This is a genomic window from Frigoribacterium sp. Leaf263 (assembly GCF_001422285.1).
Taxonomy (GTDB): domain Bacteria; phylum Actinomycetota; class Actinomycetes; order Actinomycetales; family Microbacteriaceae; genus Frigoribacterium.
On sequence record NZ_LMMO01000003.1, the window covers coordinates 170,658 to 285,742 of the forward strand.

100 protein-coding genes and 1 pseudogene (1 of these 101 only partly in view) are annotated in these 115,085 nt (G+C 72.0%); 56 read left to right on the forward strand and 45 right to left on the reverse strand.

The genetic code is table 11. From position 1 onward, the window contains the following. Positions 1-14 precede the first annotated feature (14 nt). The 3 genes from dacB to ASF17_RS04865 are packed head-to-tail and all read left to right on the forward strand — an operon-like array spanning position 15 to position 3,203. A complete protein-coding gene (gene dacB, locus ASF17_RS04855; RefSeq protein ID WP_235476383.1) occupies positions 15-1,526 on the forward strand; it encodes a D-alanyl-D-alanine carboxypeptidase/D-alanyl-D-alanine endopeptidase in 1,512 nt (503 codons plus the stop codon). Positions 1,527-1,530: 4 nt separating this feature from the next. Then, a complete protein-coding gene (locus ASF17_RS04860; RefSeq protein ID WP_082475079.1) occupies positions 1,531-2,178 on the forward strand; it encodes an isochorismatase family protein in 648 nt (215 codons plus the stop codon). Continuing rightward, complete coding sequence (locus tag ASF17_RS04865) at positions 2,175-3,203, forward strand: Gfo/Idh/MocA family protein (protein ID WP_055795965.1); 1,029 nt, start codon at positions 2,175-2,177, stop codon at positions 3,201-3,203. Before ASF17_RS04860 ends, ASF17_RS04865 begins: the two co-directional genes overlap by 4 nt. A gap of 30 nt (positions 3,204-3,233) precedes the next feature. Here the strand turns inward: ASF17_RS04865 and ASF17_RS04870 are convergent, their stop codons facing one another. The 9 genes and pseudogenes from ASF17_RS04870 to ASF17_RS04910 all read right to left on the reverse strand — a co-directional run bounded on the left by ASF17_RS04870 (position 3,234) and on the right by ASF17_RS04910 (position 13,189). Beyond that, a complete protein-coding gene (locus tag ASF17_RS04870; RefSeq protein WP_055795967.1) occupies positions 3,234-4,274 on the reverse strand; it encodes an enoyl-CoA hydratase/isomerase family protein in 1,041 nt (346 codons plus the stop codon). Between the two features lie 32 nt (positions 4,275-4,306). Further along, complete coding sequence (locus tag ASF17_RS04875; RefSeq protein WP_055795970.1) at positions 4,307-6,208, reverse strand: ABC transporter ATP-binding protein; 1,902 nt, start codon at positions 6,206-6,208, stop codon at positions 4,307-4,309. A 101-nt stretch (positions 6,209-6,309) separates the two neighbouring features. After that, complete coding sequence (locus tag ASF17_RS04880) at positions 6,310-7,656, reverse strand: MFS transporter (RefSeq protein WP_055795973.1); 1,347 nt, start codon at positions 7,654-7,656, stop codon at positions 6,310-6,312. Positions 7,657-7,834: 178 nt separating this feature from the next. Beyond that, positions 7,835-8,449, reverse strand: a pseudogene (gene ribA, locus ASF17_RS04885) (GTP cyclohydrolase II); the annotation flags it as partial. 23 nt (positions 8,450-8,472) lie between these two features. Then, entirely contained in the window at positions 8,473-9,507 is a 1,035-nt protein-coding gene (gene ribD, locus ASF17_RS04890; RefSeq protein ID WP_055795980.1) for a bifunctional diaminohydroxyphosphoribosylaminopyrimidine deaminase/5-amino-6-(5-phosphoribosylamino)uracil reductase RibD, read from the reverse strand. Next, on the reverse strand, positions 9,504-10,148 hold the full coding sequence (locus ASF17_RS15745) for a GNAT family N-acetyltransferase (RefSeq protein ID WP_055795983.1): 645 nt from the start codon (positions 10,146-10,148) through the stop codon (positions 9,504-9,506). The genes ribD and ASF17_RS15745 overlap by 4 nt, the downstream gene beginning before the upstream one ends. Positions 10,149-10,150: 2 nt before the next feature. Beyond that, on the reverse strand, positions 10,151-11,206 hold the full coding sequence (gene trpS, locus ASF17_RS04900; protein WP_082475080.1) for a tryptophan--tRNA ligase: 1,056 nt from the start codon (positions 11,204-11,206) through the stop codon (positions 10,151-10,153). 23 nt (positions 11,207-11,229) lie between these two features. Continuing rightward, entirely contained in the window at positions 11,230-12,075 is an 846-nt protein-coding gene (locus tag ASF17_RS04905) for an exodeoxyribonuclease III (protein ID WP_055798228.1), read from the reverse strand. A 10-nt stretch (positions 12,076-12,085) separates the two neighbouring features. Next, the gene (locus tag ASF17_RS04910; protein ID WP_055795986.1) at positions 12,086-13,189 is read right to left on the reverse strand and encodes a YihY/virulence factor BrkB family protein; all 1,104 of its coding nucleotides are present in this window, start codon (positions 13,187-13,189) and stop codon (positions 12,086-12,088) included. Positions 13,190-13,341: 152 nt separating this feature from the next. Here ASF17_RS04910 and ptsP point away from each other — a divergent pair, with 152 nt between their 5' ends. Then, on the forward strand, positions 13,342-14,997 hold the full coding sequence (gene ptsP, locus ASF17_RS04915; protein WP_082475082.1) for a phosphoenolpyruvate--protein phosphotransferase: 1,656 nt from the start codon (positions 13,342-13,344) through the stop codon (positions 14,995-14,997). 4 nt (positions 14,998-15,001) lie between these two features. Here ptsP and ASF17_RS04920 read toward each other — a convergent pair whose 3' ends face one another. Beyond that, on the reverse strand, positions 15,002-15,454 hold the full coding sequence (locus tag ASF17_RS04920) for a hypothetical protein (protein WP_055795989.1): 453 nt from the start codon (positions 15,452-15,454) through the stop codon (positions 15,002-15,004). A 209-nt stretch (positions 15,455-15,663) separates the two neighbouring features. On the opposite strand from ASF17_RS04920, the gene ASF17_RS04925 reads away from it, so the two are divergent. Then, positions 15,664-16,854, forward strand: coding sequence for a DUF6177 family protein (locus ASF17_RS04925; protein ID WP_156357311.1), 1,191 nt, complete (start codon positions 15,664-15,666; stop codon positions 16,852-16,854). Beyond that, positions 16,844-17,191, forward strand: a complete 348-nt coding sequence (locus ASF17_RS04930; protein ID WP_055795995.1) for a hypothetical protein — start codon at positions 16,844-16,846, stop codon at positions 17,189-17,191. Before ASF17_RS04925 ends, ASF17_RS04930 begins: the two co-directional genes overlap by 11 nt. 94 nt (positions 17,192-17,285) lie before the next feature. On the opposite strand, the gene ASF17_RS04935 is transcribed toward ASF17_RS04930, so the two are convergent. The 5 genes from ASF17_RS04935 to ASF17_RS04955 form a co-directional block, all read right to left on the reverse strand. After that, the gene (locus tag ASF17_RS04935; RefSeq protein WP_055795997.1) at positions 17,286-18,041 is read right to left on the reverse strand and encodes a succinate dehydrogenase iron-sulfur subunit; all 756 of its coding nucleotides are present in this window, start codon (positions 18,039-18,041) and stop codon (positions 17,286-17,288) included. A gap of 1 nt (position 18,042) precedes the next feature. Then, complete coding sequence (gene sdhA / locus ASF17_RS04940) at positions 18,043-19,851, reverse strand: succinate dehydrogenase flavoprotein subunit (protein ID WP_055795999.1); 1,809 nt, start codon at positions 19,849-19,851, stop codon at positions 18,043-18,045. Positions 19,852-19,916: 65 nt separating this feature from the next. Then, the gene (sdhD, locus tag ASF17_RS04945; protein ID WP_055796004.1) at positions 19,917-20,360 is read right to left on the reverse strand and encodes a succinate dehydrogenase, hydrophobic membrane anchor protein; all 444 of its coding nucleotides are present in this window, start codon (positions 20,358-20,360) and stop codon (positions 19,917-19,919) included. A 4-nt stretch (positions 20,361-20,364) separates the two neighbouring features. Beyond that, positions 20,365-20,817, reverse strand: coding sequence for a succinate dehydrogenase, cytochrome b556 subunit (gene sdhC, locus ASF17_RS04950; protein ID WP_082475083.1), 453 nt, complete (start codon positions 20,815-20,817; stop codon positions 20,365-20,367). A 132-nt stretch (positions 20,818-20,949) separates the two neighbouring features. Then, complete coding sequence (locus ASF17_RS04955; RefSeq protein ID WP_055798236.1) at positions 20,950-22,134, reverse strand: glycosyltransferase family 4 protein; 1,185 nt, start codon at positions 22,132-22,134, stop codon at positions 20,950-20,952. Positions 22,135-22,313: 179 nt separating this feature from the next. Between ASF17_RS04955 and ASF17_RS04960 the strand changes: the two genes are divergently transcribed. The 10 genes from ASF17_RS04960 (at position 22,314) to ASF17_RS05005 (ending at position 32,595) form a co-directional block, all read left to right on the forward strand. Beyond that, positions 22,314-23,432, forward strand: a complete 1,119-nt coding sequence (locus ASF17_RS04960) for a mannose-1-phosphate guanylyltransferase (protein ID WP_055796006.1) — start codon at positions 22,314-22,316, stop codon at positions 23,430-23,432. Positions 23,433-23,594: 162 nt separating this feature from the next. Further along, positions 23,595-24,683, forward strand: a complete 1,089-nt coding sequence (locus tag ASF17_RS04965; RefSeq protein WP_055796009.1) for a BMP family lipoprotein — start codon at positions 23,595-23,597, stop codon at positions 24,681-24,683. 155 nt (positions 24,684-24,838) lie between these two features. Next, positions 24,839-26,359, forward strand: coding sequence for an ABC transporter ATP-binding protein (locus ASF17_RS04970; RefSeq protein WP_055796012.1), 1,521 nt, complete (start codon positions 24,839-24,841; stop codon positions 26,357-26,359). Beyond that, positions 26,356-27,639 (forward strand): ABC transporter permease, encoded by a 1,284-nt coding sequence (locus ASF17_RS04975; protein ID WP_055796014.1) that lies wholly within the window; start codon positions 26,356-26,358, stop codon positions 27,637-27,639. Before ASF17_RS04970 ends, ASF17_RS04975 begins: the two co-directional genes overlap by 4 nt. Continuing rightward, positions 27,636-28,925: an ABC transporter permease gene (locus tag ASF17_RS04980; protein WP_055796018.1), complete on the forward strand. Its 1,290-nt coding sequence runs from the start codon at positions 27,636-27,638 to the stop codon at positions 28,923-28,925. The genes ASF17_RS04975 and ASF17_RS04980 overlap by 4 nt, the downstream gene beginning before the upstream one ends. After that, the gene (locus ASF17_RS15500) at positions 28,922-29,341 is read left to right on the forward strand and encodes a cytidine deaminase (RefSeq protein ID WP_055796021.1); all 420 of its coding nucleotides are present in this window, start codon (positions 28,922-28,924) and stop codon (positions 29,339-29,341) included. Before ASF17_RS04980 ends, ASF17_RS15500 begins: the two co-directional genes overlap by 4 nt. Positions 29,342-29,381: 40 nt before the next feature. Beyond that, positions 29,382-30,674 (forward strand): thymidine phosphorylase, encoded by a 1,293-nt coding sequence (locus ASF17_RS04990; protein WP_055796024.1) that lies wholly within the window; start codon positions 29,382-29,384, stop codon positions 30,672-30,674. A gap of 48 nt (positions 30,675-30,722) precedes the next feature. Continuing rightward, positions 30,723-31,847, forward strand: coding sequence for an adenosine deaminase (locus ASF17_RS04995; protein WP_055796029.1), 1,125 nt, complete (start codon positions 30,723-30,725; stop codon positions 31,845-31,847). 1 nt (position 31,848) lies between these two features. After that, the gene (locus ASF17_RS05000) at positions 31,849-32,295 is read left to right on the forward strand and encodes a PTS sugar transporter subunit IIA (RefSeq protein WP_055796032.1); all 447 of its coding nucleotides are present in this window, start codon (positions 31,849-31,851) and stop codon (positions 32,293-32,295) included. Between the two features lie 27 nt (positions 32,296-32,322). Then, positions 32,323-32,595: a PTS sugar transporter subunit IIB gene (locus tag ASF17_RS05005; protein ID WP_055796035.1), complete on the forward strand. Its 273-nt coding sequence runs from the start codon at positions 32,323-32,325 to the stop codon at positions 32,593-32,595. A 67-nt stretch (positions 32,596-32,662) separates the two neighbouring features. Here the strand turns inward: ASF17_RS05005 and ASF17_RS05010 are convergent, their stop codons facing one another. The 4 genes from ASF17_RS05010 to ASF17_RS05025 all read right to left on the reverse strand — a co-directional run bounded on the left by ASF17_RS05010 (position 32,663) and on the right by ASF17_RS05025 (position 37,770). Continuing rightward, positions 32,663-34,345, reverse strand: coding sequence for a phospho-sugar mutase (locus tag ASF17_RS05010; protein ID WP_055796037.1), 1,683 nt, complete (start codon positions 34,343-34,345; stop codon positions 32,663-32,665). Next, complete coding sequence (locus ASF17_RS05015; RefSeq protein WP_055796042.1) at positions 34,342-35,175, reverse strand: purine-nucleoside phosphorylase; 834 nt, start codon at positions 35,173-35,175, stop codon at positions 34,342-34,344. Before ASF17_RS05015 ends, ASF17_RS05010 begins: the two co-directional genes overlap by 4 nt. Before the next feature lie 68 nt (positions 35,176-35,243). Next, a complete protein-coding gene (locus tag ASF17_RS05020; protein WP_055796045.1) occupies positions 35,244-37,001 on the reverse strand; it encodes an acetyl/propionyl/methylcrotonyl-CoA carboxylase subunit alpha in 1,758 nt (585 codons plus the stop codon). A gap of 91 nt (positions 37,002-37,092) precedes the next feature. Next, entirely contained in the window at positions 37,093-37,770 is a 678-nt protein-coding gene (locus tag ASF17_RS05025) for a Maf family protein (RefSeq protein ID WP_055796048.1), read from the reverse strand. 26 nt (positions 37,771-37,796) lie between these two features. On the opposite strand from ASF17_RS05025, the gene ASF17_RS05030 reads away from it, so the two are divergent. From ASF17_RS05030 to ASF17_RS05045, 4 genes are all read left to right on the forward strand, one after another. After that, on the forward strand, positions 37,797-39,038 hold the full coding sequence (locus ASF17_RS05030; RefSeq protein ID WP_055796053.1) for a class I SAM-dependent RNA methyltransferase: 1,242 nt from the start codon (positions 37,797-37,799) through the stop codon (positions 39,036-39,038). Positions 39,039-39,157: 119 nt separating this feature from the next. Continuing rightward, on the forward strand, positions 39,158-39,862 hold the full coding sequence (locus tag ASF17_RS05035; protein WP_235476384.1) for a response regulator transcription factor: 705 nt from the start codon (positions 39,158-39,160) through the stop codon (positions 39,860-39,862). Further along, complete coding sequence (locus ASF17_RS05040; protein ID WP_055796062.1) at positions 39,852-41,108, forward strand: ATP-binding protein; 1,257 nt, start codon at positions 39,852-39,854, stop codon at positions 41,106-41,108. The genes ASF17_RS05035 and ASF17_RS05040 overlap by 11 nt, the downstream gene beginning before the upstream one ends. Further along, on the forward strand, positions 41,105-42,154 hold the full coding sequence (locus tag ASF17_RS05045; protein ID WP_055796064.1) for a hypothetical protein: 1,050 nt from the start codon (positions 41,105-41,107) through the stop codon (positions 42,152-42,154). The genes ASF17_RS05040 and ASF17_RS05045 overlap by 4 nt, the downstream gene beginning before the upstream one ends. A gap of 356 nt (positions 42,155-42,510) precedes the next feature. Here ASF17_RS05045 and ASF17_RS05050 read toward each other — a convergent pair whose 3' ends face one another. Together ASF17_RS05050 and ASF17_RS05055 are read right to left on the reverse strand one after the other, a co-directional pair. Beyond that, positions 42,511-42,780, reverse strand: coding sequence for an acyl-CoA carboxylase epsilon subunit (locus tag ASF17_RS05050; RefSeq protein WP_082475084.1), 270 nt, complete (start codon positions 42,778-42,780; stop codon positions 42,511-42,513). After that, the gene (locus tag ASF17_RS05055; protein ID WP_055798243.1) at positions 42,777-44,402 is read right to left on the reverse strand and encodes an acyl-CoA carboxylase subunit beta; all 1,626 of its coding nucleotides are present in this window, start codon (positions 44,400-44,402) and stop codon (positions 42,777-42,779) included. Before ASF17_RS05055 ends, ASF17_RS05050 begins: the two co-directional genes overlap by 4 nt. A gap of 115 nt (positions 44,403-44,517) precedes the next feature. On the opposite strand from ASF17_RS05055, the gene ASF17_RS05060 reads away from it, so the two are divergent. Genes ASF17_RS05060 through ASF17_RS05070 form a run of 3 tightly spaced genes read left to right on the forward strand, consistent with a single transcriptional unit; the run spans position 44,518 to position 47,183 of the window. Continuing rightward, positions 44,518-45,297 (forward strand): biotin--[acetyl-CoA-carboxylase] ligase, encoded by a 780-nt coding sequence (locus ASF17_RS05060; protein ID WP_055796066.1) that lies wholly within the window; start codon positions 44,518-44,520, stop codon positions 45,295-45,297. Between the two features lie 4 nt (positions 45,298-45,301). Beyond that, positions 45,302-45,841 (forward strand): PH domain-containing protein, encoded by a 540-nt coding sequence (locus ASF17_RS05065; protein WP_235476385.1) that lies wholly within the window; start codon positions 45,302-45,304, stop codon positions 45,839-45,841. Between the two features lie 37 nt (positions 45,842-45,878). Next, a complete protein-coding gene (locus ASF17_RS05070) occupies positions 45,879-47,183 on the forward strand; it encodes a UDP-glucose dehydrogenase family protein (RefSeq protein ID WP_055796068.1) in 1,305 nt (434 codons plus the stop codon). On the opposite strand, the gene ASF17_RS05075 is transcribed toward ASF17_RS05070, so the two are convergent. Then, positions 47,159-47,620 carry a GtrA family protein gene (locus ASF17_RS05075; protein WP_055796072.1) on the reverse strand — a complete coding sequence of 154 codons (462 nt, stop codon included), beginning with the start codon at positions 47,618-47,620 and terminating at the stop codon, positions 47,159-47,161. The genes ASF17_RS05070 and ASF17_RS05075 overlap by 25 nt on opposite strands. A 119-nt stretch (positions 47,621-47,739) precedes the next feature. Between ASF17_RS05075 and ASF17_RS05080 the strand changes: the two genes are divergently transcribed. From ASF17_RS05080 to ASF17_RS05090, 3 genes are read left to right on the forward strand one after another with little or no spacing between them, the layout of a single operon-like run. Further along, the gene (locus ASF17_RS05080) at positions 47,740-48,867 is read left to right on the forward strand and encodes a 5-(carboxyamino)imidazole ribonucleotide synthase (RefSeq protein WP_055796074.1); all 1,128 of its coding nucleotides are present in this window, start codon (positions 47,740-47,742) and stop codon (positions 48,865-48,867) included. 16 nt (positions 48,868-48,883) lie between these two features. Then, a complete protein-coding gene (purE, locus tag ASF17_RS05085) occupies positions 48,884-49,429 on the forward strand; it encodes a 5-(carboxyamino)imidazole ribonucleotide mutase (protein WP_255354985.1) in 546 nt (181 codons plus the stop codon). A 47-nt stretch (positions 49,430-49,476) separates the two neighbouring features. Beyond that, the gene (locus ASF17_RS05090; RefSeq protein ID WP_200913437.1) at positions 49,477-50,769 is read left to right on the forward strand and encodes an LCP family protein; all 1,293 of its coding nucleotides are present in this window, start codon (positions 49,477-49,479) and stop codon (positions 50,767-50,769) included. Positions 50,770-50,843: 74 nt separating this feature from the next. On the opposite strand, the gene ASF17_RS05095 is transcribed toward ASF17_RS05090, so the two are convergent. From ASF17_RS05095 to rfbB, 3 genes are read right to left on the reverse strand one after another with little or no spacing between them, the layout of a single operon-like run. After that, positions 50,844-51,968: a glycosyltransferase family 4 protein gene (locus ASF17_RS05095; protein ID WP_326934170.1), complete on the reverse strand. Its 1,125-nt coding sequence runs from the start codon at positions 51,966-51,968 to the stop codon at positions 50,844-50,846. After that, complete coding sequence (gene rfbD / locus ASF17_RS05100) at positions 51,958-52,848, reverse strand: dTDP-4-dehydrorhamnose reductase (protein WP_268761059.1); 891 nt, start codon at positions 52,846-52,848, stop codon at positions 51,958-51,960. Before rfbD ends, ASF17_RS05095 begins: the two co-directional genes overlap by 11 nt. Next, the gene (gene rfbB, locus ASF17_RS05105; RefSeq protein WP_055796084.1) at positions 52,845-53,831 is read right to left on the reverse strand and encodes a dTDP-glucose 4,6-dehydratase; all 987 of its coding nucleotides are present in this window, start codon (positions 53,829-53,831) and stop codon (positions 52,845-52,847) included. Before rfbB ends, rfbD begins: the two co-directional genes overlap by 4 nt. 158 nt (positions 53,832-53,989) lie before the next feature. Between rfbB and ASF17_RS05110 the strand changes: the two genes are divergently transcribed. Together ASF17_RS05110 and ASF17_RS05115 are read left to right on the forward strand one after the other, a co-directional pair. Continuing rightward, positions 53,990-54,892: a M15 family metallopeptidase gene (locus tag ASF17_RS05110; RefSeq protein WP_055796086.1), complete on the forward strand. Its 903-nt coding sequence runs from the start codon at positions 53,990-53,992 to the stop codon at positions 54,890-54,892. Between the two features lie 42 nt (positions 54,893-54,934). Next, positions 54,935-55,165 (forward strand): hypothetical protein, encoded by a 231-nt coding sequence (locus ASF17_RS05115; protein WP_055796088.1) that lies wholly within the window; start codon positions 54,935-54,937, stop codon positions 55,163-55,165. Here ASF17_RS05115 and ASF17_RS16115 read toward each other — a convergent pair. Continuing rightward, positions 55,150-55,746, reverse strand: a complete 597-nt coding sequence (locus ASF17_RS16115) for an acyltransferase (protein ID WP_055796090.1) — start codon at positions 55,744-55,746, stop codon at positions 55,150-55,152. The genes ASF17_RS05115 and ASF17_RS16115 overlap by 16 nt on opposite strands. 86 nt (positions 55,747-55,832) lie before the next feature. Between ASF17_RS16115 and ASF17_RS05125 the strand changes: the two genes are divergently transcribed. The 3 genes from ASF17_RS05125 (at position 55,833) to ASF17_RS05135 (ending at position 59,916) form a co-directional block, all read left to right on the forward strand. Continuing rightward, entirely contained in the window at positions 55,833-56,621 is a 789-nt protein-coding gene (locus tag ASF17_RS05125; RefSeq protein ID WP_055796093.1) for an SGNH/GDSL hydrolase family protein, read from the forward strand. Between the two features lie 62 nt (positions 56,622-56,683). Then, positions 56,684-58,786, forward strand: a complete 2,103-nt coding sequence (locus ASF17_RS05130) for an acyltransferase family protein (RefSeq protein ID WP_055796096.1) — start codon at positions 56,684-56,686, stop codon at positions 58,784-58,786. 29 nt (positions 58,787-58,815) lie between these two features. Continuing rightward, complete coding sequence (locus ASF17_RS05135) at positions 58,816-59,916, forward strand: glycosyltransferase (RefSeq protein ID WP_162236414.1); 1,101 nt, start codon at positions 58,816-58,818, stop codon at positions 59,914-59,916. On the opposite strand, the gene ASF17_RS05140 is transcribed toward ASF17_RS05135, so the two are convergent. Both ASF17_RS05140 and ASF17_RS05145 read right to left on the reverse strand, forming a co-directional pair. Next, positions 59,900-60,880 carry a polysaccharide pyruvyl transferase family protein gene (locus ASF17_RS05140; protein ID WP_055796102.1) on the reverse strand — a complete coding sequence of 327 codons (981 nt, stop codon included), beginning with the start codon at positions 60,878-60,880 and terminating at the stop codon, positions 59,900-59,902. The genes ASF17_RS05135 and ASF17_RS05140 overlap by 17 nt on opposite strands. 6 nt (positions 60,881-60,886) lie before the next feature. Further along, the gene (locus ASF17_RS05145; RefSeq protein WP_055796105.1) at positions 60,887-62,809 is read right to left on the reverse strand and encodes a glycosyltransferase family 2 protein; all 1,923 of its coding nucleotides are present in this window, start codon (positions 62,807-62,809) and stop codon (positions 60,887-60,889) included. 127 nt (positions 62,810-62,936) lie between these two features. Between ASF17_RS05145 and ASF17_RS05150 the strand changes: the two genes are divergently transcribed. Beyond that, positions 62,937-63,992, forward strand: coding sequence for a glycosyltransferase (locus ASF17_RS05150; RefSeq protein ID WP_055796108.1), 1,056 nt, complete (start codon positions 62,937-62,939; stop codon positions 63,990-63,992). Here ASF17_RS05150 and ASF17_RS05155 read toward each other — a convergent pair. Continuing rightward, positions 63,982-65,712, reverse strand: a complete 1,731-nt coding sequence (locus tag ASF17_RS05155; protein WP_055796111.1) for a glycosyltransferase family 2 protein — start codon at positions 65,710-65,712, stop codon at positions 63,982-63,984. The two genes, ASF17_RS05150 and ASF17_RS05155, sit on opposite strands and share 11 nt — an antisense overlap. Positions 65,713-65,846: 134 nt before the next feature. Between ASF17_RS05155 and ASF17_RS05160 the strand changes: the two genes are divergently transcribed. From ASF17_RS05160 to ASF17_RS05170, 3 genes are all read left to right on the forward strand, one after another. After that, the gene (locus ASF17_RS05160; protein WP_055796114.1) at positions 65,847-66,461 is read left to right on the forward strand and encodes a dTDP-4-dehydrorhamnose 3,5-epimerase family protein; all 615 of its coding nucleotides are present in this window, start codon (positions 65,847-65,849) and stop codon (positions 66,459-66,461) included. Then, positions 66,458-67,318: a glucose-1-phosphate thymidylyltransferase RfbA gene (rfbA, locus tag ASF17_RS05165; protein WP_055796118.1), complete on the forward strand. Its 861-nt coding sequence runs from the start codon at positions 66,458-66,460 to the stop codon at positions 67,316-67,318. Before ASF17_RS05160 ends, rfbA begins: the two co-directional genes overlap by 4 nt. 83 nt (positions 67,319-67,401) lie before the next feature. After that, entirely contained in the window at positions 67,402-69,288 is a 1,887-nt protein-coding gene (locus ASF17_RS05170; protein WP_055796121.1) for a glycosyltransferase family protein, read from the forward strand. Positions 69,289-69,303: 15 nt separating this feature from the next. Here the strand turns inward: ASF17_RS05170 and ASF17_RS05175 are convergent, their stop codons facing one another. From ASF17_RS05175 to ASF17_RS05195, 4 genes are all read right to left on the reverse strand, one after another. Continuing rightward, a complete protein-coding gene (locus ASF17_RS05175; RefSeq protein ID WP_055796124.1) occupies positions 69,304-70,407 on the reverse strand; it encodes a glycosyltransferase family 2 protein in 1,104 nt (367 codons plus the stop codon). Then, the gene (locus ASF17_RS05180) at positions 70,404-72,422 is read right to left on the reverse strand and encodes a glycosyltransferase family 2 protein (RefSeq protein ID WP_055796127.1); all 2,019 of its coding nucleotides are present in this window, start codon (positions 72,420-72,422) and stop codon (positions 70,404-70,406) included. The genes ASF17_RS05175 and ASF17_RS05180 overlap by 4 nt, the downstream gene beginning before the upstream one ends. Before the next feature lie 590 nt (positions 72,423-73,012). Then, a complete protein-coding gene (locus tag ASF17_RS05190; protein WP_055796134.1) occupies positions 73,013-73,867 on the reverse strand; it encodes a glycosyltransferase family 2 protein in 855 nt (284 codons plus the stop codon). Next, entirely contained in the window at positions 73,864-75,018 is a 1,155-nt protein-coding gene (locus tag ASF17_RS05195; RefSeq protein WP_235476386.1) for a glycosyltransferase family 4 protein, read from the reverse strand. The genes ASF17_RS05190 and ASF17_RS05195 overlap by 4 nt, the downstream gene beginning before the upstream one ends. Positions 75,019-75,121: 103 nt before the next feature. Between ASF17_RS05195 and ASF17_RS05200 the strand changes: the two genes are divergently transcribed. Together ASF17_RS05200 and ASF17_RS05205 are read left to right on the forward strand one after the other, a co-directional pair. After that, positions 75,122-75,958: an ABC transporter permease gene (locus tag ASF17_RS05200; protein ID WP_055796138.1), complete on the forward strand. Its 837-nt coding sequence runs from the start codon at positions 75,122-75,124 to the stop codon at positions 75,956-75,958. Next, the gene (locus ASF17_RS05205; RefSeq protein WP_055796141.1) at positions 75,955-76,692 is read left to right on the forward strand and encodes an ABC transporter ATP-binding protein; all 738 of its coding nucleotides are present in this window, start codon (positions 75,955-75,957) and stop codon (positions 76,690-76,692) included. The genes ASF17_RS05200 and ASF17_RS05205 overlap by 4 nt, the downstream gene beginning before the upstream one ends. A gap of 68 nt (positions 76,693-76,760) precedes the next feature. Here ASF17_RS05205 and ASF17_RS05210 read toward each other — a convergent pair whose 3' ends face one another. Then, positions 76,761-77,726 (reverse strand): glycosyltransferase family 2 protein, encoded by a 966-nt coding sequence (locus tag ASF17_RS05210; RefSeq protein ID WP_055796144.1) that lies wholly within the window; start codon positions 77,724-77,726, stop codon positions 76,761-76,763. A gap of 205 nt (positions 77,727-77,931) precedes the next feature. Here ASF17_RS05210 and ASF17_RS05215 point away from each other — a divergent pair, with 205 nt between their 5' ends. The 3 genes from ASF17_RS05215 to ASF17_RS05225 all read left to right on the forward strand — a co-directional run bounded on the left by ASF17_RS05215 (position 77,932) and on the right by ASF17_RS05225 (position 82,622). Next, on the forward strand, positions 77,932-79,644 hold the full coding sequence (locus ASF17_RS05215; RefSeq protein ID WP_162236415.1) for a glycosyltransferase family 61 protein: 1,713 nt from the start codon (positions 77,932-77,934) through the stop codon (positions 79,642-79,644). 156 nt (positions 79,645-79,800) lie between these two features. Then, positions 79,801-81,978, forward strand: a complete 2,178-nt coding sequence (locus tag ASF17_RS05220; protein ID WP_156357314.1) for a hypothetical protein — start codon at positions 79,801-79,803, stop codon at positions 81,976-81,978. Beyond that, a complete protein-coding gene (locus tag ASF17_RS05225) occupies positions 81,975-82,622 on the forward strand; it encodes a hypothetical protein (RefSeq protein WP_055796153.1) in 648 nt (215 codons plus the stop codon). The genes ASF17_RS05220 and ASF17_RS05225 overlap by 4 nt, the downstream gene beginning before the upstream one ends. A 100-nt stretch (positions 82,623-82,722) precedes the next feature. Here the strand turns inward: ASF17_RS05225 and ASF17_RS05230 are convergent, their stop codons facing one another. Continuing rightward, complete coding sequence (locus ASF17_RS05230) at positions 82,723-85,266, reverse strand: glycosyltransferase (RefSeq protein WP_055796156.1); 2,544 nt, start codon at positions 85,264-85,266, stop codon at positions 82,723-82,725. A gap of 172 nt (positions 85,267-85,438) precedes the next feature. On the opposite strand from ASF17_RS05230, the gene ASF17_RS05235 reads away from it, so the two are divergent. Continuing rightward, positions 85,439-86,203, forward strand: coding sequence for a polyprenol monophosphomannose synthase (locus ASF17_RS05235; protein ID WP_326934171.1), 765 nt, complete (start codon positions 85,439-85,441; stop codon positions 86,201-86,203). Positions 86,204-86,243: 40 nt separating this feature from the next. On the opposite strand, the gene ASF17_RS05240 is transcribed toward ASF17_RS05235, so the two are convergent. From ASF17_RS05240 to ASF17_RS05250, 3 genes are all read right to left on the reverse strand, one after another. Further along, the gene (locus ASF17_RS05240; protein ID WP_055796159.1) at positions 86,244-87,536 is read right to left on the reverse strand and encodes a hypothetical protein; all 1,293 of its coding nucleotides are present in this window, start codon (positions 87,534-87,536) and stop codon (positions 86,244-86,246) included. A gap of 37 nt (positions 87,537-87,573) precedes the next feature. Beyond that, positions 87,574-88,926, reverse strand: coding sequence for an O-antigen ligase family protein (locus ASF17_RS05245; RefSeq protein WP_055796162.1), 1,353 nt, complete (start codon positions 88,924-88,926; stop codon positions 87,574-87,576). 67 nt (positions 88,927-88,993) lie between these two features. Continuing rightward, complete coding sequence (locus tag ASF17_RS05250) at positions 88,994-90,190, reverse strand: acyl-CoA dehydrogenase family protein (RefSeq protein ID WP_055796166.1); 1,197 nt, start codon at positions 90,188-90,190, stop codon at positions 88,994-88,996. Between the two features lie 178 nt (positions 90,191-90,368). On the opposite strand from ASF17_RS05250, the gene manA reads away from it, so the two are divergent. The 5 genes from manA to ASF17_RS05275 all read left to right on the forward strand — a co-directional run bounded on the left by manA (position 90,369) and on the right by ASF17_RS05275 (position 97,421). Then, positions 90,369-91,535: a mannose-6-phosphate isomerase, class I gene (gene manA / locus ASF17_RS05255; RefSeq protein ID WP_055796169.1), complete on the forward strand. Its 1,167-nt coding sequence runs from the start codon at positions 90,369-90,371 to the stop codon at positions 91,533-91,535. A gap of 40 nt (positions 91,536-91,575) precedes the next feature. Next, positions 91,576-92,535: a UDP-glucose 4-epimerase GalE gene (gene galE, locus ASF17_RS05260; RefSeq protein ID WP_055796172.1), complete on the forward strand. Its 960-nt coding sequence runs from the start codon at positions 91,576-91,578 to the stop codon at positions 92,533-92,535. A gap of 182 nt (positions 92,536-92,717) precedes the next feature. Then, positions 92,718-93,032: a WhiB family transcriptional regulator gene (locus ASF17_RS05265; RefSeq protein WP_055798263.1), complete on the forward strand. Its 315-nt coding sequence runs from the start codon at positions 92,718-92,720 to the stop codon at positions 93,030-93,032. Positions 93,033-93,175: 143 nt separating this feature from the next. Beyond that, the gene (locus ASF17_RS05270) at positions 93,176-96,016 is read left to right on the forward strand and encodes a glycosyltransferase (protein ID WP_055796174.1); all 2,841 of its coding nucleotides are present in this window, start codon (positions 93,176-93,178) and stop codon (positions 96,014-96,016) included. Then, a complete protein-coding gene (locus tag ASF17_RS05275; RefSeq protein WP_055796177.1) occupies positions 96,009-97,421 on the forward strand; it encodes a DUF5719 family protein in 1,413 nt (470 codons plus the stop codon). Before ASF17_RS05270 ends, ASF17_RS05275 begins: the two co-directional genes overlap by 8 nt. Before the next feature lie 56 nt (positions 97,422-97,477). Here the strand turns inward: ASF17_RS05275 and ASF17_RS05280 are convergent, their stop codons facing one another. Further along, on the reverse strand, positions 97,478-97,927 hold the full coding sequence (locus tag ASF17_RS05280; RefSeq protein ID WP_055796182.1) for a metallopeptidase family protein: 450 nt from the start codon (positions 97,925-97,927) through the stop codon (positions 97,478-97,480). 60 nt (positions 97,928-97,987) lie between these two features. Between ASF17_RS05280 and ASF17_RS05285 the strand changes: the two genes are divergently transcribed. From ASF17_RS05285 to ASF17_RS05295, 3 genes are all read left to right on the forward strand, one after another. After that, positions 97,988-98,200, forward strand: a complete 213-nt coding sequence (locus tag ASF17_RS05285) for a DUF3499 family protein (protein ID WP_055798266.1) — start codon at positions 97,988-97,990, stop codon at positions 98,198-98,200. Then, positions 98,190-99,608, forward strand: coding sequence for a phosphomannomutase/phosphoglucomutase (locus ASF17_RS05290; protein ID WP_055796186.1), 1,419 nt, complete (start codon positions 98,190-98,192; stop codon positions 99,606-99,608). The genes ASF17_RS05285 and ASF17_RS05290 overlap by 11 nt, the downstream gene beginning before the upstream one ends. Positions 99,609-99,750: 142 nt before the next feature. Further along, positions 99,751-100,002, forward strand: a complete 252-nt coding sequence (locus tag ASF17_RS05295; protein WP_369814557.1) for a metal-sensitive transcriptional regulator — start codon at positions 99,751-99,753, stop codon at positions 100,000-100,002. Positions 100,003-100,022: 20 nt separating this feature from the next. Here ASF17_RS05295 and ASF17_RS05300 read toward each other — a convergent pair whose 3' ends face one another. Beyond that, positions 100,023-100,907: an RDD family protein gene (locus ASF17_RS05300; protein WP_082475089.1), complete on the reverse strand. Its 885-nt coding sequence runs from the start codon at positions 100,905-100,907 to the stop codon at positions 100,023-100,025. Positions 100,908-100,925: 18 nt separating this feature from the next. Here ASF17_RS05300 and ASF17_RS05305 point away from each other — a divergent pair, with 18 nt between their 5' ends. After that, positions 100,926-101,921 (forward strand): stage II sporulation protein M, encoded by a 996-nt coding sequence (locus tag ASF17_RS05305; RefSeq protein WP_055796193.1) that lies wholly within the window; start codon positions 100,926-100,928, stop codon positions 101,919-101,921. Between the two features lie 12 nt (positions 101,922-101,933). On the opposite strand, the gene ASF17_RS05310 is transcribed toward ASF17_RS05305, so the two are convergent. The 5 genes from ASF17_RS05310 to ASF17_RS05330 all read right to left on the reverse strand — a co-directional run bounded on the left by ASF17_RS05310 (position 101,934) and on the right by ASF17_RS05330 (position 107,337). After that, positions 101,934-103,226: a DUF58 domain-containing protein gene (locus tag ASF17_RS05310; protein WP_055796196.1), complete on the reverse strand. Its 1,293-nt coding sequence runs from the start codon at positions 103,224-103,226 to the stop codon at positions 101,934-101,936. A 2-nt stretch (positions 103,227-103,228) separates the two neighbouring features. Then, positions 103,229-104,182: an AAA family ATPase gene (locus ASF17_RS05315; protein ID WP_055796200.1), complete on the reverse strand. Its 954-nt coding sequence runs from the start codon at positions 104,180-104,182 to the stop codon at positions 103,229-103,231. 88 nt (positions 104,183-104,270) lie between these two features. Further along, complete coding sequence (locus ASF17_RS05320; protein WP_055796203.1) at positions 104,271-105,449, reverse strand: DUF4350 domain-containing protein; 1,179 nt, start codon at positions 105,447-105,449, stop codon at positions 104,271-104,273. Continuing rightward, positions 105,446-106,120, reverse strand: a complete 675-nt coding sequence (locus ASF17_RS05325; protein WP_055796206.1) for a DUF4129 domain-containing protein — start codon at positions 106,118-106,120, stop codon at positions 105,446-105,448. The genes ASF17_RS05320 and ASF17_RS05325 overlap by 4 nt, the downstream gene beginning before the upstream one ends. Beyond that, complete coding sequence (locus ASF17_RS05330) at positions 106,117-107,337, reverse strand: hypothetical protein (RefSeq protein ID WP_055796210.1); 1,221 nt, start codon at positions 107,335-107,337, stop codon at positions 106,117-106,119. Before ASF17_RS05330 ends, ASF17_RS05325 begins: the two co-directional genes overlap by 4 nt. A 150-nt stretch (positions 107,338-107,487) precedes the next feature. On the opposite strand from ASF17_RS05330, the gene mtrA reads away from it, so the two are divergent. The 6 genes from mtrA to secA all read left to right on the forward strand — a co-directional run. Beyond that, a complete protein-coding gene (gene mtrA / locus ASF17_RS05335) occupies positions 107,488-108,168 on the forward strand; it encodes an MtrAB system response regulator MtrA (protein ID WP_055796213.1) in 681 nt (226 codons plus the stop codon). A 45-nt stretch (positions 108,169-108,213) separates the two neighbouring features. Next, positions 108,214-109,833, forward strand: coding sequence for an MtrAB system histidine kinase MtrB (mtrB, locus tag ASF17_RS05340; RefSeq protein ID WP_055796216.1), 1,620 nt, complete (start codon positions 108,214-108,216; stop codon positions 109,831-109,833). Then, a complete protein-coding gene (locus ASF17_RS05345; protein ID WP_055796218.1) occupies positions 109,830-111,512 on the forward strand; it encodes an LpqB family beta-propeller domain-containing protein in 1,683 nt (560 codons plus the stop codon). The genes mtrB and ASF17_RS05345 overlap by 4 nt, the downstream gene beginning before the upstream one ends. A 104-nt stretch (positions 111,513-111,616) precedes the next feature. Next, positions 111,617-112,276, forward strand: a complete 660-nt coding sequence (locus tag ASF17_RS05350; protein ID WP_055796221.1) for a ComF family protein — start codon at positions 111,617-111,619, stop codon at positions 112,274-112,276. 124 nt (positions 112,277-112,400) lie between these two features. After that, complete coding sequence (gene hpf / locus ASF17_RS05355; RefSeq protein WP_055796222.1) at positions 112,401-113,111, forward strand: ribosome hibernation-promoting factor, HPF/YfiA family; 711 nt, start codon at positions 112,401-112,403, stop codon at positions 113,109-113,111. Positions 113,112-113,351: 240 nt separating this feature from the next. Continuing rightward, a protein-coding gene (gene secA, locus ASF17_RS05360) for a preprotein translocase subunit SecA (RefSeq protein WP_055796225.1) crosses the window boundary here: on the forward strand, positions 113,352-115,085 show its 5' portion. Its footprint extends 1,092 nt past the window's final position; only the first 1,734 of its 2,826 coding nucleotides appear in the window; it begins with the start codon at positions 113,352-113,354; its stop codon lies off the right edge, out of view.

The window sequence follows — 115,085 nt, forward strand, 5'->3', positions numbered from 1 at the left end:
GTAGACTGCCTCGGATGGACGAGCAGTCGGGTGTCAGGCGAGAGCGTCGGCGGAGGCGAGGCGCGCGATCGACCGTCGCGCGCCTCCTCCATGACCACCCCCGAGGGGCTCGGGCCACGGCGGCCGTCACGGTGCTCGTGCTGCTCGGCGGCGGGGCCTTCGCCGCGGGCGCCGTGACCGGCCCGTCGGCGCCGTCGACCGGGGTCGCCGCGACGGCGTCGGTCTCGCCGACGCCTCCGACCCCGAGCCGTTCGGCGACGCCGATCTCGTCCCCGACGCCGACGCCCGCCCCGACCGAGACGCCGACGACAGCCGCGCCGACGGCGACGCCCGTCCGGACGTGCTCGGTCGCGGCGGCCGCCGCCGATCCCCGTCTCGCCCGGTTCGAGGGCGCCGTCCTCGACGCCGCGTCCGGTGACGTGCTGTTCGACCGCGACGGCTCCACGCCCGCTCGCACCGGCAGCGTCCTCAAGACCCTCACGAGCGCGGTCGCGCTGTCGGTGCTCGGGCCGGACCACCGGCTGTCGACCCGGGTCACGGGCGATGCCGGCGGCGGCGCGATCGCCCTCGTCGGCGGCGGCGACGCGACCCTCAGCGCTGCGGCCGGCCCGAGCGTCTACGCCGGCGCCCCGAAGCTGAGCGACCTCGCCGCGCAGGTGAGGAGCGGGTTGGGCGACGCGTCCGTCACGCGCATCACCCTCGACGCGACCTACTGGGATCAGGCGGACGAGTGGGACCCGTCGTGGAAGCGGACCGAGCAGACCATCGGCTACCACTCCGAGGTGACGGCGCTCATGGTCGACGGCGACCGGGCCGACCCGACCGCTCAGACGAGCCCGCGCAGCACCGACCCGGTCGCGCGGGCGGGCGAGGCGTTCCGGGCGGCTCTCGTCGACGCCGGTGTCGTCGGGGCGGAGACGGCCGTCATGGCGCAGGGGACGGCGACCGGCACGGTCGTCCTCGGCGAGGTCCGCTCGCAGCCCGTCTCGACCCTGATCTCGCAGCTGCTGCCGACGTCCGACAACACCCTCGCCGAGATGCTCGCCCGGGTCTCGTCCCGGGTGTCCGGCGCCGACGGCTCGTCGGCCTCGTTGACCCCGCTCTACCGGTCCGTCCTCGCGTCGGCGTACGGGCTCGACACGTCGTCGACGACCATCGTCGACGGATCGGGGCTCAGCGAGAACGACGCGGTGCCGGCGACGGTCGTCGCGGATCTGATGATCGCCGTCGCCGACCGACGCGGCGGACTCGGCGTCGTCTACGACGCCCTGCCGATCTCGGGGCGGACCGGCACGCTCGCCGCCCGCTTCACCGGTGAGAACGCGGTCGCCGCCGGGGCCGTGCACGCGAAGACCGGCTGGATCGACACGGCCTACACGCTGGCCGGCAGCATCGACGCGGCCGACGGCACCCGTCTCGCCTTCGCGTTCTACGCCATCGGCGACGTCCGCGACGACGCCCGCGCCGCGCTCGACACGCTGACCGCCGCGGTGTATCGCTGCGGCGGCGATCTGTCAGGAGAATGAGGTCATGGTCAGAGCACTCCTCGTCATCGACGTCCAGAACGACTTCACCGAAGGAGGCGCGCTCGGCGTCGCCGGCGGCGCCCGGGTGGCCGAGGGGGTCGCCGAGCTCCTCGCCCACCGACGCGACGCGTACGACCTCGTGCTCGCCAGCCGCGACTGGCACGAGGCGGACTCCGACAACGGCGGCCACTTCTCGCTCGTCCCCGACTTCGTCGACTCGTGGCCGGTCCACTGCGTGCAGGGGACGGCGGGCGCCGAGTACCACCCGGCCCTCGACGCGACGACGATCGACGTGCATCTCACGAAGGGGACGGGCAGCCCCTCGTACTCCGCCTTCGAGGGCGTGACCGACGACGGCGGGGCTGTGGCCGACGTGCTCCGCGGGCGTCGGGTCGACGCCGTCGACGTCGTCGGGCTCGCGACCGACCACTGCGTGCGGGCCTCGGTGCTCGACGCTCTCGCCGCGGGGTTCGCCGTGCGCGTCGTCACGGATCTCGTCGCAGGCGTCGCCCCGGTCTCGAGCGAGGCCGCGCTCGCGGAGATGACCGGGGCGGGCGCCGTCCTCATCGACCGGGCCGGGCTCGACGCCGAGCGCGACGTCGACGTCGACGCCGACGCCGGGTCCACCGTCGACCCGGGAGCCGACGCGTGACCGGCGAGCCGATCCGCGTCGGAATCGTCGGCTTCGGCCTCGCGGGTCGCGTGTTCCATGGCGCTCTGCTCGCCGACGACCCCGAGTACCGGGTCGAGGCCGTGGTCACGCGCGACGACGATCGGGCCGCCGATGCGAGGCGCCGCCACCCCGGTGCCGCCGTCGTGCCGAGCAGCGCCGACCTCGCGAGCATGGGGCTCGACCTCGTCGTCGTCGCCACGCCCAACGCCACGCACGCGGACGTCGCGGTCGAGGCGCTCCGCGCGGGATCCGCCGTCGTCGTCGACAAGCCGGTCGCCACGACCGCCCGCGAGGCCCGTGAGCTGATCGCCGAGGCCGAGAGCGCCGACCGGCTGCTGACCGTCTATCAGAACCGCCGCTACGACGGCGACTACCTGACCGCCTCGCGCCTCGTCGCCGACGGCTCGCTCGGCGAGGTCCACACCTTCGAGTCGCGCTTCGAACCCTGGAAGACCGCCAACCGGGCGGGCTGGAAGTCCTCGGCCACCGCCTCCGACGGCGGCGGCATCCTCTTCGACCTCGGTCCGCACCTCGTCGACCAGGCCCTCCGGCTGTTCGGCCCGGTCGACGACGTCCGGGCCGAGATCGCCACGCGCCGCCCCTCGGCGGTGGCCGACGACGACGTCATGGTGTCCCTGCGTCACGCGGGCGGCGTCCGGTCGCGTCTCTGGATGAGTCACGTCGCCGCGCAGCCCGGCCCGCGCCTCCGCGTACTCGGCTCAGAGGGGGCCTACGTCGTCTCGGGCCTCGACCCGCAGGAGGCGCAGCTCGCGTCGGGTCTCTCGCCCTCCGATCCGGAGTACGGTCTCGTGGGCGCCGACGGGCACGGCACCGTGGGCGTCGGCGACGATCGGCGGGTCGTGCCCACCGAGCGAGGACGCTACCCCCTGTTCTACCGCCGTCTCGCCGCCGCCCTGCGCGGCGAAGCCGAGGTGCCGGTCGATCCGCGCGACGCGCTCGCAGCCCTCGAGGTCATCGAGGAGGCGCGGCGCACGGCACGCTGACCGTCCGCGTCGAGCAGGTCGTCCCGTCGCTCACAGCCGGGTCGCCCAGTCCACCCGGTCGATCACGGCGGGCGCATCGACGTCGGCCAGTCGCGCCGGCGTCCACCGGGGGCGGCGGTCCTTGTCGACGACCCGGGCGCGGATGCCCTCGACGAGATCCGCGGAGTCGGCCAGGGCGCTGACGAGTCCGAGCTCCTGACCGAGCACGGCCTCGAGGTCGGGGAGGCGGCGGGCGCGACGCAGCGCCTCGAGGGTCAGGACCACCGAGGTGGGCGACGCGGCCTCGATGTCGTCCGCCGCGCCTCCGGCGTCCTGGACGCCCCCGGCCGCCGCTGCGCGGAGCCGGCGGACGATCGCGACGGCGTCGTCGCCCTCGTACGCGGCGTCGATCCACGAGGCCGCCTCGGCGAGGGGAGCGGGGGACGGCGGGGTGGCCAGAGCCCGGACCGCCTCGAGGCCGCCGCGTCCGAGGGCGGGGACGATCTCGTCGAGCCGATCGGACGGCACGAGGACGTCGGCGAAGCCGGTCAGGATCGCGTCGGCTCCGGTCATGGCGCGGCCGGTCAGCGCCAGGTGGGTGCCCAGCTCGCCCGGGGCGCGCGCGAGGAGGTGGCTGCCGCCGGCGTCGGGGGTCAGCCCGATCAGCGTCTCGGGCATCCCCACGGCGCTGCGCTCGGTGACCACCCGCAGCGAGACGTGCCCGCCGAGCCCGATGCCCGCGCCCATGGCGACCCCGTCGAGCAGCGACACGATGGGTTTCGCGAATCGTGACAGCCGCAGCACCCCGAGGTACTCCCGCCGCCACATGGCGATGCTGCGGGAGGGGTCGGTCGTGCCGTTGCGGTGGATCTGCGTGATGTCGCCGCCCGCGCAGAAGCCCCGCGGACCCGCGCCGCGGATGACCACGGCCCCGACGGCGGGATCGTGCTCGAACGCCGTCAACGCCAGGTCGATCAGCTCGAGCATCCGCTCGGACACGGCGTTGATCTTCCCGGGTCGATCGAGGGTCAGGACCCCGACGCCCCCGATCGTCTCGGTCGCGATCGGGAGGTCGTCGGCGTCGTCGCTCATGGGGTCACGGTAGCGCGCACCCGCGTCGGACGTCAGACGAGCAGCTGGTGCTTCGCCAGGTCGCGGTAGAGCGGCGTGCTGACGACCAGCTCGGAGTGGGTTCCGACGCCGACGACCCGTCCGCCGTCGACGACGACGATCTGGTCGCTGTCGACGACCGTCGACAGGCGGTGGGCGATCACGATGAGCGTGCGGTCCTGAGCGACGGCGTCGATGGCCCCGCGGAGGCGCTGCTCGTTCACCCCGTCGAGACTGGACGTCGACTCGTCGAGCAGCAGGATGGGCGGCGCCGAGAGCAGCGTGCGGGCGATGGCCAGACGCTGGCGCTCGCCGCCCGAGAGCATGACGCCGTCCTCGCCGACCTGAGCGTCGAGACCCTCGTCCCCGCGTTCGAGCACGGCCGTGAGGTTCACGGCCTCGAGCACGCGGCGGCAGTCGTCGTCGGTGGCCTCGGGGGAGCCGAGGGTGAGGTTGTCGCGGATCGTGCCGGCGAGAACCGGGGCGTCCTGTTCGACGTAGCCGATGCGCGAGCGCAGGTCGACGCGGTCGAGGCTGCGCACGTCGACGCCGTCGACCCGGACGGTCCCGGAGGTCGGGTCGTAGAAGCGCTCGATCAGGGCGAGCATGGTGCTCTTCCCGGCTCCCGAGGGTCCGACCAGGGCCGTCCGGCGCCCGGCGGGCGCGGAGAAGCTGATGCCGCGCAGGACGGTGAGATCGTCGTCGGCCGGGGCTCCGTCGCCCGACCCGTCGTCGGCGGCGGGCGCGGCATCGGGCGAGGCGGGGTACCGGAAGTGGACGTCGTCGAAGGTCACGGCGTCGGCCGTGCCGGCGGGGCCGCCCGCAGGGATCCCGGCGGCCGTGCGGACGTCGTCGTGGTCCTCCGACGGCAGGTCGAGGATCTCCTGGATCCGACCGAGCGCCCCGAGCGCCTGGTTGACGCTCAGCACGGCGCCCAGCGCCTGCCCGAGCGGCATGATCATCAGGAACAGGAACAGCACGAACGAGACCAGGGACGCGATGGTGATGTCGCCGCTGGCGACGCGGAAGCCGCCCACCCCGAGCACGACCAGGAACGACGCCTGCAGAGCGATCGACGAGATCGGCACGACGAGGGCCGAGATCCGGGCGACCTGGAGTCCGCGCTGATAGGCCCCCACCGCGTCGAGCTCGACCGCTGCGATCTCGCGCTCCGTGGCACCGGAGGCGCGGATCGTGCGCACCGAGCTGATGGCCCGCTCGACGGCGGCCGTGAGATCGCCCACCTTCTCCTGCGCCTGTCGGCTCGCGACCCGGATGCGTCCCGAGAGCAGCACCACGACGACCACCGAGACGGCGACGACGAGGACCGTCAACCCCAGCAGGACCGGATCGATCAGGAACATGCCGACCAGCGCGCCGATGAAGGTGAGGCTGCCCCCGATGGCCTCGACGAGACCCTGGGTCAGGACGGCCCGCAGCAGCGTCGTGTCCGAGCCGACCCGCGACACGAGATCGCCCGTCCGGCGCGTGTCGAACTCGCTGATGGGGAGGCGGAGCATCCGGCCCACGAGGCGTCGACGGCTCGAGAGGACGACCCCCTCGCCGGTCCGCTGCAGCAGATAGTGCTGGAACCCGCTCAGCAGGCCGGCGGCCACCACGAGCGCGACGAGCGCCCAGACCAGACGGCCGAGGGGATCGCCCTGCTCGACGACGGCGATGACCCGCTGGACGAGCAGCGGCTGACCGAGCGACGCGGCGGCGCCCAGCACGCTGAGCACGATGATCACCGCCATGACCCGCCGGTGCTCGAACAGGTACGGCAGCAGCTGACGGAACGTGGCACGGGGCCCCTCGGGAGGGCGACGGCCACCGAGTCGGCGACGCGGTCTCGGGGCGTCGACCCGCGCCTCCTCGGCGGGTGTCGTGGGGGTGCGCGCGCTCGTGTCGGAGCTCATGATGCCTCTCGTGCCTGGCGACCGCGCCGGGCGCGGCGGTGCTCGCGGCGATCGACGGACCGCCGACTACGACCGTACTTCGTCGGCGCGCACCCCACCTGTCAGTCGACCGCCTCGTAGTCCACGTCGCGGGTCTCGCGGCTCAGCACCAGGGCGATCAGGGTGAGCAGCGCCATCGACGACAGGTACAGGCCCACCAGCCAGGTGCTGCCGCCCGCGGCGGTCCACAGAGCCACGGCGATGAACGGCGCGACGGCGGCACCGAGGATGCTGGCGACGTTGTAGCTGATCGCCGATCCCGTGTACCGCACGCTGGTCGGGAACAGCTCGGGCAGCACGGCGCCCATCGGGCCGAAGGTGAGCCCCATCAGCACGAACCCGATGATCAGCAGCGCCTGAGCGCCCAGGACGCCGCCCGCGAAGAGCGGGGCGAAGAGGAACCCGAAGACGAGGATGCCGGCCGTCACGCAGATCAGGGTCGTGCGGCGGCCGTACCTCTCGGCCAGAGGTCCGGAGACGAGGGTGAAGATGCCGAAGAAGACCACGCCGAGGATGAGCATCCACAGGAACTGCGTGCGCGGGATCCCGAGACCGGCCGGGTCGCCCGCCGCGTCGGCCGTGCCGAACGTCAGCGTGAAGGTCGTCATGAGGTAGAAGAGCGTGTACGTCGCCAGCATGATGAACGTGCCGAGGATGAGCGGGCGCCAGCTCGTCGTGAACACACGCGCGAGCGGCAGCTTCGCGACGGAGCCCGAGTCGACGACCTTCTGGAACGCGGGCGTCTCGATGAGCTTGAAGCGCACGTAGAGCCCGATGATCACCAGCAGCGCGCTCGCGAGGAACGGCAGACGCCAGCCCCAGGACATGAACTGCTCTTCCGTGAGGGTGGTGTTGAGCAGCACGAAGAGCAGGTTCGCGATGATGAAGCCGATCGGGGCCCCGAGCTGCGGGAACGTGCCGTAGATGGCGCGACGGTTCTTCGGCGCGTTCTCGGTCGCCAGCAGCGCGGCGCCGCTCCACTCGCCGCCGAGGCCAAGGCCCTGGCAGAAGCGCAGCACGACGAGGCACGCGGGCCCGGCGACCGCCCAGCCGGGCGTCGTGCCGGCCGGGATGCAGCCGATCAGCACGGTCGCGATGCCCATCGTCAGCAGCGAGGCGACCAGGGTGCCCTTGCGGCCGATCCGGTCGCCGAAGTGGCCGAACACGATCGACCCCACGGGGCGCGCGATGAAGGCGACGCCGAAGACGGCGAACGAGGCCAGACGGGCGACCGCCGGGTCGTCGTTCGCGAAGAAGATCGTCGGGAACACCAGCACGGCGGCGGTGGCGTAGACGTAGAAATCGTAGAACTCGATGGACGTGCCGACGAGGCTCGCGATGATGACGCGCGAGCGCTTGTTGGCAGGAGGGGCGGGGTGCGTCGACGAGGCGACGGCGGATGACGACATGGGTACTCCGGAGCGGCGGGGGGAGGCGATGCCGGCGGCGACGGGGCGGCGCCGGGTGGGGCGCGCAGGGCTTCGTCGCGACGTGCGACGGCCGGGGATCAGCAGGGGCGCACGACGCCGGTGTGGTTCGGCCGCTCGTGACAGCCGTCTCTCAGTTTAGCGTGTCGGTGAGCGTCGCTCACCCGTCGGACGGGAGGTGCCCGGGCAGCTGGTGGCCCATGCGGTCGCGCTTCGTGTCGAGGTAGCCCTCGTTGTCGGCGCCGACGCCGACCACGAGCGGGACGAGCTCGGAGACGACGATGCCGTGCTCGACCAGCTGGCGGCGCTTCTCGGGGTTGTTGCTGAGCAGCCGGATCTCGTCGATGCCGAGGTCGCGGAGGATGTCGGCGGCGGCACCGTACTGACGGGAGTCGGCCGGGAGGCCGAGGGCGAGGTTGGCGTCGAGGGTGTCGTAGCCGTCCTCTTGGAGACGGTAGGCGCGCAGCTTGTCGACCAGGCCGATGCCCCGCCCCTCGTGGCCGCGGAGGTAGACCACCACGCCGCCCTGCTCGTGGATGATGTTGAGCGCGGCATCGAGCTGCGGGCCGCACTCGCACTTCAGCGAGCCGAACGCCTCGCCCGTCAGGCATTCGGAGTGCACACGGACGAGAGCGCCGCCGCCGGGAGCCGAACCGTCGGGACGCGTCGCCACCACGGCGATGTGGTCGGCGCCGGTGACGAGATCGCGATAGGCGCGGAACGCGAACGTGCCGTGGGTCGTCGGGACGGTGGTCTCGACCTCGAACGAGATCTGGGGTGCGGCGGCTGGCGTGGTGGTCATGGCGTACTCCGGTGCTGGGCGCGGGCGACGATGACGAGATCGTCGCCCAACGGGGTGATTCGCGTCGTCGTGAGACGGATCTGCTCGCCGATGGTCTCGACGCCGAGGTCGCCGAGAGCCGCCCGCGGGCCGCCGATGAGGGTGGGGGCGAGGTAGAGGAGGTAGTCGTCGACCAGACCGAGGCGCACGAACTCGCTGGCCACGGTGGGGCCGCCCTCGACGAAGAGACGACGCACGCCTCGGTCGAAGAGGTCGGAGAGCACCCCGGCCACGTCGCGGCTGCCGGTCTCGACCAGCGGTCTCGGATGGCGGCGGAGCGCTGCGCCCTCGGGGACGCGGCGCCGACCGAGGACGACGGGCAGGGGCTGCTCGTGCAGCAGCTCGCCGGCGTCGCCGCGCGCGGTGAGGCTGGGGTCGTCGGCGAGGACGGTGCCCGTGCCGACGAGGATCGCATCGTGGGCCGCGCGTCGCTCGTGGACGTGCTGACGGGCCGCCGTGCCCGTGATCCACTGGCTGCTGCCGTCGGCGGCGGCGGAGCGGCCGTCGAGGCTCGACGCCCACTTGAGCGTCACGAAGGGTCGACGGGATCGCGTCGCGACGAGCCAGGGTCGGATCGCCTCCTCGCCCTCCTCGGCGAGCACCCCGCCGAGGACCTCGACACCCGCTCGGCGGAGGCGCTCCGCACCACCCGAGGACGCCTCGCCCGGATCCGCCACGGCGTACACGACGCGCGACACCCCCGCCTCGATCAGAGCCTCGCTGCAGGGGCCCGTGAGACCGGTGTGGTCGCAGGGTTCGAGACTGACCACCGCGGTCAGACCACGGGTCTCGTCGGGCCGCAGCCTGGCCAGCGCGTCGACTTCCGCGTGCGGGGTCCCGGAGCCGCGGTGCCAGCCCTCCGCCGCGACGGACGAGTCGGAGCGCAGCAGGACGCAGCCGACCTGGGGATTCCGCCCGAGGGAGGTGCCTCGACCGGCCAGCTCGAACGCGCGCCGCATCGGGGCGTCATAGGCGCTCGATGGCGGGGTCATGCGGTCTCCGACTCGATCGTGCCGCCCGGTGCGATGCGATCAGGGGAGTCAACTCCGGCGTCTCGGGGGTATTCCGAGCGGGGACCCGTGAGCGGCCAGCCGGTCTTCACCGTACGGTCGTCTCCGGCGCGGAGACGCCCTGTCCGGCAGAGCGGGTGCGAGCCGTCGCGGTCGGGGTGCAGACCGCGGGCGTCGCCGGTGTAGCGGAATCCGGCCGAGCGGGCGACCCCGGCGCTGCCGTCGTTGTCGAGGAACGCCTCCCAATAGAGCTCGTCCACGCCGCCGGTCGAGAAGGCCCAGTCGGCGACCAGCCCGACGGCGGCCGTCATGAGCCCGCGCCCGCGGTAGCCGGGGGACATCCAGAAGCCGATGTCGTCGTCGGCGAACCGGAGACTGATCATGCCCACGAGCAGCGACGAACCCGGAGCCCTAACGCCCCAGGTGTACTCGCGACCCGTCGACCAGCCGTGGTCGACGATCCGCCGGAGGAAGAACTCGGCGTCGGACGAGTCGTACGGCACCGGCACCGTCGTGTACTTCTGCAGCAGGGGGTCGCTGCAGGCGTCGACCACGGCGGGGATGTCGGCCCGTTCGGGCACCGCGAGGCGAACCGCGTCGGATGCCAGGACGAAGGGCTGCACGATCAGGCCTTGCGGAGGAAGCCGATGCGGTCGTGCACCGTGTCGAGGGTCGACTGCGCGATCTCGTTCGCGCGGTCGGCGTTGCCGGCCAGGACGCGATCGAGCTCCGCCGGGTCGTCGAGCAGCTCGAGGGCGCGCGCGCGGATCGGCGTGAAGGTCTCGACGACGACCTCGGCGACGTCCTTCTTGAGGTCGCCGTAGCCGCGACCCGTGTAGTGCTCCTCGAGGTCCGCCACCGTTCGACCGGTGAAGGCGGACTGGATGGTCAGCAGGTTCGAGACACCCGGCTTGGCGCCCCGGTCGAAGCGGATCTCGCGCTCGGTGTCGGTGACGGCGGACTTGATCTTCTTGGCCGTCCGCGAGGGCTCGTCGAGCATCCACACCACACCCGACTCGGTGGCGGCCGACTTGCTCATCTTCGACTCGGGGTTCTGCAGGTCGTAGACCCGGGCCGACTCCTTCTGGATGGTCGCCTCGGGGACCACGAACGTCGTGCCAAACCGTGAGTTGAAGCGGGTGGCGAGGTCTCTGGTCAGCTCGACGTGCTGGCGCTGGTCGTCGCCGACCGGGACGACCTCGGCGCCGTAGAGCAGGATGTCGGCGGCCATCAGGGTCGGATAGGCGAAGAGCCCGAGGGACGCGGAGTCGGCACCCTGCTTGGCGGCCTTGTCTTTGAACTGCGTCATCCGGCTCGCCTCGCCGAAGCCCGTCAGCGTGTTCAGCACCCAGGCGAGCTGGGCATGGGCCGGGACGTGCGACTGGATGAAGAGAGTGGACAGCGCCGGATCGATTCCCGCCGCGATGTACTGCGCGGCCGTGCGACGGGTCGACTCGCGCAGCGTGGCAGGGTCCTGCGCGACGGTGATGGCGTGCATGTCGACGACGCAGAAGAGGGCGTCGTGCGTGGACTGCTGGTCGCGCCACTGCAGCAGGGCGCCGACGTAGTTGCCGATGTGGAGGGAGTCGGCGGAGGGCTGCATGCCGGAGAAGAGCCGGGGGCGGCGCGACGGGTCGGCGCTGGCAGCGGTGGGAGCAGGGGAGGGGGTGGTGCCGGTCATGACGTCCTCAGGGGTCGGAGAGATCAGATGTCGTAGTCGACGACGACGGGGGCGTGGTCCGACCAGCGCTTGTCGTACGAGGCTGCACGGTCGATGGTGTGAGCGGTGGCCTTGTCGGCGAGGTCCGGAGTGGCGACGTGGTAGTCGATGCGCCACCCGGTGTCGTTGTCGAAGGCCTGGCCCCGCCAGGACCACCACGAGTACGGCCCCTCGACCTCGCCCGAGAGACGGCGGCCCACGTCGACCCAGCCGAGCCCCTGCCCGCCCGTGCCGTCGACGGTCTCGACCGCCGCACCGGACTCGCCGAAGAACCGGTCGAAGTACGAGCGCTCGCGGGGCAGGAACCCTGCCCGCTTCACGTTGCCCTTCCAGTTCTTGATGTCGAGCTCGCGGTGACCCACGTTGAGGTCGCCCGTGACGACGGCGAGTCGGTTGTGCGCCGCCAGCTGGGGCAGACGCTCGGTCATGGCGTCGAGGAACTTCCATTTCTCGTCCTGCTTCTCGGTGCCCACCTCGCCCGAGTGCACGTACGTGCTCACGACCGTGACGATCGTGCCGTCGACGTCGTAATCCGCCTCGATCCAGCGACCCGCGCTGTCGAAGTCGTCGGCGCCGAGCTCGACGCGGTGCACGTCGGCGACGCCGCGCGACGCGATGGCGACGCCGGCGCGGCCCTTCGCCGTGGCGGGATGGTGGATGACGTTCCAGTCGGGGCCGAGCAGACCCTCGAGGTCGTCGGTCGTGGCCCGCACCTCTTGGAGCGTGAGGATGTCCACATCGCGGTCGGCGAGCCAGTCGCCCATGCCCTTGCGGTACGCGGCCCGGATGCCGTTGACGTTGACGGAGGCGAGACGGAGGCGTGTTCCCATGCGCAGAAGACTACCGGCGGCCACCGTCACCCCCGCCGCGCCGGCGCGACGGCAGGGGCACCCGGATGAGCAGGCCCCGCACCGCCGAGACGGCCCGGCGGGACCGGGAGGCGACCCGCGCCTCCTGAGCCAGCCGCTCCTCCTCGAGCACCCGGAGCCGCTCGGCCTCCTGATGCGGGTCGGCGAGCACTCCGATGTCGTCCATGCCGACCGCGATCCACGCCGCGGCGAGCAGCAGCACCTGGCAGAGGAGGTCGATGACGATGAGCAGACCGATGATCGCAGCGAACGACGCGAGCAGCGGGTTGCTGCCCGTCGCGCGGAGCAGGGTGCCGCCGACGACGGTCAGCGCCACGAACCCCGCCGCCCCGATCGCGGAGCCGACGAGGAGGCGCCGGCCGGGGATGTGCAGACCCGCCAGCACCCGGAACAGCGCGGCCAGGACGACGGCGTCGAACAGGAACACGAGTACGAGCGCGGTCGCGCGGAGCAGCAGGACCGACGCCGGCGAGCTCGTCGACAGATCGAGCAGGTGCAGCGCCCAGCGCACCGCCGTCGTGCTGAGCAGCGACACGGTGGCCGACACGACGACGGCCGCGCCGAAGGCGATCGCCAGGCCGAGGTCGCGGAGCACCAGCCGCAGGAACGGGGTCGCGGGGGAGGGCGCCCGGAAGATCGTCCGGACGGAGTCGCGCATGCCGCCGAACAGCGTGATCGACGAGAAGAGGAGGCCGACGAGGGCGATCGCGCCCGTCCAGCCGAAGACGGTCGCGTCGAGCAGGGCGTCCGGGTCGACGACCCCGGCCCCGGAGGAGTCCTGGATCAGGCCCGGGACGGCCGTGCGGATGAAGACGACGAGCTGGTCGCGGAGGGCCTCGTCGCCCGACACGACGAATCCGGCGACCGAGAAGCCGACCCACAGCCCGGCGAACAGCGCGAACAGCGCCTGATACGTGAGACCGGCGGCCAGCAGGGGGCCCTTCGCACCGACGTAGCGTCCGACGACCCTGACGGGTCGTGCGGTCGCGACCCGGGCGGCCCTCGATCGCGTCGCCTGGTCGTCGTCGATCCCGGGGCGGGCCGGGTGCCTCTCCTCTCCTCGTCGTCGTCGCATCGTCCCAGGGTAGGGGCGGGGGAGGCGCGCGTCCGGCGGGCGCACGGGGCGTCGGAACGGGACGCCTCTCGCGTACGATGGCGGACGACCGCGTGGCGCGTGCTCACCGCTCGTGCCCGGCATCCGAACTCACCGATACGAAGAGGTTCACAGTGGCACTACAGGGCGTTGGCGTCGGACGCGGAGTGGCCGTCGGCCCGATCCTGCGGATGCCGGATCCCCTCCCGGAACCGGGCACCGAGAAGCGCGCGACCGAGGCGGACGCCGAGTTCGCCGGAGTGACCCGTGCCCTCCGGACGGTCGCGGACGATCTGACGGCCCGCGGTGAGAAGGCCGGCGGAGAGGCGAAGGACGTCCTCGACGCCCAGGCCCTCATGGCGGTCGACCCCACGCTGGCCGACGACGTCGAGCAGCGCATCGCCGACGGCGCGACGGGCGAGCGGGCGGTCTTCGAGGCGTTCGCCGCCTTCCAGGAGATGCTCGTCGGCATGGGCGGCTACATGGCCGAACGCGCCACCGACCTGGGCGACGTCGCCCAGCGCGTCATCGCGTCGCTCCGCGGAGTCGCGGCGCCCGGCGTCCCCGAGAGCGACACCCCGTTCGTGCTCGTCGCCCCCGACCTGGCTCCGGCCGACACGGCGCTGCTCGACCTCGACAAGGTCCTCGCCCTCATCACACGCGACGGCGGCCCGACGTCGCACACCGCGATCCTCGCGCGCTCCAAGTCCATCCCGGCGATCGTCGGCGTGACCGGCGCCCTCGAGCTCGTCGACGGCACCATGGTCGTCGCGGACGCCGCGACGGGCGTCGTCACCGTCGACCCCTCGGCCGACGAGATCGCGGCCGCCGAGAAGCGCATCGCCGACCGCCGCGCCGCGGCCGCGGCCCCGTTGACCGACGGTGCGCTCGCCGACGGTCACGTCGTCCCGCTGCTGGCCAACCTGGGCTCGCCGGACGAGGCCGCCGGCGCGGTCGAGCTGGGTGCCGAGGGCGTCGGCCTCTTCCGCACGGAGTTCCTCTTCCTCGGCTCGTCGACGGCGCCGACGGTCGAGAGTCAGACGGCGAGCTACACGGCCCTCCTCGAGGCGTTCCCCGGGAAGAAGGTCGTCGTCCGCGCGCTCGACGCCGGTGCCGACAAGCCCCTGAGCTTCCTGAACGACGCCCACGAGGAGAACCCGGCGCTCGGCCTCCGCGGGCTGCGGGCCCTCCGGGTCAAAGAGGACATCCTCCGCGACCAGCTGACCGCGCTCGCCCAGGCCCAGGCCGCCACCACCGCGGACCTGTGGGTCATGGCCCCCATGGTGAGCGACGCGGAGGAGACCGAGTACTTCGTCGCCCTCGGACGCGAGCTCGGGCTGAAGACCGTTGGCGTCATGGCCGAGGTGCCGTCGCTCGCGGTCCTGGCCGACCAGGTGCTCCGCACCGCCGACTTCGTCAGCATCGGAACCAACGACCTCACGCAGTACACGCTGGCCGCCGACCGCATGCTCGGCTCCGTCGCCTCGTACCAGGACCCGTGGCACCCCGCGGTCCTGCGCCTCGTCCGAGCCCTCGGCGAGGCCGGCGCGTCGGCCGGCAAGCCCGTCGGCATCTGCGGCGAGGCCGCCGCCGACCCGCTGCTCGCCGTGGTGCTCGTCGGTCTCGGAGCCACGACCCTGTCGATGACCCCGGCCGCCCTGGCCGACGTCCGCCTCGAGCTGGGCGGTCACACGCTCGAGCAGGCGAAGGCTCTGGCCGCCGCCGCGATCGAGGCGACGACGGCGTCGGGCGCCCGCGAAGCCGCCGAGGCGGTCGTCGCGGCCCGCTAGTCCGTCAGAGCGACCGGGCCGCCGGCAGCCAGGTCGGCCGGTAACGGTCGCTGCGCGGGAACCGCTCGAGATCGGCGACGTAGTCCGCGTCCGTGGGCACGTCGCCGGTCGGGCCCGGCTCGAACGGCGACGCCGGGTTGTCGTAGACGCGGCGATCGAGGGTGAAGCGGGCCGTGAACGACCCGTCGCTCGTCAGAGACAACGCGAACGAGAACCAGGCGCCCTTCTCCGGGTCGGCCATGACCTCGCGGAGGCGCGATCCGGCCCCAGCCACGTCGGGGACCGCGAGACCGTGCTTCACACCGCCGGCGGCATCGAGGGCGTCGACCCACACGCGCGACGTGGAACCGACCTCGACGAGGAAGAGCGTCGCCTCGGCCCAGTCGTGGCCGGCGAGGGACTCCGCGAACGTCGCGGCGATCTCGTTCTGCAATTGCTGCTGGCGGGTGACGTCCATGCGTCGCGGCCTCTCGTTCGGGGTCGTGGTGGAGTCGTCGCGGGCGTCGTCGACGACCCGTGAGGAGCTCTCATCAGTTTAGGCGTCCGCGCCCGCATCGTCGTCGAGCCCGCGCGGTGGCCTCCCGGGCTCCCCGCCCGGCCATGCGCGTGGGCTGCGAGTCGGCGGCGGTCCGGACCGCCTCGGCTTCCGTGGAGCAGACTGGGCGTGTGGGAACCCCAATTCGACATCCTCTCGTCGACGCCGTCACGTCGCGCGTGGTCCGTGTCGACGGTCGGGGCCGGGTGCTCCGCCTGAGCCCGCCCCTGGCGGATCTCCTGCGCCGTCGTCGTCATCGCCGGCGCGTCGTCCTCGTCTCGAGCGAGCGGTCGCGGCTCACGGTCGGACTTCGATCGGCCCTGGTCGAGGCAGGAGCCGCCTGGGTCGTGCACGACGACCGCGGAGACCTGCGCGACGGCCTCACCGGTCGCCCGTACGTCGACGTCGACGACGCGGGCACGCCCGTCGAGGAGGTCGGCACGGAGGTGGTCGAGTTCCCCGAGATCAGCCAGGCGATCGACACGAGGATCCAGCTGACGGTCGACCTGACCATCCTGCATCGCGCCGCGCACGACACCAGCCTGGGAGGCGCGGTGGAGCTCATCGCCGAGGCCGTCTCCGGCAGTCTCCCCGTCTCCTGGGGCGTGACCGAGCCGTTGCTGCATCCGTGGGACCGGTGGGTCATGACGCAGCACGCCAGGCACGCGGCTCCGGAACCCCTGCGGATCCTCGCGGAGGGGCCTCACCTCTCGGGGACCGTCACCGCCCGTGTCACCGAGCACGGCATCGAGGAGACGGTCTCCGTGACGGTCGACGTGGTCGACGACGTCGAGGGAGACTCGCTCGACGCCGGCATCACGCGTCTCACGGACGCCCTGGCCGAGATCGCGCGGCGGAGTCTGCCGACGTTCGCGCTCGTCGTGGCCCGCGAGGGCGAGGCCGACCGGTGCGTCTGCGCCGTCACCTACCCGCCTCCCAACCCCGTCGCCCTGCTGATCGGGGCGCCGTCGGTGAGGCGGCTCGGCCTCGAGCTGGCGACGCTCCCGACGGGTGACGACGCCAAGGTCGTCGGTCGACCGAGCCTCCCGGCGTTCGTCCTGCCGCTCGGCGACGCGAGGACCGCCGGGTGGGACGCCCTCCACCAGACCCTCGAGGCCGTCGGACCCGAACGCCTCGCCACCCTCGTCTCGAGCCCGCTGCTGCAGGCCTGGGAGGAGGACCTCCACGAGTTCGACCTCCTGCACCAGGGCGACGCCGACGGTGCGGAGACCTCGCCGGCCGACCACGAGACCCCCGACGGGCCCGACGACCCGTCGACTGACGACGGAGAGGCGAAGGAGGGGCGCGACAGTGCCTCGTGACATCACGATCCTGAGTCCTCAGGCTCCCGACGGACTCGATCTCGCGACGGCGGCACGCGCCATCGACGAGTCGTACGGGGTCCGACCGATCGACGGGGCGACGGCTCACCAGGTCTTCGCCCGGGGCGGCCGGGCCCTGCTGACCGTCTACGGCGCTCAGGAGCTCGCGACGGTGGGCGAGATCGAGCGCCTGCTGCCCGACCCGCCGGAGGTGCGCCTCCCGGTCTTCTGGATCGACGCGTCGGCGCCCCTCGGTGACGACGGCGAGGCCGGTGTGTCGGTGGCTCTCCGCCTCGCCCTGGCCCTCGACGCCGTCTGCATCGTCGAGGACGACTGAGCCCTGACGGTGGCGGCTCGGCCGGAGTCGGGCGTCGCATGACGAGGGGTGCCGGGCGATCGCCCGGCACCCCTCGTCATGACTCCGATCTGCGCTAGGCCTTCCCGCGGAGGACGGCCTGCTTGACCTCGGCGATCGCCTGGGTCACCTGGATGCCGCGAGGGCACGCCTCGGTGCAGTTGAAGGTCGTGCGGCAGCGCCAGACGCCCTCTTTGTCGTTGAGGATGTCGAGTCGGACCTGAGCGCCCTCGTCGCGCGAGTCGAAGATGAACCGGTGCGCGTTGACGATCGCGGCCGGCCCGAAGTACTGGCCGTCGGTCCAGAAGACCGGGCAGCTCGAGGTGCACGCGGCGCAGAGGATGCACTTGGTCGTGTCGTCGAAGCGGGCCCGCTGCGTGGCGCTCTGCAGGCGCTCCTTCTCCGGCTTGGAGGAGGCCATCAGGAACGGCTGGATCTCACGGTACGACTGGAAGAACGGCTCCATGTCGACGACGAGGTCCTTCTCGAGGGGCAGGCCCTTGATCGCCTCGACGTAGATCGGCTGCGTCAGGTCGAGGTCCTTGATGAGGGTCTTGCAGGCGAGGCGGTTGCGGCCGTTGATCCGCATGGCGTCCGAGCCGCAGATGCCGTGCGCGCACGAGCGGCGGAAGGTCAGCGAGCCGTCCTGCTCCCACTTGATCTGGTGCAGCGCGTCGAGCACGCGGTCGGTCGGCAGCACCTGGACGTCGAAGTCCTGCCAGCGCGGCTCGGAGTCCACCTCGGGGTCGAAACGCCGGATGATCAGCGTCGCGGTGAAGGTGGGGACGGCGTCGGCCCCGGCGGGGGCGTTCTCGAGGACAGCGGTGCTCATGTCAGTACTTCCGTTCCATCGGCTGGTAGTTCGTGATGACGACGGGCTTCGTGTCGAGGCGGATGTGGTCGCCGGCGAGCGACGAGTGCGGGTCGCCCGTCAGGTAGGCCATCGTGTGCACGAGCCAGTTCTCGTCGTCGCGTGTCGGGTAGTCCTCGCGGAAGTGCCCGCCGCGGCTCTCCTGGCGCGAACGCGCCGAGTACACGACGACCTCGGCGAGGTCGAGCAGGAACCCGAGCTCGATCGCCTCGAGCAGATCGGTGTTGAACCGCTTGCCCTTGTCCTGCACGCTGATGTTCTTGAACCGCTCCCGCAGATCGGCGATCACGTGCGTGACCTCGTCGAGGGTCTCTTCCGTGCGGAAGACCTGCGCGTTCCGGTCCATGCTGTCCTGCAGCTCCTTGCGGAGGGTCGCGATGCGCTCGGTGCCGGTCGCGGCGCGGACGTCGGCCACGAGCCCCCGGACGAAGCCCGCCGGGTCGTCGGGCAGCGGGACGAAGGGGGCGTCCCGGACGAACTCGACCGCGTTGTTGCCGGCGCGCTTGCCGAAGACGTTGATGTCGAGCAGCGAGTTCGTCCCGAGGCGGTTCGAGCCGTGCACGCTCACGCAGGCGCACTCGCCGGCGGCGTAGAGGCCCGGGACGACGGTCGTGTTGTCGCGCAGCACCTCGGCCTTGACGTTCGTCGGGATGCCGCCCATCGCGTAGTGCGCCGTCGGGAGGACGGGGACGGGCTCGGTGTAGGGCTCGACACCGAGGTAGGTGCGGGCGAACTCGGTGATGTCGGGCAGCTTGGCGTCGATCACCGCGGGGTCGAGGTGGGTGATGTCGAGGTAGACGTAGTCCTTGTGCGGACCGGCGCCTCGGCCCTCGCGGATCTCGGTCGCCATGCAGCGGGCGACGATGTCACGAGGTGCGAGGTCCTTGATGGTGGGGGCGTAGCGCTCCATGAAGCGCTCGCCCTCGCTGTTGCGGAGGATGGCGCCCTCGCCGCGCGCCGCCTCGCTGAGGAGGATGCCGAGACCGGCGAGGCCGGTCGGGTGGAACTGGAAGAACTCCATGTCCTCCAGCGGCAGGCCCTTCCGCCAGATGATGCCGACGCCGTCTCCCGTGAGGGTGTGCGCGTTCGACGTCGTCTTGTAGATCTTGCCGAAGCCCCCGGTCGCGAAGATGACGGCCTTGCCCTGGAAGACGTGCAGGTCGCCGGTCGCGAGCTCGTAGGCAATGACGCCGGCCGGGCGTTCTTCCCCGTCGATCTCGCCCATGATCAGGTCGAGGACGTAGAACTCGTTGAAGAAGTTGATCCCGTGCTTGACGCAGTTCTGGTACAGGGTCTGGAGGATCATGTGGCCGGTGCGGTCGGCGGCGTAGCAGGCGCGACGGACGGGGTTCTTGCCGTGCTCCGCCGTGTGCCCGCCGAAGCGACGCTGATCGATCTTGCCCTCGGGCGTCCGGTTGAAGGGCAGCCCCATGTTCTCGAGGTCGAGGACGGCGTCGATGGCCTCCTTGGCGAGGATCTCGGCGGCGTCCTGGTCGACGAGGTAGTCGCCTCCCTTGACCGTGTCGAAGGTGTGCCACTCCCAGTTGTCGTCCTCCACGTTGGCCAGGGCCGCGGCCATGCCGCCCTGCGCGGCTCCGGTGTGCGAGCGCGTGGGGTAGAGCTTCGAGATGACGGCGGTGCTGGCGTTCGGACCGGCCTCGATGGCGGCCCGCATCCCCGCGCCTCCTGCTCCCACGATGACGATGTCGTGCTGGTGGTAGTGGATGCCGTCGACGATGGTGCTCTCAGGAGCGGGGGAAGGTGTGGTCACGGTGCTTTCCGTCGGTGTGTGGTGCAGGGGAGTGTGGTCGAGGAGGCGCGGATCGGGCCGGGCGCCTACGAGCAGATCGAGGGCAGCAGATCGGCGGGGGCGCCGGCCGGGCACGGATCGAACGTGTAGATCACGAGGGTGCCGAGGGTCAGCAGCACGACCGACGACACGAGCAGCGCGCCGAGGAGGACCCGGCGGACCAGGGGCTTCGAGACGTAGTCGTTCACGATCGTCCGCATCCCGTTCGATCCGTGGATGAGCGCGAGCCAGAGGAGGAGCGTGTCGTAGACCTGCCAGAACGGCGAGGCCCACTTGCCCGCCACGAAGGCGAAGTCGATGGCCTTGATCCCGCCCTCGGCGGCGAGCAGGTTGATGAAGAGGTGCCCGAAGATCAGGACGACGAGGACGACGCCGCTCGCCCGCATGTAGATCCAGCCCCATTTCTCGAGGTTCGAGCTGCGGGAGGCGGGGCGGGCCGACCGGGGGGCCTCGATGGTGTCGGTGGTCATCGTGCTACTCCGAGAAGACGTTCATGAGGTGGCGGGGGGCGAAGCCGGCGAAGAGCACCGCGGCCACGCCGATCACGATCCAGAAGAGGAGGCGCTGGTGCCTCGTGCCGGGGCCCCAGAAGTCGATGAGGATGATGCGCAGGCCGTTGAGGGCGTGGAACAGGATCGCCGCGACGAGCGCGGTCTCGCCGAGTCCCATGACGGGGTTCTTGTACGTGCCGATCACGGCGTTGTACGCCTCGGGGCTGATCCGCACGAGAGCCGTGTCGAGGATGTGCACGAGCAGGAAGAAGTAGATGCTGACGCCGGTGATGCGGTGCAGGACCCACGACCACATGCCCTCGCGTCCGCGGTAGAGGGTGCCGACCAGGCGGTTCTTCCCGCGGGGCTCCCCGATCTCGGGTGCCCCCTGTCGCCCTGACGGTGAGGCCAGGGTTCCCGTCGACTGCTCGGCCATGAGCTGCCCTCCTTGCGGACTGGGGCGGTCCGGCTGTCGTCGGAAGAGGACAGCCGTGTCCGCCGTATGTGTTCTCAGAACGTCCTCAGTCTATGTTCGAGGCCGCTCGCCCGGCGGACACGGCCGGTCCAATTAGTTCGATGTCGAAAGACCGTGGGCGCGCGGGGCCTCGGCGGACCGCGGCCCGACCGGCAGCGCGGCGGCCATCGAGCGACGGGCGTCGGCGTAGTGCTCGAGCAGATCGTCGCCGAGGCGCTCCCACGTCCGCCCGACGACGGCCCGTCGTCCTGCCTCGCCGAGACGGGCGCGGAGCTCCGGCGCCTCCACGAGTCGGCGCACGGCTCGACGGAGCGAGTGGTCGTGACGGGGGTCGACGAGATAGCCGTCGACGCCGTGGCGCACGAGATCGAGAGGCCCGCCGGCCGCCGGGGCGACCACCGGCACCCCGCTGGCGTGCGCCTCCTGGATGGTCTGACCGAAGGTCTCGGTCGTCCCCGTGTGCACGAAGACGTCGAGCGACGCATAGGCCGTCGCCAGGTCCGAGCCGTGCAGCGGCCCCGTGAAGACCGGGTCCAGGTGCCGCAGTCGCCGACGGAGCCCGGGCAGACTCGGGCCGCCGCCGATGATCGCCAGTCGCATGCCCTCGACGCCCCGCAGGGCGGCGAGGCGGTCGAGCTCCTTCTCCGCGGCGAGACGACCGACGTACCCGACGACGACCTCGTCGGGGTCCGCCAGCGTGGCGCGGAACGCCGCCGTCGCGGGGGAGTGGCGGTGGTTGGGGTGGTAGCGGACCGAGTCGACGCCGCGCCCCCACGTCGCCAGCCGGTCCACGCCCACGGCCTCGAGATCCCGGCGCGACGCCGTCGAGGGCACGAGCGTCAGCGTCGCCTGCTGGTGGATCCGACGGACGAGGCGCCAGGCCAGGGAGGCGGTGGTCGCTCCGAGTCCGGACGTCGCCGCGTACCGGGCCACGTCGGTCTGGAAGACGGCGACGCTCGGGACGCCGAGTCGCGCCGCGGCCGAGATCGCCTGGGCACCGAGCAGGAACGGCGACGCCGCGTGCACCACGTCGGGGGCGAAGGCGGCGATGGCGCCCGCGACCGAGGGGTTGGGCAGCCCCACGGGGAACTGGCGGTAGGCGACCGAGGGAACCCGGTGCACCGGGAACCCGGCGTACGAGTCGTGGCCGCGCCCGGCGGGCGCGATGACCAGTGCCTCGTGCCCCCGGGCCGCGAGGTGGTCGAGCACCCGGAGGACGCTCGTCGTCACCCCGTTGACGGTGGGGAGGAAGCTCTCGGTCACGACGACGACTCTCAAACGGTGCTCCTCGGCTCGCGGTGAGCCCAGGCTGACGCCGCCGGGTGTCGTCCCCGCCTCGACGTCGTGGCCGACGGGTGGCGTCCGCATGAACGGCCGGGTGAGCGCCGGGGTGACCCGCGGGGTCGACGGCCGAGGGGAGCGCCGACCGACGCCCGGCGCTCAGTATGGTGGGGGGCATGACGACCCAGGACAGCCTCGACCGGTTCTACAGCATCATCCCGGCCGGGGGGATCGGGTCGCGGCTGTGGCCCCTCAGCCGCGCCGACGCTCCGAAGTTCCTGCACGACCTCACGGGCAGCGGCTCGACCCTGCTGCGCGCGACCTGGGACCGCCTCGCGCCCCTCAACGGCGAGCAGCGCATCATGGTCGTCACCGGTCGGGCCCACCGTGCGGCCGTCGAGGGTCAGCTCCCCGCCCTCGAGGACCACAACGTCGTCCTCGAGAGCGAGCCGAAGGACAGCACCGCCGCCATCGGCCTCGCCGCCGCGATCCTCCGTCGGCGCGAGCCCGACGTCATCATCGGATCGTTCGCCGCCGACCACGTCATCGCCGACAGCCGCGGCTTCTCGCGAGCCGTCCGGGAGGCGATCGTCGTCGCCGACGAGGGCTACATCGCCACCATCGGCATCACCCCCACCGAGCCCGCGATCGGCTTCGGCTACATCCACGTCGGCGGCGAGCTGACGGTCGAGGGCGCGCCCTCGGCCCGCATGGTCGAGTCCTTCGTCGAGAAGCCCGACCTCGAGACCGCCGAGGCCTACGTCGCGGGAGGCGACTACCTCTGGAACGGGGGGATGTTCATCGCCCGTGCCGACCGCCTCCTGGAGCAGCTGGGGCAGACGAGCCCCGAGCTGCTCGCCGGCATCGAGGAGCTGGCCGAGGCATGGGACACCCCCCGCCGGGGTGCCGTGGTCGATCTCGTGTGGCCCGCTCTCGAGAAGATCGCCATCGACTACACGGTGGCCGAGCCCGCCGCCGCCGCGGGTCGCCTCGCGGTCATCCCCGGCGACTTCGACTGGGACGACGTCGGGGACTTCGCCTCCATCGCCAAGCTCCACTCGGGCGGACGCAAGAGCGACCTCGCGATCCTGGGCGAGAACGCCCGGGTGCTCGCGGACGCCTCGAGCGGCATCGTCGTCGCCGGCAGCGACCGGCTCATCTCGCTGATCGGCGTCAACGACATCATCGTCGTCGACACCCCGGACGCCCTCCTCGTGACGACGACGGCCAATGCCCAGCGCGTGAAATCGGTGGTGGACGCCCTGAAGCTCAGCGGTCGCAGCGACGTCCTCTAGCTCTCGTCGGAGCGTTTCGTTTCGTCCCCGTTACACGTCGGTCCCGCTTGTGTAACGTCACGGCATCATCACGCCGGGACGGTCATGAGCGCCCGTCGCAATGAGTAACCTGACAGCCATACGTGCCCGGCTCAGCTGTCGGGCTGCATCTTGGAGGACAACTTGACTACAACTGCGCGCAAGGCCGTGCTCAGCGGTATCGCCCTGTTCGGCACCGCGGCGATCCTGGCCGGCTGTGCCTCGGCTCCCGAGGAGGCCGACGGCGGTTCGTCCGGCGCCGCCTCGAGCGACTTCGTCCCGTGCATGGTCTCCGACGCCGGCGGGTTCGACGACAAATCGTTCAACCAGCTCGGCTTCGAGGGTCTGACCGAGGCCGCCGAGGCCATCGGCGCCACTCCGAAGACCGTCGAGTCGGCCGATGAGACCGTCTACGACGCCAACCTGACGAACCTCGCCTCCGAGGGCTGCAACCTGATCGTGACGGTCGGCTTCGCGCTGTCCGACGCGACCGGCACCGCGGCCGCGGCGAACCCCGACATCGACTACGCCACCATCGACGACGCGGCCAACGACGCCGACAACGTCCGCCCGATCACGTTCAACACGTCCGAGGCGGCGTTCCTCGCGGGCTACGCGGCGGCGAGCTTCTCGAAGACCGGCACCGTCGGCACCTTCGGCGGCATGCAGTTCCCGACCGTCACCATCTTCATGGACGGCTTCGCGGACGGCGTCGAGTACTACAACGAGCAGAAGGACGCCGACGTCAAGACGGTCGGCTGGGACGTCGCGAGCCAGACCGGCACCTTCACCGGCGGCTTCGAGGCCGGCACGGTCGCCAAGCAGAGCGCGCAGACGCTCATCGAGCAGGGCGCAGACGTGATCCTCCCCGTCGGCGGACCGATCTACCAGAGCGCCGCCGAGGCGATCCGCGACTCGGGCGACGAGATCGTGCTGATCGGCGCCGACAGCGACACCTACGAGACCGACAGCGCCAACAGCGACCTGTTCCTCACCTCGGTGCTGAAGGGCATCAAGCAGGCGACGGACGACGTCGTGAGCCAGGCGGCCGACGGCGAGTTCACCAACGAGCCCTACGTCGGGACCCTCGAGAACGAGGGCGTCGGCATCGCCCCGTTCCACGACTACGAGGACCAGGTCGACGCCGGACTCCAGGGCGAGCTCGACGAGATCGAGGCCGGCATCATCGACGGCTCCATCACGGTCGAGTCGCCTTCGGCACTCACCGAGTAACGACGCACCTCCCGTCATCGATTAGCATCGACTGACCCAGGGCCGGGAGCGACGGTCACCCCGTCGCTCCCGGCCCTCGCAACGCCCCCGGACGCACGCCGACCCGACGCGCCCCGGACCCCTTCCCATCACCCGACCCGAGGTGGACACCTGAGATGAAGCTCGAACTCCGGGGCATCACGAAGCGATTCGGCGCACTCACCGCCAACGACCACATCAGCCTGACCGTCGAGCCGGGGGAGATCCACTGCCTCCTCGGTGAGAACGGCGCCGGCAAGTCCACGCTGATGAACGTCCTCTACGGCCTCTACCAGGCCGACGAGGGCGAGATCCTCCTCGACGACGTCGTCCAGGGGTTCGCGGGCCCCGGCGACGCGATGGCGGCCGGCATCGGCATGGTCCACCAGCACTTCATGCTCGTCCCCGTGTTCACCGTCGCCGAGAACGTCATGCTCGGACACGAGCAGACCCGGGCCGGCGGTCTGCTCGATCTGAACGCCGCCCGCGCGAAGGTGCGCGAGATCAGCAGCCGCTTCGGGTTCGACGTCGACCCCGACGCTCTCGTCGAGGAGCTGCCCGTCGGCGTGCAGCAGCGGGTCGAGATCATCAAGGCGCTGTCGCGCGACGCGAAGGTGCTCGTCTTCGACGAGCCGACGGCGGTGCTCACGCCTCAGGAGACCGACGAGCTCATGGTGATCATGCGTCAGCTGCGCGACGCGGGCACCGCCATCGTCTTCATCACCCACAAGCTCCGCGAGGTGCGAGAGGTCGCGACCCGCATCACCGTCATCCGCCTCGGCAAGGTCGTCGGAGAGGCCGAGCCGAGCGCCTCGAACGCCGAGCTCGCCTCGCTCATGGTCGGCCGGGCCGTCGAGCTGACCGTTCAGAAGTCGGAGGCCGTGCCGGGCGAGGCCGCGCTCGTCGTCGAGCGGCTGCGGGTCGTCGACCCCATCGGCCAGGTCGTCGTCGACGACGTCTCGTTCGAGGTGCGCCGGGGCGAGATCCTCGCGATCGCCGGTGTCCAGGGCAACGGCCAGACCGAGCTGACCGAGGCGATCCTCGGCCTCCAGCCCCGGGTCGAGGGCCGCGTGTCTCTCGACGGCCGCGACATCACGGGCCGGAGCGTCCGCCAGGTGCTCGACGCCGGAGTCGGCTTCGTCCCCGAGGATCGCAACCAGGACGGCCTCGTCGGCGAGTTCACCGTCGCGGAGAACCTCATGCTCGACCGGTCGCAGTCCGGCCCGTTCGTCAAGCGCGGTTCGCTCAAGCTCGCTCAGCTGGCGGCGTTCGCGGTCGAGAAGGTCCGCGAGTTCGACATCCGCACCCAGGGCATCACCACCCCCGCCGGGCGGCTCTCGGGCGGCAACCAGCAGAAGGTCGTCCTGGCCCGCGAGCTCAGTCGCGACCTGCGGCTCTTCGTCGCGGCCCAGCCGACCCGGGGCATCGACGTCGGGTCGATCGAGTTCGTCCACAAGCGCATCGTCGAGACCCGGGATCGCGGCGTGCCCGTCATCGTCGTCTCCACGGAGCTCGACGAGGTCGCCGCACTGGCCGACCGCATCGCGGTCATGTACCGCGGAACGATCGTCGGCATCGTGCCGGCGAGCACGCCCCGCGAGGTGCTGGGGCTCATGATGGCCGGCGAGATGCCGCAGGGAACGGAGCAGGCAGCGTGAGCGACGCCACCACCACGACGTCGGGTCCGACGCCCCCGACCACACCGACCACGGCGCCCGCCGGCGACGACGGCGACTCGCGCGGGTCGCGCCTCCTGAGGGAGATCACCACCGGCAACGCGGCGATCTCCGTGCTCGCCGTCGTCCTGGCGCTCGTCGTGTCGGGTCTGCTGATCGGGTTCACCGATCAGGACGTCCAGAGCACGATGGGCTACTTCTTCTCGCGGCCGAGCGACTTCCTGCAGGCCTTCGGGTCGTCCGTCGGCGGCTCGTACCTGTCGCTGTTCCAGGGCGCCGTCTACAACTTCCGGGTCGACGGGTTCGCCGCGGGGATCCGCCCCCTGACCGAGACGCTGAACTACGCCGTCCCCCTGATCGCCGCCGGTCTCGGCGTCGCCGTCGCCTTCCGGGTCGGACTCTTCAACATCGGTGCGCGGGGGCAGATGCTCATGGCCTCCGCCGCGGCCGGCTGGGTGGGCTTCTCGTTCCACCTCCCCTTGGCGCTGCACCTGCCGCTGGCTCTCGCCGCGGGCATCGCGGCCGGGGCCCTGTGGGGCGGCATCGTGGGTCTGCTCAAGGCCCGCACCGGTGCGCACGAGGTGATCCTCACGATCATGCTCAACTACATCGCCTTCTACCTGCTGGCCTTCATGCTGCGAACGCAGGGTCTCCTGCAGGCGCCCGGCAGCAACAACCCCAAGGCGCCCGCGACGCTGGAGACGGCGATCCTGCCCGACCTGTTCGGCCCGAGCTACGGGCTCAACTGGGGCTTCATCCTCGTGATCGCCATCACGGCCGCGGTCTGGTGGCTGATCAACCGCTCGACCCTCGGGTTCCGGTTCCGAGCGGTGGGTGAGAACCCCCACGCCGCGCGGACGGCCGGCATGAACGTCAAGAACATCTACCTCTACGCCATGCTGATCTCCGGTGCGCTGGCCGGTGTCGCCGGGTCCACGCAGGTGCTGGGGACCCTGACCTCCGGGTTCACCTCGGGCATCGACGCCGGCATCGGCTTCGATGCGATCACGGTCGCCCTCCTCGGGCGATCGCGCCCCTGGGGCGTCTTCGCCGCGGGCATCCTCTTCGGCGCCCTCAAGGCGGGCGGCTACTCGATGCAGGCGGCCAACGGCGTGCCCATCGACATCGTCCTCGTCGTGCAGTCCCTCATCGTGCTGTTCGTGGCGGCCCCGCCGCTCGTGCGCAGCATCTTCCGTCTGCCGGCCCCGGGCGCCCGCCCGGTGCGCAAGGCCTCGACCAAGGAGGCGGTGGTCACCAAGTGAGCACCCTCAGCCCCGACACCGCGGCCCCCGCCGCCGCGTCGCCCGATCTGGCCCGTGCGGTCACCCGCAGCTACAAGGCCCCCATCGCCTTCGGCATCTTCACCGTGATCGCGTTCGTGCTGTTCGTGGCCTTCGGCCGCGAGGGGTCGAGCACGTTCCGCCTCGCGACGGCGACGGACTTCTTCGCCCTGCCCGACGCGGTGCTGCCCTCGGCCGGCACCGGTCTCGTGCTGTCGATCGTCCTGGCACTCCTGACCGCGGCGTCGGTCGTCCGCGTCGTCCGCGCCGAGAAGGTGCCGATCTGGCTCGTCTCGGTCTTCGGCGTGCTCTTCCTGGTCGCCTTCCTCACCTGGACCAGCGCGGGCGCGACGATCCCCGTCCCCGGCCTGCTCCTCGGTGCGCTGGCCCTCAGCACGCCGCTGATCTTCGGCGCGCTCGGCGGCGTCATCAGCGAGCGGGTCGGCGTCGTCAACGTCGCCATCGAGGGGCAGCTGCTCGCCGGCGCCTTCGTCTCGGCCCTGGTGGCCTCGGCGACCGGCTCCGCCTACGTCGGGCTGGTGGGCGCGATGATCGCCGGCGTGCTCGTGTCGATGGTCCTGGCCGTCTTCAGCATCCGGTACATCGTCGACCAGGTCATCGTCGGAGTGGTCCTCAACGTGCTGGTGACCGGTCTGACGAGCTTCCTGTACTCGCAGGTGCTGGCGCGCTCGGAGTCGCTGAGCCGCGGTGTGCGGTTCCCGCAGCTGGACATCCCGGTCCTCAGCCAGATCCCCATCATCGGCCCCGTGTTCTTCCGCCAGACGATCATCGTGTACCTGATGTACATCGCCATCGCGCTCGTGTTCTACGGGCTGTTCCGCACCCGCTGGGGTCTGCGCCTCCGCTCGGTCGGCGAGCACCCGCAGGCCGCCGACACGGTCGGCATCAAGGTCAACGCGACGCGGTTCTGGAACGTGTCGCTCGCCGGCGCGATCGCCGGTCTCGGCGGCGCGTACTTCACGCTGGGCTCGCTGGGGAACTTCCAGAAGGAGATGACGGCCGGCGCCGGCTTCATCGCACTCGCCGCGGTCATCTTCGGCCGGTGGGATCCGATCCGGGCGACCCTGGCGGCGCTCCTGTTCGGGTTCGCCAGCAACCTCCAGAACGTGCTCGGCGCCATCGGCTCGCCCGTCCCCAGCGAGTTCATGCTCATGCTCCCGTACATCGTCACGATCTTCGCCGTCGCCGGTCTCGTCGGCCAGTCCCGGGGCCCGGCCGCGTCCGGCAAGCCCTACATCAAGTCGTGAGCGTCGTCGACGAGACCGACTGGTCGGCTCTGCGTGAGGCCGCTCGCGCGGCCATGAGCAAGGCCTACGTCCCGTACTCGAGGTTCCCGGTGGGGGCTGCGGCCCTCACGACCGACGGGCGCCTCGTGTCGGGCTGCAACGTCGAGAACGCCTCGTACGGCATCACGCTGTGCGCCGAGTGCTCGCTCGTGAGCGACCTCATCATGTCGGGCGGCGGGCGCCTCGCGGCCTTCGCCTGCGTCGACGGGAACGGCGACGTGCTGATGCCGTGCGGCCGATGCCGTCAGCTGCTCTACGAGCACTCCGACGCCTCGATGATCCTCGACACGGTCTCGGGCTTCAAGACCATCGACGAGGTCATCCCCGACGCGTTCGGCCCCCGTCAGCTCGACGAGTTCCGCGACTCGCGTCCGTGACCATCCGCCTGGGCGGAGCCGCCAGCACCGAAGGAGAACCATGACCACCATCGTCGAGCCGTTCGACACCGTCGACCTGATCCGCGTGAAGCGCGGTTCGGGTGAGCTGAGCACCGCGCAGATCGACTGGCTGATCGACGCGTACACGCGTGGCTACGTCGGTGACGAGCAGATGGCCGCGATGACGATGGCCATCTTCCTCAACGGCATGGAGCGGCGCGAGATCCGCGACATGACCCTCGCCATGATCCGCAGCGGCGAGACCATGGACTTCTCCGGTCTCGGCAAGACCACCGTCGACAAGCACTCGACCGGGGGAGTGGGCGACAAGATCACCCTGCCCCTGGCTCCGCTGGTCGCCTCGTTCGGCGTCGCCGTGCCGCAGCTGTCGGGTCGCGGACTCGGCCACACGGGCGGCACGCTCGACAAGCTGGAGTCGATCCCCGGCTGGCAGGCGTCGATCTCGAACGACAGGATGCGCGAGATCATGGCCGACAGCGGCGCCGTCGTCTGCGCGGCCGGGTCGGGACTCGCTCCCGCCGACGGCAAGCTCTACGCCCTGCGCGACATCACGGGGACGGTCGAGTGCATCCCCCTCATCGCGTCGTCGATCATGAGCAAGAAGATCGCCGAGGGCACGGCGGCCCTCGTGCTCGACGTGAAGTTCGGCTCGGGCGCGTTCATCCAGGACATCGAGCAGTCGCGCCTGCTGGCGCGCACCATGGTCGACCTCGGAACCGACGCGGGCGTGGCGACGACGGCGCTCCTGACCGACATGAACGTGCCGCTCGGACTGACGATCGGCAACGCCCTCGAGGTCCGCGAGTCCGTCGAGACGCTCGCGGGGGGCGGCCCGGCGGACATCCGCGAGCTGACCGTGGCGCTCGCCCGCGAGATGCTGGCCTCGGCGGGCCTGCCCGATGCGGACGTCGAGGCGGCCCTCGACGACGGCCGCGCGATGGACGCCTGGAACCGGATGATCCGCGCGCAGGGCGGCGACCCCGACGCGGCTCTGCCCACGGCCCGCGAGACGCAGGTCGTGACCGCCGACCGCTCGGGTTACGTGACGGAGCAGCACGCACTGCCCTTCGGGATCGCCGCCTGGCGTCTCGGCGCCGGGCGCGCTCGCAAGCAGGATCCCGTCCAGGCCGCAGCGGGCATCGAGCTGCACGCCAAGCCGGGCGACGCGGTCGTGGCGGGTCAGCCGCTCTTCACTCTGCACACCGACGAGCCCGAACGCTTCGAGCGGGCGCTCGAGGCGGTCGCCGGCGGATGGACGATCGGCGATGAGGCTCCGGCTTCCCGCTCGATCGTCGCGGAGCGCATCGCGTAGCAGCCGTCGTCCAGATCCGGGAGGCGCGCCACGAGTAGATTGAGCATCATGAGCGCACCGGACAAGGACTACCGCATGCCCGACGGCGGGCCGAAGATCGCCTCCCTCCCGAAGGTGTCGTTGCACGATCACCTCGACGGGGGACTCCGACCGGAGACGATCGTCGAGCTCGCCGCCGAGAGCGGGTTCGATCTGCCGGTCTCGGGCGGGGCCGACGCTCTCGACCGCTGGTTCGTCGAGTCGGCCTCGGCGGGCAACCTCCCCGACTACCTCGCCACGTTCGACGTGACCGTCGGCGTGATGCAGACCGCGGAGGCCCTCGAGCGGGTCGCTCGCGAGTTCGTCCTCGATCTCGCGGCCGACGGCGTGGTGCACGCCGAGGTCCGCTGGGCCCCCGAGCAGCATCTGCGTGGCGGCCTCTCCCTCGACGACGCCGTCGCGGCCGTGCAGTCGGGCGTCGACGACGCCGTCGACCAGCTCGCCGACGAGGGGCACGAGCTGTCGGTGGGGCAGATCCTCACCGCGCTCCGACACGAGAACCGGTCCCTCGAGATCGCGACCCTCGCGGTGCGGCACCGTGAGACGGGCGTCATCGGCTTCGACCTCGCCGGGCCCGAGGAGGGGCACCCGGCAGGAGGACACCGCGCGGCCTTCGACCTCCTGGCGCGCGAGTTCTTCCCCGTGACGGTGCACGCCGGCGAGGCGGACGGCCTCGACAGCATCCGGGGCGCGCTCCTCGACGGGCGGGCGCTCCGCCTCGGCCACGGTGTGCGCATCGCCGAGGACATCCGCGTGGTCCGCAACCGCGGGGATCAGACGACCGTCGAGCTCGGGCCGATCGCCTCGTGGGTCCGTGACCGCGAGATCGCGCTCGAGCTGTCGCCGCAGTCGAACCTGCAGACCGGTGCGATCTCCGCCTGGGGCTCCGACCTCGACGACCACCCCTTCGACCTGCTGTACCAGCTGGGCTACCGGGTCACGGTCAACACGGACAACCGCCTCATGAGCGCGACCAGCCTCAGCCGCGAGCTGGCGCTGCTCACGCAGGCCTTCGACTACTCGCTGTCCGACCTCCAGGCGTTCCAGCTCAACGCCGCCGCCGCGTCGTTCCTGCCCCTCGAGGACCGCGACGATCTCGCGGATCGCATCGCACGCGGCTTCGAGGGGGTCTGACATGGCGCTCCCCGCGCTGCCGGACAGCGCGATCGTCATCGCGTCGCCGGTCGACGACTGGCGCGCCGCCGTCGGCGTGGTCGGCGCCGCACTCGTGGCCTCGGGTGCCGCGCTCGAGGGCTACGGCGACGAGATGGTCCGCATGATCGACGAGCACGGCCCCTACGTGGTCATCGCGCCGGGGCTCGCCCTGGCTCACGCTCGCCCGGGCGACAGCGTGGTGCGCGACGGCCTCGCCGTGGTGACCCTCGCCGAACCCGTCCCCTTCGGCCATCCGCACAACGATCCCGTGTCGGTCGTGCTGGGGCTGGCGCTGCCGACGGTCGGCGCCCATCTCGAGTCCGTCGCCGATCTGGCGAACATCTTCAACGACGCGTCCGTCATCCCCGCGCTGGCGGCGGCCACGACGGCCGACGAGATCCGGCGTCTCATGGGCGTCCCGGCCTAGACCCGGTACCGACACGAAAGCGAACTGATGAAGATCGTCACCATCTGCGGAGCCGGCATCGGCAGCAGCGGAATCCTCAAGGTCAACGCCGAGCGCGTCCTGGCCCGACTCGACATCGAGGCCGACGTGGTCGCCGCCGACGTCGGCTCGATCCGGGATGTCGCCGACGACGCGCAGGTCATCCTGACCTCCGCCGAGTTCGTCGACGCGATCGGCAGCACCTTCGCGGACGTGATCGTGATCGTCAACCACTTCGACCAGCAGGAGCTCAGCGAGAAGCTGCAGAAGTCGTTGGGCTGAGCGCCCCTCGGCGCCTCTGACACGGGCACGACCGCGGGAACCCCTGCCGGTCGTGCCCGTGTGGTGCTCAGGACAGCAGTTCGCGCATCCCGGCGTCGAGGTCCGCGACCGAGGCCTCCGCCGTCGCACGGCGGGCTGCCGCGTCGCCCTCGGCGCTCGACGAGTCGATGTAGACCTTGAGCTTCGGCTCCGTCCCGCTCGGCCGGACGATGACCCGCGAGCCGTCGGTCAGCCAGTACCGCAGGATGTCCCCGGCGGGGAAGCCGCCGAAGCCGTCGCGGAAGTCGTCGATCCGGTCGACCCGATGCGAGCCGATGGCGGCCGGGGGAGCTGCACGGAGACGGGCGGTCAGGGCGCCGATCGTGGCGAGGTCGTCGACGCGGATCGAGACCTGCGCGGAGGCGTAGGCGCCGAACCGCTCGTCGAACGCCACCAGGTGCTCCGAGAGGCTCGAACCGGCGGTGTGCAGTTCCGTCGCCAGGGCGAGCAGATCGACCGCGGCCGAGATGCCGTCCTTGTCGCGGACGACGTCGGGATCGACGAGATAGCCGAGGGCCTCCTCGTAGCCGTAGAGGAGACCGCCGACCCGCGAGACCCACTTGAAGCCGGTGAGGGTGTCGGCGTAGTCGAGTCCGTAGACGCGAGCGATCTCGCGGAGCGCCGGAGACGAGACGATGCTCGCCGCGAGCGTGCCGTCGAGGTCGGCGGCCCGAGCACGTTCGGCCGCGCGCCAGCCGAGGACGGCGCCGACCTCGTTGCCGCTGAGTCGGCGCCATCCGCCGTCGGACGGGATGGCGACGGCGAGGCGGTCGGCGTCGGGATCGTTGGCGATGATGAGGTCGGCGCCGACGCGGTCGGCGGTCGCGAACGAGAGATCCATCGCGCCCGGCTCCTCCGGGTTGGGGAACGCCACGGTCGGGAAGTCCGCGTCGGGTGCGCTCTGCTCGCTGACGGGGATCGGCTCGGCGAAGCCCGCGGTCGCGAACACGCGGCGGGCGACCTCCCAGCCGACGCCGTGGAGGGCCGTGTAGACGACGCGCGGCTGACGGCCCGTCGGTGCGGTGCCGGCCACGGCAGCGGTCAGCCGGACGTACTCCATGACGAGATCGTCGCCGGCCTCGCTGAAGTCGGTCGAGCGGGGGATGCCGTCGGCGGACGACCTCGCGGCCTCCTCGATGCGATCCGCGATCTCCCCGTCGACGGGGGAGACGATCTGCGATCCGGCGTCGACGCCGCCGAGGTAGACCTTGTAGCCGTTGTCCTGGGGCGGGTTGTGACTCGCCGTGACCATCACGCCCGCGCTGACGTCGAGGTGACGGACGGCGAACGCCAGGACGGGGGTCGGCAGGGCCCGCGGCAGGATCGTGGCCCGCACCCCCGCCGCGGCCATGATCTCGGCGGTGTCGCGCGCGAACACGTCGGAGTTCTTGCGCCCGTCGTAGCCGATGACGATGGAGGGCTCGGTCTCGCGCCCTGTCAGGAACGCCGCGAAGCCCGCGGCCGCCTGGGCGACGAGGACGCGGTTCATGCGACGCGGCCCGGCTCCGAGGGCGCCGCGGAGACCTGCCGTTCCGAACTCGAGCCTGCCGTCGAACCGGTCGGCCAGATCAGCAGTCGCGTCGACGTCGCCCTCCCGCGCCCGCACGATGAGCGAGTCGAGCTCGTCACGCGTCTCGGGGTCGGGATCCTGGTCGCGCCACGCGGTCGCCGCCTCGAGGAGCGCGTCGCCCGTGAGCTCCGCCGCGGTCACAGGGCGGCCACGATGCGGGCGAGCAGGTCGCTGATGACGGGCTCGGCCTCGCGACCGGCCTCGAGCACCTCCTGGTGGCTGAGCGGGGTCGTCTGGATGCCCGCCGCGAGGTTGGTGATGAGGGACATCCCGAGGATCTCCATGCCCGCCTGTCGAGCGGCGATGGCTTCGAGCGCCGTCGACATGCCGACGATGTGACCGCCGATGGCCTTGGCCATCTGCACCTCGGCCGGGGTCTCGTAGTGGGGGCCGCGGAACTGCGTGTAGACGCCCTCGTCGAGGGAGGGGTCGATCGAGCGGGCGATCCCGCGCAGCCGGGCGGAGTAGAGATCCGTGAGATCGATGAACGTGGCGCCCTCGAGGGGCGAGTCGGCGGTGAGGTTGATGTGATCGCTGATCAGGACGGGCGTGCCCGGCTTCCAGGTCTCGCGGATGCCCCCGGCGCCGTTGGTCAGGATCATCGTCGTGGCGCCGGTCGCGGCGGCCGTCCGGACGCTGTGGACGACGCGTCGGACGCCGTGGTCCTCGTAGTAGTGCGTGCGGGCGCCGATGACCAGGGCGTGCTTGCCCGACGGGAGCAGGATGCTGCGGATCGAGCCGGTGTGGCCGACGACGGCCGACGCGCTGAATCCGGTGATCTCGGTGGCGGGGATGTCGGCGACCGTCTCGCCGATCAGGTCGGCGGCCTTGGCCCAGCCGCTCCCGAGCGTGAGGGCGATGTCGTGCCGGTCGACGCCGGTCCTCTCCGCGATCTCCGCCGCAGCGGTACGGGCGACCTCGAAGGGGTCGGCGGAGCGGTCGTCGAGCGGGTGCGTGGGTGTCTCGGACATGCCCACCACTCTAGAGTCTGCGACCCGGCCGCTCGGCCTGACCCGCGCCTCCTCGGCTCCGCGACCCCTCAGTCGATGCTGAGCAGGACGTGACCCGACGAGACCGTCTGGCCGACGGTCGCGTCGATGGCGGAGACGACGCCGTCGCGGTGGGCCGTGACGGGCTGCTCCATCTTCATGGCCTCGAGCACGAGCACGAGATCGCCCTTGACGACCTGCTGCCCCTCGGTGACGGCGAGCTTGACGACCGTCGCCTGCATGGGCGAGGTCACCGACGAGCCCGTGGCGGTGACGACGCCCGCACGCGACGCTCCCCGTCGCTTCGGAGCGGTCGCCGGAGGCGCGGTGCGGGCGCCGAGACCGGCGGGCAGCGACACCTCGATGCGCTTGCCGGCCACCTCGACGACGACGGTGGTGCGCTCGTCGTCCGTGCGCGGGGTGCCGGCCTCGCCGCTCCAGGCGGGGATGGTGTTCTCGAACTCGGTCTCGATCCAGCGGGTGTAGATCGAGAAGGGGGCGCCGTCGGCGGGTGCGAACGCCGGGTCGTCCACGATGACGCGGTGGAAGGGCAGCACGGTGGGGAGGCCGGCGACCTCGAACTCGGCGAGGGCGCGGCGCGACCGCTCGAGGGCCTCGTCGCGGGTGGCGCCGGTCACGATCAGCTTGGCGAGCAGCGAGTCGAAGGATCCGCTGATCTCGTCGCCGGCCTGGACCCCGCTGTCGACGCGGACGCCGGGCCCGCTGGGGGCCGTGAACACGTGGACGGGACCCGGGGCGGGCATGAACCCGCGGCCGGCGTCCTCGCCGTTGACCCGGAACTCGAACGAGTGCCCGCGGGCGATCGGGTCGTCGTAGTCGAGCACGCCGCCCTCCGCGAGCCGGAACTGCTCGCGGACGAGGTCGATGCCGGTGATCTCCTCGGACACGGGGTGCTCGACCTGCAGCCGGGTGTTGACCTCGAGGAACGAGACCGTGCCGTCCTTGCCGATCAGGAACTCGCACGTGCCGGCGCCGACGTAGCCGACCTCGCGGAGGATCGCCTTGGACGACTCGTACAGCTGCGTCGTCTGCTCGTCGGTCAGGAACGGAGCCGGGGCCTCCTCGACGAGCTTCTGGTGGCGGCGCTGCAACGAGCAGTCGCGGGTCGAGACGACGACGACGTTGCCGTGCTCGTCGGCGAGGCACTGCGTCTCGACGTGCCGCGGCTGGTCGAGGTACTTCTCGACGAAGCACTCGCCGCGTCCGAAGGCCGCGACGGCCTCGCGGGTGGCCGAGTCGAACATCTCCGCGACCTCGTCGCGGGTGCGGGCGACCTTGAGGCCGCGTCCGCCGCCGCCGAAGGCCGCCTTGATGGCGACGGGGAGACCGTGCTGGTCGACGAACTCGAGCACCTCGTCGGCCCCGGACACGGGGTTCAGCGTGCCCGGCGCGAGCGGGGCGCCGACGCGCTCGGCGATGTGCCGGGCGGAGACCTTGTCGCCGAGCTGCTCGATGGCCTCGGGCGACGGGCCGATCCAGATCAGGCCGGCGGACTGCACGGCGCGGGCGAAGTCGGCGTTCTCGGCGAGGAAGCCGTACCCGGGGTGGACCGCGTCCGCTCCGGAGCGACGTGCGACGGCGAGGATCTTGTCGATCACGAGATACGTCTCGGCGCTGGTCGTCCCGTCGAGGGCGTACGCCTCGTCGGCGAGTCGCGCGTGCTGCGCATCGCGATCCTGATCGGCGTAGACAGCGACGGAGCCGATGCCGCTGTCACGCGCGGCCCGGATCACCCGGACGGCGATCTCTCCACGGTTGGCGATGAGGACCTTGCTGATACGCGGCATAGTCCCTCAGCATATTGGGCGACCCTCACCCTTCTTTGGATGACGTGCACAAAAAGGCCCCGGAGGCGCGTGACGGGTCCTACAAGGCCGATCAGCCCGCCGACGTCCAGAGTTGGTGCCAGGGCACCCCGAATCCCCGCACCATCGAGCGCAGCTCGGGCAGCGAGAGCCCGACGACGGCGCTCGGCGTCCCGTCGATCCGGGTGATGAAGGCCGCCGCGCGCCCGTCGATGGTGAACGCCCCCGCGACCTCGAGCGGTTCGCCGGTCGCCACGTAGGCGGCGAGCTCGTCGGGGTCGAGGTCGTCAGCGAATGTGAGCTCGGCGCTCGCGACCCGCCCCGCGCCTCCCTCGGGGAACGCGTCGTCGCGGCGGGGTGCGCCGCCCCGGTGGTCGATCAGCCAGTGCCCCGACCAGAGGATGCCGTGGCCGATCTCGGCCATGCGTCGCCAGCGCTCGAGCGCGATGAGGGGGTCGTGCGGCTTCCCGTGCACCTCGCCGTCGAACTCGAAGGCGGAGTCGCCGCCGAGCACCAGACCGTCGAGGGCGCCCCCGTCGAGGCGGGTGTCGAGCACGGCCTCGGCCTTCGCCCGTGCCAGCAGCGCCACGGTCTCGGGGGCGGTGAGCGCACGCCCCGCCTCGGTCTCGGCGATAGCGACCGCGGCGTCCTCGTCGACGCCCGGGCTGATGAGGACGGGCTCGATGCCGGCAGCGCGCAGCAGCGACAACCGGGCCGGGGAGGTGCTCGCCAGGTAGAGGGGTACGGTCATGCCGACCAGCCTGTCAGACTCGTCGCATGGGAGACATGCTGGGCCGAGAGGTCGAACTGGACGTGACGGGCATCGCACACGGGGGGATCTCGGTCGCACGGCTCGACGGGCGCGTCGTGTTCGTGTCCGACACGCTGCCGGGCGAGCGCGTCGTCGCGCGCATCACCGAGGACCGCAAGAAGTCGTTCTGGCGGGCCGAGACCGTGGCCGTCACGACGCCGAGCGAGCACCGCCGACCGCACGTCTGGTCGGCGGCGGCGCTCGAGGTCGACCCCGCCCAGCGCGCCGGAGGAGCGGAGTTCGGTCACATCGAGCTGTCGCACCAGCGGGAGCTCAAGCGGCAGGTGCTCCGGGACGCCCTGACCCGCACGGGCGGGCTCGACGCCGAGCGGTCCGACGTCGAGGTCCGCGCGCTGCCCGGCGACGACGAGCGCGGCGGCACCGGCTGGCGCACCCGCGTGCGGCTGCACGTCGACGCCGACGGTCGCACCGGCCCCTACGCGGCCCGATCGCACACGGTCGTCCGCGTCGACGACCTGCCGCTCGCGACCCCCGAGCTGGTCGAGGCCGCCCCGCTCGGCGACTCGTTCCCGGGCGAGGCCCATGTGGACGTCCTGGCCCCGAGCGTCGGCGGCGCTCGACTCATCATCGGCGACCAGTCCCGCACGACGATCTACGAGACCGTCGGCGACCGCGAGTTCCGGCTCGACGATCGCGGCTTCTGGCAGGTGCACCGCGAGGCCGCCTCGACTCTCACCACCGCGGTGCAGCAGGCGATCCGACCCGACCTCTTCGATCCGAAGGCCGCGAACCTCGACCTCTACGGCGGCGTCGGTCTGCTCGCGGCGGCCGTCGGTGACGCCTTCGGCCCCGGGACGCGCATCACGAGCGTCGAGAGCGACGAGCGCGCCACCGAGCACGCGTCCGAGAACCTGGCCGACTGGCTCGGGGCGTCGGCGGTCACCGGGCGCGTCGAGCGGTGGATCCGTCAGACGGCCGCGCAGGCCGGTGCGCTCGAACGAGGTCGTCACAGCGCCTCGACGATCGTCCTCGACCCGCCGCGCTCGGGTGCGGGGCGCGAGGTCGTGACCGAGATCGCCGGTCTCGGCCCGGCGCAGATCGTGTACGTGGCCTGCGATCCGGTGGCCCTGGCCCGCGACATCGCGCTCTTCCGCGACCACGGGTACGACGTCGACGCCCTGAGCGCGTTCGACCTGTTCCCGAACACGCACCACGTCGAGACCGTCGCCCGACTCGTCCGGGTCTGATCGGCCCGGGAGGCGCCCGTCGGGGCGACTCCGGCGGCGGGGCGGTACCGCCGGTACGATGTCCGACGTGCACGCCCGGGATCTCAGGGACCCGGACGCACGTCGAGCGAAGGAACACCGTGTCAGAGACAGTGACGGATCCGAACACACCCGCCCCGACGACGTCGCCCGTGCGGGTCGCGATCGTCGACGACCACGAGTCCGTGCGTCTGGGCATCCAGGCGGCCTGTCAGAACGAGGGCTTCGAGGTCGTGCTGACGGCCGCCGGCGTGCAGGATCTCGTCGAGAACCTCGCAGGTCGTGAGGTCGACGTCGTGGTCCTCGACCTCTCGCTCGGCGACGGGTCGACGGTCACCGAGAACGTGAAGCGGGTGCAGGCGACCGGCTCGGCCGTGCTCGTGCACAGCATCGCCGACCGCGTCGCGTCGGTGCGCGAGGCCCTGGCCGCCGGGGCCGCCGGCGTGATCCCGAAGTCGTCCGCGACCAAGACCGTGATGGCGGCCGTCGCGACCGTCGCCCGGGGCGACGTGCTCAACAACCTGGAGTGGGCGAGCGCGATCGACGCCGACCGCGACTTCGCCAAGGCCCAGCTCGGGCGTCGCGAGCGCGAGATCCTGCACCTCTACGCCTCGGGTCTTCCGCTCAAGCTCGCGGCGCAGCAGCTCGGCATCGGCTACTCGACGGCGCGCGAGTACCTCGACCGCATCCGCGTGAAGTACGTCGAGGTCGGCCGCCCGGCGCCCACCAAGGTCGACCTCCTCCGTCGAGCGGTCGAGGACGGCATCCTGCCGGGCCTCGACGCGGACGGCGGGGATGGCCGCTGACCCGGCTCACGCCGGGCCGACACCACCGCTTCGTCCGTCACGCAACCCGATCAGCCGCGCGCTCCTCGAGAAGGTCGTCGGGCGCGTCGTCGGTGCCGCCGGCATCGTGTTCGGCCTGCAGACCGTCCCCGCGATGCTCGCTCAGATCGGCTCGATGCAGAGCGCCTGGGCATGGATCATCGGGGCGTCGGTCTTCGGGGGCTTCATCGCCGTCGCCGTCGCGAGCGTGGTCGTCCGCGGTGCCGAGACGGCGGCCGCCTTCGTCGCGGTCTCGTATCTGATCGCGCTGATCACCTGGCCTCTCGCCGTCACCGACCCGAGCGTCGTGCAGACCTCGGTGCCGTGGCTCTGGTATCTCTGCACCGTGGCGACGGCGGCCGCCGCCTACGCCTTCACGGCCTGGATCGCGGTCGGCTACCTCTTCGCGGCGCCTCTGGTCTACGGGCTCATCCGCCTGACCCCCTCAGGAGGCGCGGTCTCGTTCGCGCACGCCACCCTCGACGCGACCTACGCCGTGCTGCTCGGGGGAGCCGTGCTCATCCTCGTCGTGATCCTGCGTCAGGCCGCGGCGAACGTCGATGGCGCGCAGGCGCTGGCCGTGGCCCGGTACTCGTCCGCCATCCGCGAGCACGCGACGGAGCTCGAGCGGGTTCAGGTCGACGCCATCGTCCACGACAGCGTGCTGACGACGTTCATCCAGGCCGCCCGCGCCTACTCGCCGGAGGAGCGCGTGCTGGCGACGAACATGGCCCGGAACGCCATGGCGCATCTGGCGTCGGCCGCGGCTGCGACGCCGTTCGACGAGTCGACGACGTCTCTCGAGTCGATGCGCGACCGGCTGGTCACGGTCAGCGCCGAGATGGGCGTCGCCGTCGACCTCCGCGCCGAGGGGATCGGGGGCCGCTCGGTCCCGTCGGCCGCGGCGGAGGCCCTCTACAGCGCGGCCGTCCAGGCGTTCGTCAACAGCTCGCAGCACGCCGGCGACGATGCGGGCGTCCGTCGGTGGATCCGCCTCGCGGCCGGGCCGGAGGGCGGCGCCATCATCGAGGTCGGCGACACGGGGCGGGGATTCGACCCGTCGGGCGTTCCGGGTGAGCGGCTCGGGGTCCGGGTCTCGATCGTCGAGCGCCTCGGCAACGCCGGCGGGCGGGCGTGCATCGACTCGCGGCCCGGGGTCGGCACGGTGGTCCGGCTGCTCTGGCCGAGCGGCGAGATCACTCCGCCCATGCCGGGGTCGCTGTCATGAGGGTGCGGGTCCCGCGGTGGCTCATCGTCTCGCTCGCGGCCGTCTTCTCGTGCTACCACCTCGTGCTGGCGGCCGTCTCGCTCGACCGCTTCGACGATCCGTGGCCCGTGGCGGCCTGCATGATCGCCTACGCCGCGGCGACCGTGGCGGCGCTCTGGCCGAGCAGGCTCTCGGCGATGCCGGTCTGGATCGCCTCGTTCGCCCTGGCGGTCAGCATCGTCATCCCGCTGCAGATCACGTCTCAGCTCGATTCGGGTGACGAGAACGGGTACGCGACCTGGTACGTGGCCGCCATCGGAACACTGATGGTCATCGTCGCCACCCGTCGACGGCAGGCCTTCGCCTGGCTCGGGGTGGGCTTCATGGCGCTGCACGGAGCGGCGTGGAGCGGTTTCGACACGCTCGCGGACCTCGGCGTCATCGGCAGCGTCGTGTGGGTGGCCTTCGCCGCCTGGATGTCGTCGGCGCTGACGCGGGCGAGCCGCGAGACGAGGGAGTTCATCCTCGCGGAGCACGAGGCCGCCGACTGGCAGGCCGCTCAGGAGGCGCACGTCAACGAGAGGCAGTACCGCCTGCTGCAGACGGGCCGGACGGCGCGGCCGATGCTCGCCGCCATCGTCACCCAGGAGGGGGACCTGACACCCGAGCAGCGGCAGGAGTGCCTCAACCTCGAGGGGGCCATCCGGGACGAGATCCGCGGGCGGCGACTGCTCGACGACGACGTGCGGCGCGAGGTCATGTCGGCCCGACGGCGGGGGGCGGTCGTGAGCCTGCTCGACGAGGGCGGCCTGGACGACGTCCACGGGACGGATCTGCAACGGATCCACCGCACTCTCGCCGAGGCGCTGCGCGGATCGTCGGCGGATCGGATCATCGTCCGCACGGTGCCGGGGGGCGGCGACCACGCCGTGTCCGTGGTCGGACTGGGGTCGCCGGACCCGAGCTCGAGCGCGCTCGGGCGAGGGGTGGCGAGCGAGGCGGACGAGGACGACGACGACGACGAGGTCCAGCTCTGGCTGCAGATCCCCCGGACCGGCTCCGACTGAGTCGGTCCGTGCCACCGGGGAAAGCAGAAGGGCCGGACGTGAGTCCGGCCCTTCGCAAGATTTCGGATCAGGGCGGCAACCCGAATGCCGCCCTGACCCGCCCCCGAATGAGAACCCGCTTACCCTAGTTGGTTCTCAAACGGTGGTGCGACTCGAAGAGTTACACCTAGCACGACCAATGATGCCCGCCGGAACCCGAAGTGCAAAGTCGACATTTAGGGGGACAACCAGGGGACGATAGCTCCGTCTACCCCTGTTCGGGTGGGCAGCGCTGAGCGGATCGGACCGGGGACCGACCCCCATGGCGTCTCCGCCCCGGGGGACAAGAGGTCCACCGAGCACGTCTCCGGTGGTCGTCAGCCCGAGAAGGAGCGCCACTGGCCGGGCCCCGAGGTCGACGGCCCCCGGGGTCGGCGTCGCGATCGGGACCAGGCGGACTCGGTCGCGGGTGCGGCGCGGACCGCCCGCTCGGCCTCGGCCTCGACCGCGCGCGCGGCCAGGACCGCCGCGACGGCCGCCAGCTCGGCGTCGGTCGGACGGCCTGAGACGACGCGCAGCACCTCCGACGCGGATCGGTCGTCGTGCCGATCGTCCTCGTCGGGCAGAGCCGCGTGACGGCCGGTCACAGGGGGATGTTCCCGTGCTTCTTGGGCGGCTGCACGGCCCGCTTCGTGCGGAGCGCGCGAAGGGCCTTGACGACGGCCACGCGGGTGGCGGACGGCTCGATGACGCCGTCGAGCTCGCCTCGCTCCGCGGCCAGGAACGGGCTCGCCACGTTGTAGGTGTACTCCTTGGCCAGTCGGCTCCGGACGGCGGCGACGTCCTCGCCGGCGGCCTCGGCGGCCTTGATCTCGTTGCGGTACAGGATGTTGACGGCGCCCTGGCCGCCCATGACGGCGATCTCCGCGGTCGGCCAGGCGAGGTTGATGTCGGCCCCGAGCTGCTTGGATCCCATGACGATGTACGCCCCGCCGTACGCCTTGCGCGTGATGACGGTCACGAGCGGCACGGTGGCCTCGGCGTAGGCGTAGAGCAGCTTGGCGCCGCGGCGGATGACGCCGGTCCACTCCTGGTCGGTGCCGGGCAGGTAGCCGGGGACGTCCACGAGCGTCAGGATCGGGATGCCGAAGGCGTCGCAGAAGCGGACGAAACGGCTGGCCTTCTCGCCCGCCTCGATGTTGAGGGTGCCGGCCATGGCCGACGGCTGGTTCGCGATGATGCCGACGGAGCGGCCCTCGACGCGGCCGAAGCCGATCACGATGTTCGGCGCGAAGAGGGGCTGCACCTCGAGGAACTCGCCGTCGTCCACGACGTGCTCGATGACGGTCATCACGTCGTACGGCTGATTGGGGCTGTCGGGGATCAGGGTGTCGAGCGCCCGGTCGTGGTCGGTCGTCTCGAGCTCGACGGTCCGCTCGAAGACCTGAGGCTCGGAGAGGTTGTTGTCGGGCAGGTACGACAGCAGCGACCGGGCGTAGTCGAGAGCGTCGTCCTCGTCGCTCGCGAGGTAGTGCGAGACCCCGCTGACCTTGTTGTGGGTCAATGCGCCGCCGAGCTCCTCGAAGCCGACGTCCTCGCCGGTGACGGTCTTGATGACGTCGGGCCCGGTCACGAACATGTGGCTGGTCTTGTCGACCATGATGACGAAGTCGGTGAGCGCGGGGGAGTACACCGCGCCTCCTGCCGCCGGGCCCATGATGAGCGAGATCTGCGGGATGACACCCGAGGCCGCCGTGTTGAGGCGGAAGATCTCGCCGTACTTGCCGAGCGCGACGACCCCTTCCTGGATGCGGGCCCCGCCGGAGTCGAGGATCCCGAGGATCGGCACACCCGTCTTCAGGGCGAGCTCCATGACCTTGATGATCTTCTCGCCCGCCACCTCGCCGAGCGAGCCGCCGAAGATCGTGAAGTCCTGGCTGTAGACGGCGACCTGGCGACCGTGGATGGTGCCGGTGCCGGTCACGACGGCGTCGCCGTAGGGGCGCTTGGCCTCCATGCCGAAGGCGTGGGTGCGGTGACGGACGAACTCGTCCAGCTCGACGAACGAACCGGGGTCGAGCAGCTGATCGATGCGCTCGCGCGCCGTCTTCTTGCCCTTCGCGTGCTGCTTGGCGACGGCGGCCTCGCCGCTGGCCGTCACGGCCTCGTGGTATCTCGCCCTGAGGTCGGCCAGTTTGCCTGCCGTGGTGTGCAGGTCGGGCTGGGCGCTGGCGGTCGTCTCGGGGGAGGGCGTCGTGTCGGAGGTCACGAGCCTCACTCTACTGATCGCTCCGTCTCGAGCCGTTGGAGGTTTCCACGCGTGCGAGGGGTCGACGATGGTGGGTTCCGTGCACCGTCCGGGTTCGTCCGCCTAGGCTGTCGCGGTGACCTTCCCCCTCAGCTCGGCGCTCGCCCCGACCTTCGAGCACGTCGAGACGACCGGGTCGACCAACGCCGACCTCGTCGATCGCGAGCCCGCTCGGCACGGCGACGTCGTCGCCACCCTCCGCCAGACCGCGGGGCGGGGTCGCCTCGACCGCTCGTGGGTCGCGCCGACCGATCAGACCCTCGCCGCCAGCGTCCTGCTCGACCCGAGCGGGCTCGTCGCGGAGTCCCGCGGCTGGGTGCCCCTGCTCGCCGGTGCGGCGATGCGCGCCTCCCTGGCGTCCCTGGTGGCGGAGACGGGGGGCGTCGTGGGGCTGAAGTGGCCCAACGACGTCCAGATCGACGGTCGGAAGGTCTGCGGCGTGCTGGCCCAGGCCCGGTCCGACGGCGGGATCGTCGTCGGCGTCGGGGTGAATCTGACCGTGCCGGCCGACCGGCTGCCGACCGCGACCGCGACCTCCCTCGTCCTCCACGGGGCGGAGGGCGACGCGCTGACGCTGGCCGATCGCGTGCTCTCGTCGTTCCTCGCCGACCTGCTCCCCGCGTTCGACGCCCTGGTCGCGGCAGGGGGCGACGCGCGGGCGTCGGGGCTCCACGCCCGCGCCGAGGCGGAGTGCTCGACGCTCGGACGCGACGTGCGGGTGGAGCTGCCGGGCGGCGCGGATCTGCACGGGATCGCCGTGGGGCTCGACGGCGTCGGCCGGCTGATCGTCCGCCCCGCATCCGGCGACGACGTGGCGGTGTCCTCGGGCGACGTCACCCATCTGCGCTATGAATGACCCCATGAGCTCCGTCGACCCGCAGACGCCCGAGGTCGTCGTGGCGAGGCTCAGGCCGCACGCCCGGGTCATGTTCTGGCCGAGCGTCGCCCTGCTGGCCGTGTGCGCGGGGGCGGGCTATCTCGGTGGCCGCTTCGAGGCCGACTGGCAGAACCAGCTGGTGCTCGCCCTCGCCGGGCTCGCGATCGTGCTGCTCTGGCTGGTGCCTCTGCTCGTCTGGATGGGGCGGCACTACGTCATCACGACGAGACGGATCATCCTGCGGCGGGGTCTCCTGGTCAGGACGCGTCAGGAGCTCCTGCACAGTCGCGGCTACGATCTCACGGTCAGGAAGAACGGCGTGCAGAGCCTGTTCCGCAGCGGCGACGTGCTGATCAACAGCGGCCTCGATCGGCCGATCGTGTTGTGGGACGTGCCGGGCGCGGACCTCGTGCAGTCGACGCTTCACGACATGATGGAACAGAACACGGACTTCGTCGCCCGGCGACGTCACCACGACCAGTCGGCCACGGCCGACGGGTCTGCCCTCGGGAACGGCGACTAGACCCGTTCCGCCCCACGAACGACAAAAGGTGTCACCAATGCGTATTTCTGTGATCGGTTGCGGCTACCTCGGCGCCGTGCACGCGGCCTGCATGGCCGAGCTCGGACACGAGGTCGTCGGCATCGACGTCGACGAGCACAAGGTCTCCGAGCTGGCCGCGGGTCGCGCCCCGTTCTTCGAGCCCGGGCTCCCGGAGGTCCTCGGACGCGCCCTCGAGTCGGGCCGCCTCCGGTTCTCGACCGACCTGGCCGACGCCGCCGGGGCCGAGGTCCACTTCGTCGCCGTCGGGACCCCGCAGACCAAGGGCAGCCACGCCGCCGACCTCACCTACGTGAACGCGGCCGTCGAGGGGCTGCTGCCCCACCTCTCGGACGGCGACCTCGTCGTCGGCAAGTCGACGGTTCCCGTCGGGACGGCCACGCGCCTCGCCGACGTCGTCCGCGCCTCCTCGGGGGCCGACCTGGCCTGGAACCCCGAGTTCCTCCGCGAGGGGTTCGCCGTGAAGGACACCCTCACCCCCGACCGCTTCGTCTACGGCGTGGCTCCCGGGGAGGCCGGAGAGCGCGCCACCGCGCAGCTCGACGAGGTGTACTCCACCGCCCTCGCCGCCGAGACCCCCCGCCTGGTCACCGACTACGCGACCGCCGAGCTGGTGAAGGTCTCCGCGAACGCCTTCCTGGCGACGAAGATCTCGTTCATCAACGCCATGGCCGAGGTGGCCGAGGCCACCGGCGCCGACGTGACGCAGCTCGCCGACGCGATCGGCTACGACGCGCGGATCGGCCGCCGCTTCCTCAACGCCGGTATCGGCTTCGGAGGCGGCTGCCTGCCGAAGGACATCCGCGCCTTCCAGGCTCGCGCCGACGAGCTCGGCCTCGACTCGCTCGCGTTCCTCGCCGACGTCGACGCCATCAACCTCCGCCGTCGGGACCGCGTGGTCGCGCTCGCCGAGCAGCTCGTCGGCGACGTCTCCGGAGCCCGGGTGGCCGTCCTGGGTCTCGCGTTCAAGCCGAACAGCGATGACATCCGCGACTCGCCCGCCCTCGACGTCGCCCGTCGCCTCCGCGCCGCCGGCGCCGTCGTCACCGCCTACGACCCCGAGGCGAACCACACCGCGTCGCGCATCGCCCCCGAGCTCGACTACGTCGACGACGTCGAGTCCGCCCTCCGCGACGCGGACGTCGCCCTGGTGCTGACCGAGTGGACCGAGTTCCGCGAACTCGACCCCGCCGTGGTCTCGGGTCTCATGGCGCACGCTCGGGTCGTCGACGGTCGCAACACGCTCGACGTCGCCGCCTGGCGCGGCGCCGGCTTCGACTACCGGGGGCTCGGCCGCCCCTGATCGATCACTCCGACGCGCTCGGGATGGAACACCCAGAGCTTGTAGAGCGTGAATCGGAAGACCGAGCCGAGGGCCAGGCCGATGACGTTGGTCGACAGATTGTCGGCGGCGGCCGACGTGAAGCCCAGGAGGTAGTGCGACACCCCGAGGCAGGCCAGGCCGATGAGCAGCCCGCCGAGGGCGACGGCGAAGAACTCCAGGGCCTCGCGGAGGGCGTGGCTGCGCCGGGTCGCCCGGAACGTCCAGTACCGGTTGCCGAGCCAGACGACGACGATCGCGATGACGCCGGAGGCGACCTTGGCGAGGATCGGGCCGGCTTCGACCCGGTCGGGCTCGAAGACCGTCGCGCGGAAGAGGTTGAACAGGCCGAGGTCGACGACGACCCCGAGGGCGCCGACGGTCCCGTAGCGGGCGAGCTGCAGAGCGAGCCGGCGCATGCGCCTCCTCGAGGATTCGGCCAAGATGGGGAGGGCTCGACGAGCCCCGAAGATCGTACCGCCGCCCCGTCGACCCGGCCCCCCGCCGGATCGAGGGGCGCCAGCACCGAGGAGAGACCATGGCCTACCGCGTCGGAGTGATCGGAGGCGGCCAGCTCGCCCGGATGATGGTGCCCCCGGCCGTCCACCTCGGGATCGACATCCGCGTGCTCGCCGAGGTCGAGGGCAGCTCCGCCCGTCTCGCGGCGACGGGGGTCGGCGACTACCACGACGTCGCGACGGTGATCGACTTCGCCCGCGACGTCGACGCCGTGACCTTCGATCACGAGCACGTGCCGCAGGACGTCCTGGCGGCCCTCGTCGCGGCGGGCGTCGCCGTCCACCCCTCGCCCGAGGCGCTCGCCGTCGCGCAGGACAAGATCGTGATGCGCCGCCGACTGACCGAGCTCGGCCTGCCGGTTCCCGACTGGGACGCCGTCCGCGACACGGCCTCGCTCGACGCGTTCCTGGCCGACCACGGCGGCCGTGCGGTGGTCAAGACGGCTCGGGGCGGCTACGACGGCAAGGGGGTCCGCGTCGTCCGGGCCGCCCACGAGGCCGATGACTGGTTCGCGCAGCTCGCCGAGGGCGAGGCGCTCCTCGTCGAGGAGCTCGTCGAGTTCCGTCGCGAGCTCGCGCAGTCGGTCGCCCGCCGGACGAGCGGCGAGATCGTCGCATGGCCGCTGGTCGAGAGCATCCAGCGCGACGGCGTGTGCGCCGAGGTGATCGCCCCGGCGCCGGGGAGCGCCGGACGCCTGGCCGAGACCGCCGAGGCCCTCGCCCGCACGATCGCCGAGCGGCTCGGCGTGACCGGTGTGCTGGCCGTCGAGCTCTTCGAGACCGTCGACGACCGTCTCCTCGTCAACGAGCTCGCCATGCGCCCGCACAACACGGGGCACTGGACCATCGACGGATCGACGACCAGCCAGTTCGAGCAGCACCTCCGCGCCGTCCTCGACCTGCCGCTCGGCGACACGAGCGCGCACGAGCCGTGGAGCGTCATGGTGAACGTGCTCGGCGGCCCCCGCGAGGGCTCGTTGGCCGACCGGCTCCCGGCGCTGATGGCCCACCAGCCGGCGGTCAAGGTGCACGACTACGGCAAGGACCCTCGACCGGGTCGCAAGGTCGGCCACGTCACCGCGACCGGTGACGACCTCGACGAGGCCACCTACCGGGCGCGCGCCGGTGCGGCGTTCTTCGAGGGCTGACGCTATCCTCTAGCTCGTGTCAGACCCGAACCGCGCCTCCTTCGCCCCGTCCGTCGCGAACGACCCCGGCGTCCCGCCGCGGGTCGCGATCGTGATGGGGTCCGACAGCGACTGGCCGACCATGCGGAGCGCGTCCGAGATCCTCTCGGAGTTCGGCATCGCCCACGAGGTCGAGGTCGTCTCGGCGCACCGCACGCCCGACAAGATGATCCGCTTCGGCCGTGAGGCCGCAGGGCGCGGGCTCGGCGTGATCATCGCGGGGGCGGGAGGCGCGGCTCACCTGCCCGGCATGCTCGCCTCGGTCACCACCCTGCCCGTCATCGGCGTGCCGGTCGCCCTGGCCAAGCTCGACGGCCTCGATTCGCTCCTCTCGATCGTCCAGATGCCCGCGGGCATCCCCGTCGCCACGGTCTCCATCGGCGGGGCGGCCAACGCCGGACTCCTCGCCGCGCGCATCCTCGGGGTATCCGACCCCGATGTCGCCGACCGTCTCGCGGAGTACGCGAGCAGTCTCGGCGAGCTCGTCGAGGAGAAGAACGCGGCCCTGCAGCGGTCGCTGTGAGTGCGACGCTGCCGGTCCGCCACCCCGACCTCGGGTCGGAGACGTTCATGACGAAGCGGGCCTGGGTGCTCGTCGTCCTGAACGTGCTGGTGCCCGGCTCGGCGCAGGTGCTCGCCGGCAGCCGACGCCTCGGCCGGATCGGGCTGGCGTCGACGCTCGTCTTCTGGGGCGTGGCCGTCGTGTCGGTCCTGCTCGCGCTCTTCTACCGACGTCCGCTGATCGAGATGGCGACGAGCGTCGTCGCTCTCACGGTCGTCCAGCTGTTCCTGATCTACTTCGCCGTGCTGTGGGTGGTCCTGACCCTCGACACGCTGCGCCTGGTCCGCATCATCCGCACGACGCCGACCTCGCGCGGGTTCCTGGCCGGCGCCATGGCGCTCCTGCTGTTCGCGACGGTCGGACCGGCTGCGTGGGGGGCCTATCTCTCGGGCGTGCAGCATCGGCTGCTGAACGACCTCTTCACGTCGCAGGCGCAGGCCGCCGATCCCGTCGACGGTCGCTACAACATCCTCCTGCTCGGCGGCGACGCCGGGGCCGACCGCACGGGGCTGCGCCCCGACAGCATCTCGGTGGCGAGCATCGACGCCGAGACGGGCGCCGCGACGCTCATCGGGATCCCGAGGAATCTCTACAACGCCCCGTTCTCGGAGGGATCGCCCTTGTGGGGCGTCTACCCCGACGGCTACTCGTGCGGCGACGACTGCCTCGTCAGCTATCTCTACACCTACGGCGAAGAGCACCCCGAGCTCTATCCGGACGCCGAGGAGCGGGGCTCGAACGCGGGCGTCGAGGCTATGCGCGACGCCGTGTCCGGTGTCACGGGGCTGACCCTGCAGTACTACGTGCTGATCGACATGGAGGGATTCGCTCAGCTGATCGACGCGCTGGGCGGCATCCAGGTCGACAACACCGAGGGGCGGCTGCCGATCAACGGCGGCGTCGACGCCGCCGGGCAGCCGATCAACGTCGAGGGCTGGATCGAACCGGGCGAGCAGACCCTCGACGGGTATCACGCCCTCTGGTACGCACGCGCCCGGCACGGCTCGGACGACTACCACCGCATGGCGCGTCAGCGCGAGGTGCAGCAGGCGCTGCTGACGCAGTTCCAGCCGGCGACGGTGCTGGCGAAGTTCCAGTCGGTGGCGGCCGCCGGAGTGCAGACCGTCGACACGGACATCCCGCGGGGCGCTCTGGGTGCGTTCGTCGAGCTCGCGCTGAAGACCAAGGGGCAGGAGATCGCCGACCTCGAGATCGTCCCGCCGACCTACGACAACGTGTACCCGGACTTCGGCGTCATCCGCGCCGACGTCGCGGCGGCCACGGCGTCGGCCGGGGGCTGATCGACGACCGGACGTCCCGCGCGCGGACGAAGGGCCCCCGCGGGTGATCCGCGGGGGCCCTTCTGCGCGCGTCGTCAGAGATCGGCGTGCAGCTGCCAGACCTTGTCGGCCGAGTCGGTCCAGCTGAAGGCATGCGACCGATCGAGTCCGACCACGCCGAGACGCGTGCTCAACTCGACGTCGTTGACCACCTGGAACATGGCCTGGGCCAGCCTCCCGGGGTAGCCCTCCGGATCATCGCGCGCGACGATCACGGCGGCGTCCGCCGCGACCTCGACGAGGGCGGGGGTGTCCGAGATCACCGTCGGGGTGCCGAGGCTCAGCGCCTCGACGACGGGCAGCCCGAAGCCCTCGGCCAGACTCGGGAAGACGAAGACGGAGGCGCGCTGCAGCAGGACGGCGAGCTGGGCGTCCGAGACGAATCCGAGCGAGCGCACGCGCCCCTCCGGCAGACCCTCTCGCGCGACGATGTCGGCGATGCTGACGTCCCCCCACCCGTCGGGGCCCACGATGAGCAGCGGGATCTCGGGTGCGTCGGCGTGCCCCATCGCCTGGATCAACGGCTCGATGCCCTTGCGGGGCTCGAGCGTGCCGACGCTGAGCGCGTAGGCGGGAGGCAGATCGAGGGCGTCGGCGAGGGCGTCGGCATCGGTCGGCACCGCGAGGTCGCTGCTCACGGCGCCGCCGATCACGCGCAGCCGGTCGCCGAAGTCGAAGCGCTCGGCGAGGTCGTCCGCGACCGCGTGGGTCGGGACGACGACGGCGTCCGCGAAGCGGTGAGCCCGCCGCGCCATCGCCTTGTGCCAGCGGACGCCCCGCGGGGTGAGGGTGTGCGGATGCGTCCACGGGACGGTGTCGTGGATCGTGACCACGGTCTGCGTCGACGGTTCGAGCGAGCGGTCGTGCCGCGAGAGCGGCGCGAGGAGGCTCGTCGAGTGCACCATGCCCCGGCCCGGCAGGCCGACGAGGCCGGACTGCCACGCCAGCGACAGCTCGCGCCGGCCGAGGGGGGCCTTGGCGAGACCCGCGAGCCCGGGGAGGAGGTCGTCGATCCGGTCGTAGTCGGCCTGAGGATGCGCGGCGACGACCGCCTCGACGTCGCACCCGCGCGGGGCCGTCGCGATCAGACCGCGGGTGAGCTCGACGGTGTAGCGGCCGATGCCGCCGGGCACCGGCGCGAGGATCTGGTCAACGACCACTCGAAGCGTCGTCATCGGACGAGAAGACCCCCTTCGCAGCGGCGTCGCGGAGGGCGGCGTCCCAGGGGCGCAGGGGTTCGAGACCCGCTGCGGCCCAGGCGTCGTGGCCGAGCACGCTGAACGCCGGGCGCGGTGCCGGGCGGACGAAGCTCGAGCTGTCGGTGGGCGTGACGCGCTCGGGGTCGAGGCCGGCGTTCTCGAAGACCGCACGGGCGAAGTCGTACCAGCTGGCTCGACCCGAGCTGGTGCCGTGGTAGACGCCGGCGGGGGCGTCGGCGTCGACGAGACGGACGATCTGCTCGGCGAGATCCGTCGTCCAGGTGGGCTGACCCACCTGGTCGGCGACGACGCTGACCGTGTCGTGGGTGGCGGCGAGCCGCAGCATGGTCTTGGCGAAGTTGCCGCCGTGACGCCCGTAGAGCCACGCCGTGCGCACGACGTAGGTGCCGTCGGGGTTGGCCTCGCGGGCGAGACGCTCGCCCTCGGCCTTGGTGCGTCCGTAGGCGCTCACCGGGGCCGGCGGGGTCGACTCGGAGTACGGCGACGTGGCCGAGCCGTCGAAGACGTAGTCGGTCGACACCTGGACGAGCCGGGCCCCCGAGGAGGCGGTGGCCTCGCCGAGGATGCCGGCTGCGGTCCCGTTCACCGCGAGCGCCGCCTCCTCGTCGGTCTCCGCCGCGTCGACCGCCGTGTACGCGGCGGCGTTGATGACGACGTCGTGACCCTCGACGGCCGCGAAGACGGCGTCGCGGTCGGTCACGTCGAGGTCGGAGCGACCGAGCACGGTGACCTCACGTCCGAAGAGCGCTTCGAGCAGGTCGGAGCCGAGCATGCCTCGTGCCCCGGTGACGAGGTACCGGCGGTTCTGGGGCGTGCTCACGACAGGGCCGCGCGCTCTTTGAGGGGCTCCCACCACTCGCGGTTGTCGCGGTACCACTGCACGACCTCGGCGAGACCCTCGGAGAAGGGGACGCGGGGCTCGTAGCCGAGCTCGTCGCGGATCTTGGAGATGTCGACGGAGTACCGCAGGTCGTGTCCGAGGCGGTCCTGGACGCGGTCGACGTACGACCAGTCCTTGCCCGTCGACTCGAGCAGCATCTCGGTGAGCTCGCGGTTGGTCAGCTCGGTGCCGCCGCCGATGTTGTAGATCTCGCCGGCGCGTCCGTCGACGAGGACCATCGCGATTCCGCGCGTGTGGTCGTCGACGTGCAGCCAGTCGCGGATGTTGTTCCCCTCGCCGTAGAGGGGGACGTGCCGATCGTCGATGAGGTTCGTGACGAACAGCGGGATGACCTTCTCGGGGAAGTGGAAGGGGCCGTAGTTGTTGCTGCAGCGCGTGATCGACACGTTGAGGCCGTGCGTGCGGTGGTAGCTCCGGGCGAGGAGGTCGCTGCCGGCCTTCGAGGCCGAGTAGGGCGAGTTCGGCTCGAGCGGGCGGTCCTCGGCCCACGAGCCCTCGGCGATCGAGCCGTAGACCTCGTCGGTGGACACGTGCACGAAGCGCTTCAGGTCGTTGCGCAGAGCGGCGTCGAGCAGCTGCTGCGTGCCGAGCACGTTGGTCTCGACGAAGATCGAGGCGTCGCGCACCGAGCGGTCGACGTGCGATTCGGCGGCGAAGTGGACGACGGCGTCGACGTCGGGGAAGAGCGTGTCGAGGAGGGCGCCGTCGCGGATGTCGCCCTTGACGAACGTGTACCGCGGGGAGTCGGCGACGGAGGCGAGGTTGGCCTCGTTCCCCGAGTAGGTCAGGGCGTCGAGGACGACGACCTCGGCGCCCTCCAGTCCCGGATAGGCGTCTTCGAGGGTGCGGCGGACGAAGTTCGAGCCGATGAAACCGGCGCCGCCGGTGACGAGGATTTTCACACTGTTCCTTGTGGGTCGGTCGCGGAAGGGTCAATCGATCTTAGGGGGACAGGTCGTCCGCAGCGCCGTCGGAGGTCTCCCGTCCTGTCTGTCCCCCTTTCTGCCGAACCCTGGTCGGGGGGTGGTTCGGGGGACAAATCCGTGTGACGGTTGATGACATGGACATCTGCGACGCACCGGCCGACACGGCTCATCCCGCCGTCCGGTCCGTCGACCGGCGTCGCCTGCTCGCGTTCGCCGCGGTCGCCGCCGGGGGAGCCGCGCTGACGACGCTCGACGCCCGACCCGCGATGGCGGCCGCCAACCTCGGCGAGTCGACCGACGGCGTGACCACCGTGGCGCAGGCCCTGGCCGCGGCGCAGGCGTCGTCGTGGGGCGGCTTCGCCAACGGGAAGATCCCGACGTCGGCGCTCACCCCCATCGTGACCACCGTGGCCGGCTCGGGTTATCTGCGCTCGGACGCCGCCCGCCAGTACCTCTCGATGAGCCTCGCGTTCTCCCGCGCGGTCGGGCGCCCCCTCATCATCACCGAGGGCTACCGCACGTACGCCCGGCAGCAGGACTACTGGAACCGCTACCAGAACGGCACGGGCAACCTCGCCGCCTACCCCGGCACCTCGAACCACGGCTGGGCCATCTCGTGCGACTTCGGGTCGGGCGTCGAGACGGCCGGAACCACGGCCAAGCGATGGATGGACGCGAATGCGCCGTCGTACGGATGGAAGCCGACCGGCAACGGGTTCTCGCGCCCCGAGCCCTGGCACTTCGACTACGTCGGCGCCTGGGTGGGGAACGCGGGCTCGGCGGCACCCAAGGTCGGCACCGGCGACGTGGTGGTCCTGCGGAGCACGCAGGCCATCGGGTCGAGGCCGGCCGGGTACACGGCGCTCCTCGGCATCCGCAGCCTCCGACACCTCTCGACGATCGACATGATCAACTCGATGCGGGTCGTCGCCACCCCCTACTTCGAGGTCAACGCCGCCGTCTTCACCAGCATCATGGCGTCCCTGTCGATCCCCACGAGCGCTCTCGTCGAGAACGCCGACTACTGGCGTCGTTGACGCCCCGCCTCTCCTGAACCCCTATCACCCGAGGACACACCCATGCTCATCCTCCGTTGCACCGACACGCTCAGCGGCGTCGGCCGCGGCTACACGTGCCTCGTCGACGTCCGCACCCTGCGGCACCTGTCGACGTCGGCCATGGTCTCGTCGCTCAAGTCCATCGGCGTCACCTACCGCGAGGTGAACAGCGTCGGCTTCTACAACGTGCTCAGCTCGATGTCGGTGCCGAAGGCCGCCGTCAAGAAGTCGGCCGACTACTCCGGTCGCTGAGCCTCGGGGCCGAGGCCCCGGATCACGCGTGCGGGGACGCCGCCGACGAGCGTGTCGGCCGGCACGTCGCGGATGACCACGCTGCCGGCGGCGACGACGCTGCCGTCGCCGATCGTCACACCGCCGAGGACCGTCACGTCGGCGCCGATCCAGCAGCCGTCGCCCACCACGATGGGTTCGGTGCGGCCGCGGCCGGCGCGCCCCGTGGGGTCGCCGAGATCGTGCGTCTCGGTCACGAAGCGGGCGAAGGGCCCCACCGACACTCCGGCGCCGATCGTGGTCCGAGGGCGGATGTACACGTCGCGGTTGAGGAACGTGCCCTCGCCGATGGTCGCCGGGCCGAAGATGCGGGTGCCGTCGAGCACGCGGCAGCGAGCCCCGACGGCGACACGGGCGCGGTCGGTGCCGAAGAAGTCGACTCCGTCGCCGATGCGGGCCTCGGAACCGACCTCGACGTACGGGGGGATGCCGCTCCCCGCCGGCGGCGCAGCGGCGGCGACGGCGTTCTCGAGAGCCGCCACCCGCTCGGCGAGGAGGTGCGCTCGGGTGACGGCACGCACCCACCGGCTCAACGTCTGCATCACGAGCCCACTCTATTATCGACCTGCGGCGATCCCGCCGAACCCACCGACGGGCACCACGGGACCGAGCCCGCACGAGGAGAAGAATGCGCCACACCCCCTTGCTCGGCCGACGCACGACGGTCGTGACGATGGCGACCGCGGCCCTGGCCGTCGCCGTGCTCGCGGGCGTCGCGCTGGCCGGCCCGTCCGAGTCGCCGCCAGCCGTGGCAGCGACCCCCGAGGCGCCGTCGCAGAGCGATGTCGCGGTCGGGGGCGACACGAGTCCTCGGACGACGCCCGCCCGGGTCGCCTATCTCGGCGACTCGTACACGGTCGGCACCGGTGCCACGAGCGCGGCCGAGGGCTGGGTCTCGCTCCTCGACGACGTCTTCGGCTGGCAGGGCATGAACCTCGGATGCGGAGGGTCGGGATACGTCTCGCCCGGCGGATCGTGCGGAGAGACCTACGACGAGCGCATCGCGGACGTCGTCGCGTCGCGCCCGGACGCCGTCGTCGTCTCGGGCGGTCTCAACGACGCGCGGAGCACCGACGACCTCAACGAGCTGAAGATCGAGATCGACAAGACATTCGCCGACCTGCGCGCCGCGCTCCCCGATGCCGAGATCGTCGCCGTGTCGCCGATCTGGGGCGCGGGGCGGACCCCGCCGACCATCACGATCATGGGCGCGGTCGTGCAGACGGCGGTCGCGAAGGTCGACGGCACGTTCCTCGACATCGGCCAACCGCTCTACGCCCGACCCGACCTCATGATCGACGACGGCATCCACCCCAACGACGGCGGTCACCGCGCCATCGCCGAGGCGGTCGCCGAGGCGCTCGTCGAGGTCGCCGTCGCGCGTGACGACGCCGAGGCCGAGGTCCCCGCGTCCTGACGTCCGGGGCGCCCGCGCCACGGCCGACGAGGGGGCGCCGCGGTGCGGGTTATGATCTTGCGGTGTCAGTCCAGACCCCCGATCGTGCGCCCGTCTCACCAGGCCCCTCGGGAGGACGGCGCGAGGCCGGCGTCCGAGCCTCCCCGTCCGGTCTCCGACCCGAGATCCAGGCTCTGCGCGCGGCGGCCGTCCTCGTCGTGGTCCTCTACCACCTCTGGCCGGCACGCCTGCCCGGCGGATTCGTCGGCGTCGACATCTTCTTCGCCATCTCGGGCTTCCTGATCACCGGCCACCTCATGCGGGAGGTGCACAAGACCGGCCACGTGCGGCTGGGTCAGTTCTGGGCCCGTCGCGCCCGGCGCCTCCTGCCCGCCTCCCTGACGGTCCTCGTCGTGACCGCCGTCACGGTCCTCGTGGCCGTGCCGCAGTCGCTCTGGCAGCAGTTCCTCCGCGCCGTCATCGGCAGCGTCCTCTACGTGCAGAACTGGGTGCTCGCCTCGGACTCGGTCGACTACCTCGCGGCCGACAACGTCGAGACGCCCGTCCAGCACTTCTGGTCGCTCGGGGTGGAGGAGCAGTTCTACGTGGCGTGGCCGCTGCTCATCGCCCTCGCCCTGCTGCTCACCCGCGGGGGCACGATCGCGGTGCGCCGACGCGCCGTGCTCGGGCTTCTCGTGCTCGTCTTCGTCGTCTCGCTCGGGCTGTCCGTCTGGCTCACCGCCACCGACCCCGCCAGCGCCTACTTCGTCACGCACACGCGGGCGTGGGAGTTCTCCGCCGGCGGCATCCTCGCGATCGTCGCCCCCGACGTCGTGCGGGCGAACGATCGCGCCCGCACCCTCCTGGCCTGGCTCGGCTGGGGCATGATCACCGTCGCCGTGCTCACCTTCACCGGCGCGACGCCGTTCCCGAGCTACACCGCCCTGCTCCCCGTCGTCGGCAGCCTCCTGGTCATCTCGGCCGGCAGCCCCGACGGTCGCTGGTCGCCGACGCCCCTGGCCGAGTTCGGACCGGTGCGCCTGCTCGGGGACGTCTCGTACTCCCTCTACCTCTGGCACTGGCCCCTCATCGTGCTGACCCCGTTCGTGCTGGGTCGCGACCTCGACAGCGGGGTCAAGGTGATCATCCTCGTGCTGGCGATCGCGCTCGCCTGGTTGTCGAAGGTCGTCATCGAGGATCCGGCCCGCACCGCGAAGGCGCTCACCCGACGCCCGCCGCGCTGGACCTTCGGAGCCGTCGCGGCGGGCATGGTCCTCGCCCTCATCGTGCCGACGGTCGGCATCGTGCAGGCCCGGGCGGTCGCGGCCGAGAGCGCCCGCGAGACGCAGTCGCTGCTCGCGGGCGGCGTCGAGTGCTTCGGAGCCGCTGCGTTCGCGGGCGACGGGGACTGCGTCAACCCCGAGCTCGGAGACACCCTGGTCCCGGCCACGGCAGCGGTCTTCGACGACACCGGCGGAGCGTTCGACTGCTATCGGCCGCAGGGCTCACCCGATCTCTCGCCGTGCCACTTCGGGTCGGACGCCGCCGACGCGCCGCGCGTCGCGATCGTCGGCGACTCGCATGCCGCGATGCTCGTCCCGGGTCTCGCCGAGCAGGTCGACGAGCTCGGCTGGAGTCTCGACGTCTACGTGGGCTGGGGCGGCTCCTGGGTCGACCCGTCGACGGTGGGCCCCGGTCCGCAGCGCGAGTACTCCTCCGCCGTCGACACGGCTCTGCAGGGCGGCGACTACGACGTGGTGCTCGCCACGGCGCGGCGCGACCCCGCCGAGTCGGCCTCGACCACCGAGCGCCGGGTCGCGGCGACCGAGACGGTGTTCCGCCAGGCGCGCGACTCGGGGACCCGCGTCGTCGTGGTGCGGGACAACCCGACGATCACCCAGGACGCGCTCGACTGCGTGACGCAGGCCCCCGCAGGCTCCGACACGGGCTCGTGCGCGGTGACGCAGCAGGACGGCTACGCCGGCACCGACGACCTCGTCCGCGCCGCGGAGGCCACGGGGGCGGACGTCGTCGACCTCGGCGCGTACTTCTGCCGTGACGGTTCGTGCCCGATCGTCGTCGGCAACGTCATCGTCTACCGCGACCAGCACCACATCACGGCGACCTTCAGCAAGACGCTCGCCCCGTACCTGGTGCAGCGCGTGCAGGCCCTGGTCTCGGCATGACCGCCGACGCCGGGTACGCTCGTCCTGTGGTGAGCACCCTCGAACCCCGACCCGTCGTCACCGTGTTCCCCTTCTGGGAGCAGAACCCGTACCTCAACATGGCGTACCTCGCCATCGCCGCCGACGGATTCGTCGTCGCCCGTCAACGCGAATACGACGAGCTGCTCGACAGCATCGACCGGAGGGTCGACGGCGACCTGGTCCACCTGCACTGGACGGGCGTGCTGCTCGAGGCGGCACGTGACGAGCAGGAGGCGCGCGAACGCCTCGAGCGGTTCGAGAAGACCATCGAGGCGGCGCAGGCGCGGGGCGTCCTGCTCCTCTGGACGGTCCACAACAAGCTGCCCCATGAGCTCGCCCACCCGGAGTCCGAGCGCGCGCTCGTCAGGTTCCTGGCCGATCGGGCCGACGTCGTGCACGTCCTCTCCCTGGCCACGCTCGGCGAGGTGGCCGACGTGTCGCCCATCGACCCGGCCAAGGTCGAGCTGATCGAGCACAGCAGCTACGACGGCTTCTACGACTCGGGTGTCGAACGGGTCGACGCCCGCGAGAAGCTCGGCGTGGGGCCGGACGAGACCGCCGTGCTCTTCTTCGGGCAGGTCCGCGCCTACAAGGGCGTCGACGTCCTGATCGACGCCTTCGCGCAGGCGTCGGCTCGGCGCGACGACCTCACGCTGCTCGTCGCCGGACGCACGAGAGAAGAGGACCGCGCCATCGTCGAGCCGCTGCTCTCCGACGGAGTCCGAGCCATCACGCACTTCGGCTTCGTGGCCGACGGCGCGGTGGCCGACTGGCTCGTCGGCGCGGATGTGATGGTCCTGCCGTACTCGAGCATCCTCAACTCGGGCAGCATGCACCTCGCGTCGACGTTCGGTCTGCCCGTGTTGCTCCCGTCGTTCCCGCACCTCGTCGCGGGGTACGGCGATCAGGCGTGGGTGCACTTCTACGACGCCGACGGCGGTGCCGAGGCGCTCGCCGAGGCGCTGAGCGTCTTCAGGGCGTCCGACGACGATCGTCGCGCCGCCCGCGAGTACGCCCGCGCCTACACGCCCTGGGACATGGCGAACAGGTTCCTCGACCTCTACCGGCGGCTGCGGCCCCGCGCCGAGGCGGTCACGACCTCGAGCTGATCGGGCGGTCGTCCTCGTCGCGCTCCGGCGCGAAGCGATGCGGCTCCGGTGGGCGCCCTGACCGGGCGAGCCAGGCGCCGAGCACGGCGGCCGCGTCCTCAGGCCGTCGTGGTGCCGGGTCGACGGCTGCCGCGGGGGGTCTCGGCGACGGGACCCGCGCCTCCTCGGCTGGGGCTCCGCCCGTCGACCAGAGGTCGAAGGGGAAGCACGCTCTGAGCGCGCCGAGGTCGACGACGGCGGGGCCGGGACCGTCGGACGCCAGCGCCGCGGAGACGTCGCCTGAGGGGAGGGCGCCCGGTCGACCGGTGCCCGCGTAGTGATCGGCGTACTTGAACGGATGCTCGGCGTCCGAGACCAGGGGGCGGGCATCGACTCCGAGCGCGTCGGCGACCACCAGCGCATGCAGCGACGAGGCGACGACGACGCGACTCCCGGCGATGGCCGCGACCACCTCGGAGACCGGCCCCGTCGGATCGACCGCCCGGGGGTCGTCGCGGAACGCCGACCGGTCGTTCAGGTTCGGGACGATCGTGACGTCCCGCCGCGGACGCCTGGCCGCGCGATCCGGGAGATCGGGGAACGCATCGGAGACGAGGAGGCCCGGGTCGCCGAGCGCAGGACCGACCGGCACGCCGAGCCCCTCCAAGACGGCCTTGGTCAGCGGTCCGCGGACGGCGCGCACGTCGAGGCTCGTGGGGTCGATCAGCCGGAGCGGCATCTTCCCGTTGACGCCGGCGCCCCAGACGACGTCACCGGGGCGGGAGAGATGCAGGATCGAGCCGACGGCGACCAGACGGGCCCGGCGACGTGCGACGACCGGGACGCTCCCCACCAGCGCCCGCACGATGAGCGGCCCGAGCAGGTCGCCGAAGTTCCCGACCCGCCGGGACCCGGACGGGCCGAGTCGAACCGGATCCCAGCGGACCACCGACACGCCCCGGACGACGCTGTGGTGGTCGGGCACGGAGCGTCAGCGGGGCTTGAGCGCGCCGAGTCGGCGGCGCACGCGGGCCAGGGCCTGGTCGACGCGGCGGACCTCGGGGGCGGGGACGACGATCGTCCACGCCTCGTCGCCCGTGGCGGGGAGCGGCGCGGTCAGCTCGGAGGGGTCGTCGACGGGCTCGTCGGTGCTCTCGGCATCGACGGCCTCGGCGCCCGCCGGGTCGATCGTCGTCGTGGCCGTCGTCGTGGCCGTCGTCGTGGCCGGGAGGACCACGGGGGTCTCGACCGGAGTCGGGATGAATCCGTTCGTCGATCGCTCGCCCGGCAGGGCCTCGCGAGCCAGCCGGTACTGCACGTGCTCGTCGTCGATCCGGGCCGCGAGGTAGAGCCGCCACGAGCCGGGACCGCCGGCGACCTCGGCCGGCAGGTCGACGACCGTGCGACCGCTGCCCACGGGCAGAGCGAGGACGGGACCCTCGACCTGGGCGCCCGTGACGGTGTGCACGAACAGGAGGCGGGTCGAACCGAGATCGACGGCGTCGCCGACCGGCCCCCGGACCGTCTCGACGACGAGACGGTCGCCGTCCACGCGCACGTCGCCCCGGACGGATGCGACGAAGGCGGCCCAGACGCGCAGGGCCTCGGGACGCCCCTTCGTGCCGAGACGGAGCAGCGGCTCGACGCTCCGCCAGTCGGTGTGCTGTCGGATGGGCCGTCCGTGGCGTCGCCCGAGACGGTGGAAGAAGTCGGTCAGGGCGGTGATCTCGTCGTCGCTCGAGGTGGGCAGCGCACGCGAGAGCGGATGCGCGACGTGATCGAGGAAGATCCGGGCGACGATCTCGGTGTCGTCGGGGACCCTCATGTACATCTCGTTGCTGAGATCGAGGGCCTCGGCCAGGGCCGCGGAGTCGACGTGCTCGCCGCCGTCGGTGCGACCGGAGTACTCGGGGAGGCGCAGCGCCAGATCGAGACGGCCGTTCGCCATCAGCAGGAACGCGCGCCTCGCCGAGTCGCCCAGACGATCGAGCTGCTGGCGCGTCGCCAGCGAGAGCAGGCCCCGCAGCGCCGCGGCGAGCCGTTCGAGGTCGTCGGGGTCGGCGTCCACGTCGCGGGTCTGGAGATAGCCCCGCAGATGGACCCAGCCGTCGGCGAACAGGAACACGTCGAAGTACTCCTGGATCACGTGCAGATATCGCGTACCGACGACGATGCGGGCGCACTCGAGCTCCTGCTCGAAGTAGCTGAGCACGCCGGTGAGGCGGGTGGCCTGCCGGGTCATCGACTGGGTCCCGGGGCGGTCGCGGTAGAGGTAGACGACCTTCGGGACGATCGAGACGCCGCGGGCGCTCGTCACGGCGCGGGTCATGGGCACGATGTCGTTCGAGCGGGCCGCCTGAGGGAAGGTGATCCCGGTCTCGAGCCAGAAGTCGAGGCGGAACATCTTGTGCCAGATGGCGCGGTTCCGGAGCAGGGCCGGCAGGTCGACGAGCGTGACGCCGGACCGGGGCCGGACGAACAGCCTCGACCGCTTCGTGTGCGAGACCGTGGCGCCCGAGCGGAACTTCAGGAAGTCGCCGACCGCCATGTCGTCGCCGGACTCGCGGAGGGCCTCGACCATCCGCCGGTAAGAACCGCGGGGCACGAGGTCGTCGCCGTCGGCGAAGACGAGGAACTCCCCGACGGCGAGATCGACGCCGCGGTTGCGGGCGTGCGCGCCGCCCCGCCGCGGCGGGGCCGTGATGAGCCGGAGGCGCGGGTCGCCCTGGGCGACGGAGAGGATGCGCTCGACGGTGTCGTCGGTGGAGTGGTCGTCGACGACGATGACCTCCATCGAGTCGACGTCCTGGTCGAGGATGCTCTTCAGGCACTGCTCGATCCAGGGTCCGACGTTGTGCACGGGGACGACGACCGACAGCTCGACGACGTCGGGCCCGGTCTCGGCGGTTGTCACGGGAGATGTCCTTCCGGACCGCGCTCGGTCGCGCGCGGATGATCCGGATCGACGATACCAGGGGGCCGCGCCGTGGCCGGGGGCGGCCCCTGCCTTAGAATCGTGAGCCGACGCCCGAGGAGGACCCGTGAGCGACCGATCGACCGGCACCGCCGTGGTGTTCCCCTACTGGCCCGAGAACCCCTTCCTGAACATCGCCTACCTGGCGCTCCGGGCCGACGGGTGGACGATCGACGAGCAGCGCGAGCTCGGCTCGTTCCTCGACGCCGTCGCCGCGGGCCGTGCCGGCGACGTCGTCCATCTGCACTGGACGTCGCTGCTCGTGCAGAACGCCGCCGACGAGCGCGAGGCCGATCGCCGACTCGCCACGGTCGTCGATGCGCTGACCGAGGCGACCGCGCGCGGCGTCCGGCTGATCTGGACGGTCCACAACCGCCTCCCGCACGACTGCCCGTGGCCTCGGCACGAGATCGAGCTCAGCCGCGCCCTCGTCGGTCTCGCCAGCGCCGTCCACGTGATGTCGCCGCAGACCCGCGAGGTCGTCTCCGACGTCTACGACATCCCCCTCGACAAGCAGGCCGTCATCGCGCACCCGAGCTACGAGGGCCTCTACGACCAGGCGTGGACGCGTGCGGAGTCGAGGGCCTCCTTCTCCCTCGAGCCGGACGAGAAGACCGTCCTGTTCTTCGGGCACATCAAGCCGTACAAGGGCGTCTCGACGCTGCTCTCGGTCATCGGCTCGACCGGTGCGACGCTGCTGCTGGCCGGTCACGCGTCGCACGCCGACCGGGTGACGACCGAGGGGCTCGTCCCCGAGGGGGCGAGGGTCCATGCGCGGTACGGCTACGTGCCCGACGACGACGCGGGGCGGTGGTTCGCCGCCGCCGACGTGCTCGTCGTGCCGTACGCCGCGATCCTCAACTCGGGCAGCATGCACCTCGCGGCGACCTTCGGGCTCCCCGTCATCGTGCCCGGGTTCCCGCACCTCGTCGAGCAGTTCCGCGACGAGCCCTGGGTGCGGTTCTCCGACCCCGACGGCGGAGAGCGGGCGCTCGCCGCGGCGATCGACGACTTCGTCCCGTCCGACGACGTCCGCGCCGCCGCGCGCCGGTACGCCCTGCGCTACACGCCGTACGCCATGTCGACCGACATGCTCGACCTGTACGACTCGCTCAGCGTCTGAGGCGCGCCGCCTGCGCGCGGCCGCGACGCACGAGCGCCCCCGCGACGCGGCGGGCGAGGCGTGACCTCGTGATGAACGCGAGCTCGGAGTCCGCGCCGTCGGCCTGGGACACCACGACGGGCACGAGTGCGCCGTCCGGCCGCTGCACGGCACCCTGCGAGACCAGGGCCGGCACGTCGACGCCGGCGTCGCCGAGGGGCACCCGGATCTGCGCGCTCCACCGGCCGGGCGTGCGGCGGACGCGACGGGGGAGCGGCGCCGTGACCGGGCGTCCGGCCTCGAGGTCGACCCACGCGGCGATCTCGCCCCCGTCGTGGCGGAGCACGATGCTGAGAGCACCGGCGCCGCTCGCTCGGACGACCGGGTCGGCCCCCTCGAACTCCACGACGTCCACGCGTCGTTCGCGCAGCGTCGTCGCCAGCTCGGCGAGGTCGTCCCATCGACCGTCGCGGGCGAGACGGAGCACCGCGGCCGACTGCGGCGACACCCGCTCGGTCGGCAGTCGCCCGCTCGCGGCGACCGCGGCCTCCCGTGCCTCAGGCGACGGCGTCCCCGCGAGGCGGACGAGATGCGGCACCACGCGACGGTCGATCACGGCGGCTCGCGTCGCGTCGTCCGCCGGGGCGTCGAGCAGGGCGACGAGATCGAGGGCGCGGTCGAGCGAGGCGGCCGCCTCGGCCGCCTCCTCGGGCACGGCGTCCGTCGACCCCGGCACGTCGGGGACCGACCAGAGCAGGTCCGCCCGACCGGCCGAGACGATTCGGTAGAGCAGACGCTGGGTGCGCCCGAGCCGTTCCACGAGCGCCCGGGGCGCCGCGTCCACGATGGCGCCCACCGAGCCGCCGAGCGAACGGCCGCTCTCGACGTCGATGTCGAGGGGGCCCTGCGTCATGAGCTTCTTCAGGTGGACCCAGCCGTCGTTGACGAGCACCATCGAGAAGTACTCGTCCACGACCGCGTCGCGTCCGTCGGCCGTCACCAGGGCAGCGCACCGCGCCTCCTGGGCGAAGTAGCTGAGGGTCCCCGTCAGCTGGCCCGCCTGACGGGTCATCGAGCCGTGTCCGGGGCGGTCGCGGTACGCGTACACGACGTCGGTGACGACGGAGATCGAGGAGGCGCGGGTCAGCATGGTCGTCATCGGCACGATGTCGTTCGACCGCGGCACGGCCGGGAACCGCATGTCGAGCGCGCGCCACTGGTCGAGGCGGAACATCTTGTGCCAGATGGCCCGGAACCTCAGCAGCGACGGCACGTCGCCGAGGGTCGCCCCGCTCCGATCGGCGCCGAAGGCGGCGAAGCCCGCCGAGGGACGCCAGGTGCTCCGGGCGTCGAACTTCAGGAAGTCGCCGACGGCGAGGTCGTCGCCCGACGACTCGAGGGCTCCGACGAGGGCGGCGTAGGCGCCCCGGGGCACGAGGTCGTCCCCGTCGGCGAAGACGAGGTACCGCCCTCCGGCGTGGGAGACGCCGAGGTCGCGGGCGGCCGCCCCGCCGCGCTCGACGGCCTCGAGCACCCGGAAGCGCGGGTCGGCGGCGGCGTGGCGGCGGGCGACGTCGAGCGAGTCGTCCTGCGAGTGGTCGTCGACGACGATGACCTCGAGGTCGACCCGCTGAGCCGCGATCGTGTCGAGGCACTCGGGCAGCCAGGTCCCGACGTCGTGCACGGGGACGACGACGGAGAGCAGGGGGCTGGGCGATTCGGCTGGCGTCTCGGTCGACACGGCGCGGTCCTTTCGTCGACGGCCGGGAGGCGCTCCCCGAGCCGGTGGGCCGCCCGCCATGCTAGTCGCGACGGCCCGACCGGCCGCCCGGCGACCTGGCGGCCGCCTGGACCGCTTCGTCTAGACTCTGAGCCGTGCAGATCCGTGAGTTGAGCGTCCCCGACGCGTACGAAGTGACCCCCCGCCAGTTCGACGACGACCGCGGGACGTTCCTCGAGTGGTACCGGTTCGACCAGCTGGAGGAGGCGACGGGCCGCTCCATCGACCTGCGTCAGGCCAACACCTCGGTGTCCAAGCGCGGCACGGTGCGCGGCGTCCACTTCGCGGACGTCCCGCCGAGCCAGGCCAAGTACGTCACGGCCACGCACGGCGCCGTGCTCGACTTCGTCGTCGACATCCGGGTCGGCTCGCCGACGTTCGGGCAGTGGGACTCGGTGCGGCTCGACGACGTCGACCGTCGCGCGATCTTCGTCTCCGAGGGGCTCGGTCACTGCTTCGTCGCCCTGACCGAGGGCGCCACCGTCAGCTACCTCGTGACCGACGTGTACCAGCCGACCCGCGAGCACGGCATCGACCCGCTCGACGAGGCCGTCGCCCTGGCGTTCCCCGACGAGGCCGGCGAGCTCCTGCTGTCGCCGAAGGACACCGACGCCCCGACGCTCGCCGAGGCCGCCGCAGCCGGGCTGCTGCCGACCTGGGACGCCGCGCGCGCCTACTACGACACCCTGCGGACGGGAGCCGGACGATGAAGGGCATCATCCTCGCCGGCGGCAGCGGGACGCGCCTCTGGCCGATCACCAAGGGCATCTCGAAGCAGCTGATGCCGATCTACGACAAGCCGATGGTGTACTACCCCCTCTCGACGCTGATGATGGCCGGGATCAACGAGGTGCTCGTCATCACGACCCCCGAGTACAACGACCAGTTCCGGGCGCTGCTCGGCGACGGGTCGCACCTCGGCATGACCATCGAGTACGCGGTCCAGCCGTCGCCCGACGGTCTGGCGCAGGCCTTCGTCATCGGCGAGGACTTCATCGGCGACGACAGCGTCGCGCTCGTGCTCGGCGACAACATCTTCCACGGGACGGGTCTCGGCTCGAGCCTCCGCCAGAACGCCCAGGTCGACGGGGCGACGATCTTCGCGTACCACGTGTCCGACCCGACCGCCTACGGCGTCGTCGAGTTCGACGACGACTTCACGGCCGTGTCGATCGAAGAGAAGCCCGCGGCGCCGAAGAGCAACTACGCCGTGCCCGGTCTGTACTTCTACGACAACGACGTCGTCGGCATCGCGAAGACGATCGAGCCGAGCGCGCGCGGCGAGCTCGAGATCTCGACCGTCAACGAGCGCTACCTCGAGGCGGGCCGCCTGCGGGTGCAGGTGCTCGACCGCGGCACCGCCTGGCTCGACACCGGGACCTTCGAGTCGATGATGCAGGCGAGCGAGTACGTCCGCGTCATCGAGGACCGCCAGGGCTTCAAGATCGGATGCGTCGAGGAGATCGCCTGGCGCGCCGGGTGGATCGACGACGCCCAGCTCGAGGCCCTCGCCGCGCCGCTGGCCAAGAGCGGCTACGGCGTGTACCTGAGGCGACTGCTGGCCTGAGGCGACTCGCCGGCCCGACGGGCTGAAGCGCCCGTCGGCGCGGGAGCGCCCGCCCGAGCGACGAACGACCACGAGGAGCACCGATGAGCGTCACCACGAGGGTCAAGGGCGTTCTCGGCATGGCGCGTCGTCCGCGAACGGCCCTGGTGAGGATCGCCTCGCCTCTGACCCGTCGGGCGGCGGAGCGCAACCGGCTCGCCGACGAGCTCGCCGTGCCCCGCGACGAGCTCGACGCCGGTGTCGTCAGCGTCCTCCTCACGGTGCGGCAGGATCATCTGCACGTCGCCCAAGATCGCGTCGACCGGCTCCGGCGGGCGTTCCCCGAGGGTGCGACCGAGATCGTCGTCTCGCCCTACCTGGTGCCCGAGAGGGCCCCGCTCGTGCGCTGGCGCGCTCCGGCACTCGTCGGCGCCCGGTGGGTGGCGCCGACGCTCGCGCCGACGTGGGACGCGGCCTACACGAGGGGGATCCCCGTGCTCGGCGGGGTCACCGCTCTCGTCGTCGACGCCGCGATGGAGATCGAGCCGGCGGTCGTCCGCGGGCTGCTCACGGCTCACGCCGAGCGGGGCGGGGTCGTCCAGGCGGTCGTGCAGAGCAAGGACGACGTCGTGGTCAGCGCGGGAGCCGTCCGGCACCGGGCCGACGACGCGGTCGAGTCGCTCTTCCGGGGATTCCCGCTCGAGGACGTGCTCCTCGCCACCGACGTGCGGGTGTCGGCGGCCGACCAGCCCGTCTTCGCCGTCGCGACGGCCGAGCTCCGCCCGGCTCCCCGCACGCGGCACGAGGCGACGGCCGTCGCGGCCGTGACGGGTCGCGTCGCCGGGGGCACGACGTTCGTGGCGGCGGGCCGGCTCAACCGCGTCGGCAAGGTGCAGCGCGGCGTCGAGTCGCCGGACGACGCCGAGGCGATGTCGTTCCTCGTCGCCGACGGCCGGGCCGCGCGGGTGCTCGAGAGCGCCGGCCTCGTCGTCGACCCCGCCCTCCCGCTGCGCGCGGACGACGGCGCCACGACGGTCGGGGGAGGACGCATCGACCCTCGCTTCGAGGTCGTCGAGGGTCTTCCGCGTCTCCGCTGGTCGATCAAGATCGCGGCCAGCGCCGGTCCCCTGGGCGACACCTGGGGTGACGTGTACTTCGCCGACGATCTGGCCGACGAGCTGCGGGCGCTCGGTCAGCGTGTGGTCGTCGACCGCCGGCACTCGCACCGCCGCCCGGTCTCCGAGGGCCTCGACGACGTCTCGCTCGTGATCCGCGGGCTCGGCGCGCCGGAGCCGCGCCCCGACACGACGAGCCTCCTCTGGGTGATCAGCCACCCCGACCAGGTGACCGCCGACGAGATGGCGCCGTACGACCGCGTCTTCGCGGCGTCCTCGGCCTGGGCCGCGGCGACCGCCGGTCGCACCGAGATCCCGGTCGAGCCCCTCCTGCAGGCCACCGATCCGGCCCGCTTCCACCCGGGGGAGCCCGACCCGCAGCTGACCTCCGACGTGCTCTTCGTGGGCTCGACGCGCGGGGAGTTCCGCCCTCTCGTGAGAGGCGCGGTCGCGGCCGGTGCCGACCTCGCCCTCTACGGCGGGGGCTGGGCCGACCACGTCGACCCCCGGTACGTCCGCGGGCCGTTCCTGCCCAACGACCGCCTGTCGGCGGCCTACCGCAGTGCCCGTGTCGTCCTGAACGATCACTGGGCCGACATGGCCGCCGGCGGATTCATCAGCAACAGGCTCTTCGACGCCGTCGCCTCGGGAGCCCGCGTCGTCTCGGACTCCGTCGACGGGATCTCCGAGCTGTTCGGCGACAGCGTCGTGCAGATCGGCGCCGACGCCGACCTGACGGAGGCACTCGACCCGACGTGGCCGTGGCCGACCGACGCCGAGCGGCACGCGAGGGCGGCGGCCGTGGCCGCGGAGCACTCGTTCGCCCATCGCGCGCGGACCCTCCTCGAGGCCGCCGTCGCCGTCCGCGGGCGCTGACCGGGCCGACCCGGGTCAGCCTCGGCGGACCGCCGAGCCGAGACGGTCGGCGATCCTGACGATGCGGCGATCACGGAAGGCCGCCAGCTCGGCGTCCTTCGCGGCGAGGGCGCCCTGCAGACGCCGCCGCTCCTCCGCCCAGCGCACCTTGCTCGCCTCCAGCACCGCCTGGCCGTCGAGCTCGATCATGAGGTTGTGCAGACCCACGGCGCGCAGCTCGGCGACCTCGTCGTCGGGGATGACGTCGTCGGCGGCGAGTGCCGCGGGGCTCGTGGGGCGGGGCAGGGAGGCCAGCGCGGTGGCCAGCGAGTCGTCTCGGACGAACTCGTCCGAGACGGAGTCGAGGAGGCGCGGGTCGGGCTGACGGATCAGATACGCCGGCAGCAGACGGTCCTGTTCGAGACGGGCGAAGTCGCGCATGCCGTGGTGATTCGGGCTCGGTTTCAGATCGGGGTTGGCCCGGTACGACAGGCCGGCGATGCGGACCTTGTGCTCGAACTGCGCCCACGAGCGCCAGGGGAGATGCAGCACCTCGAGTTCGAGACCGGCCGGCGGGCGCCCCGTGCTCGTGATCGACACGTAGTGGTTCCCCTGGCGCACGACGACGTCGGGGGATCCGACGTGGATGGCGTTCGGCGTGGGCTGCGCGTGGACCCCGACCGCCTTGAGAGCGGCCTCGCTGCGGTGGTCGCGGTAGACGAGCCGGTCGATGCCGGCGCCGCTCCGGGCGGGGTGCCCGACCATGTTCGTGACCGGCACGGGGAACGACTGGAGGGCGACGGGCATCCGGGCGAAGACCTCGCGCAGGGTCAGCTCCGGGTCGAGCGGGCGGAGGAACTCGTCGGCGTCGGCGTTGACGACCCAGTCGGCCCCGTACCGCGTGTGGGCCTCACGGGCCATCTTCGTGACGACGTCGCCCTGCTGCTTCTTCTGCACCGGGTCGTGGTGCAGCACGATGCGCCCGTCGTCGGCGTACCGCTGGAGGATCTCGGCGGTGCCGTCGAGTGAGCCGTTGTCGGTCACGATGACGACGTCGACCCCCTGTGCGAGGTGGAACTCGAGCATCGACTCGACGATGTCGGCTTCGTCTCGGACCATCATGGTCATGGCGAGGGTCACAGGGCGTCCTTCCGGGCCCGGTCGAGCGCGAGCTCGACGAGGCGGTCTGTCTCGGTCTCGACGTCGGCGCCGGCGGTCACCGGGACGACGATGTGGTTGATGCGGGTGACGATGGCGTCGAGCGGGGTGCTCCGGCTGCGCCAGAGGATGGCGAGCGCACCCGGCTGCGGGCTGACGACGACGTCGCCCTCGATGGTGAGGGTCACGTCGTCGAGGTGACCCGACGGGCGGTAGTGGTCGCCTCGACCGTCGACCACGACCTCCTGCCCCCGCCGCTCGAGTGCCGCGACGAGTCGGGTCACCAGGGCGTCGCGCCCCGGATCCGCCGCGGTCGTCGGGGCGTGCGTCTTGATGGCCCAGCGCAGGCACGGCGCACCGGTGTCCGGGCCCGTGGCGACGAGGCGGCGCGGGCGCACGACGATCGGATACGCGCGTCGGAGCTGCCGGTGCTCGGCGGGCGGCGTCGACTCGAGGTGGGGCGCCGCGAAGCCGTAGGCCGCGTACCGATGCAGATCGGAGTCGGGGTAGGCGCCCTGCCACCTCTCGTCGAAGAGCGCGCGGTTGACGGTGTTCGTCACCTTGCGACCCGTGCTCTTGCTCTCGTGGTGCTCGACGACGGCGGCGAGCTCGACCTCGTGGTGCGCGCCGGGGCGGAGGGCGCCGGCCCGCAGGCACAGGTCGACGTCCTCGAGTCCGTTGGTGAAGCGCGTGTCGAAGCCCTCGAGCTCGACGACGTCGGAGGCCCTCAGCAGCATGGCGGCCGCCGTCACCGCGCTGAACCGCGTGACGCCTCCGCGCAGAGCGTCCTCGCGGGGGTGCCCGGCCAGCAGATGCCAGGGCAGGATGCGGTCGCCGCCGAAGAACGTCCCCGCCGTCTGCACGGTCCCGTCGGGGTACAGCAGGAGCGGCTGAACGGCCACCGTGGTCGGATCCGACCGGAGGCGCGCCACCAGCCGGTCGAGCGCCTCCGGCTGGACGACGGTGTCGTTGTTGAGGAACAGGACGTCCGCCCCCGTCGAGCGCGCGAAGGCCAGATTCGAGCCGAGGGCGAAGTTGAGATTCTGCGGGGCGCGGATCACGACGACCCGGTCGTCGTCGACGTACCGGGACGTGAGGATGGTCGAGACCGAGCGCCGGGACCCGTTGTCGACCACGACGACCTCGACGTCGCGCCCTCCGGCCGTGGCGAGGACGGCGTCGACGGCCCGGATGGTCATCGACCAGTCCTCGTAGGTGGGCATGCAGACCGAGAGGCGGTCGGCGACCCGGTCGCCGAGAGCGGCGCGCTGGGCGGGCCAGTCGACGAGGCGGCGCTCGATGACGTGCTTGTCCCAGACGCGGGGGTCGTCGGGCGTCGTCGGCAGGCCCGGTCGCGCGGGGGCCCGGTGGCGCACCTGCGAACCGGCGACCGGGACCACGGGCGCGGCCGCGAGCAGGCGCAGGACGAGGTCGAACGCGTGCCCTCCGCCCAGGGTCGTGTCGACGGGGCCGATGGAGCCGAGGGTCGCGCGGGGGATCAGCAGGGCGCCCAGCGGCACGACGTCGCCGAGCACGAGGGACGACTCGACCGAGGCTCCGGCGGAGCGGTCGACGCCGGGTCCGCTGATCGTGTTGGTCGACCGGGAGACCGCCAGCGAATCGGGAGCGGCGCCGAGCGCCGTCGCCATGAGGCGCAGGTGGGGTGGGGCCCAGCGGGTGCCGACGGGCAGGAAGGCCACGAGCGCCGCCGAGCCCGCCGCCGCGCCGGCGTCGAGGGTCTCGCCGTGGCTGCCGCTGTCGATGTCGAGGACGGTGATGCGCGCGTCGCGTTCCGCGAACGCCCGGGCGGTGGCCAGGGTCTCACCGGGGTGCGGATCGGCGACCACGACGGCTCGCCACGACGGGTGCGTCTGCGCGACGAGGAGATCGAGGCGGTGCGTGAGGTCGGCGGGGTCGTCACCGGACGGGACGACGACGTCGAGGGGCTGGTCGGGGGCTGCGCCGGGCGCGGCCGTGGGCGACGGGGTCTCGGTCATGGCGGCCGCGTCGGTGAGGTCCCGGAGCCGGCCGGTGGCGGCCAGGACGGCGTCGCGGTGTCGGGCCGCGCGCGACGACGGATCGGCCAGGGCCTCGTCGGTCGCCGCGCGGACGGCCTCGACGGGGGAGGCGTCGGGTGCGACCGCCCAGAACGGTCCCGGTGAACGCTGACCCCGCGGGTCGAGCAGCTGAGCGTCGAAGGGCGACCCGTCGTCGTGCGCGGCGAGGAGCCACTCGGGCTCGACGAACGGGTTGAGGGAGACGTCGGCGCCCTCGGGACGCTCGAGGTGGTGGCGGAGCGCGTCGAGATCGGAGGAGAAGGTCCGGCCGGTCTGCAGCTCGTAGTAGCCGCGGTCGAGAACGCCGGCCCGGTCGAGGCGGCGGGCCCAGGATTCGCGGCGGGCGAGAGCGGCGGCCGACGAGCGCCGGAGCGCGCCGGTCAGGCGGTGCAGGGCGGATGTCCGTGTTCCGATGATCTTCTCGCCTCCCGCGGCCGTGGCCGACGTCGGTCAGTGTTCTCGCTCGATGGTACCGACGGCGGTGCGGCCGTCGACTCGCGCCCGCCCCGACCCGGCGGACGCCGTCGTCGTCAGCCCAGGCGGGTGCTGAGGGTCGCCCGGACGCGCAGACCGATGCGCACGAGACCTCGGACGGGGGCCCAGAGCGGGCCCGGGTAGCGCGTCGCCACGAAGCGGGCCGCGCTCTCGTGGTGCGCCCGGACCATCGCCGCCTGGCGCGTCGTGGTCGAGTGGGCGCCGACGTGCATGATCTCGGCCGACGGCCGGTACCGCCGTCGCCATCCGGCCTGACCGAGGCGGAAGCAGAGGTCGACGTCCTCGAAGTACATGAAGTAGCGCTCGTCGAAGCCGCCGACCTGCTCGAAGGCCGAACGGCGCAGGAGCAGGCAGGCCCCGCTCAGCCAGTCGACGTCGCGGGGCTCGACGGCCGTGCTCGTCTGCAGGTAGTGACGCGACCACGGGTTGCCCGGCCAGAGGCGGACGAGCAGGGCGTGGCCGATCCCGTCCGTGAACGACGGGAACTTGCGGGCGGAGGGGTACGTGCTGCCGGCGGCGTCCGCGATGTGCGGCCCGACGGCGGCGACGTCGTCATGGCGGTGCAGCTCGTCGAGCAGCTCGTCGACGGACCCCCGGCCGAGCTCGACGTCCGGGTTGGCGACGAGGATCCACTCGATCTCGGGAGCGAGACGGGCGCAGGCGGCGTTCACCGCGCCTCCGTACCCCTTGTTGTCGTCGAGCAGCAGCACGGTGGCGTCGGGTCGCCGCTCGCGGAGCAGCTCGGGAGCGCCGTCGGTCGAGCCGTTGTCGGCGACCACGAGCGTCAGCGGATCGGCGGACGACGCGGCGATGCTGGCGGCGAACCGTTCGAGGTAGTCGCCCGACTCGTACGACACGGTGACCACGGCCACGCGGGGTGTCTCGTTCACGGTGTTCCCTTCGCGGCGGCCTGATAGACGTCGTCGTGCACGGTGGCGCACCGCGTCCAGGTGAACTCGGCTGCCCGCGCGAGGCCCCGTGACCGACGGGCGGCCCGGTCGACTCCCGGAGCGGCGACGCGCTCCAGGGTAGCCGCGATCTCCGGGGCCGAGACACCGGTGTAGTCGACGGCGTCGCCGCCGACCTCGGCCAACGACAGGCGCTCGGTGGTGACGACGGGCGCGCCGCAGGCGAGGGCCTCGATGACCGGCAGGCCGAATCCCTCGCCGAGGCTCGGGTAGGCGACGCACTCCGAACCGCCGAGGTAGGCGGCGAGCTGCTCGAGCGGCAGGTAGCCGGGCACGACGATGCGCTGCAGGCTCGGGGCGGCGGCCACGGCTCCGTCGGTCTCGGAGTCCCAGCCCCTGGCGCCGGCCACGACGAGAGTCCAGGGGCGCTCGCCGCGGGCGACCCGGCTCGTCGAGAACCGCGAGACGGCCTCGATCAGCGACGGGACGTTCTTGCGCGGTTCGATCGTTCCGAGGAACGCGACGTACGGCTCGTCGCCGAGCCCGAGATCGGCGCGGAGTCGATCGACCTCGGCCGCGGCGGGTTCGCGGAAGACGTCCCGATCGACGCCGAGGGGCGCGACCCTGAGGAGGCGCGGGGCGCGCCCGACCAGCCGCGCGAGCTCGTCGGCGGTCGCCTGACTCGGGGTGATGACGGCGTCGGCCAGACGGAGCGCCAGCCGGGTCCAGAGCCGGAAGAACCGGGCCTTCATGGGGATGTGCCACTGGGGGTCGCTGAAGAACGTGGCGTCGTGGAGGGTCACCACGCGGCGACGACCGCTCAGCAGCGGCAGCGTGTAGTGCGGGGAGTGGATGACGTCGACGCGGAGCCGGCGGGCCAGGAGGGGGAGGCCGAGCTGCTCCCAGGCGAGACGGACTGCGGTGCGTCGGAGCGCGGCGGGCGCGCGATGGACGACCGCGTGCGGAGCATGCGCCTCGAACCAGTCGGCCTGCGGCCCGGGCTTGACCACGACGTGCAGTTCGACGCTGCCGGAGCGGAACGATCCGACGAATCCCGTGACGTAGCGACCGACACCGCCGAGGTCGTCGGGGACCGCCGTCGCGTCGACCAGGGCACGGATGTGAGTGGACAAAAGGTCGAAGGTGCTCCGGCTAGGATTGCGATCTGATTCGGCCAGTCTAAGCTAGCCGAGTTTTGCAGGCGTGAACTTCGCCTCCCGTCTCGCAAGGATCTCCATGACGTACTTCCAGGAACTCTGGTCCTCCAGAGAGCTCCTCTTCAATCTCACCAAGCGTGAGATCACGGGGCGCTACAAGAGGACCGTCCTGGGGCAGCTCTGGTCGTTGCTGAACCCGCTCGCCTCGATGCTCGTCTACACGTTCGTGTTCAGCATCATCTTCCGGAACGATCCCGGGCCGGGCGATCCGAGCGGGATCGACGCCTACTTCATCTGGCTGCTCTGCGGTCTGCTGCCCTATCAGTTCTTCTCCAACGCCGTGAACAGTGGCATGGGGGCCATCTGGTCGAACTCGGCGCTGGTCAAGAAGGTGTACTTCCCCCGGACGACGCTGGTGCTCTCCTCGAGCGCCGCCTCGGGCTTCAACTGGAGCGTCGAGATGGGGATCCTGGTGATCGCCCTCCTGATCGTCGGCGGTCCGGGCGTCCTCGTGTTCCTCCCCGTCGTCCTGCTCTTCATGGCGCTCATGCTGATCTTCGCGACGGGTCTCGGGCTCATGCTCGCCGTCGTCAACGTCTACTTCCAGGACACGCAGCACCTCATCGGCATCGCCCTCCGACTCCTCATGTACCTGAGCCCGGTCGTCTACCCCCTGACCCTGGTCATGAACGCGAGCGACAACCTCGGGCCGCTCTTCGGCTCGGTGACGTTGTTCGACCTGTACCGCCTCAACCCCGTCGAGCGCTTCATCTCGGCGTTCCGCACGCTGCTCTACGATCAGCGGCTGCCCGAGCTCGACGACACCCTCTTCTGCCTCGGCTACGCGGCGGTCTTCGTCGTCCTGGGCCTGTGGATCTTCCGGAAGAACGAGAAGAAATTGGCAGAACTGCTGTGAGCGAACCCGCCGTCACCGTCAACAACGTGTCGAAGAAGTTCCGACTGTTCAAAGAGAACAACCGGACCCTCAAGTCGACCGTCATGCGCGGTCGCCGCGTCGTCGGCGAGGACTTCTGGGCCGTGCGCGACGTGAGCTTCGACGTGCCGAAGGGGTCCACCTTCGGACTCATCGGCCGCAACGGCTCGGGCAAGTCGACGCTGCTGAAGTGCCTGGCCAAGATCCTCTCGCCCAACGAGGGCTCCATCGAGTACAACGGTCGCCTGGCCGCCATGCTGGAGGTCGGCTCCGGTTTCCACCCCGAGCTCACGGGACGTGAGAACGTCTACCTCAACGGGTCGATCCTCGGGCTCAGCCGCAAGGAGGTCGCCGCCCGCTTCGACGAGATCGTCGACTTCTCCGAGATCGGCGACTTCATCGATCAGCCCGTGAAGAACTACTCGTCGGGCATGTACGTGCGCCTCGGCTTCTCGGTGGCCATCACGGTCCGACCGGACATCCTCGTGGTCGACGAGGTGCTCGCCGTCGGAGACAGCGCGTTCCAGCGCAAGAGCCAGGACAAGTTCAACGAGCTCCGCGACGGTGGGCGCACGGTCATCCTCGTGACCCACTCGATGGCGAACATCAGGCGCATGTGCGACCAGGTCGCGTGGATCGACAAGGGCCAGCTCGTCCACGCCGGCGCGGTCGACGAGGTCGCGCCCGCTTACGAGGACTTCATGAAGAGCCGCTGACCCGCCGACGGCGCGTCACCTGCTCCGACGATGCGGGCGGCCGGGAGGCCGCCCGCATCGTCGTCCCGTCAGCGGCTGATGAGGCTCCGGCGCGCCGATGACGACAGCACGGACCGCCGGTTCCACCGCCGCCGGGTCGCGAGGTCGCGGGGGAGCGCTCCCACGGCGGAGGCCAGCCCTCGACGGACCGCGCGGGCAGTGTCTCTCGAGCCGCGGCCCAGCGAAGCCGAGACGCCGAGACGCGCCGTGCGGACGATGGTGGCCGCCCAGGCCCGGAGAACCACGCTCGGAGGGGCGTAGCGGGTCGCGACGACGAGCCGGTTCCGGGTGTTCTGCCGGACGAACAGCGGGCTCCCCTCGACCGTGCTGTGGGCGTGCCGATGCAGGACGGTCGCCTCGCGCTCGTACTCGATCGCCCATCCGGCGAGTCGGAGCCGCCAGCTGAGGTCGGTGTCCTCGTAGTAGAGGAACAGCGTCGGGTCGAACCCGCCGACGTCGTCGAGCGCCGTCCGCCGCAGGGCGGCCGCTCCGCCGCAGAGTCCGAAGACCTCCCGGGGCGAGCCGGATCCCTCGTCCTCCGCGCGGAGCCAGTCCCGGTCGCGTCCGTTCCCCGACGCCGTGATCTCGACGCCGGTCGAATTGATGAGCCGGACCCCGTCCGCCCGCGGCTCGAGCAGGAGGAGACGCCCCGTGACGGCGCCCAGAGAGGGGGAGCCGAGGAGGCGCGCGACGGCGGCGTCGACGAACCCGGCCACCAGGGTCGCATCGTTGTTGAGCAGCACGACGACGTCGCCGTCGGAGGCGGCGATGCCGGCCTGCACCCCGCCGGCGAAGCCGAGGTTCTCGCCGGTGCGGACGACCGACGCCCCCGGGGCGGCGTCGCGGGCGACGACGAGGGAGTCGTCCCGAGAATCGTTGTCGACGAGGACGATGCGGACCTCGTGCTCGCTCCGATGCGCGACGACCGACCGGAGGCAGTCCCCGACGACCTCGGCCCCGTTCCAGTTCACGACCACCACGTCGACCGTCGTCATGCGCGCGCCTCTCCTCGGCCGCGGGGCGCGGCGGATCCACGATACCGGGCGCTCGTGCGCGGCCGGGGGCGGCCGACGAGCGCGACGGCCGTGGCGCGACGGTGCCCGCGCAGCCCCGACTGCTACGGTGGCCGACGGCCCGGGCGAGGTCGTCCCTCCGCCCGGCAGCACGTCGGCTCCCCGCCGACGAGAGGGAGACGACACCATGGCGAAGCTGAAGACCCGCACGAAGACCGAGACCGCCGACGCGTCGTCGGCTCTCCCCGAGCGGACGACGTGGCGCTCGCGAGTCCCCGAGCTCGGCCCGGACGCCGTGGTCGTCGTCGTCGTCGACGCCGACCAGACCCGTCTCGTGTCGGATGTCGTCGATCTGTTCCCGACGGCCGACGTCCACGTCGTCCTCCCCGGCCCCGACGTGCCCCGACCCGACATCGGCCGGGTCGTCTGGCACTCCGCCCCGGGCAACGACGCGCTCGGCCCCCTGCTCGAGCGGATCGGGACGCTCGACGCCTTCGTGTTCCTGCGCCGCGTCCGGGTCGAGGCCGCGCTCGCGACCTGGGGCCGCTCGTACCTCCACCTCGCGGACGGGGGCACCTTCGTCCTGGCGAGCGTCGACGGCACCAGCGCCTCGGCCACGACGGCGCTGGACCGCCTCGCCACCATCCGCGACGGCGAGATCGACGGCATCAGCCGCGAGGAGACCGAGGCGGCCCGGTCGACACGCGACATGACGGCGACGCCCGACGGCATCGTCTTCACGAAGAGCGGCTCGCACCAGCTCAAGGTGGGCGAGCACCGAGCCGACGACGTGCTGCCGCAGCGGCTCCCGTCTCTCGGGCTGGTCGAGCTCGACCGGCTCCCGTCGACGGTCGTGACGGCGACCGGCGGGGCCGTCGTGTCGCATCGCAGCACCGCCCCCCAGTCGGTGCTGAGCGCCGAGTACGAGGTGCCCGAGCTGCCGCTCCGGCACTACGGAGCCCCTGTCGTGCTCGGACAGCGACTCGTGACCCGCGTCGGGCAGACGCTCCTGCCCGGTTCCTTCAAGTCGCCGTTCAAGAAGGAGGTCGCACCCGAGATCGGGCGCAACCCCACCCCGAACTTCGCCGCGGTCGGCGAGTCGTCGCCGCGCAGGCTGGAGGGCGCCTACTACGACCTCCGCTGCGCCTGGCCGGGTCAGTACGGGCACGTCCTCACCGACACCGTCGGCAAGCTCTGGGGCTGGGCCGAGGCGAAGCGCGCCGTCCCCGGGCTGAAGGCGATCTACCGGCTCGCGCCGAAGACGACGGAACCCGGGTTCGAGCGCGACCTGTTCCGCGCCTTCGGCATTGCCGACGACGACGTCGAGTGGGTCCGCGACGACGTCGAGGTCGAGACGCTCGTGGCGGCCACCACGATGTGGGAGAAGGACTACCCCCACTACGCGCACCCGGGGCTGCGTGACGTCTGGGCGACCCTGCGCGGAGCCCTCGTCGCTCCCGGCGCGTCGAAGACGCCGAAGATCTTCGTGACGCGTCCCGCCGACCTCGAGGCGCGGAACTGCCGGAACGCCGTCGAGGTCGAGGAGCACTTCGCCCGACGCGGATTCACCGTCGTGCGGCCCGAGACGCTGAGCCTCGCCGAGCAGGCCACCCTCTTCGCCGGAGCCGAGGTCGTCGCGGGCTTCGGAGGGGCCGCCATGTTCAACGTCCTCTTCGCCGCCGCGCCGCGGGCCGTGCTGCTGCTCGCCCACGAGTCGTACCTGGCCAAGGACGAGCAGCTGTTCGGGCTGCTCTCGGGCGCGCAGGTCCACTGCTTCTGGAGCGCCGCCGACGTCCCTCGGGTCGAGGGGAGCTGGGATCCCGCAGCGTCGAAGTCCGCCTGGGAGTTCGACTTCGCTCGCAACCGGGGCGACCTGGACGAGCTGCTCGCGACGCTCTGACGGTCGGGCGGCTGGACACCGCGGGATAATTTTGTACCCTGGTCACACAGGGGTGCCTTCGATCGGCGGTGCTCCACGCAGCTACCTCGTCTACCAGCCATCCCGGGCGCCTCGTGCGCGGCCGTCGACGACGTGACCGACAGATCAGGTAACGACATGTCTTCATCACGCACCGGGCTCGCGCGCGCGCCTCGACCCCTCGGGTCCCGGCTCCTCCGCCTGACCGCGGTGGTCGCGGCCGTCGCGGTCGCCGCCGGCGGTCTCGTGGTCGGCGCTCAGCCGGCACCGGCGGTCGCCGCCCCCTCCGCGGCATCGGCGACGAGCGCCTCCGGGGCGGACTTCGATCCGGGCTTCATCATCAGCGACGCGAACTTCTACGCGTCGAACGCGATGACCGGGACGCAGATCCAGTCGTTCCTCAACAGCAAGGGCGGCTCGTGCACCGGGTCGAACTGCCTCAAGGTCAAGAAGGTGGCCTCGAACACGCGGGCCGCCGACAAGTACTGCGGGCGGTACGCGGGGGCGTCGAGCGAGTCGACCGCGACCATCATCCAGAAGGTCTCCGCGGCCTGCGGCGTCAGCGCCATGGTGATGCTGGTGATCCTCGAGAAGGAGCAGTCGCTCGTCACGTACTCGGGCAACCCGTCGAACGAGCGCCTCGGACGCGCGATGGGCTACGCCTGCCCCGACACGACGAACGGCGCCTGCGACGCCTCCTACTACGGCCTCTTCAACCAGCTGTACTCGTCGGCGCACCAGATGAAGGTCTACGGCACCAGCAGCTTCTTCAACTGGTATCCCGTCGGCAAGGTCAGCAACGTGCTCTACAACCCGAACTCGGCCTGCGGCTCGAGCCCCGTCCGCATCCAGAACAAGGCGACCGCGGCGCTGTACTACTACACGCCCTATCAGCCGAACGCGGCGGCCCTCCGCAACATGTACGGCACCGGCGACTCCTGCAGCGCCTACGGGAACCGGAACTTCTTCCGTCTCTACACCGACTGGTTCGGCAGCACGACCGGCGACGTCAAGCCGTTCGGCAAGCTCGAGGCCGTCTCGTTCGTCAAGGCGGGGACGGCGCGGGTGAAGGGCTGGGCCATCGACCCCGACACCGCCGACCCGATCGCCGTCCACGTCTACGTCGACGGCCGCTACTCGAAGGCCGCGACGGCCAGCGTCTCGCGAGCCGACGTCGGCCGTGCGCACCCGCGGTACGGGGCCGCTCACGGGTTCTCGATCGACATCCCCAAGACCACGGCGAAGTCGCATCAGTTCTGCGTCTACGGCATCAACGTCGGCTTCGGCTCGAACACGCAGCTGGGATGCAGGACGTTCACGATGTCGAGCGACCCGCAGGGCCGTCTCGACGCCGTCACCTCTCCCGCCGCGGGCAAGGCGACCGTGACGGGGTGGGCCCTCGACCCCAACGCCTCGCGCTCGATCGGCGTGCAGATCTACGCCGACGGTCGCAAGGTCGCCACCGTGACCGCCGATCGCTCCCGCCCCGACATCGGCCGCGCCTACCCGGACTGGGGACCCGCTCGCGGGTACAGCGCGACCGTGTCGCTGCCTCCGGGCAAGCACAGCTTCTGCGCCTACGGCATGAACATCGGCGGAGGGCAGAGCGCCCGTCTCGGCCCGTGCAAGACGGCCACCGTCGCCAGCGCCTCCTCGGCCTCCGAGGCGTCGCCGAAGGGTCGGTTCGAACTGCTCGAGCACCGCTCGGCCGGCCTGCTCTACGCCAAGGGCTGGGCGCTCGATCCCTCCACCTCCGCTGCGACGAAGGTGCGGGTGAGCGTCGACGGGAAGACCGTCGCCACGGTCAACGCGACGGCGAACCGGCCCGACGTGGGCCGGGCCTACCCGAGCGCCGGGCCCTACCGCGGATGGACGGCCGTGCTCTCGGGCATGAACCCCGGCACGTACGCGATCTGCGCCACGGCGGTCAACGTCGGCGACGGGAAGGACGTCGCTCTGCCCTCGTGCCGGACGGCCACCGTCAGCACGACCTGGCCCCAGGGCCGCGTCGACAACGTCACGAGCACGACGGCCGGACGCGTCGACATCAGCGGCTGGGCTCTCGACGCCGATCTGAAGACGAAGCCCATCACCGTGGACATCCGCATCGACGGCGTCTCCCGGGGCGTCGTCACGGCCTCGACCGCCCGGCCGGACATCGCCAGGGCGTTCCCCGCATCGGGTGCGAACCACGGCTTCACGGCGAACGTCCGCGGAGTCCGGGCCGGTTCTCATGAGGTCTGCGCGGTCGCCCGGAGCGCCGGCGGCGTCGGGGGAGACACGCCTCTCAACTGCAGGACGGTGACGGTCCGATGAGCGGTCGGGGATCGGGCGAGGGCACGGGCCTCGACGACCACGACGCGGAGGACCGCGCTCGGGGGCGTCAGATCAGGATCTGGGCCGTCGTCTCGGGTGTGGTGCTGGTCGCCGCCGTGGCGATCCTCGTCGCGGTCATGGTCGGGAGCGACGACGGCCCCGACGCGGCGCCGACGGCTTCGACGACCCCGCCCGTGGCCTCCGCCACCTCGACGCCGAGCGCGGGCGGCGCGGACCCCGCGACGCCCACAGCCACGGCACCCGCCGAGCCGAGTGCGACGCCGACCGGCGAGCCGACGCAGCCGGCGGCATCCACACCGCCGCCGACCGGAGGGCAGCAGACTGCGACCGACGTCTTCACCCCTCGTCTCGTCTGGGAGCCCAGCACCAGCGCCATCGAGGGCGCGGCCGTCATGGGGTCGATCGTCGAGCAGGGCGGGTCGTGCACCGTCGTCGCGGAGCGCGGCGGCGAGGTCGTCGAGTCGGAGCCGTTCAGGGCCCAGGCCGACGCGCAGTCGACCGTCTGCGGCGGTCTCACGCTGTCGTCCGAGCGACTCGTGGCGGGCGACTGGCAGGTGCGGGTCCACTACGAGTCGGCGGACGCCGTCGGCGACTCCGCGCCGACCACGGTGACCGTCGGCTGACGCCTGACGCTCGTGGCCTGACACCCGTCGTCGGGTCGTCGACCGATACGACGAGAGCCGCTCCCCTCGAGGGGAGCGGCTCTCGTCGTCTGCGTCGTCGTCAGCGCGGCTTGATGACGCGGCGCTTCACCCGCGACCACACGGCGTCCACCCCGCCGTGGCGGAGGTAGAACGCGGCGCGCTCGATGTCGTGAGCGAGCCCGTGGCGACGCGGGGGCCGGCGCGTGATGAGGCTCGCGGCGGAGGTGCGCGGGGCCGGGGCCACGGCCGAGACGACGTGCATCTTGTCGGCCGCCTTGACGGGGTTGCGGCAGAACTCGACCAGGGGCGCGAGGGCGTTCTCCCAGACGAACTGCGATCTCACGGCCTCGACGTTCGCGCGCGCGGACGCTGCGGCGGCGTCGTCGTAGAGGACGCTCTCGAGCGCGGCCGACAGGGCATCCACGTCGAGCTCGGGCACCGCGACCCCGAGTTCGGACGACGCGACGAGGTCGCCGAAGCTGTCGCCCTCGGTGCTGACGATGGGCAGACCCGTCCACAGGTAGTCGAGGATGCGCGTGCGGAACGAGAAGGTCGTCTCGACGTGGGTGAAGTGGGTCGAGACCCCGGCGTCCGCCTCGAGGAGGTAGTTCTGGCGATCGTCGTAGTCGACCCACGAGTCGTTGAGGAAGACGTTCTTGTCGAGCACACCCAGCTCACGGGCGAGCTCGCGGGTCTCGCGGACGATGGCCATCTCGGGCACGTCGGGGTTCGGGTGCTTCGTGCCCATGAAGAAGAGCCGGACGTCGTCATGGCGGGTGGCCAGATCGGCGATGGCCCGGACGAGCGTCTTCGGGTCGAACCAGTTGTAGAGCCCGCCGGCCCAGACGACGATCTTGTCGTTCTCGCCGATGCCGGGCACGACGCCGCGGAGGGCCTTGCGGGTGTGGACCGCCGGTGTGCTCGGAAGCCCGAACGGCGCGATGGCGAGCAGCGAGTCGAGCGACTCGTCGCGGCTGTAGTTCCAAGCGTTGATGCGGCCCATGGCGGCCATCTGACCGAGCCAGAACATCCGCTGACGCTCGGAGGCGCAGAGGAAGAAGTCGCCGAGCCCGATCTGCTTGTTCAGCGAGTCGGCTGCGCCGAGGATCTGGTCGTCCCAGTCGTCGAGGGCCTTCTCGCGGCCCTGCTCGAGCTGCTCGAGGTGCATGGGGTCGTAGATGTCGACGACGAGCACCTTCGACGTGCTCTCGAGCACCTCGAACTGCTGCAGGGCGTAGCCCTGGACGATGATGACGTCGGCCCACGCCTCGTGCTTGGTCATCGGCGCGGGGAAGTGCGGCGAGACGACGTGGATGTCGAAGGGGGCGTCGAGGGGCTCGGCCGTGGTGAGGCTGATGACCCGCACGTCGTGCTCGGCGCTCAGCAGCGTCGCGATGTTCCACACCCGGATCGCGGGCCCGGCCATCTTCTTGCCGAACGAGTCGCCCGTGATGATGAGGATGCGCCGACGGGCGCCCGTCGCCCGGGGCTCGCCCGCGGACCCGGCACCCGGGGCGAACGCGCCGGCGAGGATGTCGAACGAGTTCACGACGGCGTCGTAGCCGTCGAGGTAACGGGGCATGTCGGCGAGCGGGGTGTCGGTCGTGCCGAACAGGGGCGCCAGCTCGCGGTCGCTGCGGGTGCGCTGCGACTGCAGTTCGCGCCGGGTCGCGGTGAGCGACGGGAGGTCGTCGACGAAGGCGTCGAGGGCGAAGAAGCCGGCGGCGCTCGTCTTGGGCATCGCGAGATCGGGCTGCGAATCGTCTCCGGGCACGCGCAGATCGAGCACGCCCGAGTCGACCCCGCCCCGCGCGAGCGACCGGCGCGCGATGAGGGCCATGGCCCCGGGCAGGACGGTGGCGAGGGTCTCGTCGTCGAGGTTCTTGTAGATCGTGTAGAGCGCGTTGCGCTCGAGGAGGTAGAGCTCTCGGAAGTCCCCGTAGGACTTCATCGAGGCGTGGTGCTTGTGGTACGCGAGGCTCTTCGGCTGGTATCGGACGCGCCAGCCGAGGAGGTTGAGACGCCAGCCCAGGTCGACGTCGTCGTAGAACATGAACAGCCGCTCGTCGAAGCCGCCCACCTGCTCGAAGACCTCGGCGCGGACGAACAGGGCCGCCCCGGTGCCGAAGAGGATGTCGCGGGCCTCGTCGTGGGTGCCGTCGTCGGCCTCGAGGTAGTGGGGCTTGTGGCCCATGCCGAACCACGCGACGGCGGAGTCGACGAAGTCGATCTTCTCGCCCTCCCAGTCGAGCACCTTCGAGGCGACGGCCGCGATGTCGCGCCCCTGGTGGAACGTGCCGACGGCCTCGCGGACCCACGAACGATGCGGCCGCGCGTCGTTGTTCAGGAAGGCGACGAACTCGCCGCTCGACTTCGCGACCCCGAGGTTGCTGCCTCCGGTGAAGCCGAGGTTCCTCTTCGACTTCACGAGCAGGACGTCGCCGTGAGCCTCGCGGATGCGGCGGGCGCTGTCGTCTCCCGATCCGTTCTCGACCACCACGATCTCGAGCAGCTCGGCGGGCCAGTCGACGGCCTTCAGCTCGGTGATGCAGGTGATGGTGTCGTCGGCACCACGGAAGTTGACGAGGACGACGGAGACGACTCCGGGGCGGCGTTCAGTCACGGACTGCCTTTCAGGCGAGAGCTTTCTGGCGAGAGCGGGAAGGCCCGAGTCTAGCAACGGGGCCGTTCGCGCCCGGGGGAGTGCGCGGGGCGTCGCCGGCCGAGCTGGGCGTCCGGCGGGGCGCCGGGCGTTAGTCTCGTGCTCGACCCTTCCCGAACCACCGAGGACGACCGTGATCGAACCAGTGAATGCGGCCTGTCTGGCCATCGTGCCCACATACGACGAGGCCGAGAACATCCGCCCCATCGTGGCGCGCATCCTCGAGGCCGTGCCGACCGCGCACGTGCTCGTCATGGACGACGCCAGTCCCGACGGCACCGGGCGCATCGCCGACGAGATCGCCGCGACCGACGACCGGGTCTCGGTCGTGCACCGCACGGCCAAGGAGGGCCTCGGGGCCGCCTACGTCGCCGGGTTCCGCTGGGGACTCGACCGCGGCTACCGGGTGCTCGTCGAGATCGACGCCGACGGCAGTCACCCCGCCGACCGTCTCCCGGTCATGCTCGAGGCCCTCGACGGCCCGGAGCGTCCCGGGCTCGTCATCGGATCGCGCTGGGTCCGCGGCGGCTCGGTGGTCGACTGGCCCCGTCGACGGCTGTTCCTCAGTCGCGCCGGCAACCTCTACTCGAGACTCGCCCTGCGCATCCCCGTCCGCGATGCGACGGCCGGCTTCCGGGTCTACCGAGCCGACGTCCTGGCGGCCATGCCGCTCGAGCGGGTCGCGTCCCGCGGCTACTTCTTCCAGGTCGACATGACGCTCCGCACCCTCGACGCCGGGCACACCGTCGTCGAGGTCCCGATCGAGTTCCGCGAACGCGAGGCCGGCGTCTCGAAGATGAGCGGGTCGATCGTGCAGGAGGCCATGCTCAACGTCACGATCTGGGGTCTCCAGCGCGCCTGGCGCCGACTGCGCGGACTGCCGCTGCGCGACGAGTAGGCGGTCGGTCCCGGCACCGGATCCGCCCGCCGCGCCGCGGTCAGCTCGGCAGCCGGGAGCGCCAGGAGCGCTTGCGCGCCGCCACGGTCGCGACCGTCACGAAGAGCATGAGGGAACCCTCGAAGAGGACGTAGCTCTCGGCGAGGGCCGTCACCCCGATGAGCACGAGGACGAGGGCGGGCCAGACGTAGGCGACGATCGGATGCCCGGAGGCGGTCGTCCAGCTGCGGACGAAGGCGAGCGTCCCGGCCACGACCAGCAGCAGGACGCCTGCCAGCCCGAGTTGCAGCCCCATGTCGTAGAAGGCGTTGAGGCCGGTGGCGTAGGGCCTCCCGCTCGGCGAGATGACGGTCGAGAACGGGAAGATCTCGCCGGGCCACTGGCCGACGAAGCCCCATCCGGTCACGTCGTGGACGGCAGTCAGATCGCGGATCCGAGACCAGAGCGCCGTGCGGGTCGAGAGATCCGCGGTGGCGTCCACCGAGTCGAGGAGGCGCGCGCGGGCCGCGTAGGCGATCGTCCCGCCGATCACGACGAGCGTCCCGAGGATGCCCTGGAGCAGGGGGCGTCGACGCTCGGGAGCCCGTCGGAGCGCGTTGAGCGCGACCCCGGCGACCACGAGGGCGAGCACCGCCACGGCGGTCACGGGTGATCGCGCCAACAGCAGCGTGGCGACGGCGACCAGCCCCGAGGCGACGGCCTGGGGTCGGGGGACCGAGCGGGTGAGGAACTCGACGGCGAACGTGATGAGGGCGAGCGCGGCCAGGTAGCCGATGTAGTTGCGCGTCCCGGCGATGCCCTGGATGGGCCCGCCGTAGCCGAGGTTCCCCTGGATGCCGAGGAAGGGGATCGGCTGGTCGATCAGCAGCCCGCTGAACACCTCGAGGGCGAGCGAGGTCACGAGCACGATGCGGAGCGCATCGCCCACGGCGCGCACCACCTGGACGAGATCGCGCCCGAGTGCGAGGTAGAGACCGAGGGCGCCGAACGCGGCCGCGTACGCCGCGCCTCCTGCGGTCACCCAGGTGTACTCGCTCCAGAACACGCTGAGACCCATGAATCCGAACAGGGCGATCAGCGAGACGGGCAGGAGGCCGCGCCACTCGACGTGATGGCGCTGCCCGAAGAGCGAGACGCCGGCCAGCGCGACGAGGGCCGCCAGGATGGCCACGGAACCGGGCCAGCCCATGAGCGAGCGCACCGACTCGGTGGTGAAGCCGTAGAGCACGATCGCGACCGCGAGGGCCTGGCTGAAGTGGCCCCCCGCCGAGAATCCGACCCACGCCGACACGTAGCGGCGGATCGGGTCGCGCTCGTCTCGGGTCGGCCTCACCGCACCATCATGGCAGCACGGCCGTCGGCCCAGCGGGTCATGGCCGCAGAGCGCTCGTGGGCTCGGCGACCCGGTCGTGGTCGCTCCAGCCGTGGGCGTCGCGTCGGGTCACGACGACGACCACGACGAGCAGCGCCCACCCCCATTCGACGATGAGGCGAGACTCCGCGACGCCGTGCACGAGCAGCGCCACGACGAGCAGCAGCGGCAGCAGGTCGAGCGTCGCCCAGGGAGCCTCGCGTCCGACGCCGAGCATCCGCCGGTCGGTCGCCCACCACCAGGAACGCGCCAGGACGCCGAGGCAGACGAGGGCGAAGAGGGCGAGCCCGATCCAGCCGAGCTGGAACCACACGTCGAGGTACGCGTCGTGCGCCTGCAGGTAGACGACGCCGTTGCGCTCGGCGAGATCCGTGAAGGGCGCGGCCCAGGGGATCCAGTAGCTGACCCAGCCCCAGCCGACGACCGGGTGCTGCACGCCGAGATCGACGACGGACGCCCAGATGTCGGTGCGGCCCGTGAGATCGCTGCTGCGCCCGAGCAGCCCCAGGAGCGGGGTCCGGGCGAGGACGACGGCGACCGCGGCGACGACCACGACGAGGAGCGTCGCGAGATGGAGACGAGGACGCCGAGGAGGCGCGGTGCGGCGCACCAGCACCACCAGCGCGAGCACGACCGCGACGGCCAGGGCGCTCGCCGCGGTCGTCGCCGAGCGGGTCAGCAGCAGCGCGGCGATCGCGAGGCCGACTCCGATGGTGCCGATGCGCGAGCTGATGGTGCCGGCCGACCACTGGGCAGCGGTGACGATCAGGGCCAGGAGGGCGAGGACGCCGAGGATGTTGCTGTTGCCCTGCAGGCCCTGGATGCGGCCCCCCTCGACGAGGACGTCGCGCGACCAGTAGAAGGCGTCGGGGACTCCGCCGGAGCAGTCGAGGTAGACGGGGCAGACGGGGCGCCGGACGAACACCGCGACGACGAGCTCGAACAGGAGCGAGAGCCCGACGTGGAGGCGGAGCGCCCGTCCGAGGGCGGTGACGATGAGGGGCCACGGCAGCGACCAGGCGACCGCCAGCGCGCCGAGCGTGGTCGCCAGGGTCGCCCCGATGCCGACGGCCGAGGCGGCGGCGTACTGCGACCAGGTGATCGAGACGACGGCCCAGAGGACGAACAGCGCGAGGAGGCGGGGGAGCCGACGGTGATCGGGGCGGTTGCGCGCCACGACGACCGCGGAGGCGACGACCATCACCGCGCAGGCGAGCCCCCAGCCCCAGAACGTGGTGCCGTTGCGGAGGACGTCGCCGCCGAAGAGGACCAGGAACGCCAGGGTGGCGAAGGTCGTGCCCTGACGGCGCGGTGCGAGGGCCGCGGGCGCGGTGGCGGTCGTCGTCGTCATGGGCACCAGGCTAGACGACCGGCCACCCCGGTCGGAGCGGCCCGTCGCCCGGCCCGGGAGGGTCCGCTCAGACGAACGCCGCCTCGCCGGTGATGGCGCGCCCGACGATGAGGGTGTTCATCTCCCGGGTCCCCTCGTAGCTGTAGAGCGCCTCGGCGTCGGCGAAGAAGCGGGCGACGTCGTACTCGAGCACGATTCCGTTGCCGCCGAGCACCTCGCGTGCGTAGCCGACGGTCTCGCGCATCCGGGCCGTCGTGAACGCCTTCGCCAGCGACGAGTGCTCGTCTCGCTGCGTGCCCTCGTCGAGCATCTGCGAGCAGCGCATGACCATCGCGATCGACGCCGTGATGTTGCCGATCGACTTCACCAGGAGGTCCTGGACGAGCTGGTGCTTCGCGATCGGCTTGCCGAACTGGACGCGCTCGTTCGCGTAGGCCAGGGCCGCCTCGTAGGCGCCGATCGAGTTGCCCACGGCGGCCCAGGCGACCTCCGCCCGGGTCAGCCGGAGCACGGCCGCCGTGTCGCGGAACGACGTCGCGTGCTGCAGGCGCAGCCGATCGGGGACGCGGACGTCCGTCAGGGTGATGTCGGCGTTCTGGACGATGCGCAGACTCTGCTTGTCTTCGATCTTGGTCGCCGTGTAGCCCGGGGTGGAGGTGGGCACGATGAAGCCCTTGACCTGTCCGTCCTCGGCGCTCTTGGCCCAGATGACGGTGATGTCGCTGAACGTGGCGTTGCCGATCCAGCGCTTGGACCCGTTGAGCACCCAGTCGTCGCCGTCGCGGGTCGCGACGGTCCGAAGGCCCTGCGCCGAGTCGCTGCCCGAGAGGGGCTCGGTGAGTCCGAACGCCCCGACGATCTCGCCGCTGGCCATCCGGGGGAGCCACTCGGCCCGCTGCTCCGGAGATCCGCCGACGCCGATCGAGCCCATGGCGAGACCGTTCTGGACGCCCACGAAGGTCGCGACGGAGGCGTCGACCCGGGCCAGCTCGAGGGCGACCCAGCCGCGGAAGACCGCGCTGTTCTCGAACGGCCGGGTCTCCTCCCACGGCATCCCGAAGAGCCCGAGACCGGCGAGGCCCTTGACGATCTCGTGGGGGAACGTCGCGTCGGCCCAGTGGCGGTTGACGACGGGCTTGACCTCGGTCTCGAGGTAGGCGCGCAGGTCGGTCAGGACGCCCTTCTCCCGATCCGATAGCTGGTCCTCGAATCCGAAGAAGTCGCTGGCCAGCGTGCTGAACGGGGTGAGGGTCGTCGCGGACATCCGTGCTCCATTGCTCTGTGTCGGGGTTCCGGGCGGCCGGGCCGCCGGGCTCGGCGAGCCTAGGCACACCTCCCGTCGTCGGCAACGGCCTTGGTAGTTTTGACCAACGCCTCCCGGCTGGCGCCCCCGCCTCTTTGTAGAGGGGGCCCAAGCTCCCCCTCCGACAAGCAGGTAAAGCATGTTCCTGGCCATCACCAACACCCCCCGCGACTACGCCTGGGGCTCGACCACCGCCATCTCCACGCTGCTCGGACGACGGCCCTCGGGTCGCCCCGAGGCGGAGCTCTGGCTGGGGGCGCACCCCGGCTCGCCGAGCGTCGTGGTGAATCCGGCCGTCGTGGACGGCGCCGACACGCTGGCCGACTGGTTCGCCGCCGAGCCCGATCGCGCTCTCGGACGCGGGCGCTCCGAGCTGCCGTTCCTCCTCAAGGTCCTGGCGGCGGACGCCCCGCTGTCGATCCAGGCCCACCCGACGCCCGAGCAGGCGCGGGCCGGCTTCGCCGCGGAGAACGAGGCGGGCGTCCCGATCGACTCGCCGACGCGCAACTACAAGGACCCGTTCCCGAAGCCCGAGATCATCGTCGCCCTCAGCGAGACCTTCGACGCGCTCTGCGGGTTCCGCACCCTCGACGAGACGCTGACCGACATCGACCGGCTCGATGGCGGCAGCGGCCGTCTCGCGCCGCTCCGCGTCCTCGTCGAGACGTCCCTCGAGACCACCCTCGCCCGTCTGTTCGACGGCTCCGACGAGTCGTCGCGCATCGTGGCCGACGTGTCGGAGCTCGCCCGCGGGGTGGAGGGGCCCTCGGCGTCGATCTCCACCGTCGCCGACCTCGCCTCCCGCTACCCGGGCGACCCCGGAGTGGTCATCTCGCTGCTGCTCAACCACGTGACCCTCCGGCGCGGCGAGGCGCTCTTCCTGCCGGCGGGCAACGTGCACGCCTACCTCGGCGGCCTCGGCGTCGAGCTGATGGCCCCGTCCGACAACGTCCTGCGCGGAGGGCTGACCCCGAAGCACGTCGACGTGCCGGCCCTCCTCGAGGTCCTGGAGTTCGCGCCCCTGCCCGTCCCGTACCTCCGGCCGGTCGAGACGGCCCGCGGGGTCGAGCGCTTCGACCCGACGGGCGTGGGCTTCGCCCTCCTCCGGGTGGACGCCGGAGGCACGGGCGCGGTCGTGCAGATCGGCGGACCGAGCATCATGCTCGTCACCGAGGGCGAGGTGCAGGTCAAGGGTCAGGACGGCGTGATCCGCCTGGCGACGGGGGAGTCCGCCTTCGTGACGCCCGACGAGGTCCGACTGGCCGTGACGGGCGGGGGCACGCTCTACGTCGCGACCCCCGCCTAGGGCGGCGGGCCGGGCGCGGGCGTCTGGCTAGAGTTGCCCCATGTCTTGGTTGGTCACCGGCGGCGCCGGCTACATCGGATCCCATGTCGTCCGCGAGTTCGGGTCGGCGGGTATCGACGCGGTCGTGCTCGACGACCTCTCGTCGGGCATCGAGTCGTTCGTCCCCGAGGGCGTGCCGTTCGTCCGGGGGTCCATCCTCGACCGCGACCTCGTCTCCGAGACCATCGCCCGGCACGACGTGACCGGAGTCGTGCACGTGGCGGGATACAAGTACGCGGGAGTCTCCGTCCAGCGCCCCCTGCACACCTACGACCAGAACGTGACGGGGACGCAGCGCCTCCTCGAGGCGATGGCGGGCCATGGGGTCGATCGCATCGTCTTCTCCTCCAGCGCCGCCGTGTACGGCACGCCGCCCACCGAGCTGGTCACCGAATCGACCCCCAAGGCGCCCGCGTCGCCGTACGGCGAGAGCAAGCTCATCGGCGAATGGCTGCTGCGTGATCAGGCCGTCGCGACGGGGCTCCGACACACCAGCCTCCGCTACTTCAACGTGGTCGGGTCCGGTCACGCCGACCTGTACGACGCGAGCCCCCACAATCTCTTCCCGCTTGTCTTCGACGCGCTCGCCGCCGGACGGACGCCCCGCATCAACGGCGACGACTACGCCACGCCCGACGGAACCTGCGTCCGCGACTACGTCCACGTCGCCGACCTGGCCGTGTCGCACGTCGCGGCCGCCCGTCGGCTCGACGTGGGAGAGTCCGTCGAGCCCGCGTACAACCTCGGCTCCGGCGGCGGGGTGTCGGTCCGCGAGATCATGGACGCCATGCGGCAGGGGACCGGCATCGACTTCACCCCCGAGATCGCGCCGCGGCGGGCGGGCGACCCCGACCGGATCGTGGCCGACGGGACCCTCGCGGCCCGCGACCTCGACTGGACCATGCGCCACAGCCTGCTCGACATGGTCACGAGCGCCTGGGCGGCCGCTCCTCGCGTCTGACGCCCCGGGGGACCCTCGGTCGCGGTGGAGCCCATCGCGACACGCCGGGGCCCGCTTGACCCTCGATGAGGGGTTCAGGGTTTATTGGGCCCTGACTTGACGTGGCCGAATTACACCGGTGTAATTGACCCCATCGCAGCCGTTCTGGGGGCGACGACGACGAGGGGAGATGTGCTGTGACGATGAACGACACCCGTGTCGGAGTACCCGACGACTGGCACGTCGACCCGGTCCTGCTCGGCGTCCCCGGCGTCCGCAGGGCTCAGTCGGACGACGAGAACCAGCTCGCCTGGCAGGCCGACTCGCTCTGCGCTCAGACCGACCCCGAGGCGTTCTTCCCCGAGAAGGGCGGCTCGACCCGCGACGCCAAGAAGATCTGCGCGTCGTGCGACGTCAAGACCCAGTGCCTCGAGTACGCCCTCCAGAACGACGAGCGATTCGGCATCTGGGGCGGCCTGTCCGAGCGGGAACGACGCAAGCTCCGCAAGCAGGCGTGACCCGCGCCTCCTCGGCCTCCCGGCGTGCTCCCCGATACGGGTCGCGCGCCGTCGTCGTCTGCAGGCATAGGTGCCTCACAGGTGCGGTCGGTCCGGCGCGGCGGACCCTCGGCATGCGGCCGTCGACCTAGGCTGCTCAGGTCATGCATCCGAGAGTCACAGCGATCCTCGTCGCCCCCGGTGGGGCGACCTATCTCGACCGGACCCTCGAGGGTCTGTCGCGTCAGACGCGACCTCCCGAGGCGCTCGTCGTCGTCGACACGGGCGGCCCCGACTCGCCGGCCGGGCGCCTGTCTCTGAGCGGCGCGGCGCAGCTCACCAGCGTGCCCTCCGCCCGGACCTTCGGCGAGGCCGTGTCCCACGGCGTGCGCGTGTCGGCCGACGCGGCGAGCGAGCGCTCCGGTGACGACGAGTGGCTGTGGTTCCTCGGGCACGACAACGCCCCGGCCGTCGACGCGCTCGAGCGTCTGATGTCCACCGTCGAGGTGGCCCCGTCCGTGGCGATCGCCGGTCCGAAGCTGATGCGGTGGGACGAGCCCGGGACCATCGCCGAGTTCGGCGAGACGATGACGCGCTACGGCGCCTCGATGCCCCTCGTCGAGAACGAGCTGGATCAGGGGCAGCACGACTTCCACGACGACGTCCTGGGCGTCGCAGCCGGCGGGATGCTCATCCGGCGCAGCGTCTGGGAGTCCCTCGGCGGCTTCGACCCGGGGCTCCCGCACGTCGACGCCTCACTCGACCTCTCGGTGCGGGCTCGTCTCGCCGGCCACCGGGTCGTCGCCGTGCCGAGCGCGCAGGTGAGCAGCGCCGGCAACCCCGAGGACTTCGGGCAGCGGAACGGCGGGCATGCGCGCCGCGCGAGACTGCGGCGGGCCGCGCAGCTGCATCGCCGACTCGTCTACGCCCCCCTGGCCGCCGTGCCGCTGCACTGGCTCAGTCTCGTCCCGCTGGCGTTCGTCCGCTCCGTCTGGCATCTGCTGACGAAGAACCCCGGCGCCGTCGTCGGCGAGTTCTCGACGGCGCTGCGCGTGGCCTTCGGCGGAGGCAGGGTCCCGGCGGCGCGCCGGGCGCTGCATCGCAGCCGGACGACGTCGTGGTCGGCGATCGAGCCGCTCCGGGCCTCGTACAACCAGGTCCGCGAGCGACGCGTCAACGAACGCGACGCCCTCGTCGCCCGCGGCGAGGACAGCGCCGATCCCCGTGCCAGCTTCATCGGCTCGGGCGGGCTGTGGGTCGTCGTCGGCACGACGGTCCTCAGCGTCGTGGCGTTCCTCCGTCTGCTCCGTGAGCCGGCGCTCACGGGCGGGGGTCTGCTTCCGCTCAGCACCAGCGTCGGCGAGCTCTGGAAGTCCGTCGGCTGGGGCTGGCGCGAGATCGGCGCCGGGTTCATCGGGCCGTCCGACCCGTTCGCCCTCGTGGTGGCCCTGCTCGGCACGCTCACGTTCTGGTCGCCGTCGACGTCCATCCTGGTCGTGTACCTGCTCGCCGCGCCGGTGTCGGCGATCGGCACCTTCTTCGCGGCCCGTCGGATCACGTCGCGGCCGTGGGTCCCGGCGGTCGCCGCCGCGCTCTACGCCGTCTCGTCGCCTCTGTTCTCGTCGCTGCAGACGGGGCACCTCGGATCCGTCGTCGCGCACGTCGCACTGCCGTTCTTCGTCTGGGCCCTCATCGGCTCGGCGCGCTCCTGGGCGTCCGGGGCCGCCGCGTCGCTGCTGTTCGCCCTGGTGGCGGCCGGGTCGCCGGTCCTGCTGCCCGCCCTCCTCGTCCTGTGGGTGGGATCCCTCGCGACCCGGCCACGGGGCATCCACCGCATGCTGGCGATCCCGCTGCCGGCCGTCGCGCTCTTCGCGCCGCTCGCCGTCGTCCAGATCGGCCGGGGCACGTGGTGGGCGATCCTCGCCGACCCCGGCGCGCCCGCGCGCAACGACCCCGCCTCGCCCCTGCAGCTGCTGCTCGGCTCGCCCGAGACGGGGCTGAACGGCTGGACCTCCCTCCTCGCCGGCGTCGGCGTCCAGGGCGGCACCCTGGCCCTGATCGTCGCCGTGGGGCTCGTGCCCCTCGCCCTGCTCGCACTCGCGTCCCCGTTCGTCGGCTCGAGGACGCGCGCCGTCCCGGCCCTCGTCATCGCCCTGGCCGGCTATCTGACCGCGGTCGTCGCGACCCAGCTCTCGATCATCGGCGTCGGGAGCGAGAGCACGACCGTCTGGGCGGGAGGCGCGCTCAGCCTGTACCTGCTCGGCATGATCGGCGCGGCGGCCGTCACCCTCGACCGTCTGCCCCGCGTCGCCCCCGCGTCGGGCGTCGTCGTCGCCGTGTTCGCCGTCGCCGCCGCCGTCCCGGTGGTCATCGGCTCCCTCTCCGGAGCCGCCGACATCCGCTCGAGCCCGGGCCGCATCCTCTCCGCCTACGTCGCGGCGGAGGCCGAGGCGTCGCCCGAGATCGGCACGCTCGTGCTGACCCCGCAGCCCGACGGCTCGCTGGCCGTGTCGCTCGAGCACGGCCAGGGCGCCACCCTCGACGACCAGTCGACCCTCGACTCGACGGCGCAAACGCTGTCGTCGAGCACCGACGACCTCACCGTCCTGGCGGGCAACCTCGTCAGCCGCAGCGGCTTCGATCCCGCGGACGACCTGGCGCGTCAGGGCATCGGCTTCGTGCTGCTCACCGAGGGCTCCGGTGACGACGCCGCCGCCGCGCTGGGTCAGCGTGCGGGCGAGGCCCTCGACGCCGACGCCGCGTTCCTGGCGGTCGGCGACACGACCAACGGGCTGCTGTGGCGGTACATCGACTCGACCGATCAGCGCGAGCCCCACCCGGACGGCGGCCCCCTCGGCGTGATCGTCCTGGTCACCTGGGCGCTCGTGCTCGGCTCCGCGCTCCTGCTCGCCATCCCGACGACGCCGCGTCGCCGACGCAGCCGGGCGGGGACGCCCGAGGCCGAGCAGCCCGCCACCACCTTCGACGAGGAGCGAGATGACTGAGAGATCCGTCGCCTCCACGACCGGACGCATCATCGTCGGAGTCGTGGGCATCGCCGTGGGGGCCGCCGTCGTCGCGGCGGCCACCGTCCTGCCGCTGCCGAGTCTCGAGACCACCCCGGCAGGGCAGGTCGTCACGCCCGTGCCGCTCGACCCGCAGCGCGTCTGCGCCGGCAGCGTGCTGCGCCTGTCCGATGCCGAGGGTCAGCAGGCGACGACGGCCAGCGCCGTCGGCGAGGCGCGGATCGCGACCTCGTCGAGCACGGGCTCCGAGTCCGCCGAGGCCCTGGCCGGCGCCGACGGCAGCAGCTCGTCGCCGCAGCTCGTCACGGCGGGGCTGGAGGGCGACGAGGTCCCCCTGATCGCCGCGTCGCAGAGTCAGAGCGTCGCCTCCGACGAGCTCGTCGGATTCGCCAGCTCCTCCTGCGCCGAGCCGAGCAGCTCGACCTGGCTCGTCGGCGGCTCGACCGAGACCGGTCGCGTGTCCCTGATCACGCTCGTCAACCCGAGCGACGTCAACGCCACGGTCGACCTGGGCATCACGGCCGAGACCGGCCGCGTGCAGGGCCCCGGCATCGAGGGCATCGTCGTCGGCCCGCGGAGCCAGCGCGTCGTCCCCCTCTCGGGATTCGAGACCGGCCTGCTCTCGCCCGTCGTGCATGTGACGAGCCGCGGGGGGCAGATCGTCGCCACCCTGCAGGAGTCGATCGTCCGCACACTCGATCCGGGCGGCGTCGACGTCATCAGCGGCGGCGCGGCCCCGAGCAGGACGACGGTCGTCCCGGGCATCATCGTCCGTGGCGGCGAGACCCTCGAGACGGCTCTGGCCGACCCCGACGCGGGCGACCTGCAGAGCGCTCTGCGGCTTCTGGCGCCGGGCGACTCGCCCGCACGCGTCTCCATCTCGCTGGCCGCCGACGACGGGACGGGGACGACCTTCGACACGCGGATCGAGTCCGGTCTCGTCACCGACGTCCCGGTCGACGGTCTCGCCGACGGCCTCTACACGGCGACCATCACCTCCGACGTGCCCGTCGTCGCCGCCGTCCGCACGTCGGCGTTGTCGGCCGACGGCGCCGTCGACCTGTCGTGGGCGTCGTCGGCTCCCGCGCTCTCGGGCGAGACCCTGGTGTCCGTGCCCGACGGCGACGGCGCACGGCTGACGCTGGCGAATCCGACGGACGTGCCCGTCACGGCCACCGTCGCCATCGACGGCGACGACGAGCGCGAGGTCGAGGTCCCTGCCGGCGCGAACCTCGCGGTCCGGGTGTCGTCGGGCGACTCCGTCCGGTTGTCGGGCGCCGACGGGCTGCGGGCCGCGATGAGCTTCTCGGCGGACGGCGCCGTGGCCGCCTGGCCCGTCGTCTCACCTCTGCCGGCCTCGTCACCGGTCACCGTCTACCCCTGACCCGCCGACGGAGCCTCAGGAGGCGCGGGGCCGGTCGGCCGGACGCCGGTCGCAGGTCAGCGGTCGCGCCATCGATCGGGTGCGAGATCCCAGGGGTCCTTGCCGAGCAGCTCGGCCACGGCCCGGAAGACGTGCCCTTCGACGAGCACGCGGTGGTCCCATTCTCCGTCGGGCGAGGATCGGTGCTCGAGCGCGGGTGCGAGGCGCTCGATAGGGAGCCGGTAGAACAGGACCTTGCGGGCCTGACGATCCACGAGCCAGCGCTCGACGCGGGTGCGGTCGGGCTCGGCGGGCAATCCGGCGACCTCGAAGACGACGCCCTCGAGCTCATCGGGCCAGAGTTCCCGGAGGTAGTCGGCGGTCGACGCGACGATGTCGTCGAAGAGGTCGACGCGGGTGCGGAGGAATGGCAGGTGCGGCCCGGCGGCGGATGACCGCAGACCCCGGCCGTGCCGATCGCGGTGACGCGAGCGGTCGGTGACGCGGACGTGACGGGGCCTGGCCATCCCGTCATGCTAGTCGCCCCGGGGCGGCCGCCCCGGGGCGACGGGCTAGTCTCGTCCTCGATGAACGCACGTCCCTGCAGCAAGGTCACCTGCCACCAGGAGGCCGTCGCGACGCTGACGTACGTCTACTCCGACCAGATGGTCGTCGTCGGGCCGTTGAGCGGCGTCGTCGAGCCCCACGGGTACGACCTCTGCGAGCGACACGCGTCGTCGTTGTCGGTTCCGCAGGGGTGGGAGGTCCTCCGCCGGGTAGTTTTGGGGAATGACATCTGAGAGCCCCGACCTCACCGCCTTCGTGAAGACCTACGACGTCAGGGGGCTGGTCGGCAGCCAACTCACCGACGAGGTCGTCGAGGCCTTCGGTGCGGCCTTCGCCGACGAGATCGAGGGCGCAGGCTCCGAGCTCGTCGTCGGCCACGACATGCGCGACTCGTCGCCCGCCTTCGCCGCCGCCTTCGCTCGCGGGGCCCGTGCCCGGGGCGCCCACGTGGTGTCCCTCGGCCTCTGCTCGACCGACGAGTCGTACTTCGCCTCCGGCTCGTTGTCGGCGCCGGCGGCCATGTTCACCGCGAGCCACAATCCGGCCAGCTACAACGGCATCAAGATGAGCCGGGCGGGCGCCCAGGGCATCAGCCTCGACACCGGGCTCGCCTCGATCCGCGACCGCGCCTCCTCGTATCTCGCCGACGGCATCGAGGCCGTCGCCGAGCCCGGCGGGCAGCGCGACTACGACGCGCTCGGCGACTACGCCGCCTACCTCCGCCACCTCGTCGACCTGTCCGGCATCAGGCCCATCAAGGTCGTCGTCGATGCGGGCAACGGCATGGGCGGCCTCACCGTGCCCGCCGTGCTGGGCTCCGCGGCCGGTCTGCCCGAGCTGCCGATCGAGATCATCCCGATGTACTTCGAGCTCGACGGCACGTTCCCGAACCACGAGGCCAACCCCCTCGAGCCCGCCAACCTGGTCGACCTGCAGAAGGCTGTCGTCGAGCACGGCGCCGATCTCGGGCTCGCGTTCGACGGCGACGCCGACCGCTGCTTCGTCGTCGACGAGAACGGCGACGCCGTCACCCCGTCGGCCGTGGCGGCCATCGTCGCCGTCCGCGAGATCGCGAGGGTCCGGGCGCTCGAGCCCGACGCCGACATCGCCGTCATCCACAATCTCATCACCTCGCGCGCCGTGCCCGAGGCGATCGAGGCGTCGGGTGCCCGCGCGGTCCGCACGCGGGTCGGGCACTCGCTCATCAAGGACGAGATGCGCGAGACCGGTGCGATCTTCGGCGGCGAGCACTCGGCGCACTACTACTTCCGCGACTTCTGGGGAGCCGACAACGGCATGCTGGCCGCGATGCACGTGCTGGCCGAGTTCGGGTCGCAGGCCGAGCCGCTCTCGACGCTGACGGATCGCTACACGCCGTATTCGGCGAGCGGCGAGATCAACTCGACGGTCACCGACGTGCCCGCGGCCTACGCCCGAATCGTCGACGCCTACGCGTCGCAGGGCGACTTCGACGAGCTCGACGGCCTCACCGTGAGCGGCACCTCCGAGAACGGCGGCTTCTGGTGGTTCAACGTCCGCCCCTCGAACACCGAGCCGCTGCTGCGCCTGAACGCCGAGGCGGCCACCGAGGCCGAGATGGTGCACGTGCGCGATGCCGTGCTGGGGCTCATCCGGGGCTAAACTGTACCCCCTGGGGGTATCCACGGGCGGGTGGGGCGTGACGCCCCTCCCTCCCGATCCGGAGTCACGAGGAGGCGCGGTGACCGACCACGACGAGCCGCAGCCGACGACGCACGTCGGCTACAGCGGCGACAAGGAGCAGATCCTCAAGCGCCTGCGGCGTGCGGAGGGCCAGGTGCGCGGCATCCAGCGCATGGTCGACGACGACACGTACTGCATCGACGTGCTGACGCAGGTCAGCGCGGCGACGAAGGCGCTCGAGACCGTCGCCCTCCAGCTCCTCGACGACCATCTGGCGCACTGCGTGGCCGAGGCGGCCCGAGAGGGCGGAGACGTCGCGGAGCAGAAGGTGCGCGAGGCCTCGGCGGCGATCGCCCGGCTCGTCCGCTCGTAGGGCGGTCGATTCGGAGGCGCTCAGCGCCTCGGGAAGCCGGGCACGGTCCCCGTGAGAGCGGGCTGCAGCCGGGCGAGGGTCGCCGCCTCCCGAGCGAGCGCCGTCGACTCGCGATCGCGCCGGAGGACCGCCACCGCCGTCAGGAGCAGGGGAGCGTCGACGTCGGGCAGCGGCGACACGAAGGGGCGGACCTCGTCGGCGAGCTGCTCGGCGACCCGGCGCCGACTCGCCGGGGTGAGCCCCGCCTCCTGCTGGACGAACGCCGCGACGCGGCGGGCGGTGCCGTCGGGCAGTCGCGCGACGTCCGCCACGCCGGCCCAGCCCTCGAGCCCCGGCGGCAGCACGGCGACGACGCGGGTGTCTCGGGCCAGTCGTTCGTTGCGGCTGTAGGTGCCCGCCATCAGATCGCCGAGTCGGCGGGACGACCCGTTCAGCAGGCCGACGACGACCGCGAGTCCGCCCGTGGTGAGCACGATCTCGAGCAGCCCGACCAGCGACCGGGTGAGGGCGTGCCGGAATCCGATGGCGCCGCCGTCGATCCGCACGATGCGGGCCCCGACGGCGAGGCGGCCGATCGAGCGCCCGTGCGTCGCCGTCTCGACGATCGCCGGGACGACGATGAGGCCGAAGGCGACCGAGCCGATCACGAGGGCCTGCGCGAGGGCGTCGTCGAGGGCTCCGGCGTCGTTCAGCAGGCCGACGAGGATGATGAGGGCGACGACCCCGGCGGCGTAGACGAGGTAGTCGATGACGACCCCGGCGCCGCGGAGGACGATGCTGGTCGGACGCAGATCGAGAGCGACGGCCTCGCCGGTGACGAGCTCGTCGTCGCCCGCGCTGAAGGCCTCGACCTGATCGGCGCGGAGGACCGCCGGGGAGGCGCGGGGCCACTCGCGACGAGGCATGCCTAGTATCTAATCAGAATGGACATCGACGCCTACGCCGCCGCCAACGCCCAGGACTGGGCCGAGCTCGATCGCCTGGCCCGCCGGCGGGCCCTGACCGGCGACGAGGCGGATCGTCTCGTGTCGCTCTACCAGTCGGGTGCGGGGCAGCTGTCGGCGCTCACGACGGCCACCGGGGACTCCCCGACGGCGGATCGCCTGTCGATGACCCTCTCGCGGGCCCGGCTCCGCTTCACGGGCGCGGGGCGGGACGTGCTGCGGCAGCTTCCGACGTTCTTCGGCGCGCAGCTGCCGGCCGCCCTGCACCGGGTCCGCTGGGTGTCGATCGTCGTGGCGCTGGCGACCGCGATCGTCGCGACGGTCTTCGCCGTGTGGGCCGCGCAGGAGCCCGCGGTGCTGGCGTCGTTCGGCAGCGAGGAGTTCCGGCGGCAGTTCGCCGAGCAGGACTTCGTGGCGTACTACTCCGAGAGCGCGTCCGGGTCGTTCACCGGCCAGGTCTGGACGAACAACGCCTACATCGCCGCGCAGTGCGTCGCCTTCGGCATCACGGGGGTGTGGGTGCCGTACGTGATCATGGGCAACGCCGTGAACCTCGGGGTGTCGGCGGGGATCATGGCCGATCAGGGCCGTCTCGACTACTTCTTCCTGTACATCGCCCCGCACGGGCAGCTCGAGCTGTACAGCATCTTCGTCGCGGCGGCGGCCGGTCTGATGATCTTCTGGTCGTGGGTCGCCCCCGGCCCGCGGACCCGCGGTCAGGCCCTCGCCGAGGACGGTCGCGCCCTCGTCACCATCGCGATCGGCCTGGTCCTGGCACTGCTCGTCTCGGGCGTGATCGAGGGCTTCGTCACGCGGCAGGCGTGGCCCTGGCCCGTGAAGATCGGCATCGGGACGGTCGCGCTGGCCGGTTTCCTCGCGTACCAGTGGATCCTGGGCGGTCGGGCGCGCCGAGCCGGGCAGACCGGCGACCTCGACGAGTTCGAGGCGGGGGCGACCCGGCTCGTCGCGGGCTGACCCCGCGGCGGGCTAGAGCCGGCCCCCCGCCTTCAAGGCGAGGTAGCGGTCGGCCAGGGCGGGCGGCAGGTCCGCCGGTGCGCCCGTGACGACCTCCGCCCCCGACTGGACGAGCGCGGCCCGGACCCGCGCGGCGTCGAGTCGAGCCCGTTCGGCCGAGGCGGCCCGGTACACGGCGTCGCGCGAGGAGCGCTCGACGCTCAGCGCCTCGAGGGTCGGGTCCGTGACGGAGGCCACGACCACGAGGTGCCGGCGGGCGAGCTGGGGGACGGCGGCCAGGAGGGCTCTGGAGGCCCCCGGGCTGTCGACCGTGGTCGCGAGGACGACCAGGGCGCGTCGCGTCGTCACCGAGCGCACCACGCCGGGCACGGCGGCCCAGTCGGTCTCGACGAGCTCGGGGTCGAGCGGCGCCATCGCGTCGACCATCGACGACAGCAGCGCGGGGCCCGACGTCCCCTGCACGCGGGCCCTGACGCGGCTGTCGACGACGACGACGTCGACCCGGTCGCCCGCCTGCGACGCCAGGGCCGCCAGCAGCAGGGCCGATTCGAAGGCCGTGTCGAGGCGGGGCTCGTCGTCGATCCGCGCGGCGGAGGTGCGGCCGCTGTCGACGACGACGACCACGCGGCGATCGCGCTCGGGCCGCCAGGTGCGGACGACCGCCTCGTCGCGGCGCGCGGTGGCGCGCCAGTCGATGGAGCGGACGTCGTCACCCCGGACGTACTCCCGGAGACTGTCGAACTCGGTGCCCTGCCCGCGGATCATCACGCTCGTGCGGCCGTCCAGCTCGCGCAGACGAGCCAGCCGCGAGGGCAGGTGCTTGCGTGACGAGAACCGCGGCAGGACCGTCACCGCACCGGGGAGAGCGTGCGTCGCCTGACGCCCGGCGAGTCGCAGGGGGCCGATCGTGCGGACGGTGACGGCGTCGGCCGAGCGCACGCCCCGACGGAAGGGCGTGAGGGTCGTCGTGTTCGTCGTCGCGCCTCCCGGGGGCAGTGCCAGCGCCCGACGGGTGGGCCATGCTCCGGCGGAGGGCTGCCAGGCGTCGCGGACGACGCCGCGGATCGTCCGACGGCCGTCGTTGACGATCGTGAGCCGCGCCTCCGCGGTCTCGCCGAGACGGATGGCCCCCGGCAGCCGCCTCCGCAGGGTGAGCTGTCGGGCCGAGCCCGCGAGGGCGACGTCGAGGCCCGTCAGCACGGCGACGACCACGAGCCACACGACGAGCGCCCAGGGGCTGCCCGTCGCGATGACGGGGACGACCCCGAGCGCGACGAGCGCGACGAACAGACCGGTGACGGCCATGGTCAGAGCGGGACCCGGACCTGCTGGAGGACGGATCGCACGACGCTGTCCGCGTCGACGCCCTCCAGCTCGGCCTCGGGGCGCAGCTTCAGCCGGTGGCGGAGGACGGGCAGCGCCATCGCCTGCACGTGGTCGGGGGTGATGCGGTCGAACCCGGTCAGCCAGGCCCACGCCTTCGCCGCGGCGAGCAGCGCGGTGGAGCCGCGAGGGCTGACGCCGACGACGACGGAGGGGCTCTCGCGCGTCGCCCGCGCCAGGTCGACGATGTACGCGAGCACGTCGGGCGAGGCCCCCACCCGCCCGACCTCCGCCTGGGCTCGGGCCAGGTCGTCGGGCCCGAGGACGGGCGTGACGCCGGCGGCGCGCAGATCGCGCGGTGAGAACCCGGCGGCGTGGCGTCCGAGCACCTCGACCTCGGCATCCCGTGGCGGGAGGTCGAGGGTCAGCTTCATGAGGAATCGATCGAGCTGCGCCTCGGGCAGCGTGTAGGTGCCCTCGTACTCGATCGGGTTCATGGTCGCCGCCACCAGGAACGGGGTCGGGAGGGGACGCGAGAGCCCGTCGACCGAGACCTGGCGCTCCTCCATCGCCTCGAGCAGGGCGGACTGCGTCTTGGGCGGCGTGCGGTTGATCTCGTCGGCGAGGAGGACGTTCGTGAACACGGGCCCGGGCCGGAACTCGAAGTCGCCCGCCTTGGCGTCGTAGACGAGCGATCCGGTGATGTCGCCGGGCATGAGGTCCGGGGTGAACTGCACGCGCGAGGTGTCGAGCGACATCGAGTGCCCGAGGGCGCGGACGAGCAGCGTCTTCGCGACCCCCGGCACCCCCTCGAGCAGCACGTGGCCCTGGGCGAGCAGGGTGACGATGAGACCGGTCACCGCGCCGTCCTGCGCGACGACGGCCTTGCCGACTTCGGCGCGGACTCGCGAGAAGGTCTGCTGCAGGTCTGAGGTCATGTGCTGCTCGTCTCCGGTGTGTCGTGGTGGCTGTCGGGCGGGGTTGGCGTTCGGGGCCGGCGGGGGAGCCGAGGAGGCGCGGCGCCGGTCACGAGGGGGCCGTCGCCGCCCGGAGGACCCGCTCGAGGTCGAGGAGCGAGTCGCTGAGCGACAGCAGCTCGCGGTCGCTGGAGGGGCGGGCGTCGACGAGCACGTGACGCAGGGCGGCCGGGGGAGCGGAGACGAGCGGGGCGACCCGCTCGATGATCTCGTCGACCGAGGCTCCGACCGGGAGCCCGGCGGTGCGCGCGAGGCGGCCGAGGGCGCCGATCCTGAGCTGATCGAGGGCATGGAGCCGGTCGCCCGATCTCTCGTAGAGGCGGGCGCGTCCCTCGGTGGTCTCGGACGCCTTCACCGTGACGGGCAGCCGCTCGACGACGAGGGGGCCCAGCCGCCGACCCCGCCACGCCATCGCGGCGACACCGGTGAGGACCAGCAGGACGAGGGCGGGCGTCACCCACGAGGGAGTGAGGGTCGCGAGGGTGCCCTCGCCCTCCGGCAGGTCGGCGGCGCCGGGGAGGTACCAGACGACCTCCGGGGCCTGACCGAGCACCGAGAGAGCGTAGGCGGCGTTGTCGTCGGAGGCGATCGCCGCGTTCGTCAGGGCCGTCGTGGCGCCGACGACCGTCACCGGGGCATCGGCGCCGACGACCTCGACGAGGCCGTCGCCTCCGTCGCTTGCGAGGCACCCGACGGCCGTGCCGTCGCCCGCCCCGTCGACGTCGTCGGCCGAGTAGGCGAGGCCGCCCGCGTCGACCCGCTCGACGCGGGACAGGACCGCGAGGTCGCAGGCGGGGGCCACGACGCCGTCGTCGGCCGCGCCGACGAGCGCGACGCCGGGTGCGACGACGTCGAGGGCCGACTGCGACGGGGCGAGGAGCACGAGCCGGGTCCGTGCCCCGGCCAGATCGGCCCACTGGTCGTCGGTGAGGAACCCGTCGGCGTCGTCGACGACGAGGGCCGTCCGGTCGGCGTCGCCGGTCGCGGCGAGCGTGTCCGCGAGGGAGGTCGTCACCGTCACGTCGACACCCTGGTCGCGCAGCACCTCGACCACCGCCTTGGCACCGGTCGGCGCGGGGTTCGACGGCCCGAGGGGCCGACCGCCCGTCCCGCCGCCGGCCCCGAGCACCGCGACGACGACGGCCCCGCCGAGGGCGACGGCCGCGAGGGCGATCCACACGCGGGCGCCACGCAGGCGGGCCCGCAGCGTGGGGGTGACGACGGTCACGAGGCGACCCCCTCGCGAGCGTCGTCGCCTGCCGACCCGCCCGATGATCGGTCGACGGTCAGGGCTCGGTCCAGCTCGGCGACGGCGCGGTAGTCGGCGTCGGAGCCGGGCCGTCCGAGATACCGGACCTCGTCGAAGATCCGTGCGACGCCCCTGAGCTCCGTCGCCCGATCGGGGAACACGCGGCCGGCGCGGTCGCCGACCCCGTTCGCGGTCGTGCCCGGGGAGGTCGTGATGGCACCGCGGTCGACGAGGGCGCGGGTCAGCGCCCGGAACGACTCGGCCACCGCCGTCGAGTGGTCCCCGCGGTCGGCGGCGGCCCGAGCAGCGGCGCGCAGCGAGTCGGCGTCGCGGTCGTCATCGGCTCCGAACACCCGGCCGACCGCAGCGGAGCGGCGATCGAGACGGGGTCGGCCGTAGACGGCGAAGACGACGACGACGAGCGCCACGACGAGGAGCAGGGCCACGAGCAGCGCGGCGGCGGGAGCCCCCTCGGCGCCGCCGAACCGGATGCCGGCGATCCAGTCCCAGAACCCCTGGGCGGCGCGATCCAGCCAGGTCGGTCGTGCGGCCGCGTAGTCGGCGCCGGTGAGCTCGCGGATCAGCTCACGGCGCGCCTCGTCGGGGTCGGGCGTCAGCGGGGTCGCCGCCCACGCCGTCGGCATCGTCACCGCGCCGGTGTCTCCGCCGGGCGGTCGGAGGCGTCGTCGCCCGGCGTCCGGTAGGGGTCGGGACCGGTGGCGCCGGCGGCGCGCAGGTCGGCCGAGCGCGCGAGCTCGAGGTCGAGACCCTCGAGTCGCATGCGCCGGTCGACGTAGACGAGCCCGACCGAGGCCGCCTGGACGACCGAGCCGATGGCCGTCACCACGGAGGTCACGAGGATCGTCAGCAGGTACCCCACCCCCGTCACGACCAGGGCGGTGGGGTCGAGGGCGTCGCCGGTGGGGGCGAGGGTCCCGCCGAGGACGCCGAAGAGGAGGGAGAACGGCGTGGCGACGACCTGCGCGGCGACCTGGATCATCGCGAACACCAGGGCGACGATGCCGAGAGTGCGCCAGAACCCGCCTCGGACGAGCGCCCACGACCGGGTCACGGCCGTCGTGAGCGTGGTCCGTTCGAGCATGAGGACGCTCGGCACGAGGCAGAGCTTCACGGTGAGCCAGACTCCGAGGGCCGTGGCGCCGAGCCCTGCGAGCAGACCCGCGCCGATGCCGATGGCGATGCTCGGGCCCGTGCCGATGACGACGCCGAGGGTGACGATGGCGGCGACGACCGCGAGAGCGATGACGGTGGCGAGGGCGACGAGGGCCGACCAGCCGACGAGGGCGCCGAGACGACCCCTGGCCAGGGCGAGCAGACCGCCGAGACGGAGGCGCTCGCCGCGGATCTGCCGGGAGGTCTCGAGGACGAACAGACCCTGCAGGATCGAACCGACGACGAGCGAGAGGGCCGCGGGGACGAGCGCCGAGAGGAGCACGACGGCCACGGCGCCCGCCGTCACCGTCTCGAGGTCCGACGGGAGGGCCGAGTCGATGCGCCTGATCGCGGCGAAGGTGGCGGCGCCGACGGCGCCGGCCGTCACGATGGCGATGACGACCTGCGCCAGGAGGGCCGTGCCGAAGGTCGTGCGCGGGTTGCGGCGGAAGACCTGGAACGAGCCGGCGAGGATCTCGCCGAACGTCAGCGGACGCAGCGGGACGAGAGCCGGTCGCGGCGGCGGGGTCCAGCCCCCGGGGTGCTGCCCCGGCGTTCCGGGTGCTTCGGCGCCCTGCGGCGGCGCCGCCGGGGCGTGCTGGCCCAGAGGGACCCCGATCCCGGTGTCGACGCGTTCGCCCCAGCGGGGGGCGTCGCCGCCGCCCGGGGCGGCCCAGCCGTTCGGATCGGTCATGCGTTCCCCCGGGTCGTCCGCCGGCGAGGTCGTCCTCGCAGGTGCTGCCATGTTTCCACAGCGCGGGTCGGGGTGCCAGCCGAGCGCGCCTCCTGCACTAATCTGGTCCGACGTGCCGCCGCCCGAGCGGCCCAGCCGAAGACGGAGACCATGACCCCGCGCATCCTCGTGGTCGACGACGACCCCGCTCTCGCCGAGATGATCGGCATCGTGCTCCGAGCCGACGACTTCGAGCCCCACTTCTGCAGCGATGGCAGCGCCGCCCTCGACGCCTTCCGCAACTCGTCGCCCGACCTCGTGCTGCTCGACCTCATGCTGCCCGGGATGGACGGCCTCGAGGTGTGCCGCGCGATCCGTGCCGAGAGCGGCGTCCCGATCATCATGCTGACGGCCAAGGGCGACACCGTCGACGTCGTCAAGGGCCTCGAGAGCGGCGCCGACGACTACGTCGTCAAGCCGTTCAACCCGAAGGAGCTCGTGGCGCGCATCCGCACCCGGCTGCGCCCCGCGACCGAGCCGACGAACGACGTCCTGACCGTCGGCGACCTCCGCGTCGACGTGGCCGCGCACGAGGTCCGCCGTGGCGAGACCGCGATCGCGCTCACGCCGCTCGAGTTCGAGCTGCTGCTGGCTCTCGCGTCGAAGCCGCAGCAGGTGTTCACCCGCGAGATGCTGCTCGAGCAGGTCTGGGGATACCACTACAAGGCCGACACCCGGCTCGTCAACGTGCACGTGCAGCGTCTGCGGGCGAAGGTCGAGCACGACCCCGACAACCCGCGCATCGTCACGACCGTGCGCGGCGTGGGGTACCGTGCCGGCGCGAGCGCCTGACCCCGTGCCCGGCGCGATCGGCCGGCCGTCGAGCGTCGCGGTCCGATGACGTCGCCGAGGCTGGCGCTCCCCGGGGCGACGGCTCGCCGCCTCGCGGTCGTGTGGCGTCGTCTCGCCGACGGCTGGCGGTCGTCCCTCGAGCTCCGCACGGTCGCGCTGACCGTCGTGCTCGCCGGGGTGGGCGCCTCGATCATCGCCGCGTCGATCTCCGTGAGCATCGGCGCGAACCTCTACGACCAGCGGCGTGATCAGGTGCAGTCCGAGTCGCTCCGGGCGACGCTGCTCGCGCAGAGCATCTTCGACTCGGCGACGGCGACGGAGGACGCCGACCAGGTCGAGCTCGACTCGCTCCAGAACGAGGCGCAGAGCGCCATCCTGGGGTCGACCTCGAGCCCCGGCGGGACCCGGATCGCCATCCTCCGCACACCGGGCCAGACGACGGCGCGCACGATCCAGAACATCGCGAGCCCCGACTTCCCGGCCGACGTCATCAGCCCCGAGCTGCGCGAGCAGGTGGCGGCCGACACCGGATCGCTGGCCCTGCAGTCCGTGTCCCTCGCGTCCCCCTCAGGAGGCGCGGCGCCGGGGATCGCCGTCGGCTCGACCCTGCAGGTGCCCACCGCCGGTCAGTACGAGCTCTACCTCGTGTACGACCTCGGCGACGCGGAGGAGACCCTCGCCCTGATGCAGCGCACCCTGGCGATCGGGTCGCTGGCCCTCGTCGTCCTGATCGCGCTCATCACGTACGCCGTCGTGCGTCTGGTCGTCGCACCCGTCCGCGTCGCCGCCGAGACGAGTCAGAAGATCGCCGCGGGGCACCTCGAGGAGCGCATCCCCGAGAAGGGCGACGACGTCGTCGCGACCCTCGGGCGGTCCTTCAACGGCATGGCCGACGCCATGCAGCGGCAGATCACGCAGCTCGCGGAGCTGTCTCGCGTGCAGCAGCGGTTCGTCAGCGACGTCTCGCACGAGCTGCGGACCCCGCTGACCACCATCCGGCTCGCCGGCGACGTCCTGTACGACCAGCGCGAGGGGTTCAGCCCGTCCGCGGCGCGGACCACCGAACTGCTGCACACGCAGGTGGACCGGTTCGAGCTCCTCCTCGCCGATCTCCTCGAGATCTCGCGCTTCGACGCGGGCGCGGTCGAACTGGAGCTCGAGCGCATCACCCTCGTGCGGCTCGTCGAGGACGGCGTGGCCGAGTACGAGCCGCTGGCCGCCGAGACGGGCAGCGCCATCGAGATCGTCGCCCGCGGGGGCTACTTCGAGAGCGAGGTCGACGCGCGTCGGCTGCGACGCATCTTCCGCAACCTGCTCGGCAACGCCATCGAGCACGGCGAGGGGCGACCCATCGTCGTCGAGGTCGACTCGGACCCGGACGCCGTCGCCATCGCCGTTCGCGACCACGGCGTCGGCATGACCGAGGCCGACGCCGAACGGGTCTTCGACCGGTTCTGGCGGGCCGACCCGTCCCGTCGGCGGACGATCGGCGGGACGGGGCTCGGTCTGGCCATCAGCCTCGAGGACGCCGTCCTGCACGGTGGTCGCATCGACGTCTGGTCGCGGCCGGGCTCGGGCAGCCGCTTCGTCGTGACGCTGCCCCGCGTGGTGGGCGCCGAGGTCCGCTCCCGCCCGCTGCCGGTCCGACCCGAGGAGGACGCATGACCACCCCGAAACGACTCGTCGCCGTCGCCGTCGCGATATCCCTCCTCGCGGCGCTCGCCGGCTGCGCGGGCATCCCCGACAGCGGGTCCGTCCAGCAGGGCGACCCGATCACCAGCGACGTCGTCGACAGCGACGTCGTGTACACGCCGAACGGCCCCTCGGTCGGCAGCTCCCAGGAGCAGCTGCTGAACGGGTTCCTCGCCGCCGGCACCGGGCCCCAGAACGACTACGCGGTCGCCAGGCAGTTCCTCTCGACGGGGTTCGCCGACGGCTGGAACCCGAGGGACAGCGTCATGGTCCGTCCGGGCACCGGGACGACGACCCGCGTCTCGGACACCCGTCTCGACTACACGTTCGTCGACTCGGCCACCGTCGACGACACCGGTCGCTACACGCCCGCCACGTCCTCCGTCCCGACGACGCTGGGCTACCGGTTCGTCCAGGAGGACGGCCAGTGGCGGATCAGCGACGCCCCCGACGGCATCGTGCTGACCCCGGCGACGTTCCAGTCGGTGTTCCGCTCGCACGCCATCTACTTCTACGACCCGACCTTCACGTACCTCGTGCCCGACGAGCGCTGGTTCCTCGCCCGGTCGTCGACGAGCACGCGCATCGCGTCCGCGGTCCTCGCGGGCCCGTCGTCGTGGCTCCAGGGCGCCGTGGTGTCGGCGTTCCCCGACGGCACCCGGCTCTCGCTCACCGCCATCACCGTCGACGACGGCACGGCGAGGGTCGACCTCACGGCCGATGCGCTCGGCGCGGACCCGACGGCCCGGGCCCGCATGCAGGCCCAGCTTCTGGCGAGCTTCTCGAGCGTGGCCGCGATCACGGCGGTCGAGCTGAGCGTCGAGTCGACGGCGCTCGACGTGCCGGAGCTCGGCCAGGACTCGCCCCTGCGCGACCCGACCGTCGACGCCCGGCCTCTCGTCGTCGCCGACGGCGTGCTCGGCTTCGCGTCGAGGAGCGCCGTCAGCGAGCTGGCCGGGCTCTCGCCGACCGTGACGGACCTCGGGGCCACCGCCCTCGAGCTCTCCGGCGATCAGACCCGTGCGGCGGTCGCGACCCCCGAGGGGGCCGTGCTCGTCCGAGCCGACGGCAGCAGCCGCCTCCTCGACGCCCGGCCGGGACTCGCGCCTCCATCGCTCGACGACCGCGGATACGTCTGGAGCGTCCCCGAGAGCGACCCCGGCGACCTCCTCGTCATCGGCGGCGACGGCGTCGTGCACGCCGTGTCCTCCTCGCTGCCCGACGGAGCCGACGTCGTCACCCTGCGCGTCTCGCGCGACGGCAGCCGGGTGCTCGCGCTCCTCGACGACGACGGCGACGCCCGTCTGACGGTCGCCGCGGTGGTCCGCGACGCGGAGGGGGTCCCCACGGCACTCGGGCCGGCCCTCGAACTCGCCACGGCGACGGGGGTGCCCGTCGACGCCACCTGGGCGGACCAGTCGTCGGTGGCCGTCCTCACCCGGGCGGGGGACGAGCCCCAGGTCACCGTCTCCGAGGTCGGCGGCCCCGCGACGTCCCGCGGTCGTCCGCCGGGCGATCCCGAGTCCATCGTGGGCGGCAACGGGGTGGGCCGGCTGCAGGTGCGCACGGCCGACGGGATGGTCCTCGAGCCCCGGGGGAGCAGCTGGCAGGACAGCGGCATCCGCGCGGATCTGCTGGCCACCCAGCGCTGACCCGCGGACCATCCTCCCCTCCCCAGCAGAGCGCTCCCCGTCGTCGGCGTGGATGACGCCGGTCCCGCTCGCGCCGGCCCGCGCCGCCGCGGCAGGCTGTCGTCATGTCCGCACGATCCGCGCTCCGCGAGGCGCTCTCCGTGGTCTCCCCGGTCGAGTGCGCCGGCTGCGGCAGCCCCGACGTCGAGCTCTGCCCCGACTGCCGCAGGCGACTCGATCCCACAGTCCGCTCGCGCAGGCTCCTCACGGGGCTCGTCGTCGTGTCGGGGCTCGACTACGAGTTCGAGGTGCGCCGCGCCGTCATCGCGTTCAAGCAGCAGGGGCGTCTGCGGCTCGCCCGCCGGCTCGCCCCCGCACTCGCGGCCGCCCTCGACCGCGCGTGTCCGCCGGGACCGTCGCCGCCCCTCCTCGTGGCCGTGCCCGCGTCGAGGTCCGGACTCAGGAGGCGCGGGTACGACCCCGTGGGTCTGCTCGCCCGCGAGGCCGGGCTGGTCCTCGCACCGCGCCTCCTCGTGTCCGTCGCCGGGGCCGGCGGGCCGCAGAAGAGGCTCGACCGGGTGCAGCGCCAGCGGGCGCGCCAGGGGACGCTGAGGGCGACGACCGACCTGACGGGCCGCCGGGTGCTGCTCGTCGACGACGTCGTGACGACGGGGTCGACGCTCCTCGAGGCCGAGCGGGCGCTCGCGGCACGGGGTGCGGCGGTCGTCGCCGCGGCGTGCTTGGCGTCCACTCCGGAGACCGGGAGGAGCATCCGAGGTGCCTGAGCGACTCGCGACACGGTGGACGCGGGGTTACGCCGAGGTGCCGTCACGGTTACGGTGGGGCAAAAGGCGTGAAAGCACATCCGCCTGGCTGACAGGCGGCACGTCATAGCCAAAGGAGGTCGTCATGGAAATTTCCGTCACGGGTCGAAACGTCGGCATCACCGATCGTTTCCGCGACTACGCCACTGACAAGGCCGACAAGGTGGCGCAGCTCGCCACGAAAGCCCTCGCGCTCGAGATCAAGGTCTCGAGGCACCACGAGAAGTCGAGCGGTCAGGCAGGAGACGACCGCGTCGAGCTCACCCTGATCGGGCCCGGGCCCCTCGTCCGCGCCGAGTCGACCGGCGGCGACAAGTACGTCGCCTTCGACCTCGCCATCGCGCGGCTGCTCGAACGCGTCCGTCGGGCCAAGGACCGCAAGAAGGTGCATCGCGGTCAGCACCGGCCCACATCGCTGCGTGAGGCCTCGACCTCCGACTTCAGCACGCACGGCGTCACACCGGCCGCGGCCGAGACCCTCGACGCCGTCCGGACGGGGTCGATCGCGGTCGTCGACGACGACGCCTCGATCGACGCGGAGGAGACGGAGGAGGACTACAGCCCGGTGGTCATCCGGTCGAAGGTCTTCGCCTCCACGCCCATGACGGTCGACGACGCGCTCTACTACATGGAGCTCGTCGGTCACGACTTCTACCTCTTCATCGACTCGGCGACCGATCGGCCGAGCGTCGTGTACCGACGGAAGGGCTGGGACTACGGCGTCATCGGTCTCGACCAGTCGGCCCCCGAGCTGCAGGAGGTCGCCACGGCGCTCCGGGCCGGCCTCGTCGACTGACCGTCGGGGCGTCCGATCCGGCGCAGCCGGTCGGGCGCCCTCGCGGTCCCTCGGCGGCCACGGTCCTGAGAAGGCGGCGAGGTGATCGCTTGCCGGTTCACAGGGCCGTGGCCGCTAGTCTTGTTACCATTCCGTGCTCGTCCGTCCGCGGGTCGAGCCGATCTCGGCGTGGCCCACGGGCCCGCCTCACGGGGCGCGCGGCTCTCGTCGTGCGCTCGACCGAAACACAGGGAGTAACCGGTGGCCAACGTTCTCGAGAAGGTCCTTCGCGTCGGCGAGGGTCGCACCCTCCGCAGGCTGAAGGCGTACGCCAAAGCCGTCAACGAGCTCGAGGACGACTTCACCACCCTCACCGACGACGAGCTGAAGAACGAGACCGTCGAGCTGCGCGAGCGCTACGCCGGCGGCGAGTCGCTCGACGATCTGCTGCCCGAGGCGTTCGCCGCCGTCCGCGAGGCCTCCAAGCGCACCCTCGGTCTCCGGCACTTCGACGTGCAGCTGATGGGCGGCGCGGCGCTCCACCTCGGCAACATCGCCGAGATGAAGACCGGCGAGGGCAAGACCCTCGTGGCGACCACGGCCGCCTACCTCAACGCCATCGCCTCGCGCGGCGTGCACGTGATCACGGTCAACGACTTCCTCGCGAGCTACCAGTCCGAGCTGATGGGTCGCGTCTTCCGCGCCCTGGGCATGACCACGGGGTGCATCCTCGCAGGCCAGACCCCGGCGCAGCGCCGCGAGCAGTACGCCGCCGACATCACCTACGGCACGAACAACGAGTTCGGCTTCGACTACCTCCGCGACAACATGGCCTGGCAATCGCAGGACATGGTCCAGCGCGGACACTTCTTCGCCGTCGTCGACGAGGTCGACTCCATCCTGATCGACGAGGCCCGCACGCCCCTCATCATCTCGGGGCCCGCCAGCGGCGAGGCCAACCGCTGGTTCGCGGAGTTCGCCACCATCGCGCGTCGCCTGGTGTCGGGGGTCGACTTCGAGGTCGACGAGAAGAAGCGCACGGTCGGGGTGCTCGAGCCGGGCATCGAGAAGGTCGAGGACTACCTCGGCATCGACAACCTGTACGAGTCCGCCAACACGCCGCTCATCTCGTTCCTCAACAACGCCATCAAGGCCGACGCTCTGTTCAAGCGCGACAAGGACTACGTCGTCATCAACGGCGAGGTGCTGATCGTCGACGAGCACACCGGTCGCATCCTCAGCGGGCGCCGCTACAACGAGGGCATCCACCAGGCCATCGAGGCGAAGGAGGGCGTCGAGGTCAAGGCCGAGAACCAGACCCTCGCGACGGTGACGCTGCAGAACTACTTCCGTCTGTACAAGAAGCTCTCGGGCATGACGGGAACGGCCGAGACCGAGGCCGCCGAGTTCATGAGCACCTACAAGCTCGGCGTCGTCCCGATCCCCACGAACCGGCCGATGCAGCGCATCGACCAGACGGACCTGGTCTACAAGAACGAGACGGCGAAGTTCGACCAGGTGGTCGAGGACATCGTCGAACGGCACGCCAAGAAGCAGCCCGTCCTGGTGGGCACCACGAGCGTCGAGAAGAGCGAGTACCTCTCGCGTCTGCTGGCCAAGAAGGGCGTCAAGCACGAGGTGCTGAACGCTAAGAACCACGCCCGCGAGGCGGCCATCGTCGCACAGGCGGGTCGGGCCGGCGCCGTCACGGTCGCCACCAACATGGCCGGCCGTGGGACGGACATCATGCTCGGAGGCAACGCGGAGTTCCTCGCGGTCGCCGAGATGAACGCCAAGGGGCTCAGCCCGGTCGACACGCCCGACGAGTACGAGGCGGCCTGGGATGCCGTGTTCGCCTCCCACAAGGAGGCCGTCGCCGAGGAGGCCGCCGCGGTCGTCGAGGCGGGCGGGCTCTACGTGCTCGGCACGGAGCGCCACGAGTCCCGTCGCATCGACAACCAGCTCCGCGGCCGCAGCGGTCGTCAGGGGGACCCG

Excerpts from the sequence above, each read along its gene's own strand:
- ASF17_RS04875 (WP_055795970.1), bottom strand. The coding sequence starts at position 6,208 with ATGAGCTCCGACACGAGCGCGCGCACCCCCACGACACCCGCCGAGGAG.
- ASF17_RS05030 (WP_055796053.1), top strand. The coding sequence starts at position 37,797 with ATGGGAGACATGCTGGGCCGAGAGGTCGAACTGGACGTGACGGGCATC.
- ASF17_RS05210 (WP_055796144.1), bottom strand. The coding sequence starts at position 77,726 with ATGACGACGGTCGACGTGGTGGTCGTGAACTGGAACGGGGCCGAGGTC.
- ribD (WP_055795980.1), bottom strand. The coding sequence starts at position 9,507 with ATGACCCCGCCATCGAGCGCCTATGACGCCCCGATGCGGCGCGCGTTC.
- ASF17_RS04860 (WP_082475079.1), top strand. The coding sequence starts at position 1,531 with ATGGTCAGAGCACTCCTCGTCATCGACGTCCAGAACGACTTCACCGAA.
- ASF17_RS05300 (WP_082475089.1), bottom strand. The coding sequence starts at position 100,907 with ATGCCTCGTCGCGAGTGGCCCCGCGCCTCCCCGGCGGTCCTCCGCGCC.
- ASF17_RS05250 (WP_055796166.1), bottom strand. The coding sequence starts at position 90,190 with ATGTCCGCGACGACCCTCACCCCGTTCAGCACGCTGGCCAGCGACTTC.
- ASF17_RS05115 (WP_055796088.1), top strand. The coding sequence starts at position 54,935 with ATGCTCATCCTCCGTTGCACCGACACGCTCAGCGGCGTCGGCCGCGGC.
- ASF17_RS05270 (WP_055796174.1), top strand. The coding sequence starts at position 93,176 with ATGCATCCGAGAGTCACAGCGATCCTCGTCGCCCCCGGTGGGGCGACC.
- ASF17_RS04970 (WP_055796012.1), top strand. The coding sequence starts at position 24,839 with ATGAAGCTCGAACTCCGGGGCATCACGAAGCGATTCGGCGCACTCACC.
- ASF17_RS04990 (WP_055796024.1), top strand. The coding sequence starts at position 29,382 with ATGACCACCATCGTCGAGCCGTTCGACACCGTCGACCTGATCCGCGTG.
- ASF17_RS05350 (WP_055796221.1), top strand. The coding sequence starts at position 111,617 with ATGTCCGCACGATCCGCGCTCCGCGAGGCGCTCTCCGTGGTCTCCCCG.
- ASF17_RS04910 (WP_055795986.1), bottom strand. The coding sequence starts at position 13,189 with ATGCGACGACGACGAGGAGAGGAGAGGCACCCGGCCCGCCCCGGGATC.
- ASF17_RS05045 (WP_055796064.1), top strand. The coding sequence starts at position 41,105 with ATGAGGGTGCGGGTCCCGCGGTGGCTCATCGTCTCGCTCGCGGCCGTC.
- ASF17_RS05125 (WP_055796093.1), top strand. The coding sequence starts at position 55,833 with ATGCGCCACACCCCCTTGCTCGGCCGACGCACGACGGTCGTGACGATG.
- ASF17_RS05020 (WP_055796045.1), bottom strand. The coding sequence starts at position 37,001 with ATGCCGCGTATCAGCAAGGTCCTCATCGCCAACCGTGGAGAGATCGCC.
- ASF17_RS04935 (WP_055795997.1), bottom strand. The coding sequence starts at position 18,041 with ATGAGCACCGCTGTCCTCGAGAACGCCCCCGCCGGGGCCGACGCCGTC.
- ASF17_RS16115 (WP_055796090.1), bottom strand. The coding sequence starts at position 55,746 with ATGCAGACGTTGAGCCGGTGGGTGCGTGCCGTCACCCGAGCGCACCTC.
- ASF17_RS05080 (WP_055796074.1), top strand. The coding sequence starts at position 47,740 with ATGGCCTACCGCGTCGGAGTGATCGGAGGCGGCCAGCTCGCCCGGATG.
- ASF17_RS04995 (WP_055796029.1), top strand. The coding sequence starts at position 30,723 with ATGAGCGCACCGGACAAGGACTACCGCATGCCCGACGGCGGGCCGAAG.
- ASF17_RS04905 (WP_055798228.1), bottom strand. The coding sequence starts at position 12,075 with ATGGGAACACGCCTCCGTCTCGCCTCCGTCAACGTCAACGGCATCCGG.
- ASF17_RS05070 (WP_055796068.1), top strand. The coding sequence starts at position 45,879 with ATGCGTATTTCTGTGATCGGTTGCGGCTACCTCGGCGCCGTGCACGCG.
- ASF17_RS05330 (WP_055796210.1), bottom strand. The coding sequence starts at position 107,337 with ATGACCGATCCGAACGGCTGGGCCGCCCCGGGCGGCGGCGACGCCCCC.
- rfbA (WP_055796118.1), top strand. The coding sequence starts at position 66,458 with ATGAAGGGCATCATCCTCGCCGGCGGCAGCGGGACGCGCCTCTGGCCG.
- mtrB (WP_055796216.1), top strand. The coding sequence starts at position 108,214 with ATGACGTCGCCGAGGCTGGCGCTCCCCGGGGCGACGGCTCGCCGCCTC.
- galE (WP_055796172.1), top strand. The coding sequence starts at position 91,576 with ATGTCTTGGTTGGTCACCGGCGGCGCCGGCTACATCGGATCCCATGTC.
- ASF17_RS05315 (WP_055796200.1), bottom strand. The coding sequence starts at position 104,182 with ATGACCTCAGACCTGCAGCAGACCTTCTCGCGAGTCCGCGCCGAAGTC.
- sdhC (WP_082475083.1), bottom strand. The coding sequence starts at position 20,817 with ATGGCCGAGCAGTCGACGGGAACCCTGGCCTCACCGTCAGGGCGACAG.
- mtrA (WP_055796213.1), top strand. The coding sequence starts at position 107,488 with ATGACCCCGCGCATCCTCGTGGTCGACGACGACCCCGCTCTCGCCGAG.
- ASF17_RS05025 (WP_055796048.1), bottom strand. The coding sequence starts at position 37,770 with ATGACCGTACCCCTCTACCTGGCGAGCACCTCCCCGGCCCGGTTGTCG.
- ASF17_RS05000 (WP_055796032.1), top strand. The coding sequence starts at position 31,849 with ATGGCGCTCCCCGCGCTGCCGGACAGCGCGATCGTCATCGCGTCGCCG.
- ASF17_RS05220 (WP_156357314.1), top strand. The coding sequence starts at position 79,801 with ATGTCTTCATCACGCACCGGGCTCGCGCGCGCGCCTCGACCCCTCGGG.
- ASF17_RS05245 (WP_055796162.1), bottom strand. The coding sequence starts at position 88,926 with ATGACGACGACGACCGCCACCGCGCCCGCGGCCCTCGCACCGCGCCGT.
- ASF17_RS05075 (WP_055796072.1), bottom strand. The coding sequence starts at position 47,620 with ATGCGCCGGCTCGCTCTGCAGCTCGCCCGCTACGGGACCGTCGGCGCC.
- ASF17_RS04880 (WP_055795973.1), bottom strand. The coding sequence starts at position 7,656 with ATGTCGTCATCCGCCGTCGCCTCGTCGACGCACCCCGCCCCTCCTGCC.
- ASF17_RS05345 (WP_055796218.1), top strand. The coding sequence starts at position 109,830 with ATGACCACCCCGAAACGACTCGTCGCCGTCGCCGTCGCGATATCCCTC.
- trpS (WP_082475080.1), bottom strand. The coding sequence starts at position 11,206 with ATGACCGGCACCACCCCCTCCCCTGCTCCCACCGCTGCCAGCGCCGAC.
- ASF17_RS04920 (WP_055795989.1), bottom strand. The coding sequence starts at position 15,454 with ATGGACGTCACCCGCCAGCAGCAATTGCAGAACGAGATCGCCGCGACG.
- sdhD (WP_055796004.1), bottom strand. The coding sequence starts at position 20,360 with ATGACCACCGACACCATCGAGGCCCCCCGGTCGGCCCGCCCCGCCTCC.
- ASF17_RS05280 (WP_055796182.1), bottom strand. The coding sequence starts at position 97,927 with ATGGCCAGGCCCCGTCACGTCCGCGTCACCGACCGCTCGCGTCACCGC.
- ASF17_RS05285 (WP_055798266.1), top strand. The coding sequence starts at position 97,988 with ATGAACGCACGTCCCTGCAGCAAGGTCACCTGCCACCAGGAGGCCGTC.
- ASF17_RS05040 (WP_055796062.1), top strand. The coding sequence starts at position 39,852 with ATGGCCGCTGACCCGGCTCACGCCGGGCCGACACCACCGCTTCGTCCG.
- ASF17_RS05065 (WP_235476385.1), top strand. The coding sequence starts at position 45,302 with ATGAGCTCCGTCGACCCGCAGACGCCCGAGGTCGTCGTGGCGAGGCTC.
- ASF17_RS05180 (WP_055796127.1), bottom strand. The coding sequence starts at position 72,422 with ATGACCGAGACCCCGTCGCCCACGGCCGCGCCCGGCGCAGCCCCCGAC.
- ASF17_RS05090 (WP_200913437.1), top strand. The coding sequence starts at position 49,477 with ATGACGAAGCGGGCCTGGGTGCTCGTCGTCCTGAACGTGCTGGTGCCC.
- ASF17_RS05170 (WP_055796121.1), top strand. The coding sequence starts at position 67,402 with ATGAGCGTCACCACGAGGGTCAAGGGCGTTCTCGGCATGGCGCGTCGT.
- manA (WP_055796169.1), top strand. The coding sequence starts at position 90,369 with ATGTTCCTGGCCATCACCAACACCCCCCGCGACTACGCCTGGGGCTCG.
- ASF17_RS05305 (WP_055796193.1), top strand. The coding sequence starts at position 100,926 with ATGGACATCGACGCCTACGCCGCCGCCAACGCCCAGGACTGGGCCGAG.
- ASF17_RS05225 (WP_055796153.1), top strand. The coding sequence starts at position 81,975 with ATGAGCGGTCGGGGATCGGGCGAGGGCACGGGCCTCGACGACCACGAC.
- ASF17_RS05005 (WP_055796035.1), top strand. The coding sequence starts at position 32,323 with ATGAAGATCGTCACCATCTGCGGAGCCGGCATCGGCAGCAGCGGAATC.
- ASF17_RS04870 (WP_055795967.1), bottom strand. The coding sequence starts at position 4,274 with ATGAGCGACGACGCCGACGACCTCCCGATCGCGACCGAGACGATCGGG.
- ASF17_RS05110 (WP_055796086.1), top strand. The coding sequence starts at position 53,990 with ATGGACATCTGCGACGCACCGGCCGACACGGCTCATCCCGCCGTCCGG.
- ASF17_RS04960 (WP_055796006.1), top strand. The coding sequence starts at position 22,314 with ATGACGACCCAGGACAGCCTCGACCGGTTCTACAGCATCATCCCGGCC.
- ASF17_RS05015 (WP_055796042.1), bottom strand. The coding sequence starts at position 35,175 with ATGTCCGAGACACCCACGCACCCGCTCGACGACCGCTCCGCCGACCCC.
- ASF17_RS05215 (WP_162236415.1), top strand. The coding sequence starts at position 77,932 with ATGGCGAAGCTGAAGACCCGCACGAAGACCGAGACCGCCGACGCGTCG.
- ASF17_RS05290 (WP_055796186.1), top strand. The coding sequence starts at position 98,190 with ATGACATCTGAGAGCCCCGACCTCACCGCCTTCGTGAAGACCTACGAC.
- ASF17_RS05265 (WP_055798263.1), top strand. The coding sequence starts at position 92,718 with ATGAACGACACCCGTGTCGGAGTACCCGACGACTGGCACGTCGACCCG.
- ASF17_RS05275 (WP_055796177.1), top strand. The coding sequence starts at position 96,009 with ATGACTGAGAGATCCGTCGCCTCCACGACCGGACGCATCATCGTCGGA.
- ASF17_RS05200 (WP_055796138.1), top strand. The coding sequence starts at position 75,122 with ATGACGTACTTCCAGGAACTCTGGTCCTCCAGAGAGCTCCTCTTCAAT.
- hpf (WP_055796222.1), top strand. The coding sequence starts at position 112,401 with ATGGAAATTTCCGTCACGGGTCGAAACGTCGGCATCACCGATCGTTTC.
- dacB (WP_235476383.1), top strand. The coding sequence starts at position 15 with ATGGACGAGCAGTCGGGTGTCAGGCGAGAGCGTCGGCGGAGGCGAGGC.
- ASF17_RS05310 (WP_055796196.1), bottom strand. The coding sequence starts at position 103,226 with ATGGCCGTCACCGGTCTGTTCGTCGCGCTCGTCGCGCTCGGGGTCGTC.